We start from the raw sequence: 115343 nt of genomic DNA, 5'->3' as shown, positions 1-115343 counted from the left end.
GGGCGGCGAGCAGGGCAACAACCTGGCGCGCATCGTGGCCGTGCAGATGGGCATGGACTTCCTGCCCGGCACCACCATCACCCGGTACTGCTCCTCCTCGCTGCAGACCTCGCGGATGGCGCTGCACGCCATCAAGGCGGGCGAGGGCGACGTCTTCATCTCGGCGGGCGTCGAGATGGTGTCGCGGTTCGCCAAGGGCAACTCGGACTCCTGGCCCGACACCCACAACCCGCTCTTCGCCGAGGCCGAGGCCCGTACGGCGGCCGTCGCCGAGTCGACCGGCTCCGAGTGGCACGACCCGCGCGAGGACGGCCTGGTCCCGGACGCGTACATCGCGATGGGCCAGACCGCCGAGAACCTGGCCCGCATCAAGGGCGTGACCCGCCAGGACATGGACGAGTTCGGCGTCCGCTCGCAGAACCTCGCGGAAGAGGCCATCAAGAACGGCTTCTGGGCCCGCGAGATCACCCCGGTCACCACCCCGGACGGCACGGTCGTCTCCGGGGACGACGGCCCGCGCGCCGGCGTGACCCTGGAGGGCGTGCAGGGCCTCAAGCCCGTCTTCCGCCCCGACGGCCTGGTCACGGCCGCGAACTGCTGCCCGCTGAACGACGGCGCCGCGGCGCTGGTCATCATGAGCGACACCAAGGCCCGCGAGCTGGGCCTGACCCCGCTGGCCCGGATCGTCTCCACCGGTGTCACCGGCCTCTCCCCCGAGATCATGGGCCTGGGCCCGGTCGAGGCGTCGAAGCAGGCCCTGAAGCGGGCCGGGCTGACCGTCGGCGACATCGACCTCTTCGAGATCAACGAGGCCTTCGCGGCCCAGGTCATCCCGTCGTACCGCGACCTGGAGATCCCGCTGGAGAAGCTGAACGTCAACGGTGGCGCCATCGCCGTCGGTCACCCCTTCGGGATGACCGGCGCGCGCATCACCGGCACCCTGATCAACAGCCTGCAGTTCCACGACAAGCAGTTCGGTCTCGAGACCATGTGCGTCGGTGGTGGCCAGGGCATGGCCATGGTCATCGAGCGCCTGAGCTGAGCCGTAGCGGAGGGTAGGGGTCGCCCCGAGGTACGAGGGACGGCACCTGCCCGCAGCGGTGGCGAAGATCAGCGCGACCGCAGGAACGAGCGCCTGAGCTGATTGGATCAAGATTTACCCCAGACGCCGCAAGGGATCCGGCCGGATCCCTTGCGGCGTCTCGGCACCCGGTCCAACCCCCTCGCGGCCGACCTGTGACCAAATTTCCCCCAGGATGTGACCTATCTCCTGGGGGATCGGTGTTTACGCAGGTCACGGCAGGTACAGATGCTGCCTGTGTGACGAAAGCCCTGTCCATTTCGTGACGTAATGCACTGCACGCCATTCCCAGGTCGGGACACTCTGATGTAGGAAGTCGGGGGATCGAATCACCTCAGGAGTTAGTCAGTGAGCGCCATGTCTCTTGCCCTGTTGCTGACCACGGCCGCTGCCACGGCCGTGGGCGCTGCTGCGCTGCACGCCGTCCACGGTCTGCGCAAGCAGGTCACCGCCCTGCGTACCGAGCTGGCGGTGCCGGCCCACGTCCGCGGTACGACCGTCCCGCACGCCCGCAGCGCCGTGGAGTCCCCCGCCGCGGAGATACGAGCCGCCGTGGCCGAAGCCCTCGCCGAGGAGCGCGAGCGCGAGCTGGCCGAGGCGCGGGCCTTCTGGGCCGCGCAGGAGGCCCGCGACGCCGCCGACGCCCCCTCGCTGCTGGGCGGCCTGTCCGGCCTCGGCGAGGACAGCCCGGTCTTCCTGCCCCGGCAGGCCGACCTGGTGGGGCTGGAGCCCGTCGTCGGCGAGGACGTCCTCGACGAGCTTCCCGGGTACCCCGAGGATTCGGCCGAGCTGGCCGCCGCGCGCCGGCGCCACCCCTCGCACCCCGACTTCGTCCCCGTCCAGGCCTCGCACCCCGGCGCCGACCACGAGCGCACCGTGAACCGCCTGGAGGAGCTCGCGGAGGCCCGTACGGCCCTCGCGGACGTCCGCCCGGGCCCGCTGGGCACGCTCGACGTGTACGTCTTCACCGACGGCACGACGCTCTGCATGACCCCCGGCCACCGGGAGACCGCGGAGCGCCTCGCCGAGGCGCTGCGTTCGGGCACCGCGCCGGTCCTGCTGGGCGGCTCGGGCATTTCCGGCGCCTACGCGCTGACGTTCTCCTGCGGCGACGCCGAGGACCCCGACAGCAACGTCTACATCCTCGCGGACCGCGTCATCGCATCGCTCTGATCTCCGCCTGCTCCACCAGCCGCACGGCCTCGTCCAGCAACTCGGACGGGGCCTTCGCGCCGTCCGGGGCCGATGCCGCGGCGCGCAGCGCCTCGGCGAGGTCCAGCCCGGTCACCGCCACCTGGTCGCCGACCACGAAGATGCCGGCGTCCGGGACCTCTTTGAGCGCCTGCCCGGGGCTCTCGATCCGCTGGGCCCGTAGGGAGAGTTCGCGGGCCAGCTCCAGCGCCGCGGCGGCGGTGCCCTGCTGCAGGCGGCTCTGCGGCGCGGCCCGCAGCCGGTCGGCGAAGCGTTCCAGGACGGCGGTCAGGGGCGAGGTATCAAGCACGCGGCCGACCCTACGCGCCGCCCGTGCACCATTGCCAACGGGCGAACTCTCCGGCACGGTGGCGTGAAGAGAACAGCACGGCGATACCTCCGGAGGCGCCCATGTCCGTAGAGTTCTCCGAACACACCCACCGCAACATGATCGACAGAATCCCCCAGACCACCGGTCGTGAACTCTCCGACTGGCTCCGCACCGTGGACGACGGCCCCTCACTCGTCCGGTTCGAGGAGAAGGTCAGCTGGCTGCGCGGCGCGCACGAACTGTCGTACGGCCAGGCCAAGGCGATCATCCACGAGTACGACCTGCGCAGAGCCGCACGCCGGTTCGGCTGACCCCTCCCCCCGATTCCCCGACCCCGTGCCCGCACCCCGGGATGCGGGAAGGCCCCGCGAGCGGTGCGCTCGCGGGGCCTTCCCCATGCCGTGCGCGGGCCGATCGGCCGGCCCGCGGGTCCTGCTAGTCGTCGCCCGAGAGGATCGAGAAGATGCGCAGCATCTCCACGTAGATCCAGACCAGGGTCATGGTGAGGGCGAAGGCCCCCAGCCAGGCCTCCTCGCGCGGGGCACCGTAGGCGATGCCGTCCTCGACCTGCTTGAAGTCGAGGGCGAGGAAGCAGGCGCCGAGGATGACGCCGATGGCGCCGAACAGGAGGCCGAGGCCGCCGCTGCGGAAGCCGAGGCCGTCACCGCCGCCGAAGATCGCGAACAGCGAGTTCACGAGCATGAGCAGGATGAAGCCCAGCGTCGCCGCCATCACGAAGCCGTAGAAGCGGCGGGTGACGCGGATCCAGCGCATCTTGTACGCGAAGAGCACGGCGGCGAAGACGCACATCGTGCCCATCACGGCCTGCATGACCACGCCGGGGCCGATGTAGGTGCTGACGGCCGCGCTGAGGACGCCGAGGAAGACACCCTCGAAGGCCGCGTAGGCGAGGATCAGGCCCGGGACGGGCTTGCTCTTGAACGACTGGATGATCACCAGGACGAAGGCGATGAGGCCCGCGCCGATGGCGATGCCGTACGACATGCCGAGGTTGTCCGGGTCGACCGGCAGCAGCGCCCAGGAGAGGGCGGCCGTCACGATGAGCGTGCCGAGCGTCATGGCCGTACGGCTCACGACGTCGTCGATGGTCATCACGTTGGCGCGGGCGGGGGCCTGCGGCATGCCCGTGGCCGGGTCGGTCGCGTACGGGTTCGTCGCGTACGGGTTGGTCCCGGCCTGCTGCGGCTGCGCGTCAAAGCCCGCGTAGCCACCGTTGTCGCGGCTGAACCCCCGTCGCGAGAAGACCGGGTTACTGCTCCTCATCTCACTCCTCCGTGGCCACCGAGCGCGGCCTTGCAACAAGAGTAATGCGCTCGCAAAGAAAGCACCCTACTGCTGGAGGAGGATCTTAGGAGAAGGCACGGCGAAGCGCTGGAGATAAATGAGGGGACTCCGCAGAGCTGCGGAGTGCCCGGAGCCGGACTTGAACCGGCACGGCCCGAAGGCCAGCGAGGTTTAAGCTCGCCGTGTCTGCATTCCACCATCCGGGCAAGGCGTGGCGGCCCCCGTAAAAAAGCCTTGAACGCTGAGCCGAGCCTATCCGGAACGATCGGCCCGCCGATCGGCCGTCTATCCGATGTTGTCTGATTTTATTGGCGCTTGAGGGTCCGTCAGACCCGAGAATGCGCGGTGGGCCCGTTCTGGACGCCGATCACCGCCTGTACGGGAATGACGGGATTTCGATGGCCCGCGCCACCTCGCGCCACCCGCCACGCCACCCTGGGCCACCGCCCGCCGATCAGGCCCTCTGTCATACCAGAGGAGGAGGCGCACCGGCCCGCCGTCAGACTCCAGTGGGCCGCGGAACAGGCACGGCGGCTGATCCGCGACGGGCATGCACACGGCGAGGATGGAAACGTCCCCGCACCGCAGACCGAGGAGCCGTCCCGTGACCACCATGAACTACGCCCCGCACACCGCCCAGGCCGTGGCCGCCCGTGCCACCGGCCTCTCCAAGGTGTACGGCCAGGGCGAGACCCAGGTGGTCGCGCTCAACAACGTCACCGTGGACTTCACGCAGGGCCAGTTCACCGCGATCATGGGCCCCTCGGGCTCCGGCAAGTCCACCCTGATGCACTGCGTCGCCGGTCTGGACACTTTCTCCGCGGGTTCCGTCCGCATCGGTGACACCGAGCTGGGCAGCCTCAAGGACAAGCAGCTCACCCAGCTCCGCCGGGACAAGATCGGCTTCATCTTCCAGGCCTTCAACCTGCTGCCGACCCTGACGGCCCTGGAGAACATCACGCTCCCCATGGACATCGCCGGCCGCAAGCCCGACAAGCAGTGGCTGGACGCCGTGATCAGCATGGTCGGCCTCTCCGGCCGCCTCTCCCACCGCCCCACCCAGCTCTCCGGCGGTCAGCAGCAGCGCGTGGCCGTGGCCCGCGCCCTGGCCTCCCGGCCCGAGATCATCTTCGGTGACGAGCCCACCGGAAACCTGGACTCGCGCTCCGGCGCCGAGGTCCTCGGCTTCCTGCGCAACTCGGTGCGCGAGCTCGGCCAGACCGTGGTGATGGTCACCCACGACCCGGTCGCCGCCTCCTACGCGGACCGCGTCATCTTCCTCGCCGACGGCGAGATCGTCCACGAGATGCTCGACCCCACCGCCGACAGCGTGCTCGACCGCATGAAGGCCTTCGACGCCAAGGGCCGTACGAGCTGACCCGGGCCGCCTCCGCAGCCGCAGCCCTCCTCCAGACTTCCAGCCCCAGGACTCGAAACCCATGTTCCGTACAGCCCTGCGCAACGTCCTCGCGCACAAGGCCCGACTGCTGATGACGGTGCTCGCCGTCACCCTCGGCGTCGCCTTCGTCTCCGGCACCCTCGTCTTCACCGACACCCTCAAGAAGTCCCTCTCCGGACAGTCCGCCAAGGACTACGCGGGCGTGGCCGTCTCCGTCAGCTCCTACGGCCAGGGCCGCAACGAGCAGGGCGAGAGGGAGGGCGAGCCCGGCCTGAGCCAGGCCACCCTCGACAAGGTCCGGGCGCTCCCGGGCGTCGCGTCCGTCTCCGGACGGGTCACGGGCTTCGCCGGCGTCGGCGACGAGAACGGCAAGCTGATCGGCTCCGGCTGGTCCAACCAGGGTGCCAACTACACGCCCGTCAAGGACGGCAAGGACCCGCGCTACACCTTCGTCCAGGGTGCGGGCCCCGCCAAGGCCGACGAGATCGCCCTCGACCGGGCGACCGCGGACGCGGGCAAGTACAAGGTCGGCGACAAGGTCCGCGTCGCCACCAACGGCCCGGTCAAGGAGTACTCCCTCGCCGGTGTCTTCACCACCGAGGACGGCGCCGTCCAGGCCGGCGGCAGCCTGGTGCTCTTCGAGACCAAGGTCGCCCAGGAGCTCTACCTCAAGCCCGGCTACTTCCAGGAGATGTCGGTCGGGGCCAAGGACGGCACCTCCGCCGACACCCTGCTCGCCGACATCAAGCCGCTCGTCGACAGCAAGCACACCACGGCGAAGACGGGCGCCGAGCTGGCGAAGAAGCAGGCCAAGGACATCGAGGAGGGCCTCGGCCAGATGGGCACCATGCTGCTCGTCTTCGCCGGCATCTCGCTCTTCGTCGGCATCTTCCTGATCTACAACACCTTCACCATGCTGGTCACCCAGCGCACCAAGGAGCTGGCCCTGCTGCGCGCCGTCGGCGCCAACCGCGGTCAGGTCATGCGCTCGGTGCTCGCCGAGGCCCTGGTCGTCGGCGCCGTGTCCGCCGTCGTCGGCCTGATCGGCGGCATCGGCCTGGCGGTCGGCATGCGCTCCGTGCTCGGCTCCTTCGGCGCCAAGCTCCCGGGCGGCGACCTCGTCATCGCCCCGGGCACGATCATCGCGGCCCTGGTCATCGGCATCCTGGTCACCACGGTCGCGGCGGTGCTGCCCGCCTGGCGCACCGGCCGGATCGCCCCGGTCGCCGCCATGGGCAGTGCCCACCTGCCGGCCACCTCGAAGTCGCTGGTCGTGCGCAACGTCATCGGCTCGATCATCAGCGTCCTGGGCATCGGCCTGGTCGTGCTCGGCGTGTCCACGGGCGGCGACAACGGCCGCATGACCATCGGCGCCGGCGCGTTCTTCATGCTCATCGGCATGATCGTGCTGCTGCCGCTGCTCTCCAAGCCGGTCATCGGCGCCGTCCGCCCGCTGCTGCAGAAGGTCTTCGGGGTCCCCGGCAAGCTGGCCTCCCAGAACGCCGTCCGCAACCCGCGCCGCACCGCCGTCACCGCCGCCTCCCTGGCGATCGGCCTGACCCTGGTCACCACCCTGTCGGTGCTCGGCATCACCGTCGGCAAGGTCGTCGACCGGATGAGCACCGAGAAGCTCAAGGCCGACTACAAGGTCTCCATGGCCGGCGGCATCGGCTACCTCGACAAGTCGGTGACCGAGACCCTGGCCAAGACCCCCGGCATCAAGGCGGTCTCCCCGCAGACGGCCGGCTACTTCATGGTCGGCGACGACTTCCGGTCCGCCTCCGGCGTCAACCCGGCCGCCATCGGCCAGCTGCTGAACATCGAGACCGTCAGCGGCTCGGTGGACTCCCTCGGCAAGGGCGAGGTCCTGGTCGCCGAGAAGACCGCGAAGAAGGCCAACCTCGACACCGGCTCCACGATCAAGGTGAAGTACGAGGACGGCCAGGAGAGCACCCTCAAGATCGGCGCGGTCTACAAGGACATGGAGGGCCTGCTCTCCCCGTACGTCCTCGACGACAAGGTCCTCTCCCAGCACAGCGAGGAGAGCGCCGTCAGCGAGGTGTACGTCAACGTCGACGGCGGGGCGTCCAAGGCCGGCCAGCAGAAGGTCGTCGACGCGCTGGGCAAGAACCCGGCCATCAACGTCGCCACCCAGCAGGACATGCGCAACGAGATGGGCGGCATGATCAACACCATGCTGAACGTCATGTACGGCCTGCTCGGCATGGCGCTGATCATCTCGGTGCTCGGTGTGGTCAACACCCTGGCGATGTCCGTCTTCGAGCGGACCCAGGAGATCGGCATGCTGCGGGCGATCGGTCTCGACCGGGGCCGGGTCAAGAACATGATCCGTCTGGAGGCCGTGGTGATCTCGCTCTTCGGGGCCACCCTGGGCATCGCCATCGGCATCTTCCTCGCCTGGGCCGTCGGCACCACGATGGCGAAGGCCATGCCGAACTACGAACTGATCCTCCCGTGGGACCGGATCGGCATCTTCCTCCTGCTGGCCGCCGTGGTCGGTGTCCTGGCCGCCATGTGGCCGGCCCGCAGCGCCGCCCGCCTGAACATGCTGACCGCCATCAAGACGGAGTAGCAGCGGCGCAGGACCACGCGCAGGGCCCCGGGGCATCCGCCCCGGGGCCCTGCGCGTTCCCGCTGCCTGCTAGACCGTTTCTGCGTCCCAGGTGCGCAGCCGCAGCGGCAGCCGGGCGTCCCCGGCGGCCGTGGTGCGCACCGCCAACACCTGGTTGACGCCCAGTCGGCCCCGCTCGAAGCCCAGCGCGCAGGCCGCCATGTACAGCTGCCAAACCCGGGCCCGTCCGGGCGAGGTCAGCCGGACGGCCTCGCTCCAGTGCTCCTCCAGCCGGGCCACCCAGGCGCGCAGGGTCAGCCCGTAGTGCTCGCGCAGCGCCTCCACGTCGCGGACCTCGAAGCCGGCCCGTTCCAGTTCGCCCACGGTGGTGCCGAGCGGGGAGAGCTCGCCGTCGGGGAAGACGTAGGCGTCGATGAACTCGTCGATCCGGTACGCCTCCTCGTCCGGCTCCGGCCGGCGGGCGATCTGATGGTTCAGCAGCCGTCCGCCCGGGCGCAGCAGGGTGTGCAGGGTGCGGGCGTAGTCCCGGTAGCGGTCGGCGCCGACGTGTTCGGCCATCCCGATGGAGGAAATGGCCTCGTACGGTCCGTCCTTGACGTCCCGGTAGTCCTGGATCCGGATGTCCACCTGCTCGGTCAGTCCCTCGTCCGCGACCCGTTTGCGGGCGTATGCGGCCTGCTCGCGGGAGAGCGTGACCCCGGTGACCCGGACGCCGTACTCGCGGGCGGCGTGCAGTGCCATGGAGCCCCAGCCGCATCCGACGTCGAGCAGCCGCTCCCCGGGCCGCAGGGCGAGTTTGCGGCAGACCAGGTCGAGCTTGTCGCGCTGGGCCTCCTCCAAGGTGGAGCCGGGGCTCCAGTAGGCGCAGGAGTACACCATCGAGGGGCCGAGCACCCGCTCGTAGAAGTCGTTGCCGACGTCGTAGTGGTGGCTGACGGCCCGGCGGTCGCGGCTCTTGCTGTGCCGCTGCCCGCCCCGCCGGTACGCCGCCTCCTCGGCGGGGGGCGCGGGCGGCGGCAGGGGTCCGGCCAGGGCGATCAGCTCGCGTGCGGCGGCGCGCAGGGCCGGGTCGCGCCACCTCGCCCCCGGCAGGCCGGACAGTGCGGGCAGCCCGGCGCGGCGGGCGAGTCCCCCGAGGGCGGCGAGCGGCCCGGGCGCGCCCTGGGCCGTGGAGACCTCGGGGCCGACGGGCGGCACCTCCTGCCCCCGTTCCCACAGCAGGCCGGCCACCCGGTCCAGGAGGTCGAACAGATCGCCCTCGACCGTCAGTTCGCCCGCCACCCAGGCGCGGGCCAGCCCCAGCTCGCCGGGCCTCCACAGCATCCGCCGCACGGCGCGGCGGTCGTGGATGACGAGCACGGGGCCGTCGGGCGGGCCGGCCTCACTGCCGTCCCAGGCCCGGACGCGTACCGGCAGCGGGGCACCCAGGAGTCTTTCGGCAACTACGGCGAGCCGCGGCGCGGCGTCGGTCATGGCGCACCTCCACAAAAGCTCCGACCCCTCCGTCTACCCATCCCGGGCCCCGGGTACGCCGAAGGGGCCGCCCGCACCACGGATGGCGGGCGGCCCCTTCGGGGTCGTACAGGTCGTACAGGTGGAGCCGGTGGAGCAGTGGAGCTCAGGCAACGCCGGTGGAACCGGTCAGGAGGCCTTGGCCTTCGCGGCCGGGGCAGCGGCGGCGGACGGGGCCGGCGCCGGCTTGGCGGCCTCGTAGAACTCCTCGCGGGGGGTCTCCAGCGCACCGAGGGAGACGACCTCGCGCTTGAGGAACATGGCGAGGGTCCAGTCGGCGAAGACGCGGATCTTGCGGTTCCAGGTCGGCATGGCCATGCCGTGGTAGCCACGGTGCATGTACCAGGCCAGCCGGCCCTTGAGCTTGATCTTCGTCTTGCCCATCACGATCATCGCGACGCCCTTGTGGAGGCCGAGGCCCGCCACCGCACCCTTGTTGGAGTGCGAGTACTCGGCCTGCGGGAAGCCCCGCATGCCCGAGATGACGTTGTCGCCGAGGACCTTGGCCTGGCGCAGCGCGTGCTGGGCGTTCGGCGGGCACCAGGCGTTCTCGACGCCGGCCTTGCGGGCCGCGACGTCCGGAACCTGGGCGTTGTCGCCGGCGGTCCAGATGTAGTCCGTGCCCGTGACCTGGAGGGTCGGCTGGGCGTCCACGTGGCCGCGGGGGCCCAGCGGCAGGCCGTAGCGGGCCAGCACCGGGTTCGGCTTGACGCCGGCGGTCCAGACGATGGTGTTGGAGTCGACCTCGAGGCCGTTCTTCAGCACCACGTGGCCGTCCACGCAGGAGTCCATGGAGGTGTTGAGGTAGATCTCGATGCCGCGGGACTCGAGGTGCTCCTTGCCCCAGGTGCCGAGCTTGGGCCCGACCTCGGGAAGGATCTTGTCGGCCGCGTCGACCAGGATGAAGCGCATGTCCTCGCGCTTGATCGTGGAGTAGTACTTCGCGGCGTCGCGGGCCATGTCCTCGACCTCGCCGATGGTCTCCGCACCGGCGAAGCCGCCGCCGACGAAGACGAAGGTGAGGGCCTTGCGGCGGACGTTCTCGTCCGTCGTGGACTCGGCCTTGTCGAGCTGCTCGAGGACGTGGTTGCGCAGGCCGATGCCCTCTTCGACGCCCTTCATACCGATGCCCTGTTCGGCGAGGCCGGGGATCGGGAAGGTGCGGGAGACGGCGCCGAGCGCGATCACCAGGTAGTCGAAGGGCAGCTCGTACGCCTCGCCGACGAGCGGCGTGACGACGGCGACCTTGCGGTCCTGGTCGATGCTGGTGACCCGGCCGGTGAGAACCTCTGCCTTGGGCAGCACGCGTCGCAGCGGGACGACGACGTGCCGAGGCGAGATGCTGCCTGCGGCCACTTCAGGGAGGAAGGGCTGGTAGGTCATGTACGAGCGCGGGTCGACGACCGTGACGGTCGCCTCGCCGTAGCGCATCTTCTTCATGATGCGCTTGGCTGCGTACAGGCCTACGTACCCACCTCCTACAACGAGGATCCTGGGACGCTCCGTGGTGCTCATGGAACGAGTATCCAGCACCCAAAGGGGTGTCGCTCGTGAGCCCCTTCACAAGGACCGGGATACCCTCTGCTACACTCCGCCGCCCACGTGACGGAGGTCATGGCGCGCGACGGGAACCAGCAGGGGTCCGGAGTCGTTGTTCACCCGTCCTGAACTGGCCTCCAAGGCCGAAACCGGACTGGACCACCGGGGTTCGTCCATACCTCCGATGCGGAACCCGTCGCGTTCGCCGATCGCACGAACGCGCGCAAAAAAGGGCCTGCGGACCTCCGGAAGGCCCCGAAGGACCCTTCCGTTGACCCAACAGACCCTTTTTCCTTGTGAAGAACTTCACGAAGTTGGTTTGGATCACTGCCGCAACAACGCCCGAACAGGCCTCCACAACCTGCTTCGAAGGTCGTTCAGGCGATGGACCAAGCGATTCCATCGAGGATGTCGTGCTCCGACACGACAACCTCGGAAGCACCGATGCGTTCCATGATCGCCAACAGCACCAGTGCGCCCGCTCCGATCACGTCCACGCGGCCCGCGTGCATCACGGGGATCGCCGCACGCTCGGCGTGCGTGGCCGTGAGCATCCGCCCGCTGATCTCCCGCACCTGCTCGTAGGAGATCCGGGAGTGGTGGATGGCCGACGAGAGGTATTCCGGCAGCCCCAGCGCGATCCCGGCGACCGTGGTCACCGAGCCCGCCAGGCCCACCAGGGTGCGCGCCTCGGACAGCGGCACGCTCTCGGCCGCGAGGTCCAGCGCCGCCTCGATGTCGGCCCGGATCGCGGCGACCTGCTCCGCGGTGGGCGGGTCGGTGACGACCCCGTCCACCACCAGGTGGCGCTCGGTCATCCGGACGCAGCCGATGTCCACGGAGCGGGCGGCCCGCACGTGCTCCTCGCCGACCACGAACTCGGTCGAACCGCCGCCGATGTCCACGACCAGGAACGGCCGCTGCAGGTGCTCGTGCGCCGTGAGTTCCTTGGTGGCGCCGGTGAAGGAGAACTCCGCCTCCTGGTCGCCGGAGATCACCTCGGGCTCGACCCCCAGGATGTCCAGGACGCCCCGGACGAAGTCCGCCCGGTTCTCGGCGTCCCGGGAGGCCGAGGTCGCCACGAAGCGCACCCGCTCCGCGCCGAACTCCTTGATGACGCCCGCGTACTCGCGGCACGCGGCGAAGGTGCGCTCCAGCGCCTCCGGAGCCAGCCGGCCGGTCCTGTCCACGCCCTGGCCGAGCCGGACGATGGTCATCCGGCGGTCCAGCTCGACGAGCTCGCCGGTGGCCGGGTCGCAGTCCGCGACGAGCAGCCGGATGGAGTTCGTACCGCAGTCGACGGCGGCGACCCGGGTCATGCCCGCGGCCCCTCGTCGTCGGTCCTGCGCTCCCCGCACGGGACGACGCAGGGGCCCTTGGCCCACCACTCCGGCAGCATGGCGAGGGCCTCGTCGCCGAACGGGTTCACCCCGGGGCCGGCGGCCAGGGAGTGGCCGACCAGCACGTGCAGGCACTTCACCCGGTCCGGCATGCCGCCGGCGCTCGGGAAGCCCTGGAGCACCTCGATGGCGTCGCGCCGCTCGATGTAGTCCTCGTGGGCGGCCTGGTAGGCGGCGGCCAGTTCCTTGTCCTCGGCGAGCCGGGCCTGCATCTCCTTCATCACGCCGTTGGCCTCGAGCGTGCCGATCGCGGAGGCCGCGCGCGGGCACGTCAGGTAGTACAGCGTCGGGAAGGGGGTGCCGTCGGGGAGCCGCGGGGCGGTCTCCACCACGTCCGGCTGCCCGCAGGGGCAGCGGTGCGCGATGGCGCGCAGCCCGCGCGGCGGGCGGCCGAGCTGCTGCTCGAACGCCTCGATGTCCGCGTCGGTCGGCTCGGTCCGGTCGGTCTGGGGCGGGGGCGTCTGCATGCCTGGAGGAAGTCTCTTCGTTCTCGTGGATGGGTGCTGCGGTACGGCGGTACGGGTCAGTCGCCGGGGCGGTCGGCCTTGTCGACGCCGTCCCAGACGTTGGAGTACCAGGGGCGGTCGGAGCCGGCGTGGCCGGTCCGGTGCGGTTCGGGGGGCTGGGCCCCGGGGTCGCTCATGATGTAGCTGATCTCCCCCGGGCGCAGGAAGTGCAGGTGCTTGCGCGCCTGCTGTTCCGCGTAGGCGTCGTCCTGCCAGCGGGCCTTCTCGTCGCGGAGCCGCTCCAGGCGGTCCCGCGCGGCCGCGGCGGCCCGCTGCTGCTGTGCGATCTCCGAGCGCTGGGAGACGTACTGGCGCATCGGGTACGCGAGGGCGACGACCAGCGTACAGAGGACGAGCACCAGGAGCGCGGCGCGGCCGGTGAGCCGGCTGCGGCGGACCTGACGCCGCGACTGCGACCGGTAGACGTGGGCGGCGGTCCGCTCACCGAGCTGCTTGAGCCTGGTCGCGGTGGAGAAGGTGGAGAACCGATCCCGGTTCCCGGCCATTGGTCCGCCTCCCCTAGGTACGCACTACGCAATACGTCCCCGCACACGGTACGGGACCGAGTGCGGGGACGTACGGAGGCCAGCCCCTCAGGGGGGTGATTAGCCCTTGAAGCGCGGGAAGGCGCTGCGGCCCGCGTACACGGCGGCGTCGTCGAGGATCTCCTCGATGCGCAGCAGCTGGTTGTACTTGGCGACGCGGTCCGAGCGGGCCGGGGCGCCGGTCTTGATCTGACCGCAGTTCACGGCGACGGCGAGGTCGGCGATGGTGACGTCCTCGGTCTCACCGGAGCGGTGGGACATCATGCACTTGAAGCCGTTGCGCTGGGCCATCTCGACGGCGTCCAGGGTCTCGGTCAGCGAACCGATCTGGTTCACCTTCACGAGCAGGGCGTTCGCGGAGCCCTCCTCGATACCGCGGGCCAGACGCTCCGGGTTGGTGACGAACAGGTCGTCACCGACGATCTGGACCTTGGCGCCGAGGCGGTCGGTGACGACCTTCCAGCCGGCCCAGTCGTCCTCGTACAGCGGGTCCTCGATGGAGACGAGCGGGTACGCGGAGACGAGCTCCTCGTAGTACTCGGTCATCTCGGCGGCCGAGCGGGACTGGCCCTCGAACTCGTACTTGCCGTCCTTGTAGAACTCGGACGCGGCGACGTCGAGCGCGAGCGCGATGTCCTTGCCCGGGGTGTAGCCGGCCTGCTTGATGGCCTCGACGATGAGGTCGAGCGCGGCGCGGTTGGACTCCAGGTTCGGGGCGAAGCCGCCCTCGTCACCCAGGCCGGTGGAGAGGCCCTTGGTGTGCAGGACCTTCTTGAGGGTGTGGTAGACCTCGGCACCCCAGCGCAGCGCCTCGGAGAAGGACTCCGCGCCGATGGGGGCGATCATGAACTCCTGGATGTCGACGTTGGAGTCGGCGTGCGACCCACCGTTGAGGATGTTCATCATCGGAACGGGCAGCAGGTGCGCGTTCGGACCGCCGAGGTAGCGGAAGAGCGGAAGGTCCGAGGCCTCGGACGCGGCGTGCGCGACGGCCAGGGACACGCCGAGGATGGCGTTGGCGCCGAGCGAGCCCTTGTTGTCGGTGGCGTCCAGGTCGAACATGGCCTGGTCGATCAGCCGCTGCTCGGTGGCGTCGTAGCCGACGAGCTCCGGGCCGATCTGCTCGATCACGGCGAGGACGGCCTTCTCGACGCCCTTGCCCATGTAGCGGTTGGGGTCACCGTCACGGAGCTCGATGGCCTCGAAGGCACCGGTGGAGGCGCCGGACGGAACTGCAGCACGGCCGGTGCTGCCATCGTCGAGGCCCACCTCGACCTCGACCGTGGGGTTGCCTCGGGAGTCCAGGATTTCCCGGGCTACGACGACGTCGATGGACGGCACGAGCATCTCCTTCTGGGATGTGACGCTGGGTGTGCGGTGGCGTGTCAGGCCGTGGGATGGCCTTGCCGCCTAGAGCCTAACCGGCTCCGGGCACTCGACCGGCCGACCGCCCGGACCCTGGGACGAAAAAGGGACCGAATACCCCTCTTCCGGGACATAAGTCTCTTGATCATCGGCATTTCGGGGCCGCGCACGGCACCGCCCGGCGCGTGGGGCACGCGCCGGGCGGTGGACATCCTGCACGCAGTCAGCGGACCGCGGGCGCAGGGTTCTGCGGCATGTGCCGCATTGTTCAGCTGAGCTTCAGCTTCTGACCCGGGAAGATCAGGTCGGCGTCCGAGACGATGTCCTTGTTCAGCTCGAAGAGCTTCTCCCAGCCGCCCTTGACGCCGTTGGTCTCGGCGATGGTGCCCAGGGTGTCGCCCGGCTTCACCTCGTACGAGCCGTTGCCGGTCTGCGGCGCGGCCGGAGTCTCGGTGCGCTCGGAACGGGTGACCGGAGCCTCGGCGCGCTTCGTCTTCGGAGCGGCCTTGGTCTCGACCTTCTTCGTCTCGGCCTTCGGCTTCGACTGCGGCTTGTTCTGCGGCTTGTTCTGCGCCGGGGTCTCGGCGCCGCCACCGGTGTAGGCGGAGCCCGACAGGCCCTTGCCGCAGGACGGCCAGGCGCCCTTGCCCTGGCTCTTGAGGACCTTCTCCGCGACGGCTATCTGCTGCGCCTTGGTGGCCTGGTTGGCCTGCGGGGCGTAGGACTTGCCGCCGAAACCGGCCCACGTGGAGGACGAGAACTGCAGGCCGCCGTAGTAGCCGTTGCCCGTGTTGATGGCCCAGTTGCCACCGGACTCGCACTGCGCGACCTTGTCCCACTCGGACGCGGTGGCGGCGCTGGCGGTGCCCGCGGCCATCAGGGGGGCGGCCACGGCCACACCGGCGACACCGGCGAGCGTGACGATCCGGACAGACCGCTCGATTGCAGTACCGCGACGGTGCTTGCCCTTGCCGGAAAGCAGCATGGAGTTCTCCTCACCGACGCCTACGAGGTGAGCTGTCGGGTTCGGGCGAGTGAGTTGCCCGGCCGTGCGACCTAGCGCACGTCTTAACCCCAAGCCGGTGGCGTGACCGTCTCTCAACGGCCGCTCCCGGCACCTACCTTGGTTCCCCCGCTCCTGCCTTCGGCGCTTGACGCGACGACTGTTCCCCCCGTCCGCCGGCAGGATTCGGCGATGCGGTCGAAGGAGCCCGCGGTGGCGAGCGATTCAGAAGGTAGACAGGTCTCTCCCCGATGTTCAACGAGCAACATCGGGGAGAAACGGCCCCTACTTGCGCTCCCCGGAGGGGTGTTTGCGCAGGTGAGGACGGGGTTTGCGGAAGCCCCCGGGCGGGACACGCCAGTTGACCGGAAGAGACGCATGTCTCACTTGCCGAAAACCGACATTCGACTCTTTCCGGATAACTGAACTGCCCTTATTGCGTGGTTAGATCCAGATTCTGGCCGGGCTTGATCAGGTTGGCGTCGTCACCGATGACCTGCTCATTGGCTTCGTAGAGGCCGTTCCAGCCGCCCCTCACGCCCTTGGCGACCGCGATGGTCGCCAGGCTGTCGCCCACCTGGACCGTGTACGTGGGGTCCGACGCGGTGTCAGAGGGGGCCGTCGGCTCGGCCGCCGGGGCACCGCGGTGCTTGCCGCTGCCCTCGGCGGGAGTGGCACCCAGCGTCTGCGGGGTCTCGGGAGCCCCGGGGGTCGCAGGGGACGTCGGGTCGACGGGAGGCAGTCCGGGCGTGGCCGGCGGGGTGGTCGGGGCGGTCGGGTCCACCGGGAGCGTGGGCGCCGTCGGGTCGACGGGGGCCGGCGTGGTGGTCGGGTCGCCCGGCAGGGTCGGGGCCGTCGGGTCCACGGGAGGCGTCGTCGGGACGTCCGGCGCGGGCATGACGGGCAGTCCGATGGACGGGGCGTCGGGAATGAGGAACGGGGTGTCCGACGGGCTCGGGGCCGGGGTCGGCGCACCGTAGTCCGTGGACCGCGCGCCGCCGCCGGTGGACGGGACGACGTCGTCCGGGCGGGACGGCGAGGGGGCGAGGGGGCCCGTACCGCCGGGCAGACCGGGGTCGACCTGCGCGGCGGGGCTCTCCTTGTCGAGGCCCGCGGAGGCCGCGCACAGCGGCCACGCCTGCGGGCCGGTGGACTTCAGCACGCGCTCGGCCACCGCGATCTGCTGGGACCTGCTCGCCAGGTCGGGGCGCTCGGCGAAGTCGAGACCGCCGGCGCCCTGCCACTCCTCCTGCGTGAACTGGAGTCCGCCGTAGGAGCCGCTGCCGGAGTTGGCACTCCAGGAGCCGCCGCTCTCGCATTCGGCGACCTTGTCCCACGTGGACGTGTCGGCGGCAGTGGCGCTGGTGGCCGCGAGCAGCGGCAGAGCCAGCGCGGAGCCAGTGACTCCGGCTGTGACGACCAGCGCGGGGACCTGGCGGGGGCGTCTGTGACGGCCGTTCCCGGAACGCATGTAGTGCACCTTTCGCATAACAGCGGGGTAACGGCAGAACCTAGCGGCCTTCGAACGATTGTCACAAGTTCAAGTCGAACCTGACTTTTAATCAGATTCCGCTTAAGTGTTTTGAGGCGTGAAGCGAACGGGAAGAGTGCGCAGCCCCCGCATGATCAACCCCCCACGCCAGCGCAGGTCTTGGGACGGAACAGCAAGTTCCAGATCGGGCAGGCGCGTCAGCAGCGTGGCGAGCGCCGTCTGTCCTTCGAGGCGGGCGAGCGGGGCCCCGAGGCAGTAGTGGATCCCGTGACCGTATCCGAGGTGCTGGTTGTCGGCGCGGGAGAGGTCGAGGGTGTCCGGGTCCGCGAACCGCTCGGGGTCGCGGTCGGCGGCCGCGAGGACGACCAGCACCGGATCGCCGGCGGCGACGGACATGCCGCCGAGGGTCAGCGGCTCGGTGGCGAAGCGCCAGGTCGCCAGCTCCACGGGGCCGTCGTAGCGCAGCAGTTCCTCGACCCCGGTGGCCAGCAGCCCGCTCTCGCCGGCGGCGAGGGAGAGCTGGAGGCGCTCGCGCTGGCCGGGGTTCATGAAGAGGGAGTGGACCCCGTTGCCGATGAGGTTCACGGTGGTCTCGAAGCCGGCGAAGAGCAGGATGAAGGCCATCGCGGTGGCCTCGCCCTCCGTCAGGTGGTCGCCGTGGTCGCTCGCCCGGATCAGGTCGGAGATCAGGTCGTCGCCCAGATCGTCCCTTTTGCGGTGGATGAGTTCACCGAGGTAGGTCCGCATCTGCTTGACCGACCGGGCGACCCCGCCGCGCGGACCGCCGCCGTGGCGGATCATCATGCCGGCCCAGTCGCGGAAGTCGTCCTGGTCCTCGCGCGGCACCCCGAGCATCTCGCAGATGGCGTAGATGGGGAGCGGGAAGGCGAACTCGTGGATGAGGTCGGCCTCCCCCCTGGCCGCGAAGGCGTCGATCAGGTGGTCGGTGAGCGCCTGCACCCGCGGGGCGAACTCGGCCACCCTGCGCGGGGTGAACGCCTTCGACACCAGCCTCCGCAGCCGGGTGTGATCCGGCGGGTCGATGTTGAGCAGGTGCGTCATCAGCTCCGCCTTGCGCTCCCCCGGGATCCCGGTCTTGCCCTTGGCGTGCGCGGGCTCCGCGTGGTGCGCAGGGTTCTTGCTGAGCCGCTGGTCGGCGAGGGCCTGGCGGGCGTCGGCGTAGCGGGTGACGAGCCATGCCTCGACCCCGCTGGGCAGCTTGGTGCGGTGCACCGGGGAGTGCTCGCGCAACCACGCGTAGGCCGGGTAGGGATCGGTCGCGAACTCCCAGTCGAAGAGGGTGGGGCCCTCGGCGGGAGGGGTGTCGGACGGGTTCGCGGAGGTCTGCTCGTGCACCCGAAGACCGTATCCCGGCGGCGGACCCCCATCCGATTTGGGTGGTTCGCCGCGGCTGTCCGTAGATCGTCCATCCCTTGACGTGACCTTCTCCGACATTCCTACTTTCGGTTTTGTGGATGTGAAGATCTTGAAAAGCAGTTTCGCGGTGGTGGAGCGACGGGCCGAGCACGCCGTCAAGTTCTTCTACTCCCACCTCTTCTGGCACAACCCCGGTGTCCGTGCCCTCTTCCCGGACTCCCTCCACGACATGGAACGCCAGCGGGACCGGCTCTTCGCCGCGCTCACCCACGTCATCGCCCACCTCGACGACGGAACGCTCCGCCCCTACCTGCACGACCTGGGACGCGACCACCGCAAGTTCCTGGTCCGCCCCGAGCACTACGCGGCCGTCGGCGCCAGCCTGCTCGCCGCGCTCGCCGAGACCTCCGGCGCGGCCTGGACCCCGCCGGTCGAGAAGGCCTGGGCCGAGGCCTACCAGGTGATCGCCGACGCGATGACCTCCGGCGCCGAGGCGAGCGAGGACCCGCCCTGGTGGGACGCGGAGGTCGTGCGCCACCTCCAGTACGGGCCGGACATCGGGGTGCTGACCCTGCGGCCGCACCTGCCCTTCCCCTATCTCCCGGGCCAGTACACGAGCGTGAGCAGCGATCGGGTCCCGACGACCTGGCGCACGTACTCCATAGGCAACGCCCCCCGCCCCGACGGCACCGTCGACCTGCACGTCAGCCGGATCGACCGGGGGCGCCTGAGCACCGCCCTGGTCCGCGAGACCCGGCCGGGGGACGTACTGCGGCTCGGCGCCGCCGGCGGGCAGCTGGTCTTCCGCCGCGAGGACCGCCCGGTCAGCCTCATCGCCGCCGGCACCGGCTGGGCGCCGATCCGCGCCATGCTGGAGGACCTCGCGGAGCATCCCCCGGACCAGGACGTACGGCTCTTCGTGGTGGCCCGGGACGGCGCGCACCTCTACGACCGCCCGCTCATCGACGCGTACGCCGCCAGCTGCGGCTGGCTCGCCGTCACCTACATCACGCCCGCCCCCGGGCGGCACCGCAACCAGGCCACCGACCGGCTCGCGACGGCGCTGGGCCACCGGGGCCTGTGGCCGGACCAGGACGTCTACCTCAGCGGCCCGCCGCAGTTCATCGACGAGACCGCCCACCTCCTCCGGGAGCTGGGCGCCCGCCCCGGGCGCCTCTTCCACGACGCCGTACCGGCCCGGGGCCCCGCGCCCGGGGACCGCCCGCTGGGCTTCGGCGAGTGGTTCCTGAACCCGCCGACGCCCCACTGGCACAACCCCTCGGCCCGCGCACCGAGACTCCCTTAGGGGGCGTCCTGGCGGCCGGGCCGGGCTACTGGCCCGGCTCCGCGAGGCCCTCGGCCACCCGGATCGCGTCCCGGTAGGCGCGGGCCGCCGCGCGCAGCGCGGTCTCGGGGTCGGTCCCCTCCGCCTCGGCACGCGCCGCGAGTTCCAGCAGCTCGTACCCGATGCCCTCGCCGCGGGGCAGCTCCACGGCCACGCCGCCCGTCCGGACCCGGCCCGCGAGCTTGGCCGCGAGCGCCAGACCGGGCTGGCCCACCGGGATCCCGTCGGTGACCGACTCCCGCTGCTTCTCCACCGCCTTGGTGCGCTGCCAGTGCGCGTTGACGTCCTCCGGGGTCTCGGCCTGCGCATCGCCGAAGACGTGCGGGTGCCGGTGGATCAGCTTCGTCACCAGGGCCCCGGCCACGTCGTCGATGGAGAAGGCCTCCTCCGCCTCCTCGCCGTCCTCGCCGTCTTCGCCCTCCTCGCCGCGCCCGCCGGCCTCCTCGGCGATCCGCGCGTGGAAGACCACCTGGAGCAGCACGTCCCCGAGCTCCTCGCGCAGCTCGTCCCGGTCCCCGTCCTCGATGGCCTCGACCAGCTCGTACGCCTCCTCGATCGCGTACTTGGCCAGTCCCCGGTGGGTCTGCCGGGAGGTCCACGGGCACTCGCGCCGGACCCGGTCCATCACCTGCACGAGGTCGAGCAGGCGCGCGCCCGGCAGGTCGTAGGAGCCGGGCAGGAGCTCCAGGTCGGGCATGGAGACCCGGCCCGAGCCGGCCAGCCGGGCCAGCCCGTCGGTGAGCCGCTGGTCGCCCTCGCCGCCCGGGAGCACGACGACCGTACGGCCGCCCGCGCAGGCCTCGACCAGCGCCTGCGCGTCCGGGCTCTCGAACGCGACCTCGATGCCCGCCTCCCGCAGGTACGGCAGCTGCGGGTGGCCGGGGTCGGCGCACAGCACCCGGTCCGCGGCGTGCAGGGTCTGCCACGCCGGCCAGGACAGCACGCCGGGGGCGACCCGGTGGCTGGTGGTCAGCAGGACGATACGGCCCGTGGGCCCGTCGGTGGCGGCGGTGGGTTCGGAGTGGTCGGTGTGGTCGGTCACCCTCCGAACCTACCTCCGATCCACCCGTCCACGGCCCGGGGGGACCCCGGGGCCTCAGGCCCCCGCGGGGGCCTGCTCGGGCCGGGTCCGCTGGGTGATCCAGGGCGTCTCGCCGCCCCCGAGCTTGATCTCCTTGGCGTCCCAGGCGCCGTAGCGCGGGTTCACCTCGATGTGCAGCGCCTTCACCGCGGCCCGGGCGGGCTCCTCCAGCTTCCCGGCCCCGTACTTGGCCGTGAGCTTGGCCAGGAGCACCCGGTCCCGCAGGAAGCGGTCGACCTGGCCGGGGGCCGTGGCCCCCTTCTGCAGCAGCAGCGCCTCGAACTGCGCGTTGCCGCCGTTCTCGTCGGCGTACCTCTGGTGTTCGTCCTCGATGTCCTTCTGGGTGGCCGTGAGCCCGGCGGTGTCGGCCATCTTGTCGATGATCCGGCTCTGGAGGATCGCGTCGAGCTTCACGCGCTCCAGGTGGGGGGTGCTCGCGATGAGTTCGGCGGCGGCCTGCCCGGAACGGTTCTGCGCCGCGCGGACGTCGTTCACCTGGGCCTGGAGTGCAGAGGTGGTGATCCGTTCGCCGCCCACGACGGCCGCGGTGCCGGGGCGCGGCTCGCCCGAGCAGGCGGACAGCAGGGGCGCCGCCACGAGCAGGGCGGCGGAGACGGAGAGCGCTGTGCGACGGTGCAAAGGAGCCTCCAGGGCCGGGAGATTGTGCGTCGGTGCACAAAGGGCCGTGCGGTGATCGATGTTATGAGGTCACGGTGATCCGGACCACCGGTTCGACCAACGATTCACGCGCGGACCGAACACGCACCGTTCATAAGCGAGTCGCCCGGCATCGGCGCACCCGCCGCGCCACCCGTCACCCATCCTGGGGACCCCGGTGCCCGGGCCGCGACCGGATCGGCCTCCGGCAACCCTGAGGCCACCCTTCGGTCACCCGGCGCTGCCAAGGTCGGCCCACCATGTCGACAACGCCCCCCTCGCCGCGCCCCTCGCCGCGCCGCCGCAGTCTGCACGGCTCGGCTCTCGCCGCCCTCCTCACGGCGGTGGCCGTGTGTGCCGGGGACGCCGCCGCACGCGTCTTCCCGTACGGATCGCGCCACCGCAGCATCAACGACCTCGGCAACCAGTTCGTCCCCTTCCACGCGCACCTGTGGGACCTCCTGCACGGCCGCGCGGAGGGCGGACTGCTGTTCAACTGGCGCTCCGGATACGGCATGAGCTTCCTGCCGGACCTGGGCACCTACCTGGCCAGCCCCTTCGCGGTCCTGGTCGGGCTCTTCCCGCGCGCGGACATCGACCTCGCCGTGTACGCCGTCACCGTGCTCAAGACGGCGGCCGCCGCGGCCGCGATGTGCTGGCTGCTGCGCACGCAGCGCCGCGGCCGCTGGTGGGCGGCCGGGCTGCTGGGGGCCTCGTACGCGCTGTGCGGCTGGTCGGTGATCGAGGCCTCCTACAACCCGATGTGGCTGGACGGGCTGATCGCCTTCCCCCTGCTGTGCCTGACCGGTGAATGGGCCCTGCGCGGGCGGCGGATCCTGCTCGCGCCCCTGGTCGTCGCGGTGTGCTGGACGGCGAACTTCTACACCGCCTACATGGCGACGCTGGGTGCGGCGCTGGTGCTGCTGGTACGGGTGGTGCTCACCCGGGAGGGCGCCCCGGCCCGGCCGGCGGTGATCGCGCGGGCGGCCGGGACGACCGTGCTCGGGATCGCGCTCGCGGCACCCGTGCTCCTGCCCCTCTTCCTCAGCTCCGGGCAGGCCTACCCGGGGTGGGTCAAGGAGTTCCGGCCGGTGTCCTGGGCGGACGTGTTCGCCCGGCTGCTGCCGGGGACGTACTCCTTCTCCTCCCCCGCCGTCTTCGTCGGCACCGGGACCCTGCTGCTGGTGGCCGCGCTGCCCTTCCACCGGGCGGTCCCGCTGCGCACCCGGCTGTGGTGGTCGGGGCTGACCGCGGCCGTGGCGCTCTCCCTCCAGTGGGCGCCCACCCACCTGGCCTGGCACCTCTTCGCGACCCCGAACGGAAGCCCGTACCGGCAGACCTTCGTGCTGGCCGGGATCGCCGTGATCGCCGCCTGGACGGGGCTCGCGGCGGGCCTGCCGCGGCTGCCGGCGCTGGCGGCGGGTGCGGGCGTACTGGCGGCCGCCGTGCTGTGGGCGCACGACAGCACCCTGGTGACGGCGGCCGGCTACGCGCTGTTCGCCGGCGGGCTGGTGACGGCGGCCGCGGCCTGGTGGGCACTGCGCCACCGCCGGCTCGCCCGGCCCGCGGCCGGGCTGCTGGCCCTGGTCCTACTGGCGCAGGCCGCCGCGACCACCGCCTACGGGCACAAGGGCAAGCTGGGCGGCCTGGACGACTACCCGTCCTGGGGGCGGGCGCACACCGCGCGCGCCGAGGCCCTGGCCGGTGCCGAGGGCTGGCCCGCGTACCGCACCGACCCGAGCCGGCCCGCACTGTCGGGCAACGACCCGCTGCTGCTGGGCGGCGAGGGCGGCGCGTACTACAGCAGCCACACCCCGGACGTGTTCACCCGCACGATGGTCGCGCTCGGCGCCGGCTGGACCTCGCGCGGACGCAACGTCCAGAGCATCGACAACCCGGTGACGGACGCCGTCTTCGCGGTCGGCGCCCGCCTCGGGCCCGACGGCACGGTCCGGCGCGCCCAGGTGCCGCCGCTGGTGACGACCCGACCGCCCGGCGGCCCCCTCTCCTACGCCGGCGACTCCCCCTTCGCCAACCAGGAAGCGCTGCTGGGCGCCCGGGTGTACGAGGACCCGCTCGCGCCCGGTGTCTGCCGCGCGGGCACCGAGGCCTACCTGTGGGCCCCGGAGTACAACGCGACGGCCCGCCTCGCGGACGGCCCCGCCTTCCGGCTGAACGGCAACGCCCCCCGCAACCGGGCCGCCCTCCAGCCGATGGGCCCCTCCCGCGGGGACTCCTCGGCCCTGGTCTTCGACGCGGCCCCGCCCCCGCGGTGGACGCTGTCCTGCCTGGACCGGGCGCGGCTCGACGGGGCGGTGGCCCACCTGCGGGCCACGGCGGCGACCTCGGTCGAGGTCGGCTCCTCCGGGGTCCGCGCGACGCTCCCGCCGGACGCGACCGGCACGGCCGTCCTCTCGGTGCCCGCGATCGCCGGCTGGACCTGCAACGGCCGGCCGGCCGCCGCGTACTTGGGGCTGGTCGCGATCGACCTCGCCCCCGGCACCACACAGGTGAGCTGCGCGTTCCGGCCGCCGGGTCTGGTCCCGGGGGCCGCGGCGGCGGGGGCTGCGGGTCTGGTCCTGGCCCTGCTGTTCGTGCGGGGACGGCGCCGCCCGGGCCTCAGCGGACCTGGCTGAGCCAGTGCAGGGTGCGGCGGATCTCGGCCGGGAAGGGGTGGGCCGGTCCGTGCAGCCGTTCGGCGTCGAACAGCAGGCGGGCCAAGGTGTCGTGGGCCGCCTGGCGGTCGCCGAGGGAGAGCAGCAGGTGGGCGATCCGGCGGCGGACCTCCAGCGGCAGCCCCGGGTCGGGGTTGGCGTAGTGGTTCTCGAAGAACGGGAGCAGCGAGCGGTACTCGGCCAGGGCGGCGGCCGGCTCGCCCAGCTGCTCCAGGCACTGGGCCGCGTCGTAGCGGAAGCGCAGGGACTGGGGGTCGCCGGCCGGGAACTCGTCGGCGAGGCGGCGCAGTTCCGGCAGGGCGCGGCGGTACTGGCCGTCGTCCATCAGCGTGGCGGCGTACTGCTTGCGCAGGGAGCGGACCACCGGGGATCGCTCACCGTGCTCGGCGGCGGCCGCCGGGAGGATCCCGCCGAGGATGTCCACGGCCTGGGTGAGCTGCCCCTGGTCCAGGAGCTTGCGGGCCTCGTCCACGGCGCCGGGGACGTCGGCCTTCGGCGGCGCGGGCGGGGTGCTCGGCCGCGGCGGGACGATCGCGGCCCGGTCCGGCCAGGGTGCGTGCGGGCGCAGGAAGGGCCGGGTCGGGTCGAGCGGGCCGACCGGGGTGCGGCCGTCGCGGGCGGGCAGCAGCGGGGCCAGGGCCTCGTAGACCTCCTGGGCGGAGGAGGGCCGGTCCTGCGGGTCCTTGGCGAGGAGGTGGAGCAGGACCTTCTCCAGCTCCTGCGGGATCTCCGGGCGCAGTTGGCGCACCGGCACCGGGGGCTCGTAGAGGTGGCGGTGCAGGACCCCGAGGGCGGTGGAGCCGACGAAGGGGACGTTGCCGCTGAGGAGTTCGTACAGCAGCACGCCGAGGGCGTAGAGGTCGGTGTACGGGCCCACGGCTCCGCTTATGGCCTGCTCGGGTGCCATGTACGCGGGGCTGCCGATGGGTGAGCCGGTGCTGGTGAGGCGGGTGGTGTCGGTGTCCATCACCGAGGCCACGCCGAGGTCCAGGACGAGCACGGTGCCGTCGGGCCGGACCATCACATTGCGCGGCTTCAGGTCCCGGTGCACGATCGGCACCGCGTGCACGGCCGACAGGACCGAGCACAGCTGCGCGACGACGGCGACCGCCCACTGCCAGGGGTAGGGGGTGTGGTCGGCGAGGTGGTCGGCGAGGTCGGCGCCCTCCACGTAGCCCATGACGAGGAACAGCTCGTCGCCGTCGCTGCCCGCGTCGTGCACGGTGACCAGGCCCGGGTGGTCGACCTGCGCGGTGACCCGGCACTCGCGCACGAAGCGGCGGCGCAGCTCCTCGGCGACGGTGCCGGGGCCGGCGACCTTGTCGGGCCGCAGCAGTTTGACGGCGACGCGGCGGTCGAGCCGCTGGTCGTACGCCGTCCAGACCTGGCCCATGCCGCCCTGTCCGAGGATGCTCGCGAGCCGGTAGCGGTCGCCGATGAGCCGTTCGGTCACCGGTTCGGGTCCTGGAACGGCGTCTGGTGGGGATCGTGACGGGGGCCGCCGGCCGGCGGGGTCTGCTTGCGCAGCAGTTCGCTGAGCTCGTCGAGCTCGGCGCGGACCTGCCCGATGCGCGGGGGCGGGGTCGCCTGCGGCGGCACCTGCGGGGGCGCCGGGGTGGGCGTCGACGTCGGGGTGGAGGGCACGGTGGTCGCCGTGGCGGGCGGGTACCCGTAGGCGGGCCCGGACTGCTGGGGGTGCGCGTACGGAGCGGGCTGCGGGTACCACTGGGCGGTCGGCGCGTTCCGCAGGGCCTCGTGGTGCTTGATGTCGGCGACGAGGAAGTACACGCAGATCGCGAAACCGGTGAAGATCGAGCCACCGGCGCCCAGGTTGCCCTGCCAGCCGTTGACGTCGGGCGTGGGGTCGACCTGGATCAGCGTCATCCACACGACGGCGAGGATGCCGCTGACCACCATCAGCACCCAGTCACGGGACTTGCGGGTGACCAGGGCGAGCCGCAGCATCGACCCCCAGGCGAGGAAGCCGCAGCTGAGGATGGGCAGGAGCATGAACACCACGCGCAATGCCGTCACACCCCCGGAATTGGACTGGGGGCCGTGCTGCGGCTGAAGGCCGGGGCCGTGCATCGCTGCTCCTGACGGGCCGTGCGGAAGAGGTTTCGGCTCTGAGGGTATACAGCGTTCCCGGCCATGAGTGAGGGGATGCACGCAACCGTTGCACGCTCGCAGCACGACGGTCCGCTCCACCGTGACCGGGCCGCCGCACGGGCCCGGGCCGGCGCCCGGCCGGGGACGTACGAGGTCCCCGGCCGCGGCTGCCGGCTAGGAGCCGAGGATGGTGGTGAGGAACTCGCCGGTCCAGGCGAGGAGCTCGCGGCCGACCACCGGCTTGCCGCCGATCCTGCCCGCCTTCGGGCGCGGGACCAGGACCTGCGAGGTGGCCGGCTTGAGCACGGTCCCCGGGTAGAGCCGCTTGAGGCGCAGTTCCTGCGACTCGCGCAGCTCCACCGGACCGAAGCGGACGTTGTTGCCCTGGAGGGTGATGTCCCCGACCCCGCAGGCCCGGGCGAGCATCCGCAGACCGGCCACCAGCAGCAGGTTCTCCACCGGCTCCGGCAGCTTGCCGTAGCGGTCGGTGAGTTCCTCCCGGACCGCCTTGATGTCGGCCTCGGAGTTGGCGGAGGCGATGGACCGGTACGCCTGGAGGCGCAGCCGCTCGCCCGGCGCGTAGTCGTGCGGGACGTGCGCGTCGACCGGCAGCTCGATCTTGACCTCCAGCGGCGGCTCCTCCTCCACCTGGCCGTCGACCGCGGCCCGGTAGTCGGCCACCGCCTCGCCGACCATGCGGATGTAGAGGTCGAAGCCGACGCCCGCGATGTGCCCGGACTGCTCGCCGCCGAGCAGGTTGCCCGCGCCGCGGATCTCCAGGTCCTTCATCGCCACGTACATGCCCGCGCCCATCTCGGTGTGCTGGGCGATGGTGGCGAGGCGCTCGTGCGCGGTCTCGGTCAGCGGCTTCTCCGGCGGGTACAGGAAGTACGCGTACCCGCGCTCGCGGCCGCGGCCCACCCGGCCGCGCAGCTGGTGGAGTTGGCTCAGGCCGAAGTTGTCGCCGCGCTCCACGATCAGGGTGTTGGCGTTGGAGATGTCGATGCCCGACTCGACGATCGTGGTCGACACCAGCACGTCGAACTTCTTCTCCCAGAAGTCCACGACGACCTGCTCCAGGGCCTGCTCCGACATCTGGCCGTGGGCCGTCGCGATCCGCGCCTCGGGCACGATCTCGCGCAGCTTGGCCGCCGCCCGGTCGATGGACTCGACCCGGTTGTGGATGTAGAAGCACTGTCCCTCGCGGAGCAGTTCGCGGCGGACGGCCGCGCCGATCTGCTTCTCCTCGTAGGGGCCGACGAAGGTGAGCACCGGGTGCCGCTCCTCCGGCGGAGTGGTGATCGTCGACATCTCGCGGATGCCGGTCACCGCCATCTCCAGGGTGCGCGGGATCGGGGTCGCGGACATCGTGAGCACGTCGACATTGGCGCGGAGCTTCTTCAGCTGCTCCTTGTGCTCCACGCCGAACCGCTGCTCCTCGTCGACGATGACCAGGCCCAGGTCCTTGAACTTGGTCTCCTGCGAGAAGAGCCGGTGCGTGCCGATGACGATGTCGACCGAGCCCTCCTTCAGCCCTTCGAGGGTGGCCTTCGACTCCGTCTCGCTCTGGAAGCGGGACAGCGCCTTCACGTTGACCGGGAACTGCGCGTACCGCTCGGAGAAGGTGCCGAAGTGCTGCTGCACCAGGAGGGTCGTCGGGACGAGGACCGCGACCTGCTTGCCGTCCTGGACGGCCTTGAAGGCGGCGCGGACCGCGATCTCGGTCTTGCCGTAGCCGACGTCGCCGCAGATCAGCCGGTCCATCGGAACCGACTTCTCCATGTCCTCCTTGACCTCGGCGATGGTGGTGAGCTGGTCGGGCGTCTCCGCGTAGGGGAAGGCGTCCTCCAGTTCGCGCTGCCAGGGGGTGTCCGGCCCGAAGGTGTGGCCGGGAGCGGCCATGCGGGCGCTGTAGAGCTTGATGAGGTCGGCGGCGATCTCCTTGACCGCCTTCTTCGCTCGCGCCTTGGTCTTGGTCCAGTCGGCGCCGCCGAGCCGGTGCAGGGTCGGGGCCTCGCCGCCCACGTACTTGGTGACCTGCTCCAGCTGGTCGGTGGGGATGTAGAGGCGGTCGCCGGGCTGGCCGCGCTTGGCCGGCGCGTATTCGACGAGCAGGTACTCGCGGGTGGCGCCCTGGACCGTCCGCTGGACCATCTCGACGTAGCGGCCCACGCCGTGCTGCTCGTGGACGATGTAGTCGCCGGCCTCCAGGGTCAGCGGGTCGATGGTCTTGCGGCGCCGGGTCGGCATCCGGCCGAGGTCCTTGGTGGCGGTGCGCTGGCCGGTCAGGTCGGTCTCGGTCAGCACGGCCAGGCGCAGCACCGGGTCGACGAAGCCGTTGTCGATGGAGCCGCAGGCGACGTGGACCAGGCTCGGTTCCAGGGCGCGCAGTTCCGGCTCCAGCCGGGCGGCGATGCCCTCGCCGCCGAGCACCTCGACGGTGCGGGCGGCCGGGCCGTGGCCCTCGGTGAGGTAGACGGTGTGCCAGCCGTCGGCGATCCAGCCCTTGGTGTCGGCCAGTGCCCGGGCGGTGTCGCCGCGGTAGGCCTCCGGGGCGTGCATCCCGAGCTTGAGGGTGTCGCTGCCGCCGGCGCTCTCGTCGGCGGCGAAGGGGGACACCGACCACCACATCATGCCGAGCTCGCGGGCCCGGTCGCGGACGTCGGCGATACCGCGGAGCGAGGCCGCGCCCACGTCGATGGGGGCCTCGCCGCCGCCCGCGGTGGCCGCCCAGGAGGCCATCAGGAATTCCTGGCTGGTCGCCACGAGGTCGGCGGCCCGGGTGCGGACCCGCTCGGGGTCGCAGACCACGGCCATCGACCGGGCGGGCAGTACGTCGATCAGCAGTTCCATCTCGTCGACGAGGACCGGGGCGAGGGACTCCATGCCCTCCACGGCGATCCCCTCGGCGATCTTGTGCAGCAGTTCGCCGAGCTCGGGATGGGCCTCGGCGAGGGCCGCGGCCCGCTCCCGTACCGCGTCGGTCAGCAGCAGCTCGCGGCAGGGCGGGGCCCACAGTCCGTGCTCGGCGACCTCCAGGGAGCGCTGGTCGGCGACCTTGAAGTAGCGGATCTCCTCGACCTCGTCGCCCCAGAACTCGATGCGCAGCGGGTGTTCCTCGGTGGGCGGGAACACGTCGAGGATGCCGCCGCGCACGGCGAACTCGCCGCGCTTCTCGACGAGCTCGACCCGCGTGTACGCGGCGGCGGCAAGCGCCTCGGTGATCTCCCCGAGGTCGGCGCCGCCGCCTTGGCGCAGGCTGACCGGGACGAGCTCCCCGAGCCCCTTGACCTGCGGCTGGAGCACGGACCGGATGGGCGCGACGAGCACGCTCACCGGCCCCGCGGCCGGGTCGTCCTTGCTCGGGTGCACCAGGCGGCGCAGTACGGCGAGCCGCCGGCCCATGGTGTCGCTGCGCGGGCTGAGCCGCTCGTGCGGGAGGGTCTCCCAGGACGGGTAGTCCACCACCTCGTCGGGGGGCAGCAGCGAGCGCAGCGCGGCGGCCAGGTCCTCGGCCTCGCGCCCGGTGGCGGTGACCGCCAGCACGGTCCGTCCGGTCTGCCGGGCCAGCGCGGCGATCGCGAAGGGACGTGCGGCGGCGGGGCCGACCAGGTCCACGTGCATGCGCCGGCCGTCCCCGGCCGCGGAGACCGCCTCGGTGAGGGCGGCGTCACGGGTGACGGCGTCGAGCAGTCCGTGCAGGCTCATGAAGAGGCTTTCCGTCCGGTGAGGGTCTGGGGGTGTGAAGGTGCGGGTGTGCGGAGCGGGCAACGCGAAGGGCCCGACACGTCGCACGGGCCGGGGGTTCCACCCTACGACGACGCCCCTCGCGCCGCTTTACGATGTTCGTGTTGTGACTGTCCGAGCTCGCCGCGTCGTCTTCCGCCGGGGAGACGACTTCCCCGGAGGAGCACGAGTCCGTGACGAGCAATGCGATAGCCCGCCCGGCGCCGGTGGTACCGGCATCCGCGAAGCCGGACCGGTACGCCTGGGCGCCGCCCTGGCTGGTGGCCGCCGGGCTGTTCGTCGTCTACCTCCTGCTGTCCGTCGGACGGTTCCGGCGGATGGACTGGGCCTCCTGGGACCTGGGGATCTTCGAGCAGGCGATCCGCGCCTACGCGCACCTCCAGGTGCCCGTCGTCGACCTGAAGGGGCCGGGGGCCAACATCCTCGGGGACCACTTCAGCCCGATCATCGCGCTCGTCGCCCCGGTCTACCGGGTCTTCCCCGGGCCCGTGACGCTGCTGGTCGTGCAGGCCGCGCTGTTCGCGCTGTCCGCCGTGCCGGTCACCCGGGCGGCCGTGCGCCTCCTCGGCCGGGCCCGCGGCATCGCCGTCGGCGTCGCGTACGGGCTGTCCTGGGGCATCCAGCGGGCCGTGGAGTTCGACTTCCACGAGATCGCCTTCGCCATGCCCCTGCTGGCCTTCGCCCTGGAGGCGGTGCTCGCGCGGCGCTGGCGGGCCGCCCTGCTGTGGGGGCTGCCGCTGATCTTCGTCAAGGAGGACCTCGGCTTCACCCTCGCCGCGCTGGCCGTGGTGGTGGCCTGGCGGGCCAGGGCCACCGACCGGCGGATCGCCGTGACCGCGCTCGGCGTCGCCGCCGCGGCCTGCGTCTTCGCCGTCCTGGTCTTCACCGTCTTCATACCGGCCTTCGCCACCGCGGGCTACGGCTACTGGGACAAGATCGACGGCGCGGGTCCGCTCGGCGGCATCGGCACCAAGCTGACCACGCTGGCGTGGGTGCTGATCCCCACCTCGGGGCTGCTCGCCCTGCGCTCGCCGCTGCTCCTGGTCGCCGCGCCCACCCTCGGCTGGCGCTTCCTGTCGGGGGACGACCACTACTGGTCCACCGACTGGCACTACAGCGCCGTCCTGATGCCGGTCGTCACGCTCGCCCTCGTCGACGCCATCGACACCCTCCGGCGCAGCGAGCGGCCCCGGCTGCGCTCGTACGCCCTCCAGATGCCGACCGCCGTGCTCGCCGCGGCGCTCGCCCTGAGCGCGACCGCCATGCCGACGGCCAAGCTCGCGGAGGCCCGTACGTACCAGAAACCCGAGCGGGTCACGGCCATCGAGCGGCTGCTCGACCGGATCCCCGACGGGGCGACCGTGGAGGCGGACACCACCCCGCTGACCCGGCTGACCTCCCGCTGCCGGGTCCTGTGGATCGGCGGCAGCAAGGGCGTGGTCCCCGACTGGATCACCATCGACAACTCCTCCAAGTGGGCCGGCGAGGACCCGACCGACTACGCCCGCCAGCTCCACCCCGGCGAGCAGTTCACCCTGGTGGGTGAGGCGGGCGGCATCGTCCTGATGCAGCGGGGGTGACGCGGAACGCCCCGGGAACGACGCCGGTCCGGAACCCGTAGGTCCCGGACCGGCATTCCCCCGAACGACCGTCCGCGGTTACTCGCTCGCGATCGCGTTCAGAACGTTCATCCGCCCTGCCCGGAAGGCCGGGACCAGTGCGGCGAACAGGCCCACGAAGGCCGAGGCGGCGAACACCCCGAGGATCGTCGGCCACGGGATCTCCAGCACCTTCAGGCCCTGGAGCGCCAGCAGCTGCTGCGCGCCGATCCCCCAGCCCATGCCCAGCCCGAGGCCGAGCAGGGCGCCGAAGAGGGCGATGACCACCGACTCCAGGCGGATCATGCGGCGCAGCTGGCGGCGGGAGAGGCCGATGGCGCGCATCAGGCCGATCTCGCGGGTCCGCTCGACCACCGAGAGGGCCAGGGTGTTCACGACGCCCAGGACCGCGACGATGATCGCGAGGCCGAGGAGCCCGTAGACCATGTTGAGCAGCTGGCCGACCTGGTCCTTCAGGGCCTGCTTGTAGTCGGTCTGGTTGCGCACCTTGTACTGCGGGTACTCGGCGAGCGCCGTCTTGACCGACTGGTACGCGGTGGCGTCCGACTGCCCGTCCTGTGCGCTGGCCAGCAGCATGAAGGGGAGCGGCAGCTTGTCGGCCGGGACGTTCGCCCGGGCCGCCTCGGTGCTGATGTACTTCATGCCCTTGTCGAGGTTGCCCTCGTCGCTGGTGATCGCGGCGACCTTCAGCTTGACCGTGTTGCCGCCGGTGAAGGCGACCGTGAGCTCGTCGCCGAGCCGCACCCCGTGCTGGGTGGCGTAGCCGGAACCGACCGACATCGTGTTCGCCGCGTACGCCGCCGCGTGCTCGCCGGCGACCATCTTGCGCCGGATGTCCTTGGCGTACGTCGGGTCGGTGGCGCCGAGCCCCTCCTCCACGGTGGAGCCGTCGGCGGCGGTGATCTTGGCCGCCACCTCGCGGTAGGCGGTGACGTGGTCGAGGCCCTTGGTGGCGCGCAGGGCCTGCTCGGCCTGCGGCAGCACGGGCTGACCGGTCTCGGAGTTGACGATGTAGTCCGCGCCGACCGACTTGTCGAGCTCCTCGGTCGCGGAGGCCACCATCGAGGAGCCGACCACCGACAGGCAGGCGACCAGCGCGAGGCCGATCATCAGCGCGGCGGCGGTGGCACCGGTGCGGCGCGGGTTGCGCAGGGCGTTGCGCTCGGCGAGCCGGCCCACGGACCCGAAGGGCCGCAGCACCACGCCGGAGAGCACCCGCACCACGCCCGCGGCGAGCAGCGGGCCGATCACGATGAAGCCGATGAGGGTGAGGACGACGCCCAGGCCCAGCCAGAGCGAGCCGGGTCCGGCCTTCTCGGCGGCGGTGGCGAGGTAGAGCGCGGCGCCGCCGATGCCGGTGAGGACCAGGCCGAGGACGGCGCGGACGACGCCGGCCTTCTTGTCGCCCGGGGTACCGGACTCGCGCAGCGCGGCCATCGGGGAGACCTTGCCGGCCCGGCGGGCCGGGACGAAGGCGGAGACGACGGTCACGATGACGCCGAGGACGATGCCGACGACCGGGGTGGTCCAGGCGATCGTCAGGTCGTCGGTGGACAGGTGCATGCCCATGGCGCCCATGAGCTGCATCAGGCCGATCGCCAGGCCCACGCCCGCGCCGACGCCCAGGAGCGAGCCGACGACGCCGAGCAGGAAGGCCTCGACGACCACGGACTTCAGGACCTGCCCGCTGTCGGCGCCGATGGCGCGCATCAGGCCGATCTCGCGGGTGCGCTGGGCGACCAGCATCGAGAAGGTGTTGAAGATCAGGAAGATGCCGACGAGGAAGGCGATCCCGGCGAAGCCGAGCATCACGTACTTCATGACGTCGAGGAAGGAGCCGACGTCCTTGCGGTTGGCGTCCGCGGCTTCCTTGGCGGTCTGCAGCTTGTACGTGTCCGCGCCGACGGCCGTGGCGATGTTCTGCTTGAGCTGCTCGTCGCTCACCCCGTCCTTGGCGGTGACGTTGACGTGCGTGAAGGAGCCGGGGGAGCCGAGCAGCGCCTGCTGCGAGGTGGCGGTGTCGAAGTAGACGATCGCCGCACCCGGGTTGGTCACGGTGAAGGTGGCGATACCGCTGATCTTCGCGCGGATGTCGCCGGTGATGGCGATGGTGCGCAGTTCGTCGCCGAGCTTCAGGTGGTGCTTCTCGGCGGTGTCGGCGTCGACCATCACCTCGGTCGGGCCGCGCGGCGCGTTGCCCGAGGTGATCTTCATGGACTTGAGCTCGTTGTCGCTCCAGTTGCCCGCGATGGTCGGGGCGCCGGTGGTCGAGCCCATGTTCTCGTTCTTGGAGTTGACCACCGTGACGGACATCGAGACGACGCCGCCCTCGGCGCTCTTGACGCCCTCGGCCTTGCGGACCTGCTCGACGGCCGAACCGGACAGGATCTCGGGGCGGCCGCGCTCGGGGGTCTCGTCCCCCTCCGCGGCCTCCTTCGGGCTGACGGTCACATCGGAGCTGGTGACGGCGAACAGCTTGTCGAAGGTGGTGTTCATGGTGTCGGTGAACACCAGGGTGCCGCAGACGAAGGCGACGGAGAGCAGGACGGCGACGGCGGAGAGCGCCATCCGCCCCTTGTGGGCGACGAAGTTGCGCCGCGAGGTCTTCAGGACGGTGCTCATGAGGTCCGCCCGCGCGCGTCGAAGTCCTTCATGCGGTCCAGGACCTGTTCGGCGGTGGGCCCGTACATCTCGTCGACGATCCGGCCGTCGGCGAGGAAGATGACGCGGTCCGCGTAGGAGGCGGCCACCGGGTCGTGCGTGACCATGACAATGGTCTGGCCGAGCTCGTCCACCGAGCGGCGCAGGAAGCCGAGGACCTCGGCGCCCGCCCTGGAGTCCAGGTTTCCGGTCGGCTCGTCGCCGAAGATGATCTGCGGGCGCGCGGCGAGGGCGCGGGCGACCGCCACGCGCTGCTGCTGGCCGCCGGAGAGCTCGGTCGGGCGGTGCTTGAGGCGGCCGGCGAGACCCACCGTCTCCACGACCCGGTTCAGCCACTCCGCGTCGGGCTTGCGGCCCGCGATGTCCATGGGGAGCGTGATGTTCTCCAGGGCGTTGAGCGTGGGCAGCAGGTTGAAGGCCTGGAAGATGAAGCCGATCCGGTCGCGGCGCAGCTGCGTGAGCTTCTTGTCCTTCAGCCCGGTGATCTCGGTGTCGTCCAGGTGGATCTGGCCGCTGGTCACCGTGTCGAGACCGGCGAGGCAGTGCATCAGCGTGGACTTGCCGGAGCCGGAGGGGCCCATGATCGCAGTGAACCGGCCGCTCATGATGTCGACGTCGACGTCGTCGAGGGCGACGACACGCGTCTCCCCGGAGCCGTAGGCCTTGACGACCTTGCGTGCCCGGGCCGCGACGGCTGCATGCCCTCCAGTACCCCCGTGCCTGGTTTCGGTCATAGCCGTTGTCACGGTCTTTCTCCTTCTTCGAATGCGTGCGTCCGATGTGCGCGTCGCCGTCATGAGTCTCCGCCGGGCGGGTCGACGGCGCGCTGGTGCCCATCGCCGTATCCGCCCGGGGGTTAACCCCACCCCCCGGCTCTGCTGCGTAGGTTCCAGTCAAGGAGACATCGGGCCACCCCACCTCCTCCGCCGGGAGGAACGGCCCCTGGCCCGTTGTGCGGAGGGACCCCTAGGGGATCTGCACCCTTCGGCGTACCGACCCTGAGGGATACCGCCCGGCACGCGGCGGTGAGATGGTGTTCCCCGCAGTTACGTGCAGGGGGAAGGAATCTCGGTGGCATCGGCGGAGAGCACGGGCGCGAGTCCGGACGGCATACCCGCGGGGCGTCCGGACCACACGTCCGGGGCGGGGGTTTCGGCCAGGTCCGGGACCGGCGGCGCACCCCCGAAGAAGCCGGCCGCCCGTCCTGCGGCACCGGTCGTCGCCTCGCTGATGCTCGGCATGGCCCTCGTCGCCCTCGACAGCACCATCGTCGCCACCGCCGTCCCGCAGATCGTCGGCGACCTCGGCGGATTCTCCGTCTTCTCCTGGCTGTTCTCCGGCTACCTGCTCGCGGTGACCGTCACCCTGCCCGTCTACGGGAAGCTCTCCGACACCTTCGGCCGCAAGCCCGTCCTGCTCTTCGGCATCGGCCTCTTCCTCGTCGGCTCCCTGCTGTGCGCGTCCGCCTGGAACATGGCCGCCCTCATCGCCTTCCGCCTCGTCCAGGGCCTGGGCGGCGGCGCCCTCCAGGGCACGATCCAGACCCTGGCCGCCGACCTGTACCCGCTGGCCGAACGGCCGCGGATCCAGGCCCGGATGTCCAGCGTCTGGGCCACCTCCGCCGTGGCCGGCCCGGCGCTCGGCGGACTGCTCGCCTCCTATGCGCACTGGCGCTGGATCTTCCTGATCAACCTGCCGCTGGCCGGCGCCGCCCTGTGGATGATCGCCCGTCACCTGAAGGAGCCCGTACGGTCGCCCGGGCGCCGGGGCCCCGTCGACTGGGCGGGGGCGCTGGGCGTCTTCGCCTGCGGCGGACTGCTGCTCTTCGCGCTCGTCCAGGGCGGGGTCGCCTGGCCCTGGCTGTCCGCCCCCTCGCTGGGCCTGCTGGGCGCGAGCGCGGTGCTGGCCGCCGTCGTGGTCCGGGTGGAACGCCGGGCCGAGGAACCGATCCTGCCCGGCTGGGTGTGGCGCCGGCGCACCATCGCCGCCGTCAACCTGGCCCTGGGGGCACTTGGCCTGCTGATGGTCGCGCCCATGGTGTTCATGCCGACCTACGCTCAGTCCGTGCTGGGCCTCGGCCCCGTCGGCGCCGGCCTGGTCATGTCGGTGATGACCCTGAGCTGGCCCGTCTCCGCCGCCCTCAGCCAGCACGTCTACCGGCGCATCGGCTTCCGGAACACCGCGGCCGTCGGCATCGGCCTGGCCGCGGTGATCCTGTACTCCTTCACCCTGCTCCCCTACCCCGCCCGGCCCTGGCAGCCCGCCCTGATCATGCTGCTGCTGGGCGGCGCCCTCGGCCTCTTCCAGCTCCCGCTGATCGTCGGGGTCCAGTCCACCGTGGGCTGGGCCGAGCGCGGGACCACCACGGCCTCGGTGCTGTTCTGCCGGCAGGTCGGCCAGAGCGTCGGCGCCGCCCTGCTCGCCGCCGTCGCCAACGCCACCATCGCCGCCCGCCTGGCGGACGCCCCCGTACCCGGCCTCCCGGAGCACCTGGACGACGTGGCCAAGGCCCTGGACCGGCCGGAGCTGCTCCCCGCGGCCGCCGCCGACTACCTGCGCGAGGCGGTGGCCGTCGCCGTGGAGCACATCTTCCTCGGCGCGACGGCCGCCGCCGTGGCCGCACTGCTGGTGCTGCTGCTGGTGGCCCCGCGCCGGTTCCCCGTACTGCCCGACGCGAACGAGGAGTAGCGGGAGCGGGCGGAACACGGAGGGTCGGCTTGTCATGGCCGGGCCAGTAAGTGACCCTCGTGGCAGGACCGTATCCGGGGGGACGACGACATGGCATCCGCACTCTGCGCACTCGCATTACTGGCCGCGCTGGCCGGCCCGCTCTGCCTGCGGCTCAGCCGCCGTCCGGGCTTCGTCACCGGCCGCGACGGCCGCCTGTCCACCTCGACGGCCCTCGCCCTCGCCTGGACGGTGATCCTGCTCTGGCTGCTGCTGGCGGTCCTCGGCTACGGGCTCACCGCGGGCGGCGGCGTCGCGTACTTCCGGGGCCCCGACGGCCCGCTGTCCTCCCTGACCACGGTGTACCTGCCGCTGCTCGGCGGCCCGTACGTGGCCCTGATCGCGGCGAAGGCCGTCGTGGGCCTGCGCGTGGAACACGGCACCCTGGCCAAGCCGGCCGCCCGACCGACCGGCTCCGGCCGACGGCCCCTGCGGGAGCTGATCGCGAACGACAGCGGGCGCACCGACCTGGTGGACCTCCAGTACGTCGCGCTCAGCGCGGTCACCATGCTGTACGTGGTGCTGTTCTTCCTCGCGGACGTGGGCGGCGGACTCCCGCGCCTGCCCGCCGAGATGTGGGCCCTGACGGGCGCCCCGGCGGGCGCGTACCTGGTCAACAAGCTGGCCGTGCGCGCGAACCCGGTGATCACACAGGTCTCGCTGGACGACGGCCGGCTCACGGTCGAGGGCGGCGGCTTCGCCCCGGACCCGGCGGGCCCCCCGACCCTCCTCACCGTCGACGACACCCCCCTCCCGGTACGGGCCGACCCCCTCACCGGCGCCCTGACCGCCACCCTCGATCCCCCGAGGACACCTCCGTTCGCGGTGGTCGTCACGGCCCGCGGCCTGCGCAGCGATCCGTACTGCTACGCGTCCCCGTCGAAGCCGGCCGTCCCGGCCCAGCAGCAGCCGGCCGAATCCCGGCCGTGAGCCCTTCCCCGGTCCGCCCGTCCTGGCGGGCCCCGATGAAGACGTGGCACCGCCCGGTGCACACCCGCGAGCGGCACGCCGAGATCCCCACGGCCCACGGCAGGTACACGCTGCTGCGGGAACCCGGCCCGCGCCTGACCGCCGACGCCAAGGCCGAGGCGTGGGAGCGCCGGCAGTTCGTCCTGGACGGCGACACCGTCCTGGAGATCGACGATGCCGGGCTGCCGGGCGAGGGCATGCGCAGGAGGGTGCGGCACGGCATCCACGGCCGGCTCGACGGCGTGCCGTTCACGGCGCGGGCCGCGGGCAGATCGCTGCGGCCGAGCCGCCGCGGCATCCGCTTCGCCCTCGACGACGGACGGACCCTGTCGTTCACCGTGCACCTTCGCCTCGCCGCTCCAGGAGGTGCTCCAGACACCCCCTACGGGGTGTCGCCCTTGTGGCGGGCGTAGTACCGGGCCACCCGGGCGCGGTTGCCGCAGGCCGACGCCACGCACCAGCGGCGGCGGGGGTGCGCCGGCAGGAAGAGCAGGACGCAGTCGTGGGCCTCGCACTCGCGCACCTGCCCCACCCGGGGGTCCGTCAGGAGCTCCGCGGCCGCCTCGGCCAGCTCCGCCGCGAGCCGCCGGGCCGGCTCGGCGCCGCGGTGCGCGGCGGCGGCCGTCCCGCCCTCCTCGGTCCAGGCCAGCACGCGGTACGAGGGCGCCGCGGCCAGGGCCTCGTTCAGTACGCGCAGCGCACCGGCCGGGGGCCGCTCACCGCGCCGCACCGCGTCGAGCGCCGGGCGCGCGGCCTCCCGTACGGCCCGCACGGCGGCCACCTCGGCCGCACCGACCGCTGCGACCGGGGTCAGCCGCCCCGTCTGCGCGGCCAGCCAGGCCGCGAGCCCGGCCGGGTCGGCGACGAGGTCGCCCGTGGCGGCCCCGGTGTTGAGGAGGTCCAGCGCGAGGGGCTCACCGGTGAGCGGAAAGGTCACTGTCACCCGACTAATGCTACTTCAAAGCCTTGACCCATTAGTGATCACTCGGTAAGACTAATGGAAACAAGGACGCAGGAGGCATGTGATGACCACGGCTCGCCGCACCATTCCCACCATCCGGCACCGCACCGTCGACGTGGACGGGGTCCGCGTCGCCTACCGCGAGAGCGGCCCCGCCGACGGACCCGTACTCCTGCTCCTGCACGGCTTCCCCACCGCCTCCCACCAGTTCGCCCGCCTGATGGACGCGCTCGGCGACACCCCGTACCGCCTGATCGCCCCCGACTACCCCGGCTTCGGCCGCACCGGGACCCCGGCCGGATTCACCTACACCTTCGACCGGCTCGCCGACGTCGTCGAGGGCTTCACCGACGCCCTCGGACTGGACCGCTTCGCCCTGTACGTCTTCGACTTCGGCGCACCGGTCGGGCTGCGGCTCGCCACGCGCCGCCCGGAGCGGGTGACCGGCCTGATCGTGCAGAACGGCAACGCCTACGAGGAGGGCCTCTCGGACGCGGCCCGCGAGTTCGCCGGCCTGCGGCGCGAGGTCCCGGGCAACGAGGAGCGCGTCCGCGGCCTCTTCACCCTGGAGGGCACCCGCTTCCAGTACGAGACCGGCGTCGCCGATCCCGATCTCCTCTCCGCCGACAGCTGGACCCTCGATGTGCACCACCTCGGCCTGCCGGGCCGCGCGGACGCCCAGGCCGACCTGGCCTTCGACTACGCCTCGAACTTCGCCCAGTACCCCGTCTGGCAGGCCTGGCTGCGCTCCGCCCGGATCCCGGTGCTGGTCGTCTGGGGAGCGGGCGACCCCTTCTTCACCCCGGCGGGCGCGAAGGCGTACCTCCGCGACGCCCCGGACGCCGAGGTCCACGTCTTCGAGGGCGCGGGCCACTTCGCCCTGGAGACCCACCTGCCGCAGATCGCCCCGCTGATCGAGGACTTCCTGGGCGGCGCCGCGGGGGCCCGGTGACCTCCGCCACCACCAGGAACGGAAGGGTCACCTTCACGTACTGAGTCCGTAACCGTCCGTCAGAATCCAGTCGCCGGTGCCCCCGCCGGGGAATGAACCGAGCGATCGTCCAGTCCATTCGCTCACGGGGGCCACCATGCGCACCAGTTGGAGAACCTACGCACTCGCAGCCGCGGCCCTCGCCGCGCTCCTCTCGTCCGCGGCCTGCAACCCGGGCCTCGCGGACCCCAAGAACCCCACCCCCTCCGGCAGCCCGTCCGGCGCGTCGGCGGCACCGGGCACGAAGAGCCCCCCGCAGGGCTCGGCCGCACCCACGACCGCACCCACGGCCACGCCGGCGGGCGCGGTGGCGTGCAACGACAACGACCTCAGCATCACCACATCGGTCTGGCGTCAGGACTCGGGGCAGCACCTGCTCGTCACGGCCACCAACTTCACCGACAGGACCTGCACCCTCTACCACTACCCGTACATCGGCTTCGGCGCCGTCATCGAGGGCCCGATCGACCCGATGGGGTCCGCGCCGCGGGCGATCGCCACGATCGGGCCGAAGGAGAAGGCGTACGCGGGCCTGTTCCTCTTCCGCGGGAGCGAGCCGACGGTCGCCGTCGAGGCGGTGTCCATCGGCTACCAGGACCGCGCCCTCAACAGCAACAGGGAGTCCGCGATGCTGGACGTCGCCCTGTCCAAGGAGATCGGCTCCCTCAACGTGGGAACCAACGCCCGCGTCACGTACTGGAACCGCGACCTCGGCGCGATCGAGGACTTCCTGTTCCGGTCGGGCACCCGCTAGGCCGTCCCTTCCGGATCCGGCCGGGCCCGGACCGGTGCCGGACCGGGGCCGGACCGGGGCCGGACCGGGGGCCGGGCCCGGCGGAAATGGCTGGCGGCAGGTCCGATCGGCCGGTAGGAAGGGCGTCATGAGCACCTCCGCCGCACAGGCCCCCGCAGACCGGCCGACCTTCGTCCGCACCACGCTCGACCTGGGCGATGTACTCCTGCACCCGTGGGGCCGGGCGATCGCCCGGCCGGACGTGATGCTGGACGGACTGATGGCCGCCGCGGCGGACCCGCTGATCTCCCTCTGGAACCCGCTCGCGACAGCGGGCCGCGAGGACGCCCTGGCATGGCTGGAAGCGCGCGACGGAGGCTGGGACCGCGGCGCCGGCGCCTCCTTCGCCGCGCTGGACGCCGCCGACGGCGCCCTGCTGGGCAGCGTCTCCCTGCGCTGGGTCGACCGCGAGGACGGCCTGGCGATGATCGGCTACTGGGTGCTGCCGAACGCCCGCGGACGGGGCGTGGCCACCCGGGCGACGAAGGCGGTCACCGGCTGGGCCTTCGCGACGACCGACGCCCGCCGGATCGAGATAGCCCATGCCGTCGGCAACGAGGCCTCCTGCCGGGTGGCCCACCACTGCGGCTACCTCCCCGAAGGCACCCTGCGCGCGTCGCACCGCTTCGGCGACGGGGTCCACCACGACGAGCACCTGCACGCCCGCCTGGCCACCGACCCGGAACCGGCCGACCCCACGGCACCCACCGCCCACCCGAGCGGCACGGCCTGAGCCTTCTCTTCCGGATCCTGCCGGGCCCGCGACGCCCGGCAAGGTCCGAAAGAGACGGTCTAGCCCTCCGCGGGAGCCCGGCCCGTCAACGCCGCCAGGCTGGAGCGGACATGGTTCATGTGCGCCCGCATCTCCTCCGCCGCCTCGCCGTGCTCCCGCAGGATCCTCCGCGTCTCGCGCTCGGTCCGCTCCTCCGCCACCCGCGCCCCCGCGACCAGCTCCGCGGCCCGTGCCTCCGCGTCCTCCAGCCCGTGCCGCGCCGACTCCTCGGCCTCCGCGAAGCCGCGCCGCGCCTCCGCCGACCGCGCCTCCGCGTACCGCTCCAGCTCCGCGTGGCGCGCGTCCAGTTCGGCCTCGCGCGCCACCAGTTCCCGCTCCGCCGCCTCCCAGCGCTCCGCCTGCTCCTGCTCGCGCTCCGCCCGCTCCGCGTCCGCCCGCCGCCGCGTCTCGGCCAGCGCGGCCACCGCCTGCGCCCGCCACCCCGCGGCGTCCTCCCGCGCCGCGGCCCGTACGTCGTCCGCCTCGCGCTGCGCCCGCAGCAGCCCCTGCCGGGCCCGGACCTCCGTCTGCTCGCGCACCGCCTCCGCGTCGCCCCGCGCGAGCTCCGCCGCCCGGTCGGCGCGCGCCTCGGCCGCGCCGAGCGTCGCGGCGGCGTCCACCCGCGCGTCCGTCCGTACGGCGTCCGCCTCTTCCTCCGCCAGCAGCAGGATCCGGCGGGCCCGCTCGCTCAGTTCGTCGTACGTCTGCGGGGCCAGCGCGGAGACCGCCTCGCGCAGCCGCGCCGCCTCCGCCTCCATCTGCTTGGCCAGGACCGTCAGCCGTGCCACCCGCTCCCAGGCCTCGTCCCGGCTCCCGGAGAGCCGGGCGAGGTACCGGTCGACCTCTTCCATGCGGTAGCCGCGACCGCGCACGGTCGCAATGGGTGCACTCATCCGGATGCGCCTCTCTCGCGGGGATTCCCGTCAAGGATGCGTCATTTGATCCCGGAAGCCCGAATGGCCGGGCCGAGATCCTGTTCGAAGGTCCCGACCCGGCCATCCAATCGATCATCCGATCAACCGATCAGAGCAATCCGTCCCACATCTGCTCCAGCAGCACCGACCACCAGCTCTCCGGCGAGGCCAGTGCCGCGCTGTCGAGCCCCGCCAGATTCGCCTGGAAATCGACGGTCCAGCGGCCCGCCTGCTCCGGCGTCAGATGCTGCCGCAGCCGCCACATGTGACCCAGCATCGCGAGGGACCGTACGAACTGCGGCAGGCTCGAGTTCACGAACTGCGGCGGAACCGGAGCACCCCCGGGACCGCCCTCCACCGGCACCGCGACGATGTGTGCGGTGCCGTACTGGACGCACAGCGCCTTGCCGAAGTCGCTGCCGACGACCAGGTACGAGCCCGCGTCCGAAGCCGGCTGCACCTGCCGCTGCTGGGCCATCTCGGCCAGCGTCGGCACCGGCTGGCCCGGCACGGCCTGCGCCCAGAAGAACGGCCCGAAATCGACCGGCAGGCCCGACCACATCAGCGTCTGCGCCACGATCTCCGGCACACCCTGGCGGGACACGGCCCGCTGGTCGAACCGGAACACGCCCTGCGGACCGAAGGCCGCCGTCAGCTCCTGCGCGATCGCCTCCAGCGGGATCGCCGGCTGGAGCGGAACCTGCGGCAGCGGCGCACGTACCGGCGCGGGGCGCGCCGGACCGTCCGCCACCTGGTGCAGCTCGCCCTGGTGGGTGAGCAGGTGCCGCATGCCCTGCTGACGGCCCGCGTGGTCCTTGCCGTACGGGGCCACGCTCGTGATCCGCACCTGCGGCCAGGTCTCCCGGATCATCCGGGAGCAGTAACCGCCGGGCAGTTCACAGGACTCCAGCTCGGTGTGCAGCTCCAGCACCTGCTGCGGCGGCACGTTCATGGCGCGCAGCTCGTAGAGGATCTGCCACTCCGGGTGCGGGGTGCCGGGCGCCGAACGGCGGATGAGCTGCTGCTCGGAGCCGTCGGGCGCGCGGTAGCGCAGCACGGCCTGGTAGCCGGGGCCGACGGTGGGCGCCCCGGTCGGAGCCGGGGGCTGCGGACCGGTCCCACCGGGCGCACCCGGCGGCGGGCCGGGCGGACCGGGCGGACCGGGCGGCTGGGGCACGCCGGAGCCGGCCAGCATCGTCGCGGCATGGTCGATCCCGCCACCGGGCGCACCCGGGGCACCAGGAGCGCCGGGCGGGCCGGGCGGCTGCGGTACGCCGGGACCCGCGAGCATCGTGGCGGCGTGATGGGCCCCGCCACCGGGCGCACCGGGGGCACCGGGGGCACCGGGCGCGCCGGGAGCCCCCGGCGGGCCGGGCGGCGCGGGCGGCTGACCGGTGACGGACGGACCGGCCAGCATCGTCGCGGCGTGGTCGATGCCGCGGCCCTGCGACCCGGGAGCCCCCGGCGGACCGGGCGGCGCCGGCGGCTGACCCACACCCGGAGCACCCGGAGCACCGGGCGGACCGGGCGGCGCGGGCGGCCCACCGGTGACGGACGGGCCGGCCAGCATCGTCGCGGCGTGGTCGATGCCGCGGCCCTGCGACCCGGGAGCCCCCGGTGGTCCGGGCGGCTGCGGAACACCGGGGCCGGCCAGCATCGTCGCGGCATGGTCGATCCCGCCCGCGGGCGCACCCGGAGCACCCGGAGCACCGGGAGCCGCGGGCGCACCGGGCGGACCCGGCGGCGTGGACGGGGTCGACGGCCGGGAGACCTGGGCCTTGCTGGTCGGCGCGTCCGCGATGTCGCTCGCCGCGGAACGGCTCGCCGAACCGCCCGCCGAACCGCCCGCGGGCGGTTCGTCCGGCGTGCCCAGCGCGGGCACGATCGCGGTCCTCGGCAGCTGGCTGCCGCCCGCCATCAGCGTGGTCTTCGCCTCCGGGGCCACCCCGGACGACGGCGCGTCCTCCAGGTCCGACCCGGACAGCGGCGGCGCGAACACGGTCGCGGGCAGCGGCACGGACACGTCGTCCGCACCGGAGTTCACATCGGTACCCGCCCAGGGCGTGGCACCGATCGGCACCGCGGCCGGCACCCCGTCGTTGGCCGTGGGCTCGTACGGGATCTCGCCGCCGCGCCGCAGCGGCACGGCCTCGACGGGCGCCGGTACGGGCCCGGGCGCGGCCGGGGCGTCCGCGGGCGCCGCCGGACCGGAGTCCGCGGCGGCCGGCGCCCGGTCCGCCGGATCGGGGGCCGGCACGGGCGCCGGCGCCGACCTCGGCGCGATCCCCGCCCGGTCCGCGGCCTCCTGCAACCACTCCGGCGGGCTGAGCATGAAGGACGTCTGCTCGGAATCGATCCGCGGCGGCGGGACCGAAGCCTCCGAAGCCGCGGCGGCCACGGCCCCGTACTCCTCCTCGTACCGGCGGATCACCTCACCCACCGGCAGTCCCGGCCACAGCGTCACCTCCCCGCTGTCCCGCGCGATGACCAGCCGCTGGCGGCCGCCACCGGACACGGGACCGGCCGCGCGGTCCTCCGCCCACACCACGAACCCGAGCCCGAACTCCCGTACGCGCACCTCTCGGTGCTGGTACGCGGGCACGTCGCCGTTGATCCACTCCTCGGCGCGCTCCTGCGCCTGCGCAAACGTCACCATCGCGCGCTCACCCCTCCACCGGTGCCGAACCCGACACCGGAACCGAACGTGCGAATCCGCCGTCCACCATCAGACCGGCCACCGTCTCCAGCTCGGGCGGGTTGCCGGCCAGTCGCTCCAGAAAGGCGTCGAAATCAGCACCGCACGGCAGCAACAACCGCTCCACGCGCTCCTGGACCGACCAGCCGTCCCGGTCGCGGGCATCGTCGTACGGGGAGAACCACACCGAGCCGATGCCCTCGCCCTTGACCTTCAGCGCGATCAGCCCGCCCTGGGCGAAGGCCACGCACAGGTAGTCCTTCGTCAGGTGGTCCCGCAGGCACTTGTTGACGTAGACGAGATCATTGACCGCCGCCTCCTCACGCACCGTGAAGAACGGCTGGTCCACCAGCAGACCGAGGTCCACGTCCAGGCCCGCACCGACCGGTGCGCAGCCGCCCGCGGCCTTCAGGAACGAGCGGTACGCCTCCGGCAGCCGGTAGCCGAGGTCCTCCTCGACGCCCTGGACCTGCTCCTCGGCGACCGACACCACGGACTTCGGCAGTCCCAGGTGCGCCGGGCGCACCTCCTGCAACGGCCGCGTACCGCGCTTCTCGTGGTCCACCGGAGCCGTCGTCAGGCCCGCGTGATGCCGCAGCAGGGCCTTCACCTCGACCGGGACCAGCTCCATGCGCCGCGAACCGGCCACGTGGTGCCAGGTCCAGCCGTGCGGGGTCGCCACCGGCCCGACCGTGTCCCACAGCTCGTGCCCGGCGGCCTTCATCGCCGCGTTCGCGGACACGTAGTCCGTCAGCCGCAGCTCGTCCACGCCGAAGCCCTCCGGCGGTTCGGCGATCTCCACGGCCGCGCGCGCGTAGGCGGAGAAGTCCGGATGCCCATTGCCGTCCATCCGCACCCCGTGGGGATGCCGAGCGGCCCGGACCGGGTCCGGGAAGTGCACGACCTGCCCCGAGTAAGCGGCGTTGGGTGGCGCGGCCTGCTGCCCGAGCCGACCTGTCGTCATGGCGGTAGCCCCCTGCTGGATCTGGCTGGTTCACCACAGCCTATGCGCTGGGGCAAGAGCCTCACCCTCGCCCGACCGGCGCACCCGCCCGAGGGCCAGGAACATCCGAATTGATACGAATATTCGACCCCGCTTCCGCATGACAGGTGACGTTTGACAGGCTGTCCCCGCAGCACGGGGGCGTGCGCGACAGCGGTCACCACCGCCGCCACGGGAGGGAAGAGCGCGACCATGCACAACACGGCAACACGCACAGAATCCGGCGACACCGCGCCGAGCGAACCCGGCGCACCGGGCCCGACCGGCCCGGCCGGCGAAGCCGCCGGTCCCGCCGGCGACCCCCGCCTGCGCTGGAGCAGCACCGACGGCCGCCCCGCCGTGCCCGTCCTGCGGTTCCGCCGGGACGGCATCCTCCCCACCGTCGCCGCCGCCCTCTCCGTACGCGGCGAGACCCTCACCGGCACCGCCGGCAAGGCCGACCAGCCACCCGTGCTCCACCCGCTCGTCCAGGACTTCCTGGACACCCTCACCAGCGGCCAGCGCGAGCGCTTCACCGGCAGGTGTCCCGAGGCGATCCTGCTCTCCCGCCACCTCACGGCCGTCGAGGGCGCCCGCTCCCGGCGCGCCTCCCGCAAGCCCCTCTCGCCCAGCGAGGCCCGCCGCTCCCTCAAGCACGCGAAGATCACCGCACGCCGCATCCGCGAGGACGGCGACCCCCTCCACGGCAGCTACGCCCCTCCCTGCCGCTCCTGCGAAGCCCTCCTCGCCCACTTCGGCGTACGCTCCGTCGACCTCACCCCAGCCGAGTAGCCATGACCACCGCATCCGCCTCCTACGACCGCTCCTCGGCCACCCGCTTCCCGGCCGCCGTGGACTCCGCCCTGCGCACCGCCGGCTGGGAGCCGGGCCGCTGGGACATCAAGCAGGCCGAGTACTGGGCCGACGCGCTCCGGGACCACACCACGCCCGCCGGACACCGGCACACCGTCTTCCCGGCCGCCGTCGAGGCGTGGGCGGAATTCGGCGGCCTGACGGTCACCGCGCACGGAGCGGGCCGCCAGATCGCCCCGACGCCGGTCCGGATCGACCCGCTCACCGGACTCCACCTCGCGCGCACCTTCGCCGACCTCGGCCGGGCCCTCTCGACCCAGCTCTGCCCCCTGGGCGTCGAGGCCGACGGCGGCTCCCACCTCGGGATCGACCGCGAGGGCCGCGTCTACGGCATCGACCACACCGGCGACTGGTACCTCGGCACCACCGTCGACGAAGCCCTCACCCTCCTCCTGACAGGCCTCCAACCCACCCGCCTGACCACCTAGCTCCCGTCGGGGTTTCCGACTCCGACCGGCGCTCCACGGCAGTGTGGTGCGCTGCCCCGACGCGTGGGGAGCGGGGACGGGGAGGGGTGTCCCCGCAGGACGAGTGCGCGACCGCCGGGTACGGCCGAGGCATGCCCGCGCGCGCCGAGCCGAGGAGACACCCCTCCCCGTCCCCGCGCACCGGCCCGCACCGCGCCCGAACCCCGGTCCGCAGGACCCGCCCCCGCCGCGCCCGGACCCCGGTCCGCAGGACCCGCCCGCACCGCGCCCGGACCCCGGTCCGCAGGACCCCGCCCGCCCCGCCGAGGGAGCGGCGCCGGCGGCCCGGCTAGGCCGTCGGCAGCACCGCCGAGACGCGGAAGCCGCCCGCGTCCGTCGGGCCGGACACGAACACCCCGCCCAGCCCCAGCACCCGCTCCCGCATCCCGACCAGCCCGTTCCCCCCGCTGGGAAGCCCTGGCTCGGTCGCCTTGCCGTCACAGGGACCGTTCTCCACCTGCATGGCGACCTCCCCCGACCGGTGCGCGAGCCGCACCACGACCCGCGCGCCCGGGGCGTGCTTGTGGCAGTTGGTGAGCGCCTCCTGCACCACGCGGTACGCCGTCTGCTCGACCTCCGCCGCGTACGCAGCCCCCTCGCCGTGCACCAGCATCTCCACGGTCATGCCGGCCGCCCGCGACTGCCCGACGAGCACCTCCAGCTCGTCGAGCGAGGGCCCGTCCTCCATGCCCGCGACCCCCGCGACCCCCGCGGCTCCCGCGAGCGCCATCGCCGCGACGGCCACGGCGGGCACGGGATCCGCTGGGGCCGGCTTGGGCGCCGCCCGCAGGACGCCGAGCATCTCCCGCAGTTCCGTCAACGCCTGCCGCCCCATGTCCCCCACCAGCGCCGCGTTCTTCGCGGCCCGCGCGGGGTCCTTGATCGCCACCGCCTCGAGCGCGGCCGCGTGCACCACCATCAGCGACACCCGGTGTGCGACCACGTCGTGCATCTCCCGCGCGATCCGGGTGCGCTCCTCCGTACGGGCCCACTCGGCCCGCTCCTCCGCCCGGTCCGCCAGCAGCGACAGCTCCCGCTCCAGCGAGTCCGCGCGCTCCTGGAGGCTCTCCATCAGCCGGCGCCGGGCCCCGATGTAGAGGCCGAAGAGCACCGGCGGCACGGTCAGCGCCACCGCGACGAACCCGGACAGCACGACCACGAGCGTGGGGTCGGCCTCCACGTCCCCGCGGGTGCGCAGGTACATCACGACGAAGGTCGCCGCCAGCGACATCGAGGCCAGCGTGGCCGTGATCCGCCGCGGCACCTCGGAGGAGGCCAGCGTGTACATCCCGACCACCGCGAGCAGGAACCCCATCGCGGCCGGCGACACGGCGATCCCCACGAGCACCACGGCGATCGGCCACCGCCGGCGCAGGACGAGCGTGGCCCCCACCACGAACCCGAACAGCACCCCGACCGCGGTCGGCAGCCCCGCCTCCGCGGCGAAGGCCACTCCCTCCCACGCACATTCGACGGCGGACACGCCGCCGAGCACCACGTCCCCCACGGCATCCCGCCGCCGCGCCCACCACAAAGGCGGCCCAGCGCGGCCTTCCACTTCCCCCGTACTGGTCATGCCGTCCAGCGTACGGGCGGCGTTCGCGACGCCCCGGGCAAATACCCGCCACCGAAGCGGCGGGGACGGGTACCGTCGCGGTGAGGGCAGGTGGTACGGCATAGTAGGGACGGCCAGCTTGATCGGTACGCCGAAATGTCCGATTAAGCCACCTAAACTATCCCCTGTGGTGTAATTGGCAGCACTGAGGCTTTTGGTGCCTTATGTCCGGGTTCGAGTCCTGGCGGGGGAGCTGATCGACTCCGGGTCCGGACCGTCAAGGTCGGGACCCGCGTTCGTTCCGGCGGACCGGCGCCCCGGTATCCTTCACGGGTCCACCCCCGAAGCCGAAGGGCACACCCGTGAGCGCCAACCGCCCGGCAGCCGTCGTCGTACTCGCAGCGGGTGAAGGCACCCGCATGAAGTCGGCGACTCCCAAGGTTCTGCACGAGATCTGCGGGCGCTCGCTCGTCGGTCACGTCGTCGCCGCCTCCCGCGAGCTGGACCCCGAGCACCTCGTCGTGGTCGTCGGGCACGCCCGGGAGCAGGTCACCGCGCACCTGGCCGGCATCGACGCCGACGTCCGCACCGCCGTCCAGTACGAACAGAACGGCACCGGGCACGCCGTGCGCATGGCCCTCGAGGAGCTCGGCGGCGGCATCACCGGCACCGTGATCGTCGTCTGCGGCGACACCCCGCTGCTCACCGGGGAGACCCTGGCCCGCCTCGCGCAGACGCACGACGCCGACGGCAACGCCGTCACCGTGCTGACCGCCGAGGTCCCCGACTCCACCGGCTACGGGCGGATCGTCCGGGACGCCGGCGGCGCCGTGACGGCCATCGTCGAGCACAAGGACGCCTCCGACGCCCAGCGCGCGATCCGTGAGATCAACTCGGGCGTCTTCGCCTTCGACGGCGCCCTGCTCGCCGACGCGCTCGGCAAGGTCCGTACCGACAACAGCCAGGGCGAGGAGTACCTCACCGACGTCCTCGGCATCCTGCGCGAGGCCGGGCACCGCGTCGGTGCCGCCGTCGGCAGCGACCACCGGCAGATCCTCGGGATCAACAACCGCGTCCAGCTCGCCGAGGCCCGCGCCCTGCTGAACGCGCGCCTGCTGGAGCAGGCCATGCTCGCGGGCGTCACGGTCGTCGACCCCGCCGGCACCTTCATCGACGTGACCGTCACCTTCGGGCAGGACGCGATCGTGCACCCCGGCACCCAGCTGCTGGGCACCACCCACATCGCCGAGGGCGCCGAGGTCGGCCCCAACACCCGGCTCAGGGACACCCACGTGGGCGCGGGCGCCCGGGTGGACAACACGGTCGCCGAGAGCGCGGTCGTGGGCCCGCAGGCGAGCGTCGGCCCCTTCGCCTACCTGCGCCCCGGCACGAACCTCGGCGCGAAGGCCAAGGCCGGCACGTACGTCGAGATGAAGAACGCGACGATCGGCGAGGGCACCAAGGTGCCCCACCTGTCGTACGTGGGCGACGCGACGATCGGCGAGTACACCAACATCGGCGCCGCGAGCGTCTTCGTGAACTACGACGGTGAGCACAAGCACCACACCACCGTCGGCTCACATTGCAAGACGGGCTCGGACAACATGTTTGTGGCTCCCGTCACGATCGGGGACGGCGCCTACACGGCCGCCGGTTCCGTGATCACGAAGGATGTGCCGCCCGGCGCCCTGGCCGTGGCCCGTGGCCAGCAGCGGAATATCGAGGGCTGGGTGGCCCGCAAGCGTCCGGGCAGTGCTGCTGCCACGGCGGCGCAGTCGGCGGCCGCGGAGGACGCCGAGCGCCCCTGAGGTGAACTGACCGGAAACAGGTACGCCCGTGACGGCGTACCGTGATAGCTGAACGCAATTCGGCTGGCTCACCGTGTGCGGGACGGACGCACATGGGGGCGAGCAGCTTCAACACGTCTGAGGAGACTGTGCTGTGACCGGGATCAAGACGACCGGCGAGAAGAAGCTGATGCTCTTCTCCGGCCGCGCCCACCCCGAGCTGGCCGAGGAGGTTGCGCATCAGCTGGGCGTCGCCCTCGTGCCGACCAAGGCTTTCGACTTCGCGAACGGTGAGATCTACGTCCGCTTCCAGGAGTCGGCACGTGGCGCGGACTGCTTCCTGATCCAGAGCCACACGGCTCCGATCAACAAGTGGATCATGGAGCAGCTGATCATGATCGACGCGCTGAAGCGCGCGTCGGCCCGCTCCATCACCGTGATCGTCCCGTCCTACGGGTACGCCCGCCAGGACAAGAAGCACAAGGGCCGCGAGCCGATCTCGGCCCGCCTGGTCGCCGATCTGCTGAAGACCGCGGGTGCGGACCGCATCCTGACGGTCGACCTGCACACGGACCAGATCCAGGGCTTCTTCGACGGTCCGGTGGACCACCTCTCGGCCCTGAACGTCCTCGCGGACTACGTCGGCGCCAAGGTGGACCGTACGAAGCTCACGATCGTCTCCCCGGACGCCGGCCGGGTGCGCGTGGCCGACCGCTGGTGCGACCGCCTGGACGCCCCGCTGGCGATCGTGCACAAGCGCCGCGACAAGGACGTCGCCAACCAGGTGACCGTCCACGAGGTCGTCGGTGAGGTCCGCGGCCGCGTCTGCGTCCTGGTCGACGACATGATCGACACCGGTGGCACCATCTGCGCCGCGGCCGACGCGCTGTTCGCGCACGGCGCGGAGGACGTCATCGTCACGGCCACGCACGGCATCCTGTCGGGCCCGGCCGCCGACCGCCTGAAGAACTCCAAGGTCAGCGAGTTCGTCTTCACGAACACCCTGCCGGACCCGTCGGACCTGGAGCTCGACAAGATCACGGTGCTGTCGATCGCCCCGATGATCGCTCGCGCGGTGCGCGAGGTCTTCGAGGACGGCTCGGTGACCAGCCTCTTCGAGGAGCAGCAGTAACCACTGCGGTGACCGCTCCGCGGTAGAGGTAGATCCTTTTTGGTGCGGCCTCCCCCGCCGGGTACACTCCATGAGTTGCTCGGCGAGGGAGGCCGTACCTGTTTTCCGGTACGGATGCTCCGTTATCGACGCGCTCTTCGTAGCAGGCCGTTCCGGCCGGGTGACTGTCGTCCGTTTTCCGTCACCCCACGAGGAGTGAGCATGTCCGAGATCAAGCTTGCCGCCCAGACCCGCACCGACTTCGGCAAGGGCTCTGCCCGCCAGGCCCGTCGTGACGCCCTGACCCCCGCGGTCATCTACGGCCACGGCACCGACCCGAAGCACGTCAACGTCGACGCCCACGCCCTGCAGCTGGCGCTCCGCACCCCGAACGTCCTGATCTCCCTGGACATCAAGGACGGCGGCACCGAGCTGGTCATCCCGAAGGCCGTGCAGAAGCACCCGCTGAAGCGCTCGATCTCCCACGTCGACTTCCTGATCGTCAAGAAGGGCGAGAAGGTCACCGTCGACGTCGCGATCGTCACCGAGGGCGAGCTGGCCGCCGGCGGCAACCTGCTGGAGACCCTGCAGAACACCATCTCCGTCGAGGCCGAGGCCACCCACATCCCGACCGAGGTCACCGTCTCGATCGAGGGCCTCGAGGCCGGCGCCACCATCCACGCCAAGGACCTGGTCCTGCCGGCCGGCACCACGCTGGCCGTCGACGGTGACATCGCCGTCCTGCAGGTCGTCGCCCCGCAGGCCGAGGAGCCGGCGGCCGAGGCCGCCGAGGGCGAAGAGGCCTGAGCCTCGCCCCACCCCCTCAGCAGTTGCTGACCGACCGCCGTCCGGCTCCACTGGAGCGGGACGGCGGTCGTCTTCGTAGAGGAACCGAGGAGCTTTTGATGTCGGACGACGCGGCGCCCTGGCTGATCGTGGGCCTGGGGAACCCGGGACCCGAGTACGCGGGCAACCGCCACAACATCGGGTTCATGGTGGCCGACCTGCTGGCGGAGCGGATCGGCGGGAAGTTCAAGGCGCACAAGGCCCGGGCCCAGGTGGTCGAGGGCCGGATGGGTCCGCCCGGGCCGGCGAACCGCCGGGTGGTGCTGGCCAAGCCCATGACGTACATGAACCTGTCCGGCGGCCCGGTGACGGCGCTGCGCGACTTCTACAAGGTGCCGCTGGAGCGCATCGTCGCGGTCCACGACGAGCTGGACATCGACTACCCGACGCTGCGCCTGAAGCTGGGCGGCGGGGACAACGGGCACAACGGCCTGAAGTCGATGACCAAGTCCATGGGACCCGACTACCACCGGGTGCGGTGCGGCATCGGGCGTCCGCCGGGCCGGATGCAGGTCGCGGACTTCGTGCTGAAGGACTTCTCCTCCACCGAGCGCAAGGAGCTGGAGTGGTTCGTGGACCGGGCCGCCGACTCCGTGGAGTGCCTGATCGCCGAGGGTCTGGAGCGCGCCCAGTCGGCGTACAACTCCTGACGGCCGCCCCCGGCGGACATGGGTACGGCGGAGCCCCCGCACCGGCCGGTGCGGGGGCTCCGTCGTGTCCGTGGGGACTCAGCCGGTGTTGCGCAGGCCCGCGGCGACGCCGTTGACGGTGAGCAGCAGGGCGCGGGCGAGCAGCGGGTCGGCTTCCTCGCCCCGGGCGGCGGCCGCGCGCTGGCGGGCCAGCAGGGAGACCTGGAGGTAGGAGATCGGGTCCAGGTAGGCGTCGCGCACGGCGAAGGTCTGCTGGAGCACCGGGTTCGAGCCCAGCAGCTCCTGGGCGCCGGTGATGCGCAGGACCTCGCGGACGGTGAGCTCGTGTTCGGCCTCGATCCGGGCGAAGACGTGCTTGAGGTGGTCGGGCACGAGGGTGTCGACGTAGTGGCGGGCGATCCGCAGGTCGGTCTTGGCCAGTGTCATCTCGACGTTGGACAGGAAGTTGCGGAAGAAGTGCCAGCGTCCGCCCATCTCGGCGAGGACGTCCTCCTGGCCGGCCTCGCGCAGGGCCTTGAGGCCGGAGCCGACCCCGAACCAGCCGGGGACGATCTGGCGGGACTGGGTCCAGCCGAAGACCCACGGGATGGCGCGCAGGCCGTCGAGTCCGGCGCCGGAGTCGGGGCGGCGCGAGGGCCGGGAGCCGAGGTGGAGGTCGGCGAGCTGGTCGACGGGGGTCGCGGCGAAGAAGTACGAGGGCAGGTCGGGGTCCTCGACCAGCTCGCGGTACGCGGCGTGCGCGGCGTCGGAGACCACGTCCATGGCCGCGTCCCAGCGGGAGAGGGCCTCGTCGGACTGGCGGGGTGCGGTGTGCAGGGCGGAGGCCTGGAGGGTCGCCGCGACGGTCAGTTCGAGGTTCTCCCGGGCCAGCGAGGGGACCAGGTACTTGTCGGAGATGACCTCGCCCTGCTCGGTGACCTTGATCTCGCCCTCGAGCGTGCCCCAGGGCTGGGCGAGGATCGCGTCGTGGGAGGGGCCGCCGCCGCGGCCGACGGTGCCGCCGCGGCCGTGGAAGAGGCGCAGGCGCACGCCGTAGCGGTGGGCGACGTCGCGCAGTCGGCGCTGGGCGCGGTGGATCTCCCACTGGGAGGTGGTGATGCCGCCGAACTTGGAGGAGTCGGAGTAGCCGAGCATGACCTCCTGGACGTCACCGCGCAGGGAGACCAGGCGCCGGTAGGAGGGGTCGGCGAGCATCTCGTCGAGGATGACGTCGGCGGCGCGCAGCTCGTCGGTGGTCTCCAGGAGCGGGACGATGCCGATCTTGGCCCAGCCGCTGTGGAGGTCGATGAGGCCGGCCTCGCGGGCGAGGACGGCGGCGGCGAACACGTCGTCGGCGCCCTGGCACATCGAGATGATGTAGGACTCGATGACCTCGGGGCCGAACTTCTCGAAGGCGTCCTTGATGGCGGCGAAGACACCGAGGGTCTTGGCACCGGCGGCGTCGAGCGGGGCCGGGGTGGGGGCCAGCGGGCGGCGGGAGCGCAGTTCCTTGGCCAGGAGCTTCTGCCGGTACTCGCGCGGCATGTCGGCGTAGCGCCAGGACTCCTCGCCGAGCCGGTCGAAGAGCTGGCCGAGGGCGTGGTGGTGGGCGTCGGCGTGCTCGCGCACGTCCATGGTGGCGAGCTGGAGGCCGAAGGCGGCCAGGGTGCGGATGGTGCGGTCCATGCGGCCGTCGGCGAAGAGCGCGCCGCGGTGTTCGCGCAGGGAGGTCTGGATGAGGGTGAGGTCGGTGAGCAGCTCGGCGGTGCCGAGGTAGTCGCGGCCCTCCTCGTGGGGGGTGCCCTTGGCGAGGCGTTCGCGGGTGTTGAGGAGCTTCTGCCGGATGCAGGTGGCCTTGAGGCGGTACGGCTCCTCGGCGTTCAGCCGCTTGTAGCGCGGGCTGATCTCGGGGAGCCGCTCCAGGTCGGCCTGGAGCGAGGCGAGGAGTTCCTCGGTGGCTCCGGTGTAGCGGATGGAGTTGGAGAGCAGTCCGCGCAGGTAGTCGATGAGGTCGAGGGCGTCGGTGATGCCGTGCTCGTGCTGGAGGATCAGCACGTCCCGGGTGACCTCGGGGGTGACGTTGGGGTTGCCGTCGCGGTCGCCGCCGATCCAGGTGCCGAAGGTCAGCGGGCGGGTGCCCGCGGGGATCTCGACGCCGACGCGCTGGAGCTCGGCGGCGAGGTCCTCCAGTACGTCGCCGACGGCGCCCGCGTGCAGCTCGTCGAGGTAGTAGATGGCGTTGCGGGCCTCGTCGGCGGGCTCGGGGCGCACGACGCGCAGTTCGTCGGTCTGCCAGACGAGGTCGATGTTCTCGGCGAGGCGCAGGTCGTGGCGGCGGCGGTCGCCGGCGCCGGTGACGGGCTCCTCCAGCAGGGTGGCGATGCGGCGCAGCTTGTTGAGGACGCTGCGGCGGGCCGCCTCGGTGGGGTGCGCGGTGAAGACCGGGCGGACGTTGAGGTTCTTGACCGTCTCGCGCAGGTGTTCGGGGTCGGCGTCCTTCAGCATGTCGGCCGTGCGGGCGAGGAGCCCGCCCTCGGCGGCACGGTGGGCGCGCAGCTCCTTGCCGCGGTGCACCTGCTCGGTGACGTTGGCGAGGTGGAAGTAGGTGGAGAAGGCGCGTACGAGCTTGGCGGCGGTCTCCAGGTCGGTGTCGCCGAGCAGGGCGGCGGCGGCCTCGCCGTCGGTGCGGGTGAGGGCGCGGACGCGCTCGACGAGGTCGAGGAGGTCCTGGCCCTCCTGGCGTACGAGGGTCTCCCCGAGGAGGTCGCCGAGGCGGCGGATGTCCGCGCGCAGTTCCGCGTTGGCGGTGTCGGCCGGGGTGACGGGGGCCTGGCCCTGGGGGGCCTGGTCAGCACTGCTCACAGGTGCGGCTCCTTGCAGTGTTCGAGCGCTACTGGGCGGTGGGCTCCCGGCGACGTGCGGTGATGCCTTCCCCGGACTCGGTCCGGGGGCGGGATCTCCGCTCCTGATGCGCAGCTCGGGCTGCCCGTGCGGACCGCGCTGTCCGACGGGACCCAGGATAGGTGTCCCGTGCGTGTGCCTGGACAAACGTCTCACCAGGCGGCGCGTGAACACCTCGCGCGCGCTCCTCCTCCTGGCGCTGCCCCCCTTGCCTGCGCACCCGGCTTTGCCATACTTACGATGCCGTAGGTTACGGGTCCGTAGGGTTCCGTAACCAGGGGCCTGCCGACTTCCCTCACCCCCCAGGGGACCCCATGACCACCAGTCCCGATCTGATCGAGGGTGCCACCGCGCCCTCCGACACATCCGAGCCGTCCGCGACACTCGGCGGCGAGAACAAGCGGTCCATCGAGCAGATCGCTCTGCTGCTGTTCATCACCGTGCCCTTCGCGGCCCTGCTGGCGGCGGTCCCGCTGGCCTGGGGCTGGGGGGTGAGCTGGCTGGACCTGGGCCTGATGGTCTTCATGTACTTCCTGGCCTGCCACGGGATCACCATCGGTTTCCACCGCTACTTCACGCACGGCTCCTTCAAGGCGAAGCGGCCGCTGCGGATCGTCCTCGCCGTCATGGGGTCGATGGCGGTGGAGGGGCCGCTGGTGCGCTGGGTGGCGGACCACCGCAAGCACCACAAGTACTCCGACCACGAGGGTGACCCGCATTCGCCGTGGCGGTTCGGGGAGACGCTGCCGGCCCTGATGAAGGGGCTGTGGTGGGCGCACATCGGCTGGCTCTTCGACGAGGAGCAGACCGATCAGCAGAAGTACGCCCCCGACCTGATCAAGGACCCGGCGATCCGCCGGATCTCGCGCGACTTCATCTTCTGGACCATGTTCTCGCTGGCGATCCCCCCGCTGGTGGGCGGTCTGGTGACGATGTCCTGGTGGGGCGCGTTCACGGCGTTCTTCTGGGGCTCCCTGGTCCGGGTCGCGCTGCTGCACCACGTGACCTGGTCGATCAACTCGATCTGCCACGCCGTGGGCAAGCGGCCGTTCAAGTCCCGGGACCGCAGCGGCAACGTCTGGTGGCTGGCGGTGCTCTCGTGCGGCGAGTCCTGGCACAACCTGCACCACGCCGACCCGACCTCGGCGCGCCACGGTGTGCTGCGCGGTCAGATCGACTCCAGCGCGCGGCTGATCCGCTGGTTCGAGCAGCTGGGCTGGGCGACGGACGTGCGCTGGCCGTCGGCGGCCCGCATCGACGCCCGGCGCAGGGAAAACGAGTCGAACGCGGCATGATGGGGGGCGTGGCGATCGACGGCAGCAATTCCAGCAGCGACAAGCCCAGGCGCGGCCGCCGGGTACGGATGACGGGCGCGGAGCGGCGTCAGCAACTGCTGGACATCGGCCGGACCCTGTTCGCGGAGAAGGGCTTCGAAGGCACCTCGGTGGAGGAGATCGCGGCGAAGGCCGGGGTGTCCAAGCCGGTGGTGTACGAGCACTTCGGCGGCAAGGAGGGCCTGTACGCGGTCGTCGTGGACCGGGAGATGCGCCAGCTGCTGGACGGGGTGACGGGGGCGCTGACGGCCGGGCACCCGCGGGAGCTGCTGGAGCAGGCCGCCTTCGCGCTGCTCGACTACATCGAGTCCTACACGGACGGCTTCCGGATCCTCGTCCGGGATTCCCCGGTCGCGCAGTCGACCGGCACGTTCGCCTCGCTGATCAGCGACATCGCCACGCAGGTCGAGGACATTCTGGGTCTGGAGTTCAAGGCGCGCGGCTTTGATCCCAAGCTGGCCCCCCTGTACGCGCAGGCGCTGGTCGGGATGGTGGCGCTGACCGGGCAGTGGTGGCTGGACGTGCGCAAGCCCAAGAAGGCGGAGGTGGCGGCGCACCTGGTGAATCTGGCCTGGCACGGGCTGGACGGACTGGAGTCGAAGCCGCAGCTGGTGGGCCGGCGCAAGAGCTGAACCCCGTGCGCGGGCGGTACGACGGCGCCCCGTCACCGGAGATCCGGTGGCGGGGCGCCGTCGTGTGTGCCGCTACGCGCAGGGTTCCGGGGCCGCCGGGGGTTCCGGGTGATGGCGTTCCAGGAACTCGAGCCGGTTGCCGACGGGGTCCTCCGAGTAGAAGCGGCGGTGGCCCGGCAGGTTGTCGTCCCAGACGACCTGGGCCCCCCGCTCCCGCAGTCTGCTCGCGTACGCCTCGATGTCGGTCACCCGCAGCCCCGGGTGGGCCTTCCTGGCGGGCCGGAAGTCCTCCTCCACGCCCAGGTGCAGCTGGACCGGGCCGGCGGCGAACCAGCATCCCCCGCGGGCGGCCAGCACGGGCGGCTTGGGGATCTCGGTCATGCCGAGGACGTCCGTGTAGTACGCGCGGAGCCGGTCCTCCGAGTCCGGCGGCGCGGCGAGTTGCACGTGGTCGACTGCGGTCAGCACGGTCATGCCTCCTTGCGGGCTACGGCGAAGATGCGGCGGAACGGGAAGACGGTGCCGCGCGGGCCGGTCGGGTAGGCCGCGCGCAGCCGGTCGCGGTATTCGGTGAGGAAGGCGTCCACGGCGTCGCGGTCTTCGCCGAGGGCGGTGAGGACGGGGCGCAGGGCGGTGCCCTTGACCCAGTCGAGCACGGGGTCGGGGCCCTGGAGCAGTTGGTGGTAGGTGGTCTCCCACACGTCGGCGGTGCAGCCGAGGGCGGTGAAGCGGGCGAGGTATTCGGCAGGTTCGAGGAGATGGATGTAGCGGGCGCCGTGGCCGGCGAGCCGGGCCCGCCAGCGCGGGGTGTCGCACTGCTCGGCGAGCAGGGCGTGGCTGGGGGCGGTGAAGTTGCCGGGGATCTGGAAGGCGAAGGTGCCGCCGGGGCGCAGGCCGTTGATCCAGGCGCCGAAGGAGCCGGGGTGGCCGGGGACCCACTGGAGGGCGGCGTTGGAGACGATCAGGTCGTAGGGCTCCTCGGGCAGCCAGGTGGCGAGGTCGCCGTGGCGGAAGTCGAGGCTGCCACCGCCGGGGGTGGGTCCGGCGTACTCCTCGTCCGCGCGGTGGAGCATCTCCCGGGAGAGGTCGAAGCCGGTGATGCGGGCGTCGGGCCACCGGTCGGTGAGGAGGGTGGTGACGTTGCCCGGGCCGCAGCCGAGGTCGGCGATGCGGGCGGGGCCGTGGGGCAGTTCGGGTATGCGGGTGAGCAGGTCGAGGAAGGGCCGTGTGCGGTGGCCCGAGTGCCGGAGGTACTGCTGGGGATCCCAGGTCGGGGCGGACGGCGCGGTGGACGTGGGGGTCCCGGCGCGCGCGGTATCGGAATACATGTTCGAGCCTCCCTGCTGGCGGGGCGATCGGAAGCGGAATCCGTTCCGGCCCCCTCCATGCCCCATGCTCGCTGCATTTATATCTCGATGTCAAGATACTCGTTATCGAGATACTCGGTATGAAGAGACTTCACATCGACAGACCCCTTACACTGATCGGCATGGAGGACGAGGTCGACCGACTGGTGGCGGCATGGCGGCGGGAGCGCCCTGACCTCGACGTGGAACCGCTCGAGGTACTGAGCCGCGTCAGCAGGCTCGCGCGCCATCTCGACCGGGCCCGCAGGCTGGCCTTCTCCGAGCACGGCCTGGAGCCGTGGGAGTTCGACGTCCTGACATCATTGCGGCGCGCCGGCGCGCCCTACCAGCTGTCTCCCGGCCAGTTGTTGACCCAGACCCTGGTCACCTCGGGCACCATGACCAACCGCATCGACCGGCTCGCCAAGAAGGGCCTCGTCGAACGGCTCCCGGACCCCAGCGACCGCCGGGGGGTCCTGGTGCGGCTCACCCCCGAGGGCCGGGACCGCGCCGACCAGGCCCTCGCCGGCCTGCTGGCCCAGGAGCGGGCGATCCTGGCCCAGCTCTCGCAGAACCAGCGCGGCGATCTCGCCGGGCTGCTACGCCAGTTGACCGCTCCGTTCGACAACATCCCCGGCTAGGTCCGCCGGCCGCACGCCGGCCCGCCGGGCCAGGGCCACCGCGGCCAGGGTGGAGTGCACCCCGAGCTTGCCCAGCACGTTCTGCATGTGCGTGCGGACCGTGTGCGGGGACAGGAACAGCCGCGCCGCCACGTCCTTGCGGCCCAGCCCCGCCACCATGCAGCGCAGCACCTCGTGCTCGCGCGGGGTCAGCGACTCCACCAGCCGCTCGCTGTCGGTACGGTGCTTGCGCGCGGCGGTCAGCTCCCGGAGCACCCCGGTGAGCAGGGCGGGCGGCAGGTGCGTCTCCTCGCGCAGCACCCCCCGGATGACCGCCAGCAACCGGGAGAGCGAACAGTCCTTCGCCACCCAGCCCGAGGCTCCCGCCTGGAGCGCGAGGGCGGCCCGGCGGGGGTCGTCGCGCTCGGCGAGCACGACGGTGCGGACCCCGGCGTGGGACACCCGCACCCCCGCGACCAGCGCGATCCCGTCCGAGCCGGGCGGCGGCGCCCCGGAGCCGGGCTCCCGCTGGGCGGGCACGGCCCCCGGGACGGCGCCGAGATCGGCGTCGACCAGCAGGACGTCGAAGCGGCGGCCCTCGGCCGCCGCGCGTTCGAGGCAGCGCAGCGCGGCGGGGCCGCTGCCGGCCGCGGACACGTCCACGTCCGGCTCGGCCGCCAGTGCGGCTGCGAGCGATTCGGCGAAGATGCGGTGATCGTCGACGACGAGAACCCGGATACGAACCACAAAACCCCCAAGGGTAGGGGAACGGACGACGGCGGGTACGGCGCCCGGACCGGGTGATCCGCAGCTGGCCCGGCCGCCGCCGTGACATATCTGCATTACCCCGGACCGGACGACGTACCCGACTTGTCTCGACCCCTGAATCAACACCGGCCCCCACCGGTGTCACGCATCAGCGTAGGCCCGGGGGCGTCCGGCGGTTGGCCGAATAGCAGAAGTTTTCCCAGGGATTTTCCGGCGCGGGCGCTGCGAACCGGCTTTGTGGTGGCTTGAAATCGACTGCGCCGAAGGTCCTGATGGCGGCTTCGGTACCGGGGTGTGCCGCGGGCAGTTGCACGGGGGGCATTTCACCCGGCGTGTGCACGCCGGGCGCCCGCGCACGGCGCCCACCCTCGGCGCACGGCTTTCACGCACACGCCCCCCGCACCGATCGGGGTGCGGGGGGCGCGCAGGACGGCCGGGGTCCGGACGGGGACCGGGGTCCGGGGTCCGGGGGGGAGCCTCAGGTTCAGGAGGTGTGCGTGCGCGCGAAGTTCCACGCGTCCGTGATGATGCCGGTCAGGTCGGAGCGGCTCGGCGTCCAGCCGAGGCGCTCGTGGGCCGTGCGCGCGGACGCGACGAGCATCGCGGGGTCGCCGGCCCGGCGCGGGGCGACCACCTCGGGGATCTCCCGGCCGGTGACCTTGCGGACGGTCTCGACGACCTCGCGGACCGAGAAGCCGCTGCCGTTGCCCAGGTTGCAGATCAGGTGCTCGCCCTCGGCGGCGACCCGCAGGGCGGCCAGGTGGGCCTCCGCCAGGTCGGCGACGTGGATGTAATCGCGCACGCAGGTCCCGTCCGGAGTCGGGTAGTCCTCGCCGAACACCGAGATCGACTCCCGCTCGCCCAGCGCGACCTGGAGGACCAGCGGAATCAGGTGCGTCTCGGGGGTGTGCCGCTCACCGAACTCCCCGTAGGCCCCGGCCACGTTGAAGTAGCGCAGGGACACCGCGGCCAGGCCGTGCGCCACGCACTCCCCCGCGATCATGTGGTCGACGGCCAGCTTCGAGGCGCCGTACGGGTTGGTCGGGGCGGTCACCGAGGCCTCGGTCAGCAGGCCTTCCGTGGGCTCGCCGTAGGTGGCGGCGGTGGAGGAGAACACCAGCTTGCGCACCCCCGCCCCGCGCATGGCGGCCAGCAGGGCCAGCGTCCCGCCGACGTTGTTCTCCCAGTACTTGCCCGGGTTCACCACGGACTCGCCGACCTGCGAGGAGGCCGCGAAGTGCAGCACGGCCTCGTAGGAGGAGTCCAGGTGGCGGGCGGCGTCCTGGATCCGGCCCTCGACGAACGTGGCGCCCGCCGGGACACCGACGCGGAAGCCCGTGCTCAGGTCGTCGAGGACGGTCACCTCGTGGCCGGCCTCCAGAAGGTGGGCCGCGACCACGCTGCCGACGTATCCGGCGCCACCGGTTACCAGGTACTTGCTCACTCGCCTACTGCCTCTCGCGGGGGAGCACGCGCGGGTGCGTGCGCGTGCTTGAGGACTGGCTTACCCGATTCCGCGCCCATGGGGAAATCGGCAGCCGGTTCGCCCCCGCGCCGCCCCCGCCCTGCCCCCGCGCTCGTCCCGGCGGCCGTCCCCGTGCGTCAGCCGCGCGCGGCGGTGGGCGGCGCCGGGGGCAGCGCCCGGTCCAGCAGGCCGGTACGGGCGGCCAGCGCGGCCGCCTCCAGCCGCGACCCCACGCCCAGCTTCATCAGAACCCGCTGCACGTGCGTACGGGCGGTGCTCGGGGCGATCTCCATGCCCGCGGCGATCAGCCGGGTGTCCTCGCCCTCGGCGACCCGCACGAGCACCTCCACCTCGCGCGGCGTGAGCAGCCGCAGCAGCCGGCTGCCCTCGTCGTCGGGCTGGGCGGCGGGGTTCAGGAGCTCCGCGAAGGCCCCCTGCAACAGCTGCGGGGCGATCGCCACCTCCCCCGCCCGGGCCTTGGCCAGGGCCCGCTCCACGCCCTCGATGCGCTCGTCCTGGCGGACGTACCCCGAGGCGCCGGCGGCGAAGGCGGCCGCGATACCGCGCGGGCTGGGCACCGGGCCCAGGACGACCACGGCGATCTGCGGGCGCTCCCGCTTGATGCGGACGACGGGCTCGAAGACCCCGGGCTCGGCGGGGGTGGCGGTGCCGAAGAGGCAGACCTCCGGGGCGCGGCCGATGACCAGCTCGGCGGCGCCCGCGGCCGGGGCTGCGGCGGCCAGTACCCGGTGGCCGCGCAGCTTCAGGGCAGAGGCGAGTGCCTCGGCCAGCAGCCGGTGCTCGTCGACCACCACGACCCGTACGCCCACTGAGGAACCACCCCCCACCCTTCTGCCCCGGCAAGCTACACGCTTGTTCGACGGCGCGCGGGGGATACCGCGCAGAAGCCCCCGATCGGTACGGACCGTTCGGGGGCTTTCGGCGGGGCTGTGCGCATCGGCCGGTGGACCGATCGGCGCGCCGTGCCTCAGCTCGCGGTGAAGGACACGAAGAGGTACTCCGGGTCGGACTTCTCCGAGAACGGCTTGCTGACCGTCGTGCGCGAGATGAAGAACTTGCCGTTGTGGTAGCGGTATTCGGAGTACTCCGGCGAGAAACCGGTCTCGGCGCGCTGGGTCGCCTTGTCCTCCGGGTTCTCCATGAGCAGGGTTTCCTTCATCGTCCTGGGGTCGATGCTGACGATCTGCCCGCCCTTGTCGTACGGGGGGTTCTTGTACGCGATGATGTTCGACCCGTCCATGCGCAGCGGGAACATCGTGTACCGCTCGCCCGCGTCGGCGCGGTCGGTGGTCTGCTTGCCGGTCTCCAGGTCGAAGGAGAGCAGCTCGTTGGTGCGGCCGCTGGAGGACTGGCCCTGGTGCTCGTAGGACGGCAGGTAGAGCTTGCCGTTGCCGACCACCATGTTGACGCACTTCTCGACGTCCAGTCCGCACTTGCCGGCGAAGTCCCCGGAGGCGAGCGGGATGCGGGCCTTGAGCTCGCCCTTGGGGTCGATGACGAAGAGGTCGCTGACACCCGTGGCGTTCTTCGCCGTCTTGCCGACGTCGGCGGCGACGATCAGGGGCTTGGTGGAGACGATGGACGCGTCCTCGATGCCCTGCGAGAGCTTGTACGAGGCGGTGGGTGCACCGGTGGTCGGGTCGAGGAGCTGCCCGTACAGGGTGTAGTTGGGGCTCTGGCCGCACTTGCGGATGGCGCCGAGGGCCTCGCCGCCGGCGTAGCCCACGTCGCGGCAGCCCTCGCCGTCGATCTTGGGCAGCCACAGGGACTTGCCGTCGGCGAGGTTCCAGGCGGTGCCGCCCCCGGAGATGCCGGCCGCGGCAACCGTCTTGCCGCTGAGGGTGACCGTGTTCAGGGAGACGGCCTTGTCGCCGCCGGTGGCGCTCTTGGCGTTGCCGGACCAGACGAGCTTGCCGCCGTCGAGGTCGATGACACCGACCTCGGTGCACGGCGGGTACTTGTTCTCCGGCGTCGCCGCGGCGGCCTTGAAGAGGATCGCCGTCTTGTTCTCGCTGACGTGCTTGGTCGCCCCGCAGATCTCGCCCGGGAGGGGCAGCTCCCACTTCTTGCCGCCGTCGACGACGTTGTAGCCGACGACCTTCGAGAGGTCGGACTTGGCGTAGGTGGAGTCGGTCAGCCAGGAGCCGGCGACCGTGGCGATGTCCGCCGGTACCGGGCTCGGCAGGTTCAGGAGCGTCTTCGACTTCGGGTTGCCGGGCACCTTCTCGGTGCCGGGCACCAGGTCCTGGGGCTTGTCGCCGCCCGGGGAGGCGCTGGGCCCGCTGTCGGCCCGGTCGTCGGTGCCGCCGTCGCCGGAGGTGTACCAGAGGCCGCCGCCGACGATGAGGACGATGGCCAGGAGCGCCGCGCCGACGATCATCAGCTGGTTGCGCTTGTCGTTGCCCGCCCCTGCGGCCGGGTGCTGGAGCGGGGCCGCGGGCGCCGGGGGCGCGCCGAACGGCGGCGGGGTGCCGGGCTGCTGCGGGTAGCCGTAGCCGGGGCCCGTCTGCGGGTACCCGTACGCGGGCTGCGCACTCGGCTGCTGCTGCTGCGGGGCGGGCGGTCCGGGCGGCGGCACGGGCGCGCCGAACCCGCCCGGCGGGGGATCCTGCGGCGCGCCGAAACCACCGGACGGCGGCTGGCTGGGGGGCGGCGGGGTACTCATCGGTTGCTCATGCCTCTCGGTGGGCGGCTGCTCGGACGCGTTCTCACTTGCCGAAGACCATCAGGAGCTTCTCCTCCACGTCCTGGGCCCGCAGATGGTTGACGGAGATGAAGAACCGTCCGTCCACGTAGTCCATCCCCGGGTTGTAGAAGGCGTTCTCGATCGGGGCGGCGGGGCCCGAGGGATGGCGCAGCAGCGCGGTGGGCGTGCCGCCCGCGGCCGGGATCGAGATGACCTCGCCGCCCTGCTCGGACTCGGCGGCCTTGCGGTAGGCGATCAACTGCCCGTCCACGGCCCTGAGCGGGGTGAGGGTGCGCTTGTCCCCGGCCGGGGTGCGCCACTTGGCCTTGCCGGTGGTCAGGTCGAAGGCGACGATCTCGTTGGCCGCGCCTTTTTCCGCCGCGGTGGGCAGGTAGAGGGTGTTGCCGTCGACGACGGACTTGGTGCAGATCGACAGGGCCCGGATGATGCCGGCGTCGCCGCAGCCGAGGGCGAAGCTGCCCTCGCCGGTGACGGTGGCGGTCTGCTTCCCGTCGGGTCCCAGGACGACGATGGCGCGCTTCTTCTCCTGCTCGTTCCCGATGTCGAGGACGGTCGGGTTCACCGAGTAGATGCTGGTGACCTTGAGCTTCGGGGGGAGCCGGTAGGCCCAGGCCTTCGCGCCGGTGACGGGGTCGACGCCGTGGACCTCGGTGTTGGCCTCCTCGTCGGTGCAGGTGACCAGGGCGATCATCTTGCCGTTGCCGGCCTCGTAGGAGTCCGGTTGGCAGCCCTCGCCCCGGGGGTTCGCGAAGAGCTTGTCACCGTTGCTGATCCTGAAGGCGCTGGCGGTGCCGCCGCGGCTGACGGCGACGGTGTCTCCGGTCATGGCCAGGGTGGGGCTGGTGAAGATGTCGAAGAGCCCTTCCTTGGGCACCTCCTTCGACCAGACCTCCTTGCCCGTCTTGAGGTCGACCACGCGCAGCTGGTTGCAGGAGGTGCTGTCCCCCTCGCCGTCGCGGTACATGACGGCCGTCCGGCCCTCGGGCGTGGCCTGTGCGGCGACGGAGCAGATGAGGGCGGGGAAGGGAAGGGTCCACTTCTCCTTGCCGTCGGTGACCGAGTAGCCGTTGAGGTTCTTCCACACGGTCTTGACGACGGTGTCGCCCACCACCCACTGGCCGGCGGAGTCGACGCCCATGCCCGGGCCGTCGACCTTGAGGGTCTTGAGCCACAGGACCTTGTCCTCGCCCTGCTTGCGGCCGGCGTTGAGGTCCGCCTGCTGGGGGCCGGCGTCGCCGTTGCCGTCGCCCTTCGCCACGGAGGGGGAGCCGGACGGCTTGGCGTCGGTGGGCTGCGCGGTCGGCTTCCCGTCCTTGTCGTCGCCGGAGAACGCGACGTAGCCGACACCGCCCAGGACGAGGGCGGCGGCCACCACGGCGGCGATCAGGACGGCGCGCTTCTTCTTCGGCGCCGTGCCGGGGCCGCCGCCGGATGCGGGCGGCGGGTAGCCGTGGCCCGCGTGCTGCTGCACGGTGGGCGGCTGCGGCGGGTAACCGGGCTGCTGGGCGTACGGGTTCTCGCTCGGCGGCGGGAAGCCGTAGCCCTGCTGCGGCGGGCCGGGCAGGTGTCCGTAACCGGAAGGTGTCGGTGGCTGGTTCGGCGGCTGGGGCGGCTCGGTCATCAGCGCACACTTTCGGCATCGGGCGGTCGGGGAGGATGACCTTTCTATCACTGACGGCGCTCATACATCGGGCCGGTCCACCCCCTGTTCCCAAGGGAGGACCGGCCCGTGACGCCGCCGTTATCCGGCCAGTTGGCCCGCGGAACGGGCCGCAGCGGGGCCGATCGCCCCGGCCGCGGTCACGCCTCCTCGGCCAGCTCCAGCCAGCGCATCTCCAAATCGTCGCGGTCCGCGAGGAGTTCGCGGAGCTCCGCGTCGAGCTTGGCCACCTTGTCGTAGTCGGTGGAGTTCTCGGCGATCTGGGCGTGCAGGTTGCCCTCGCGGTCGGCCAGCTTGTTCAGCTGCCGCTCGATCTTCTGGAGCTCCTTCTTCGCGGCGCGCGAGTCCCCCGAGGCGGTGGACTTCGCCGCACCGGCGGTCTGGACGGGCACCGGAGCGGCCGCCTCGATCATCCGCTGCCGGCGCTCCAGGTACTCGTCCAGGCCCCGCGGCAGCATCCGCAGGCTGGCGTCGCCCAGCAGCGCCATCACCGTGTCGGTGGTGCGCTCGATGAAGAAGCGGTCGTGGGAGATCACGATCATGGAGCCGGGCCAGCCGTCGAGGAGGTCCTCCAGCTGCGTCAGGGTCTCGATGTCGAGGTCGTTGGTGGGCTCGTCGAGGAACAGGACGTTGGGCTCGTCCATCAGCAGGCGCAGGATCTGCAGGCGGCGGCGCTCACCGCCGGAGAGGTCGCCGACCGGCGTCCACTGCTTCTCCTTGGTGAAGCCGAACTGCTCGCAGAGCTGGCCCGCCGTCATCTCGCGGCCCTTGCCGAGGTCGACGCGGTCACGGACCCGCTGGACGGCCTCCAGGACGCGCAGGGACGGGTCGAGTTCGCCCACCTCCTGCGAGAGGTAGGCCAGCTTGACGGTCTTGCCGACGATGATCTTCCCGGCGGCGGGCTGGACCTCGCCCTGGGTACGGGCGGCCTCGGCGAGCGCGCGCAGCAGGGAGGTCTTGCCGGCGCCGTTGACGCCGACGAGGCCGACGCGGTCGCCGGGGCCCAGGTGCCAGGTGAGGTGCTTGAGCAGCTCCTTGGGCCCGGCGTGCACGCTGACGTCCTCGAGGTCGAAGACGGTCTTGCCCAGGCGGGCGTTGGCGAACCGCATCAGCTCGCTCGTGTCGCGCGGCGGCGGCACGTCGGCGATCAGCTCGTTCGCCGCCTCGATGCGGTAGCGGGGCTTGGAGGTCCGGGCGGGGGCGCCGCGGCGCAGCCAGGCCAGCTCCTTGCGCATCAGGTTCTGGCGCTTGGACTCCTCGGTGGCGGCGATCCGCTCGCGCTCGGCGCGGGCGAAGACGTAGTCGCTGTAGCCGCCCTCGTACTCGTGCACGTCTCCGCGCTGCACGTCCCACATGCGGGTGCAGACCTGGTCGAGGAACCAGCGGTCGTGGGTGACGCAGACGAGCGCGGAGCGGCGCTCCTGGAGGTGCTTGGCCAGCCAGGAGATGCCCTCGACGTCGAGGTGGTTGGTGGGCTCGTCGAGGATCAGGAGGTCCTGGTCGGCGATGAGCAGCTTGGCCAGGGCGATCCGGCGGCGCTCGCCACCGGAGAGCGGGCCGATGACGGTGTCGAGGCCCTGGCCGAAGCCGGGCAGGTCGAGGCCGCCGAAGAGTCCGGTCAGGACGTCACGGATCTTGGAGTTGCCGGCCCATTCGTGATCGGCCATGTCCCGGATGATCTCGTGGCGGATGGTCGCCCGGGGGTCGAGGGAGTCGTGCTGGGTGAGGACGCCCATGCGCAGGCCGCCGGACTGGGTGACCCGGCCGGTGTCGGGCTCCTCCAGTTTGGCGAGCATCCGGATGAGGGTGGTCTTGCCGTCGCCGTTGCGGCCGACCACGCCGATCCGGTCCCCCTCGGACACGCCGAGGGAGATGCCGTCCAGCAGGGTACGTGTGCCGTACACCTTGCTGACTGCCTCGACATTGACCAGATTGACGGCCATCAGACGCGCTCCAGGGAAAGGGTGTGGATCAGCCCCTCAGCCTAACCCTCCGGGCCGGGGCAGACCGTTCTACGAGATACCAGCCGCCCAGTGCCATCGCGATGGCGGCCGGAGCGGTGACGGGCAGGGCGATCAGCGTGGCGCTGTGCCCGTCGAGCAGGCCGCCGAGCCCGGTCATCGACAGGCCCAGGACGCCGAGCAGGCACAGGGTGATCCCGAGCGCGGCGAGCGGACCGCCGGTGCGGCGGGGGGCCGGGCCCGGCGCCTGCCCCGGGGCGGGGGCGTTCGGCCGGGGCGCCTCGAAGCGGCGGAACAGCGCGACGAGTCCGCCCGTGACCAGGGCCGCCGCCAGGATCCGTACCGGCACCTGCGCCCACCAGGCGGCGGTGGCCGGGGCGGGCAGGTCGAGGCCGAGCGCGAGCTGCGCCCCGTACACGCCGAGCATGGCGGTGAGGTGCCACAGGAAGGCGGTCATGGCGAGGCCGTTGGCGGCGACGACCCCGCGCCAGACGCGCGGGCGGCGCAGCCAGGCGGTGGCGGGCCGGGCCAGCAGCTGGACCGCGCCGACGAGCCACAGGCCGTGGCAGAGCAGGGCCAGGGTGGGCGGGGCCATGTTGGACACCTTCTCCCCGGGCATCCCCACCATGGACAGCGGGTACGGGCCGTACGCCACCAGCAGGGCGGCCGTGACGAGACCCGCGGCGGCGAGGACGGCGGGCCGGCGGATCCGGCCGTCGGCGCGCAGGAAGCCGAGCTGGTGGACGGCGAGCCAGACGAAGGCGAAGTTCAGGAACTCCACGTACGGGACCCCGAGCGCGAAGCGCAGTACGTCCACCAGCGCGGCCGCCCCGGCCAGTGCGGCGAAGGCGCCCCAGCCGTGGCGCTCGTGGAGCTTCAGCAGCAGCGGGGTGAAGGCGACCATGGCCAGGTAGATCCCGATGAACCACAGCGGCTGGGTGACCAGCCGCAGCGCCGCCCCGGTCAGCCCGCCGCCGCCCCGGCCGGCGAGCTGCACGGCGAGCGCGAGCGCGGCCCACACCACGACGAAGACGAGGGTGGGGCGCAACAGCCGCTGGAGCCGGGCCCGCAGGAAGACGGCGTAGACGGGACCGTCGGTGCGGCGGGCGAGGGAGCGGTAGGACAGGGCGTGCGAGAACCCGCCGACGAAGAAGAAGACGGGCATGATCTGCAACCCCCAGGTGAGCACCTGGAGGGCGGGCACGAGGGCGAGCAGATTCCCTATGCCGTCGGCGCTGACGGCCGCCATCAGCCAGTGCCCGGCGATGACGGTGCCGAGCGAGGCGACGCGCAACAGGTCGACGTACCGGTCGCGGTCGGCGGGGGTGGCCTCGGCCATGGCGCGTGCGCTGACTGTCATGGACCCACGGTCGCCCGCGCGGGCCGCCCCCCGACAGGGCGCGGATACTCAACTCCGCCCTGAGTAGCCCGCGGCGCGCATTCAGCCTCGCCGGCGTTTGAGGCGCGGGGTCCGGGGCGGAGCCCCGGCGGCCGGCCCGCGGGGTCAGGACGGCAGGACCGTGGCACCCGCCGCCGGGCTGGAGGCGATCCGCGTGGCCCGGCACGTGCCGGAGGCTTCGAGCGCGGCCGCGACCTTGGCGGCGGTCTCCTCGTCCGCGACGAGGAAGGCCGTGGTCGGTCCGGAGCCGGAGACCAGCGCGGCGAGCGCACCACCGTCCACGCCCGCGGCCAGCGTCCGCGCGAGCTGCGGCCGGAGCGAGAGCGCCGCCGCCTGGAGGTCATTGGCCAGTACCGCGGCCAGCGCGTCCGGATCGCCCGAGGCGAGCGCCGCCAGCAGCGCCGGCGAGGCTTCGGGGGCCGGGACCGGGATGCCGGCGGTGAGCCGGTCGAACTCGCGGAACACCGCCGGGGTGGACAGCCCCCCGTCGGCCACCGCGAACACCCAGTGGAACGTCCCCGCCCCGACCGGCGTGAGCAGCTCACCGCGGCCGGTGCCGAGCGCGGCCCCGCCGACCAGGCTGAAGGGGACGTCGCTGCCCAGCTCCGCGCAGATGTCGAGGAGCTCGGCGCGCGGGGTGTTCAGGCCCCACAGGGCGTCGCAGGCCAGCAGGGCCGCCGCACCGTCCGCGCTGCCGCCCGCCATGCCGCCCGCCACCGGGATGTTCTTCGCGATGTGGAGGTGGACGTCGGGTTCGATGCCGGCCCGGGCCGCGAGGATCTCGGCGGCGCGCGCCGCGAGGTTGGTGCGGTCCAGCGGGACCTGGTCGGCGTCCGGGCCCTCGCAGGTGATGCTCAGGGTGTCGGCCGGGGCGGCCGTCACCTCGTCGAACAGCGACACGGCGAGGAAGACGTTGGCCAGGTCGTGGAAGCCGTCGGGGCGGGCCGCGCCCACCGCCAGCTGCACGTTGACCTTCGCGGGGACCCGTACGGTCACGGCCGTCCGGCGCGCGCTCACAGTGCGGGCCTCTGCGCCGCGGGCTTGTGCTCGGCGATCGCCGCGAACTCCTCGACCGTCAGGGACTCCCCGCGGGCCTGCGGCGAGACCCCGGCGGCGACCAGCGCGGCCTCCGCGCCCGCCGCCGATCCGGCCCAGCCGGCCAGTGCGGCGCGCAGCGTCTTGCGGCGCTGGGCGAAGGCGGCGTCGACGACCGCGAAGACCTCGGCCTTGGTGGCGCTGGTCTTGATCGGCTCGGTGCGGCGCACCAGCGAGACGAGACCGGAGTCGACGTTCGGGGCGGGCCAGAAGACCTTGCGGCCGATGGCGCCGGCGCGCTTGACGTGCGCGTACCAGTTGGCCTTGACGGAGGGCACCCCGTAGACCTTGTTGCCCGGCTCGGCGGCCAGCCGGTCGGCGACCTCGGCCTGCACCATCACCAGGGTCCGCTCGATGGTCGGGAAGCGGTCGAGCATGGTCAGCAGGACGGGCACGGCCACGTTGTAGGGCAGGTTCGCGACGAGCGCGGTCGGCGGCGGGCCGGGCAGTTCGGTCACGAGCATCGCGTCGGAGTGGACCAGCGCGAAGCGGTCCTTCTTCGCGGGCATCCGGGCTTCGATGGTGGCGGGCAGTGCCGCGGCCAGGATGTCGTCGATCTCGACGGCGACGACCCGGTCCGCGGCCTCCAGCAGCGCGAGCGTCAGCGAGCCGAGCCCCGGGCCGACCTCGACGACGACGTCGTCCGGGCGGACCTCGGCGGTGCGCACGATCCGGCGCACCGTGTTGGCGTCGATGACGAAGTTCTGCCCCTTCTGCTTCGTCGGGCGTACGCCGAGGGCGGCGGCCAGCTCCCTGATGTCGGCCGGCCCCAGGAGGGCGTCGGGGGTGCCGGGGGAGGTGTTCTCGGGGTTCTCGGGCTGCTGCTCTGCGGTGCTCACCGGTAAAGCGTCTCAGATCGGCGTGCCCGCTACGACGTGAGCCTGCGGCCGCAGTGCGGCCACGGGCTCGCCCCGCGCTGCACGTAGAGCTTCTTCGCCCGGTACGTCTGTTCCGTGCCCGAGGCGTCCTGCGGGCGGCCGCTGCCGCCGAGGCCCTGCCAGGTGCGGACGTCGAACTGGTAGAGGCCGCCGTAGGTGCCCGAGGCGTCGGTGGCGGAGGGGCGGCCGCCGGACTCGCACTGGGCGAGGGCCGCCCAGTTGAGGCCGTCGGCGCCGGCGACCGAGCTCGGCAGGGATCTGGTGCCGACCCGGACGAGCTGGGCGACGGGTTCGCGGACGACCTCGTCGGCGATGGGCCGCGGCTTCTGCCGGACCCCGTTGACGGTGCGCAGGCTGTACGTGACCCTGCGCGCGCCGGGGCGGCCGACGCGTTCGACGACCTCGGTTCCGGCGAACAGCTCGGGGTCCTTGACCTTCTCGGTCTCGAAGGGGATGCGCTCCTCGCGGACCTCGCGGGTGCCGGTGATGCGCAGCACGGTGACGGTCTGGCCGTCGCGCGGGAAGTCGGTGGGGGGTACGGAGGTGGTGTCCTGGCCGTGGAGGGTGATGCCGGCCTGGTCGAGGGCCTCCTGGACGGTGGCGGCGTTGGTGCGGATGGTGCGTTCGCGGCCGTCGGCCATGAAGGTGACGCTGCGTTCGGTACGGACGCCGAGGGCCATGCCGGCGCGCGGGACGGGCGCGGTGCGGGGGGCGGAGAGGTAGGCGCCCTCGGCGCGGATGCCGAACTGGCGCAGCGCGCCCTCGACGGTGCGGGCGGTGGTCCACACCTGGCGCTGCTGGCCGTCGAGGGTCAGGCGCAGCGGGCGGCCGTAGCGGAGGACGACCTCCTCGCCGTCTTCGAGGGGTTCGCCGGCGGCGGGGGCGACGAGGTCGTGGGGGCCGATGCCGAGGCCTTCGGCGGCGAGCAGTTCGCCGATGTCGTCGGCGAAGGTGTGCAGGTTGCGCGGAACCCCGTCCACGGTGAGCCGTACCGCTTTGTCGGCGGCCACGAAGGCCGTGGTGCCGCCCGCGAGGAAGGCGACGACGAGGGCCTGCGGCACGATCCGCCGCCAGTGGGTGCCGGGGGGCCGTTCGGGGGCGCCGCGGCCCCGGGCGCGGCGGCGGCCGGGTCCGGCGCCCTGGCCCGGGACCGGGACCGCGGGGGCGCGGGGCGGGGCGGGCGCCGTGGCGGGGCCCGGCACGGTGCCCGCCGGGTTCGCGGCCCGGCGGCGGCCCGACCCGGGTGCCACGGGGCCCACGGGTGCCACGGGCGTCGCGGCCAGGGTGTCGGCCTCGGCGAGCTCGACCGGTGACATGGCGGCCCGGCGGCGGCGCCCGCCGCGCGGGGCGGGCACGGCCGGCTCGGGGTCCCAGGCCGCCGGCTCGAGGTCCCACGCGTCGGTTTCGGGGTCCCATGCGGCGGGGCCGGGATCGCCCGTACCGGCCGGCCAGGCCAAGGGCTGGGCCTCGTACGCCTCGGGGACGGGACCGCCACGGCGGTGACTGCCCTGCGTATCGCTCACGACGCTCGCTCCACTGGTGATCCGGCACCCTCTGAGTGCGGGCACGGCACCCTAGCGGAGGAGTCGTCACGCTCCAAAGCGGTACGACTACCCAGCGTGTCGGAGTGGGCGGGGCGTCAGTGGCGGTCAGTAGTCGAAGGCACGGGCCGTGTTGGCCGCCAGCGCGGTGGCCATCGCGTCCTCGTCGATGCCGCGGACCGCGGCCATCGCCCGGACCGTCAGCGGAATGAGGTACGGCGCGTTGGGCCGTCCGCGGTACGGGGCGGGGGTCAGGTACGGCGCGTCCGTCTCGACGAGCACCAGGTCCAGCGGGGCCACGGCCAGTGCCTCGCGCAGCGGGGCCGCGTTCTTGAAGGTGACGGTCCCGGCGAAGGACAGGTAGTACCCGGCGGCGGCGCACTCGCGGGCCATGTCCGCGTCCCCGGAGTAGCAGTGGAAGACGGTCCGTTCGGGGGCGCCCTCCTCGCGCAGGACGCGCAGCACGTCCGCGTGGGCCTCCCGGTCGTGGATGACCAGCGCCTTGCCCTGCCGCTTGGCGATCTCGATGTGCGCGCGGAAGGAGCGCTCCTGGGCGGCCATGCCCTCCGGACCGGTGCGGAAGTAGTCCAGCCCGGTCTCGCCGACCGCCTTGACGTGGGCGAGGGCGGCCAGCGCCTCGATCTCCGCCAGGGCCTCGTCGAGGGCGGCCTCGCCGCCGCCGGCCCGGGCGCCCTGCCGCGACCAGCCGTCCGGATCGCCGTGGACGATGCGCGGGGCTTCGTTCGGGTGGAGGGCGACGGCCGCGTGGACGTTCTCGTACGCGGCCGCGGTCTCGGCGGCCCACCGGGAGCCCTTCACGTCGCAGCCCACCTGGACGACGGTGGTCACGCCCACCGAGGCCGCCTTCGCGAGGCCCTCCTCGACGGTGCCCGACTGCATGTCCAGGTGGGTGTGCGAGTCGGCGACCGCCACCCGGAGGGGTTCGGGCAGCGGCGGCGGTGCGTCCTTGGGCTGCGTCTTCTCCACGCGTGTGCTCATACGGCCGATCTTATGACCGGCGGAAGAGCCCCTTCAGACGGGAGAGCAGGCCCCGGCGCTCCCCTGCCGGGTCGAGCGCCACGGGCCCCGGGGAGGCGTGCGGGCGGGGCGCCCTGCGCTGCTTCGGCGGCCGGGGGACGTCCACGCCGGCCGGTACCGGTCCGGCGATCCCGGGGGCTATCTGGTGGTGGTAGAGGTGGTCGATCATGCCCATGACGGAGGAGACCTGTCCGGCCCGCATGATCCGTACGACGTGTCCGCCGCAGTTCAGGCAGGTCGGGTTGGACAGGGGGGAGGGCACGCGCTCGCCGTCGACCTTGTACATGATGAACGGCTCGCCCTTGGCGTCGACGTGGTGCTCGATCGCGTACGCCTGCTCCCAGCCGTACCCGCACCTCATGCACGCGAAGGAGTAGGCCTCGTAAACGGTGTGCACGTCGGAGGCGGTCACAGCGACAGGGACTGCGACGGGGACGGGTACCGGGGTGTCTGCGATCTCACTCATGCCAGCTCCTCTTGTTCCACTGGTGCCATTGCCAGTGGACGCCTCAACGGGCGGGAGCGCATCAGGCCCTGTCTACTGTTGGACGGTCCTTGGGCGACTCATTCCGAAAGTGCCCGGTGCGCGGTCTGAGCTTTGCCTTTCAGGTTAGCTCTTTACCTGCTCACGGCATCTTTTGTGCCGCGTTCTTTGCCGCGACCACCGCGTCGAACACGTCGCGCTTGGGTACGCCGGCCTCGGCGGCGACCGCCGCGATGGCCTCCTTGCGCCGCTCGCCGGCCTCCTCGCGCACCCGCACCCGGCGCACCAGCTCCTCGTCGTCGACGTCGCCGGGCCCGGCCGCCGGAGCGCCCTCGACCACGATCGTGATCTCGCCGCGCACGCCCTCGGCGGCCCAGGCAGCGAGCTCGCCGAGCCCGCCGCGCTTGACCTCCTCGTACGTCTTGGTCAGCTCGCGGCACACGGCGGCCCGCCGGTCGGCCCCGAAGACCTCGGCCATGGCGGCCAGGGTGTCGTCGAGCCGGTGCGGGGCCTCGAAGTAGACGAGCGTGCGCCGCTCGCCCTCGACCTCGCGCAGCCGGCCCAGGCGCTCTCCCGCCTTGCGGGGCAGGAACCCCTCGAAGCAGAACCGGTCCACCGGCAGCCCGGACATGGCGAGCGCGGTGAGCACCGCGGACGGCCCGGGGACGGCGGTGACCTTGATGTCCTTCTCCACGGCGGCGGCGACGAGCCGGTAGCCGGGGTCGGACACCGAGGGCATGCCCGCGTCGGTCACCAGCAGCACCCGCGCGCCGCCGGCCAGGGCCTCGACCAGCTCCGGGGTGCGCGCCGACTCGTTGCCCTCGAAGTACGACAGGACGCGCCCCGTGGTGTGGACGCCCAGCCCCTGGGTCAGCCGGCGCAGCCGCCGGGTGTCCTCGGCCGCGATCACGTCGGCCCGCTCCAGCTCGGTCGCCAGACGCGGCGGGGCGTCCGCGAGATCGCCGATCGGGGTCCCGGCGAGCACGAGCGTGCCCGTCGGGCCGTCGGCCGCGGCGGCGCTGGAGGTGGGTTCGGTGCGGCGGGGCTGGTCAGTTGTCACCCGCCCATCCTCTCAGCCCCGTGCCCCGCCGCCCCCCGCCACTGGTGGCGCACACAGATCTCTTCCCTACGATGTGCCGGTGACCAGTACCGCGACGCCGCCGCCCAGCCCCGCGGGGGCCCCGCCCGCCTCACCGGTGGGACGCGAAGACGAACCGACCACCTGGCTGCGCCGGCTGCGCGGCTTCGGCTACGTGCCGCCCGCCGGGGCGTCCGCGCGCGCGGACGTGCGCACCCGGCTGGTGCCCCCGTACGCCAGGCCGTCCAAGCAGCTGTGGATGACCTTCGGGCTGGCGCCCGAGGTGTGGGGGGCCTGGCAGCGGATCGTGTCGTGGGCGGGGCCGGTGCTGGTGGCGCTGGTCGCCGGGGTGCTGCGGTTCGTGCACCTGGGCAGCCCGAAGGCGGTGATATTCGACGAGACGTACTACGCCAAGGACGCCTGGGCCACGATCAAGCAGGGCTACGAGGCGAGCTGGCCCAAGGACATCGACAAGTCGATCCTCGCCAACCCGTCCGGGGTCGCCCTCCCGACGGATCCGGGCTACGTCGTGCACCCGCCCGTCGGCAAATGGGTGATCGGGCTCGGCGAGTGGATGTTCGGGTTCACGCCCTTCGGCTGGCGGTTCATGACGGCGGTGCTCGGCACGCTGTCGGTGCTGATGCTGTGCCGGATCGGGCGGCGCCTGTTCCGCTCGACCTTCCTCGGCTGCCTGGCGGGCGCGCTGCTCGCGGTGGACGGGCTGCACCTGGTGATGAGCCGCACGGCGCTGCTGGACCTGGTGCTGATGTTCTTCGTGCTCGCCGCCTTCGGGGCGCTGCTCATCGACCGTGACCGGGCCAGAGCCCGGCTCGCGGACGCGCTGCCGGTGGACGAGGAGGGCCGGACCCGGCCCGACGCGAAGATCGCCGAGACCCTGCGGCTGGGCTGGCGGCCGTACCGGATCCTGGCCGGCGTCTGTCTGGGCCTGGCCGCGGGCACGAAGTGGAACGGCTTCGTCGTCCTGGCGTTCTTCGGCGTCCTGACGGTCCTGTGGGACGCGGCCGCGCGGCGCACCGCGGGCGCGGGTGCCCCGTACGCGTCGATGCTGCGGCGCGACGCGCTGCCCGCCTTCGTCTCCACCGTGCCGGTCGCGATCGTGACGTACCTGGCCTCCTGGTCGGGCTGGATCTTCAGCCCGGACAACGGCAAGGGCGGCTACCTGCGCGACTGGGCGGCCAAGAACGACGGGGGCAGCTCGCTGGGCTTCCTGCCGGAGTGGCTGCGCAGCCTGTGGCACTACGAGACCGAGGTGTACCGGTTCCACGTCGGTCTGACCTCGGGGCACACCTACGAGTCCAACCCGTGGAGCTGGCTGGTCCTGGGCCGGCCCGTCTCCTACTTCTACGAGTCCCCCGAGCCGGGCACCGACGGCTGCCCGGCGACGGAGGCGGGCAAGTGCGCCCGCGAGGTGCTGGCCCTGGGGACCCCGCTGCTGTGGTGGGCGGGCTGCTTCGCGCTGCTGTACGTGCTGTGGCGGTGGTTCTTCCGCCGCGACTGGCGGGCGGGCGCGATCGCGTGCGCGCTGGCGGCGGGCCTGCTGCCCTGGTTCAACTACCAGGAGCGGACGATCTTCTACTTCTACGCGGTGGTCTTCGTCCCGTACCTGTGCCTGGCGGTGGCGATGATGATCGGCGCCCTGCTGGGCCCGGCCGGCTCCAGCGAGCGCAGACGCGCGCTGGGCGCGATCGGCGCGGGGGTGCTGGTCCTGCTGATCGCGTGGAACTTCATCTACTTCTGGCCGATCTACACGGGCCAGACCCTGCCGATGGACTCCTGGCGCGGCCGCATGTGGCTGGACACCTGGGTGTAGCGGTACGGAGGCGGGCCCCGGTGCCGGACGGCGTCGGGGCCTTCGTCGTCGCCCCTCCTAGCGGGACGCCTCGCAGGCCGAGGAGGCGACGTCCTTGCTGGCGCCGACCGCGACGAGGCTGGAATTGCAGCTGGTCAGGTTGCCGACGTAGCCCTGGTAGCACGCCTCCGCGACGCCGTCGGTCACCTTCGCGGCGTGCTTCGCGACGTACTGCTCGCAGGCCTTCACGTCCGCCTGCGCGGACGGGGCGGTGATGACGGCGCCGCCGAGGGCGAGGGCCAGTGCTGCGAGGATGCTGGGGATACGAGCCGACGGACGCATGCGGATGCACCTGCTCTCTCGGTCGGTCACGCGGTCCGCGGATGCGCCGGGACCGCGGGCGGGGGCGGCGGCGCGGAGCTGGTCCTCCGGGGGCGAACGGCTCGAGGCATCGGTCACCCTCGCCCTTCCGACGCTAGAACACGGCACCGGTGCACGCACGTTCGCGCCGGGCGGACCGGGCGGACCGGCGTCAGCGCGCGGGCGGGTGCTCGTCGTCCCAGGCGGGGGACGTCGTGGTGCCGGTGGTCCAGTCCCGGCGCAGGATCGCGTACCCGACGGCGTCGTGGACCGTGCCGTCGTCCGAGGGCCACCCCTCCCGGTAGTGCGCCTCCTTGACGTACCCGCACCGCAGGAAGGTCCGGCGCATCGCCCCGTTGTCCTGGCGCGTGGTGCCCTCGATCCGCCGGATCAGCGGGAGCTCGGTGAACAGGTGGCCGGTCAGCCAGGTCAGCGCCCGGGGGCCGATGCCCTGCCCGCGATAGCGGGAGCGGATCCGCAGGTCGAAGACGGGTGTGCCGTCGCCCAGGTCCATCAGCCGGATCAGGCCGAGGGTCTCGCCTCCGCCGGCGATCCAGAACGATCTGGTCTCCTCGTTGTCGAACCGGCCGTCCGCGGCCCACTGCCGGGCCCGGTCCGGGGCGACCACGGGCGAGCCGTGGAACGGCCAGGTGTCCCCCGTGAGGAAGGCGACCAGGTCATCGGCTTCGGAGGGGGCGTAGCGGCGGTAGGCGATGTCCACGGCGGCACTCCAGGGGGCAGGGCGACCGGCCCCGAACGGGCTTCGTCCAGAGGTTCCGGTCCGGTAACAACGGCGTACGGGAGCTCAGCACAGCGTAATGTCCGCACCAAGGGTTCTTGAACATGTTCAGGGACCGTCGATTCATGGGGGAAGGTACGCAGGTGAACGGGGCAGCGAAAGGTGCCGTCGTCGGCGGGGTGTTCCTCGCGATGCTCGGCGGCGCCGGGTACGGGGTGTACACGCTCGTCGGGGACGGCGGCGGGGACGGCAAGGGCGACGAGACCACCGCCCTGGCCGAGAAGGGCAGCGGGCCGGTCGGCGAGAAGGACGCCGCGAAGACCGCGAAGGCCTTCCTGACCGCGTGGGCGGCCGGGGACGAGCGGGTGGCGGCCGACCTCACGAACAACGCCGCGGCCGCGCAGGCCGCTGTCGGGGACTTCAGGACGAAGGCGTACGTGTCCAAGGCGGTGATCACCCCCGGTACGCCGAACGGCGCCACCGTGCCGTTCAAGGTCGAGGCGGAGATCACCTACGAGGGGACCACCAAGCCGCTGGCCTACGACTCCCAGCTGACCGTGGTCCGCGGGCTCACCAGCGGGAAGCCGCTGGTCGACTGGCAGCCCTCGGTGATCCACCCGCAGCTCCAGAAGGACGAGGCGCTGCGCGCCGGCGCCCCCGCGAGCCCGCCGGTCAAGGCCGTGGACCGCAACGGCGAGGAGCTGACCGCGGAGAAGTACCCCTCGCTGCGCCAGGTCCTCGCGGAGCTGCGGCAGACCTACGGCGGCAAGGCGGGCGGCAAGGCGGGGGCCGAGCTGTGGATCGAGCCGGCCGCCAAGGAGGCGCCGAAGCGGACCCTGCTGACCCTCGTCGAGGGCGAGCCGAGCACCCTCAAGACCTACCTGGACGCGAAGGTGCAGGCCGCGGCCGAGCAGGCGGTCGCCAAGTTCCCGGAGGCCTCGGTGGTCGCCGTCCAGCCGAGCAACGGACACATCCTGGCCGTCGCGAACAACCGCAAGGACGCCTTCAACGCGGCGATGCAGGGCAACCGGGCCCCCGGATCCACGATGAAGATCGTGACGGCGGCGATGCTGCTGGACCGCGGCCTGGTCGCCGCGGACAAGCCGGCGGAGTGCGCGAAGACGGTGACCTGGGGCCGCGAGTTCCACAACCTGAACAACTTCGAGCTGCCGGCCGGCACGAACTTCGCGACCTCGTTCGCCCGCTCCTGCAACACCGCCTTCATCAAGCAGATCAAGCCCGTCGACGACGACTCCGCGCTGCCGAAGGAGGCCACGGAGGTCTTCGGCATCGACCTGGACTGGAAGACCGGCATCAAGTCCACCGACGGCAAGGTGCCGCCGGCCACGGGCGCGGCGGCGGCCGCCGAGTACATCGGGCAGGGCCAGATCACCATGAACCCGCTGAACGTCGCGTCCATCACCGCGACGGCCCGCACCGGGGTGTTCCGCCAGCCGGTGCTGGTCTCGCCGGAGCTCGACGGCCGGAAGATCGCGACGGCCGAGCGCCGGATGAAGTCCTCGGTGCAGCAGCAGCTGGTGTCCATGATGAAGCTGACGGCCTCCAGCGGCACCGCACGGGAGGCGATGGCGCCGGTCCGCGGCTCGGACAAGGGCGCGAAGACCGGTTCGGCGGAGGTCGGCGGCGCCGGGGACAGCCCGGACAGCTGGTTCACCGGCTTCAGCGGCGACGTGGCCGCGGCGGCCATGGTCGAGGGCGGTGGGCACGGCGGCGAGGCGGCCGGCCCGATCGTCGCCCAGGTACTGAACGCGGGCTGAGGCCCCGGCCGACGGCGCGGGAGACGGCCTAGGCTCCGGGCATGACGACCACAGCGCACCCCCGTTTCGCCGAGGCACTGACCGCCCTCGGCATCGACGCCGAGGTACGGGCCTTCCCTGAGGCCACCCGGACCGCTGCGCAGGCCGCGGCGGCGATCGGCTGCGAGCTCGGCCAGATCGTGAAGTCGCTGGTCTTCGCGGCGGACGGGGTCCCCGTCCTGGTCCTGATGGACGGGTCCTCCCGCGTCGACGTCACGGCGGTCGGCCGCGAGCTGGGGGCGGACCGGGTGACCCGGGCGGACGCGGCCGTGGTCCGGGAGACCACGGGCTACGCCATCGGCGGGGTGCCGCCCTTCGGGCACCGGACGCGCACCCGGGTGCTGGCCGACCGGTCCCTGCTGGCCCACGACACGGTCTGGGCGGCGGCCGGGACCCCGTACACGGTGTTCCCGATGGCTCCCGGCGACCTCGTCAGGTACGCCGGGGCCACCCTGGCCGACGTGCGCGAGCAGCCGCCGGAGCCGTCACAGGGCTGAGCGCAGCGCCCGTACCAGGGCCTGGGCCCGCGGGTCCGCGGTGACCGACTTGGCCAGGGCGTTGGTGACGTAGCCGAAGCCGATGCCCGCCTCCGGGTCGGCGAAGCCCAGGGATCCGCCGCGGCCCGGGTGGCCGAAGGAGGTCGGCGAGAGCAGCGGCGAGGCCGGGCCGTGCAGCATGTAGCCGGCGCCGAAGCGGGTGTTCACGACCAGGACCCGGTCCGGCCCGGCGGAGTGCTCACGGGCGGCCAGCGCAGTGGTGGCCGGGGTGAAGATCCGCGCGCCGTCCTCGACCACGCCGATCGTGGCCCCGTAGAAACGGGCCAGGGCGCGGGCTGTCCCGATGCCGTTCGAGGCGGGGAGTTCGGCGGCCCGGTAGGCGGGGTCGTTCTCGTCGGGCAGCGGTTCGATGGCGGCGAAGGCCCGGCGGGTGAGGGAGTCCGGGTCGGCGTAGGCCTCGGAGACGTTGCGCCGCGGCCGGGTGCGCAGCATGCCCGCGCTCTCGGGCGGCTCGACCGGCGCGACCCGGCCCACCCGGTGGGCCTCGGCCTCCGGAAGGCCGATCCAGAACTCCAGCCCCAGCGGCTCGGCGATCTCCTCGGCCAGGACGCAGCCCAGCGTGCGGCCGGTCGCCCGCAGCACCAGCTCCGACAGCAGCCAGCTGTAGGTCTGCGCGTGGTAGCCGTGCCCGGTGCCCGGCTCCCAGAAGGGCTGCTGCGCGGCGACGGCGCGCGCTCCGGACACCCCGTCGGCGGCCTCGGCGGCGGTCAGCCCGCGGTCCAGTGCCGGTATGCCGGCGCGGTGCGCGAGCACGTCCCGGACCAGGATCCGCTCCTTGCCGCCCGTCTTGAACTCCGGCCAGTACGAGCCCACGGGCGCGTCCGGGTCCAGCAGTCCGCGCTGGTGCAGCAGCAGCGGCACGGCGGCGGCCACGCCCTTGGTCGCGGACCGGACGATCTGCGCGGTGTCCTCGGTCCACGGCTCGGTGCCCTCGGCGTCCCGGGTGCCGGCCCACAGGTCGACGACCTTGCGGCCGTCCCGGTAGACGGACACGGCCGCGCCCCGGTCCCCGAGCACCTCGAAATTGCGTACGAACGCGTCCCGGACGGGCTCGAAGCCCTCCGCCACCGTCCCGTGGACATCCACGTCTACTCCCAGCACCTGCCGCGGCGCCCCGGCGGCGCCTGCCCCTGCGTCACAGTGCAACGCCCGCGGGACGGCCCTGCTTCCCGGCGCCGGTCAGTGCGGGCGGCGCGTCAGCAGGGGCGTGCGCGGGTCGAAGCCGAACGGGAGCTCCAGCCGGTGGGCCCGCATCAGCTCGTCGTCGCACAGCAGCTCCTGTGTCGGGCCGTCCGCCGCGATGGCCCCCTCGCTGAGGACCACCGCGCGCGGGCACAGTTCCAGCGCGTACGGCAGGTCGTGCGTCACCATCAGCACGGTCACGTCGAGCGAGCGCAGGATGTCCGCGAGCTCGCGGCGCGAGGCCGGGTCCAGATTGGACGAGGGTTCGTCCAGGACCAGGATCTCGGGCCGCATGGCGAGGACGGTCGCGACCGCGACGCGGCGGCGCTGCCCGAAGGACAGGTGGTGCGGCGGCCGGTCGGCGAAGTCCGCCATGCCGACCTGGTCCAGGGCGTCGCGGACCCGCTCCTCCAGTTCCGCGCCCCGCATTCCGGCCGCGGCCGGGCCGAAGGCCACGTCCTCCCGCACGGTCGGCATGAACAGCTGGTCGTCGGGGTCCTGGAAGACGATCCCGACCCGGCGGCGGATCTCGGCGAGGTTCCGCTTCGCCACGGGCAGGCCGGCCACGGACACCGAGCCGACCCCGCCGGTGAGGATCCCGTTGAGGTGCAGCACGAGGGTGGTCTTGCCGGCGCCGTTGGGTCCGAGCAGGGCGACCCGCTCGCCCTGCCCGACGGTCAGGTCCACCCCGAAGAGGGCCTGGTGTCCGTCCGGGTAGGCGTAGGCGAGGCCGGAGACTTCGAGGGAGGGGGTACGGGTCACAGGGTCCATCCCATCAGACAGACGGCGAGGGCCGTCACCGGGAGCACGGCCGCGTACGCCCACTGCGTGCGGGTGGCCGCGACCTCGTCGATCACCGGCATGGAGCCGGCGTAGCCGCGGCTGACCATCGCGAGGTAGACCCGCTCGCCCCGTTCGTAGGAGCGGATGAACAGCGCGCCGGCGGTCTTGGCGAGCACTCCCCAGTGCCGGATCCCGCTCGCCTCGAATCCGCGCGATCGGCGGGCGATGGACATCCGGCGCAGCTCGTCGCTGATCACATCGCCGTAGCGGATCATGAAGGAGGCGATCTGGACGAGCAGCGGCGGCAGCTTCAGCCGCTGGAGGCCCAGCAGCAGGGCCCGCAGCTCGGTGGTGGAGGCGAGCAGGACGGAGGCGGCCACGCCGAGGGTTCCCTTGGCGAGGACGTTCCAGGCGCCCCAGAGGCCCGAGACGCTCAGCGACATGCCGAGCACCTGCACGCGCTCGCCCTCGGCCACGAAGGGCATGAGCACGGCGAAGGCGACGAAGGGCACCTCGATCAGCAGCCGGCGCAGCAGGAAGCCGGCCGGGACCCGGGCGACGGCCGCCACGGCCGCGAGGAGGGCGGCGTACAGGCCGAAGGCCCACACCGCCTCGCGCGGTGTGGACACGACGACCACGACGAAGGCCAGGGTCGCCGCGAGCTTGCAGTGCGGGGGCAGGTCGTGGACCGGCGAGTGGCCGTGGCGGTAGAGCTTGTGGGCGTGGCCGGCCCCCATGTCAGCCCGCCGAGACGGAGGTGGCGGTGGCGGTGAGGTCCTGCGACCGGCGGCGGCGCACGGTCCAGAAGATCCCGGTACCGGCGACGACGGTCACGCCGACGCCGATGACCCCGGCGAGGCCGCCGGACAGGCGGGCGTCGTCGACGTCCTTGACGCTGTAGTCGGCGAGCGGGGAGTCCGCTGCGGCGTGTTCCTCGACCTTCTCGTCGATCCCCTTGTCCGCGGCGACCTTCTCCAGGCCGTCGGGGTTGGCGGAGGCGTAGAAGGAGACGAACCCGGCGAGCACGAGGGCGGTGACCAGGCCGGTCACCCACACCTTCTTCGTCGAACCGGCGCCCGCGGTCGTGGGCGCGGCGGCCGCGGCGGGCGCGTCGACGAGCTCGCCGTCGACGCGCAGCTTCAGCGGCGCGGTCAGCCCGCGGGCTCCGTGCACCAGGTCGGGACGTACGGCGATCACGGCGCCGACGGTCGCGGCGGTGATGGCGGCCTCGCCGATGCCGATGAGGAGGTGCACGCCGACCATGGCGGTGATCACCTTGCCGATGGGCACGTCGGTGGTGCCGCCGATGGCGTAGACGGCGGTGAAGGCGGCGGCCGCGGCGGGCACCGAGAGCAGGGCGCCGACGAAGGCGGCGGCGGTCACCGAGCGGCGGGTGGGCGGCAGGATCCCGAGCAGCCCGCGGAAGATCGCGTAGGCGACGACGACGGTGACGACGCCCATGACGGTGACGTTCACGCCGAGGGCGGTCAGCCCGCCGTCGGCGAAGAGGATGCCCTGCATGAGCAGGACGACGGACACGCACAGCACGCCGGTGTAGGGGCCGACGAGTATCGCGGCGAGCGCCCCGCCCAGGAGGTGGCCGCTGGTGCCCGCGGCGACCGGGAAGTTCAGCATCTGGACGGCGAAGATGAAGGCGGCGACGAGGCCGGCGAGCGGGGCGGTCCGCTCGTCGAGTTCGCGGCGGGCGCCGCGGAGGCTGACGGCCACCGCGGCGGCGGCGACCACTCCGGCGGCCACCGAGACGGGTGCGTTGATGAATCCGTCGGGCACATGCATGGAATGGCTCCGCTTCTTACGCAGTCTTTAGCTGTTCAACCATAGTGCCCAGTTGCAAACCGTTGGCAAGAGCGGGCGCATCACAAAGAGACCCGCGCGCTTTCGTGGGAATGTGCGAGGCTGGACAGGACAAATAGACGCAAATGTTCTGATTTCGAGGAGTCTTGTCGATGTCAGCCACCGCCGAGAATCCACCAGCGACCGCCACCGCGAGCCACGTCGAGGAGCGGGTCCGTGCCCGCGTCATCACGGACGACCCCCTCTACCGGACCATCCCGGTCGCGCTGCGCTTCGCCGTCGCCGAGCCGCTGGCCGTACGGATCGTCTTCCCGGCGGGCCTGTCCCCCGAGGGCACCGACAACGAGTGGGTCTTCCCCCTGGCCCTCCTGGAGGCGGGTCTCCAGGCCCCGACCGGGACCGGGGACGTACGGATCTGGCCCTGCGGCCGCGTCCAGGCCGTCGTCGAGTTCCACTCCCCCGAGGGCGTCGCCGTGGTGCAGTTCGACATCGCCGCGCTGCGCCGGTTCCTGCGGCGCACGTACGCCCCCGCCGCGGCCGCCACCCGTTAGGCGCAACCGGGCCCGGCCCCGTACCCCCCGATGATCGGGCGGTACGGGGCCGGGCTGTCCTGTCGGCAGGTGCGGGGCCGACGGGGTCGGGCGGTTCGTGCGGGCGGGCGGGGTCAGGCGTCGACCAGCTCGCGGTCCTTGTCCGGGCCGTGCGGGGACTGCGTGGACTCCAGGTGCTTGCGCAGGCTCTCGCCCTCCACGTCCACGTTCGGCAGCAGTCGGTCCAGCCACTTCGGCAGCCACCAGGCCTTGTGTCCGAGCAGGGCGAGCACCGCCGGGACGATGGCCATGCGGACCACGAAGGCGTCGAAGAAGACGGCGACGGCCAGACCGAAGCCGATCATCTTGACCATCTGCTCGCTGGCCCCGATGAAGCCCGCGAACACCGCGATCATGATGACGGCGGCGGCCACGACGACCCGCGCGCTGTACTGGAAGCCGGTGACCACGGCCTGGCCCGGGCGCTCGCCGTGGACGTACGCCTCACGCATCCGGGTGACGAGGAAGACCTCGTAGTCCATGGCCAGACCGAAGACGACACCCACCATGAAGATCGGCATCATCGACATGATCGGACCGGTCTGCTCCACTCCGAAGACCGAGCCGAGCCAGCCCCACTGGAAGACCGCGACGACGGCGCCGAGCGCGGCGACGACCGAGAGCAGGAAGCCGAGGGCCGCCTTGAGCGGGACCAGGACCGAGCGGAAGACCAGCATCAGCAGCAGGAAGGCGAGGCCGACGACGAGCGCCAGGTAGGGCAGCAGCGCGTCGTTCATCTTCTGCGAGAAGTCGATGTTCATCGCGGTGGCGCCGGTGACGAGGACGTCGTCACCACTGCCGTCGCGGATCTCGTGGACCAGTTCCTCGGTGTGCGCGGAGGAGGGGCGGTCCTTCGGGATCACGGTGATCACCGCGGCGTCGCCGGCCTCGTTGAGGGTCGGCGGGGTGACCGCGACGACCCCGTCCAGACCCTTGATCCGGTCGGCGGTGGAGTCGGCCAGGGCCTTGTTGCCGTCCACGACCACCATCAGCGGGCCGTTGAAGCCCGGGCCGAAGCCGTCGGACAGCAGGTCGTACGCCTGGCGCTGGGTGGTGGAGACCGGCTGGGCGCCGTCGTCCGGCAGGCCCATCTCCAGCTTGCTCGCCGGGATGGCGATGACGCCGAGACCGATCACACCGGCCAGCAGCACCATGACCGGGCGGCGCAGGACGAAGCGGGCCCAGCGGGTGCCGCCGTTGGCCTTCTTCTCGGCTCCCGCCGGCTTGCCCTTGCCGAACAGGCGGCTCTTCTTGCCCGCCGGCAGCACCTTCTTGCCCGCGAAGGCGAGGATGGCCGGGACCAGGGTCAGCGCGACGAGCACGGCGATGACCACGGTGCCCGCGGCGGCGAAGCCCATCTTGGTCAGCATCGGGATGTTGACGACGGCCAGGCCCACCAGGGCGATGACGACGGTCAGACCGGCGAAGACGACGGCGGAGCCGGCGGTGCCGACGGCACGGCCCGCGGCCTCGTCGCGCTCGCGGCCCTCGGCGAGCTCCACGCGGTAGCGGGAGACGATGAAGAGGGCGTAGTCGATGCCGACCGCGAGGCCGATCATCGTCGCGAGGGTGGCGGTGGTGTTGCCGAGGTCCAGCACGTTGGCGAGCGCGGTGATGGAGGAGACGCCGATGCCCACGCCGATCAGCGCGGTCAGCAGCGGCAGACCGGCCGCGATCAGCGAGCCGAAGGTGATGACGAGGACGATCGCGGCGACCGCGATGCCGATGATCTCGCCGGAGCCCGTCTCGGGGGCGGCCATCAGCGCGTCACCGCCGATCTGGACGTTCAGCCCGGCGGCCTTGGCGCCCTCGCCCGAGTCCTTGAGCGCGTCACGGGTGGCGTCCTTCAGCTCCATGCCGCTGACGCTGTACTTGGCGCTGATGTAGGCGGTGGAGCCGTCCTGGCTCACGGCCTGGGCCTCGTACGGGTCGGCGACGGAGGAGATCTCGGCCGCGCCCGGTCCGGTCTTCAGCCCCGTGACGATCTTCTGGACCTCGGCCTTGGGGCCGGGGTCGGTGACCTTGGCGCCCTCGGGGGCCTTGATGACGATGCGGGCGGTGGCGCCGTCGGCGGCCATGCCCGGGAAGCGCTTGTCCAGCAGGTCGAAGGCCTTCTGGGCCTCCGTGCCGGGTATCGAGAACGAGCCGGAGGTGGGTGCGGCCGCCGAGGCGGCGCCGAAGCCGGCGGCGAACAGCAACGCCACCCAGAGGAGGGCGACGAGGCCGCGGCGCCGGAAGGCGCCCCTGCCGAGTCGGTAGAGGAAGGTAGCCACGTCGGTGGTTCTCCCGTTCAGGTCGTGGGATGGATCCGGTGCGGATCAGGGCGTGAAGAGCCGGCCCGACGACGAGAGCGGCGTGTCAGGAGCAGCGATGGGGCGGTGCCGGGGACGGGGAGGGGCGAGGATCAGACGCCGAGGGCGGGGAAGACCACGGCGTCGATGAAGTCACCGAGGAAGGCCCGGTCCACCGGGCGGTCCTCGATCAGCGGGAGCGCGATGAACGCCCCGATGAGCATGTGCGGTACGAAGTCGAGCGCGGGACAGTCCGGGCGGATCTCGCCCCGGTCCACCGCGCGTTGCAGCATCGCCTGGAGACCGTTGATCTCCGGGTCGACCAGCAGGTCGCGCAGGGCCTTGTGCAACTCCGGGCTCTCGTGGACGGCATGGGCCAGACCCCGCATCAGCGCGGTGTCCTTGGCCATCTGCGCGTCGTCGGAGTGCTCGACCATGCGCGCGAAGTCCCCGCGCAGGGTGCCCGTGTCGATCTCGCGCAGCGAGACCGGCTGCGTGCACCGCAGGGCCTTGGCGACCAGTTCCGGCTTGCTCCCCCACTGGCGGTAGAGGGTGGCCTTGCTGGACTTCGTACGGGCGGCGACCGCGTCCATGGTCAGCGCCTCGTAGCCGACGTCACGCAGGAGGTCGAGGACCGCCTCGTGCAGTTCGGCCTGCCGTTCGGGGGTGATCCGGCTGCGCCGAGCCGCCATCGCCTCGGTCATCTCCGTCTCCCGCCCGATCGAAACTGTTCCGTACGCTTAAGACGATACCCCCACTCCAAGCGAAACGAAACCGTTCCGTTTCGCTCGAGGGGGTGGCATGGATCACCTGTACGAGTTGCCATGGCCCCCCTGCGCGGAAAGCATTGGGGGGTGAGTCACGACGTCGCGTACCTCCGGTTCCCGCACCTGCACGACGACCTTCTCTGCTTCACCACCGAGGACGACCTCTGGGTCGCCCCGCTGGTCCCCGACGGGCGGACGCCCGGGCGCGCCTGGCGCATCACCGTCGACCGGACCCGGGTCGGCCACCCGCGCTTCTCCCCCGACGGCAAGCACATCGCCTTCACCAGCTGGCGCAGCCTCGATCCCGAGATCCACCTCGCCCCCGTCGACGGCGGCCCCGCCCGGCAGCTCAGCTACTGGGGCGCCCTCGACACCCGCGTCTGCGGCTGGACCCCGCCCGACGAGGACGGCCGCAGCGACATCCTGGCCGTGTCCTCGCACAGCCAGCCCTTCTCCTACTTCGCCTGGGCCTACACCCTCCCGACCGACGGCAGCCCCGGCGGCCGCCTGCCCTGGGGGCCCGTCTCCGACATCCAGGTGCGCTGCACCGAGGAGGGCGAGCGGCACTCCCTGCTGCTCACCGGCAAGCCCCCGCACGAACCCGCCGCCTGGAAGCGCTACCGCGGCGGCGCCACCGGCCGGCTGTGGCTGCACGGGCAGCGGCTGCTGGAGGACATCGAGGGGCACCTCGACTCCCCGATGTTCGTGGCCGGCCGGATCGCCTTCCTCTCCGACCACGAGGGCATCGGCAACCTGTACTCCTGCCTGCCCGACGGCACCGATCTGCGCCGCCACACCGATCACGAGGAGTTCTACGCCCGGCACGCCTCCAGCGACGGCTCCCGCATCGTCTACCAGTGCGCCGGCGACCTGTGGCTCGTCGAGTCCCTGGACCCGGACGCCGTCCCGCGCAGGCTCGACGTCCGCCTCGCCGGCCCGCGCGCGGGCCGCCGCCCCTACCAGGTGCCCGCCGCCAGCCACGTCGACTCGCTCTCCGTGGACACCACCGGGCGCGCCAGCGCCGTCGTGGTGCGCGGCAGCCTCTACTGGCTGACCCACCGCGACGGCCCGGCCCGGACGATCGCCGACACCCCGGGCGTACGGGTGCGGCTGCCGGAGATGCTCGGCAGCGGCGGGCAGGTCGCCTACATCACCGACGCCGAGGGCGAGGACGCGATCGAGATCGCCTACCTGCCGCGGGCCTCCGGCGAGCGCGAGCCGCGCCGGCTGGCCTCCGGCCAGTTGGGGCGGGTCACCGAACTGCTCGCGGACCCGGACGGCGAGCGGCTCGCCATCGCCTCCAACGACGGCCGGCTGCTGCTCATCGATGCCACCGAGGAGTCCAACGGCGAGGTCACCGAGCTGATCGCCTCCATCAACGGCCCCGTCACCGACCTGGCCTTCTCCCCCGACGGAGCCTGGCTGACCTGGTCGCACCCGGGCATCGGCCGGTCACTGCGGCAGATCAAGATGGCCCGGATCTCCGGCCCCGGCGCCCGCGTCATCGTGGACGTCACCAACGGCCGCTTCGAGGACGAGAACCCGGTCTTCACCCGGGACGGGCGCTACCTCGCCTTCCTGTCGTGGCGCGGCTTCGACCCGGTCTACGACGTGCACACCGGCGACCTCTCCTTCCCGCTGGGCTGCCGCCCGTACCTGGTGCCGCTGTCCTCCGCGACCCCGTCCCCCTTCGCGCTCTCCGCCGAGGGACGACCGGCCGCCGGCGGCCTCGACCTGGCCGAGGGCGACTCGGGCGAGGGCGACGGAGCCGTCACCGTGGAGGTGGAGGGGCTGGAGAGCCGGGTCACGCCGTTCCCGGTGACCGCGTCCAAGTACTCGGCCCTGTACCCGGTGCACGGCGGCGGGCTGGTGTGGCTGCGCTGGCCGATCTCGGGCGCGCTCGGCGAGACCTTCGCCAACCCGGCCGACATCAGCGGCAAGCCGACGCTGGAGCACTTCGACCTCACCAAGGCCCGCAAGACCGAACTGGCCTCGGGGCTGGACTGGTTCGCGATCAGCGGCGACGGCACCCGGCTCGTCATCAATGACGACGGCGACCTGCGCGCGGTCCCGGCCACCGAGTCGGGCGACAGCGACTCGACCGTCTACCTGGACCTGCGGCGCATCCTGCACGAGGTGGACCCGGCGGCCGAGTGGCGCCAGGCCTACGAGGAGGCCGGGCGGATCACCCGCGCGTACTTCTGGGAGCCGAAGATGTGCGGCATCGACTGGGACGGGGTGCTCGCCCAGTACCGCCCCCTGGTCGAACGGGTCGCCTCGCCCGACGAGTTCGCCGACCTGCTGCGCGAGGTCCTCGGCGAACTCGGCACCTCGCACGCCTACGTCTCCCCCGCGCGCCGCAACGAGGGCCCCCCGCACTACCAGCGGGCGATCGGCCTGCTCGGCGCCAACCTCTTCCCCCGGGACGGGGAATGGGTGGTCAGCCGGATCCTGCCCGGCGAGTCCTCGGACTCCAAGGCCCGCTCCCCGCTGGCCGGCACCGGCATCCGGGAGGGCGCGGTGCTCACCCACGTCGACGGGCGGCCGGTGGACCCGGTCGCCGGGCCCTACCCGCTGCTCGCGGCGGCGGGCGGGACCACCGTGGAGCTGACCTTCCAGCCCGCGGCGGGCGAGGGCCGGGCCCGCCGGGTCGCCATCGTGCCGCTGATCGACGAGCGGCCGCTGCGCTACCAGGACTGGGTGTCCAAGCGGCGCGAGGCGGTCCGGGAGATCAGCGGCGGCCGGTGCGGCTACCTCCACATCCCCGACATGGGCGGCTCGGGCTGGGCGCAGTTCAACCGCGACCTGCGGATGGAGATGTCCCGGCCGGCGCTGATCGTGGACGTACGCGGCAACGCGGGCGGGCACATCAGCGAGCTGGTGGTCGAGAAGCTGACCCGTTCCATCCTCGGCTGGGACCTGACCCGCAACGCCCAGCCGGTCAGTTACGCCTCCAACGCGCCCCGCGGTCCGATCGTGGCGCTGGCCGACGAGGCGACCTCCTCGGACGGGGACATGATCACGGCGGCCTTCAAACTGCTGGGCCTGGGCCCGGTGGTGGGCCTGCGCACCTGGGGCGGGGTGGTCGGCATGACCGGCCGGCACACCCTCGGGGACGGCACGGTGATCACGGTGCCGATGAATGCCGCCTGGTTCCCGGAGTACGGCTGGTCGGTGGAGAACCACGGCGTGGAGCCGGACCTGGAGATCCAGCGCACTCCGCTCGACTGGGCGGAGGGCCGCCACGCCCAACTCGACGACGCCGTGCACCTGGCGCTGGAGCTGCTGGAACAGGACCCGGCCGCGGTGCCGCCCGGCTACACGGACGTACCGGACCGGCGCCGTCCGAAGCTGCCGCCGAGGCAGTGAGTTCCCATGCGGGAGGGGCGCGATCCCAGAACGACCGGGATCGCGCCCCTCGGCGCTGCGTACGGGTTCGGGCCATCAGGTCCGGTCGTCGAGCTCGTCCTGGATGTCGTCGAACGACCGCTGCGGCGAGTCCTTCGGCTGCGGAGCGCGCGCGGCCCGCTCGCCCTGCGCTCCCCTGCCGGGCTTCTGCGCCTGCCGCGCCTTCTCCTCGAGCTCCTGCGCCTTGTCCTGGAACTGGTCCTTGATACCCATGCTGTTCACTCCATGAGGGGTGTCGGGGGGTGGGGCCTCGACCAGACTTGCACGGGCGGACACAGCGCGCATTTCGATCAGTGACTCTGTGTGCGCTCCTTCTCGTCGGCGGCCCCGCCGGCCCCGACGAGCCCCTTGGACACCTGGCCCAGGCGCGGCTCGAAGTGCCTCATCTCGCGCTGCCCGACCGTGGCGATCATGCCGGGCAGATAGCCGCGCAGCCCCTGCATGCCGCGCAGCCACCACTGCGCGTACACGTGCGGCGAGCGCCGCTCGATGCCCGCGACGATCCGGTCGACGGCCGGCCCCAGCGGGTACGTACGGTTCGACGGCCACGGCAGCCGCTGCCGCAACTCCCGCATGACCTCGTCCTGGTCGGCCCCGCGCACCATGTCCGTGTCGGTCCAGGAGAGGTAACCGACCCCGACCTTCACCCCCTTGTGTGCGACCTCCGCGCGCAGGCAGTGCGCGAAGGCCTCGACCCCGGACTTGGAGGCGCAGTAGGCGGTCATCATCGGCGCCGGGGTGATCGCGGCGAGCGAGGCGATCTGGAGGAAGTAGCCGCGGCTCTCCATCAGTACGGGCAGGAAGGCGCGGGCGGTGACGGCCCCGCCGACCAGGTTGACCTCGATCACCCGGCGCCAGGCGTCCGGGTCCGAGTCGACGAACGGCCCGCCGGCGGCCACGCCCGCATTGGCGACGACGAGGTCCACCTTGCCGAAGCGCTGCTTGACCTCCTCGGCGACCCGGGCCATGGCCGCGTGATCGGTGACGTCGGCGTACCAGTGGTCGCTGTCGGTGTGCAGCCGCTCGGAGACCTCCTTGAGGGCCTCCGGCTCCAGACCGACGAGGGCGACCTTCGCCCCGCGGGCCGACAGCTTGCGCGCAAGCAGCTCGCCGACCCCCCGGGCGGCACCGGTGACGACGGCGACCTGGCCTTCCAGACTCCTGCGAGCGCTCACGGTGTCTTCTCCTTCTCGGTGGTGTCGAGCCCGGTTCCGGTGGTGTCGAGGTACAGCTCGGCCAGCTCGCGCAGGGCGCCGGTGACGGCCTCGGGTGCCTCGATGGGGGTCATGTGCCCCATGCCGGTGAGCTCGGTCAGGCCCACGCAGTTCGGCAGTGTGGCGGCCAGGGCGCGGGCGTGCACGATCGGGGTGAGCCGGTCGGCGGTGCCGCCGATGACGGCGGTGGGCACGGCGAGGCGGGCCACGTCCGCGTCGAGGTCCAGCCCGGCCAGCACCTGGGACCACGCGTGGCGCACCCCGGTGGGGCAGGCGTGGACGATACGGGCGCACGCCTCGACCTTGTCGGGCGCGGAACCGGGGCCCATGGTGGCGTACTTCAGGATCTTCCGGGCGACGGGCGTGACCGGCCCCAGGGGGGCGCGGGCGCCGAGGACCGCGCCGGTGACACGGGTCCGGGCGCGCCCGGCGCGCACCGGCAGCACCTGCGCCTCGTCGACCAGCCGGGAGCTGCCGGTGCTGCACAGCAGCGCGGCCGCGGCGTGCTCGGTGAACTCCGGCCGGGCCGCGGCCGCCATGATCGTCATGCCGCCCATGGAGTGCCCGGCGACGACCGCGCGCTCCCCCGGGGCGAGGGCGGCCTCCAGGACCGCCACCAGGTCGTCGGCGAGGGCGGTGGTGCTGTGCGTGCGGGCGGCGGGGCTGCGCCCGTGCCCGCGCTGGTCGTAGGCGACGACCCGGTGGGTGGCCGCCAGGGCCCGTATCTGCGCGGCCCAGAAGGCGGTGGAACAGGTCCAGCCGTGGGCCAGCACCACGGCCGGCGCGCCCTCCTCCCCGTGGACCTCGACGTGCAGCCGGGCCCCGTCGGCGGAGACGGCGACGAGCTCGCGCCGCGCGGCGGGCGGGGCGTAGGCGCCGGAGACGACGTGCGGCGGGCGCCTCACGCGACGCCCTCCGCCGCCTGGGCCCCGTCGGCGTTCGAGGTGCGGGAGGCGCGGGAGTCCGGGGGCGACGCCGCCGGCGACGGCGCCGCGGCGGCCGCGGAGCCCCCGCGGGAGCGACGCGGCTTCGGCTCGGCGGCGGCCGCGACGACAGCCGCGCCGACAGCCTGGGCGACAGCCGGGACCCGCTCGCGCTCCCGGGCGCGTACGACCTCGTACTCCGCCAGGTCGACGCTGCGCGTCTCGCGGCGGAACTCGCCCGTCGTACCGGGCCAGACGGTGGTGTTGCGGCCGTTCGCGTCCAGGTACCAGCTGGTGCAGCCGCCGGTGTTCCACACCGTCCGCTCCATCCGGGCCTGCACCTGCCGGTTCCACCGGTGCACGGCCGAGGGGCGCGCGGCGAGCGCGACCTTCCCGCCCAGCATGCCCAGCTGGCGCAGGTAGTCGGCCATGTAGTTCAGCTGCGACTCGATCATGAGGATCATCGAGCTGTTCCCGAGCCCCGTGTTCGGGCCGATGATCGTCATCCAGTTGGGGAAGCCGGCCGCGGTCGCCCCGCGCAGCGACTGCATCCCGTCCTTCCACTCCTCCGCGAGGGTCCTGCCCTCCGCGCCCACCACCCGGTCGGCGATCGGCATGTCCGTGACGTGGAAGCCCGTACCGAAGATGATCGCGTCGACCTCGGCCTCGGTCCCGTCGGCGGCGACCAGGACCGAGCCCCGGACCTCCTTCAGCCCGGAGGCGACCAGGTCCACGTCCGGCCGCGCCAGCGCCGGGTAGTACTCGCTGGAGAGCAGGATCCGCTTGCAGCCGATCCGGTAGGAGGGCGTCAGCCTGGCGCGCAGCTCCGGGTCCTTGATCGACCGGGCCATGTTGGCCTTGGCGAGCGCCTCGACGAGTCCGAGCTGGTTCGGCCGCTTGGTGAAGGCACTCACCTGGAGCTCCCGCAGGCCCCACAGCAGCCCCCGGCGCGCGGCCCGGGTGAAGGGCAGCTGCCGGTGCAGCCAGCGCTCCACCGCGGAGATCGCCCGGTCGGTGCGCGGCATCACCCACGGCGGGGTCCGCTGGAAGAGGGTCAGGCGCTCCACGTCGGGCGCGATGGCCGGCACGATCTGGATCGCGGAGGCTCCCGTACCGATCATGGCGACGCGCTTGCCGGTGAGGTCGTAGTCGTGGTCCCAGCGCGCGGAGTGGAAGACCTTGCCGGGGAACCCGGCGAGTCCCGGCACCTCGGGCAGCTTCGGCTCGGACAGCGGACCGGTCGCCGAGACCACCACGTCGGCGGTCAGCCCGCCCTGCGCGGTCTCGATCTCCCAGCGCAGCTCGTCCGCGTCCCAGCGCATCATCAGGACCTCGGAATCGAGCCGGATGTGCGGGCGCAGCCCGAAGGTGTCCGCGACGTGCTCCAGGTACGCCCGGATGGCGGGCTGCCCGGAGAAGGTCCGCGGCCAGTCCGGATTCGGCGCGAAGGAGAAGGAGTACAGGTGCGACGGGACGTCGCAGGCGCATCCCGGATAGCTGTTGTCCCGCCAGGTCCCCCCGACCGAGTCGGCGCGTTCGAGGACGACGAAGTCCGTGATCCCCTCGCGCCGCAGCCGCACGGCGGCCCCGAGTCCGCCGAATCCGGACCCGATCACCGCCACTCGTACGTGCTCGCGCCCCTCGCGCCCGCCCATGCCGCCCATGCCGCCCATGCCCGCCGCCTTCCGCTCATCCGCAGTCTCAGCCACGCAACGCCGCCACGCACACACCATCGAAACACTGCCAGCAATCACTGGCACAATCGGGAGGGTAGAGCAGCTCCGTACTCATGGGTAGGGGGCGGACCCGGAAAGTTACTGCCGGTACGCCATAGGGTGCGTCTGTGGCGAAGGAAGAGACGCAAGCGAAGACGGTGCGCGAGTACCGCACGGAGGAACTGGCCGAAGCGGCCGGCATCCCGGTCCGCACCCTGCGCTTCTACCGGGAGCGCAAACTGCTCCCACCGCCCCGCCGCGAGGGACGCATCGCCTGGTACGACGACCACCACCTGGCCCGGCTGCGCACCATCGCCGCCCTGCTGGAACGCGGTCACACCCTCGGCGGCATCGCCGAGCTCACCGCCGCCTTCGAGAACGGCCGCGACGTGAGCCAGCTCGGTGAGCTGCTCGGCATCGGCTGGTCCGAGGAGACCCCGGTCCGGCTCACCCCGGAGGCGCTCGCCGACTACTTCGAGGGCGAGGTCACCCCGGAGAACCTGGCGGCCTCCCTGGACCTCGGCTACCTCGCCGTCGACGGCGACGCGATCGTGCACGTCAGCCGCCGCCTGCTGGACGTCTCCTCGGCCCTGGTCCGCGAGGGCGTCCCCCTGGCGGCGGTCCTGGAGACCGGCCGCCGCGTCCGCGAGCACGCGGACGCGATGGCCCTGCTCTTCACCGAGCTCATATCGGCCCACATCTCACCGGACGCGCTCACCCGGCTGCGCCCGCTGGCGAAGAGCGTGGTCGAGGCCGAGCTGACGATGGCGATGGACCGCCTGCTGGCCTCCGGCACGGACTCCGGCACGGACTCCGGTCAGACGCCCAGCTCGTAGACGACGGTCACCGGCGCATGGTCGGACCAGCGCTCGGGGTGCGTCTCGGCCCGCTCCACGAAGGCCTTCACGGCCTTCGCCGCCAGCCCCGGGGTCGCCACCTGGAGGTCGATCCGCCAGCCGGCGTCGTTGTCGAAGGCCCGCCCGCGGTAGGACCACCAGGAGTACGGCCCCTCGGTGTCGGGGTGCAGCTCCCGCATCACGTCGACGTAGCCCGCCTCCGCGTACACCTTGCCGAGCCACTCCCGCTCCTCGGGGAGGAAGCCCGCGTTCTTGCGGTTCGTCTTCCAGTTCTTGAGGTCGGCCTCCTGGTGGCAGATGTTCCAGTCACCGCACACGACGACCTCGCGGCCGTCGGCGGCGGCCCGCTCCTTCAGCGCCGCCAGGTACGTCAGGAACTCCCCCATGAACCGGTACTTCTCGTCCTGCTTCTCCGTCCCCGCCTCGCCCGAGGGCAGGTAGAGGCTGGCCACGGTCACACCGGGCAGATCGATCTCCAGGTACCGCCCGCTGCCGTCGAACTCCGCACTGCCGAATCCGACCTGCACCCGCTCGGGCGCGCGCCGCGTGTAGAGCGCGACCCCGGCCCGCCCCTTGACGGCGGCCGGCGCGAAGACGGTGTGCCAGCCTTCGGGGGTCCGGACCTCCTCCGGAATCTGCCCCTCCTCGGCCCGCACCTCTTGCAGGCAGACCACATCGGCGTCGGATCCGCCGAGCCAGGCCCCGAAGCCCTTCTTGGCAGCGGCGCGGATCCCATTCACATTCACGGAGGTCACAGTGAGCATCCCAGCACCATAGCGGGATGGTTCCGTACGATATTCGAATGTCTCACCGGATAGACCTCCGCACCGTGCCGTACGACCACCCGGACGCGGTCAAACTCAACGACCAGGTCCAGCTGGAGTACCAGGAGCGGTACGACGGTGAGGGCGACGCCACCTTCCTGGACCCGGCGATGTTCGTCCCGCCGCAGGGCCGCTACCTGCTGGCCTACGACGCCACGGGCACCGCGGTGGCCAGCGGCGGCTGGCGCAGCCAGGACGAGAACGACGAGGGCTACGCGGACGGCGACGCGGAAGTCAAGCGCATGTACGTCGTCCCCGAGGCCCGCGGCCTGGGCCTGGCCCGCCGCATCCTGGCCACCCTGGAGGACGACGCCCGCGCGGCGGGCCGCCGGCGCATGGTCCTCGAAACCGGCGACCAGCAGCCGGAGGCGATAGCCCTCTACCTCTCCTCGGGCTACACCCTGTCGGCGAAGTTCGGCCACTACCGCCACCACGACTCCAGCCGCTGCATGACGAAGCCCCTTTGACCCGGCCCCCTCTCCAGCCCCGCCGGGCCCCATCCAGCCCCGCCGGCGTTTGAGGCGCGGGGGTCCGGGGGCAGCGCCCCCGGCGACGACCCGGGTCGGATCCAGTACCCGCACCCCCGTGGCGGGCCGGCCGACCGGGGCATCGCCGAGGGTCCGTCCCCGCGCCCCTGCTCCCCGTACGGGCTCCATCAGCGGCTGCGGCTCCCCGTATGTCCCCCTGTCGAGATCATGCGGCGCCGCGGGCCTGAAGTCAGCGGTGAGCAGGCAGGATGATCGTGCAATGCGAGATCCAGCAGGGTGGACATATGTGTAAGGGAACGGACATAGGCGAAACGGACCCGATCACGGAGGGCGAGGGCGAGGGCGAGGGCCGCGAGAGCGAGATCTGCCCCGAAGGACTCCAGTACTACGCGGACTCCCTCCAGGGCCGGCCCCCCGCCGGACCGTGCCCGCCGTGCCTGCTCGACCTGGGACTCGTACGGCGGCTGCCCGACGGCACCTTCGCCGCCATCCCGCCCCGGCTCGCGGCCGGCGCACGCACGGACCACCTGGAACAGGCCATCGAGGAGAAGCGCAAAGCCCTGGCGGCCGTCCGCACCTCGATCGCCCGCGCCCAGGAGGTCTACCTGGACAGCTACCACCAGGGGGACACGCACGCGGTCCGCACCGTGCACGGCGCCGGCACCATCAACGCGACGATCTCCGCGGCCGTCGGCTCCTGCCAGGAGGAACTGCTGACCGTCCAGCCGGACGGCCCGCGCCCGCAGGAGGTTCTCGACGCGGCGCTGGTGAACGACCTGGCCGCCCTGCACCGCGGTGTCCGGCAGCGGACGGTCTACCAGCACACCGTCCGCTCCCACCCGCCCACGCTCGCCTACGTGGAGCAGATCTCCCGGGCGGGCGGCGAGATCCGCACCCTGGACGAGGTCTTCGACCGGCTGATCGTCTGCGACCGCAGGATCGCCTTCGTCCCCGACCCGGGGGCACGGCGCAGCGAGCTGGCGCTGGCCATCGAGCATCCGGGGGTCGTCCGCTACCTGGTCGGCATCTTCGAGCACGCCTGGCAGCGGGCCGTACCGCTGCGGGACGTCTCCGGAGGACGGCTGCCGGCCGCGCTCACCGACGACGTCCGCCGCACGATCCTGCGGCACATGGTCAACGGCCACACCGACGAGGCGATCGCCGCCCGCGTCGGCATGAGCACGCGCAGCGTCTCCCACCACATGCGCTGGGCCGCCGACCTCTTCGGCAGCCGCAGCCGCGCACAGCTCGCGTACCTCATCGCCCGGAGCGGCTTCCTCGACGGCGGCCCCTCGACCGACGCCTGACGAAGCGGCTCGACGCAGCCCCCAGAACGCGGTGCGGTCAGGGCCGATCAGGTTCTTGCGGCCCCGACCGGGCGGCGGGCACCCTCTCCCGCGGCCGTCACCGGGGATGATGCGTGCGGCTCACGCGGAGAGGGACTGCCCCATGTGCACGCGCATCCTGTGGAACACCGGCGACCACGCGGTTCTCACCGGCCGGACGATGGACTGGCCGGAGTCGACGGAGCCGGTCCTGACCGTCCTGCCCCGGGGGCAGGAGCGGGACGGCGGCACGCTCGCGGGTGCCACCGTCGTCGGGGACAACCCCCTGCGGTGGACGAGCAGGTTCGCCAGCCTCGTGACGACCGTCTACGGCGCCGGAACGGCCGACGGCCTCAACGAGGCCGGTCTCGGCGCCCACATGCTGTACCTGGACAGCACCGACCCCGGCCCCCGCGACCCCGGCACGCCGGGCCTCCAGATCGCCCTGTGGATCCAGTACCTGCTGGACGGCGCCGCGACCGTGCGGGAGGCGCTGTTCCTGCTCGACGCCTGCCAGCTGGTGCCGGTCGAGATGCACGGCTTCCGGGCCACGGTGCACGTGGCGCTGGAGGACGCCTCGGGAGACTCCGCGATCATCGAGTACATCGCGGGCGAGCGCCGGGTCCACCACGACCGCAGCTACACGATCATGACGAACGAGCCCCCCTACGACGAACAGCTGCACCTGCTGCGGGAGCAGGTGCGCAGGGTCAAGGAGCTCGGCCACGACGGGCCCGGCAGCGAAGTCCCGCTGCCCGGGAACGTCAACGCGGTCGACCGCTTCCAGCGCGCCGCCTACTTCGGCGCCCTGCTGCCCGAGCCCGCGGACGACCGGCAGGCGGTCGCCGCCATCCTGGCGGTGACCCGCAACGCCTCGGTGCCCTTCGGCGCGCCGTACCGCGAGGGGCGCTTCCGGACCTACAACACCGAGTACCGCACCGTCTGCGACCTCACCAACAAGCGGTACTGCTTCGAACTGTCCACGAGCCCGAACCTCCTGTGGGCCGAACTCGACCGCTTCGACCTCTCCCCCGGCGCCCCGGCCATGACCCTGGACCCCGACGACATCGACCTCGCCGGCAACGTCTCGTCCCGCTTCACCCCGTCACCCGCACCGTTCTGACCCCACCCGGCTCAACGACCCCCGCCAACGCCGGTCTCCCTGGGCCACTCGTGCCGAGGATCGGCTGCTGCGCCCCGGCGGTCGGCGTCCAGCCATTCGTCGCTGTTCCACAGGACGGGCATCGCGCCCATGTACTCGATGCCGGGGAAGCGGGCCTTCGATGTGCTCGGCGCCGGCTTCGAGGCGGCGTCACGACGGTAGTCGTCCAGCAGTCGGAAGAACTCCTCGACCGGGGTGGAGTCCGCAGGCGTGGTGCGTTCGATCTCGGCGGCCCAGCTGAGGGAACTGGTCGCCCCGCGACGCTCGTGAAGCCATCGCGTGAATCCCTCTTCGGGCCAGAAGTCGAAGGGTTCGTCAATCGCGTGCACGCCCAGCGCGACGCGGTAGCCGACGAGGAGCGCCTCCAGATGACTGAGCGAGTGGCCCGGCAGCCACATGCCGGGCCGGAGGCGCACCTGCTCGAGGAAGTCGTACACGTCCGTGCAGTCCTGCCACTGCTTGGCGGTGATCTGCGGGCTGTCGTCGGTCGGCATGGCCCGAGCCTACGACGCGGGCGGGAGTTGTCCGCTCTGCCCGGGGAGTTGGATGTTCTGCCCCCGACCCACCCCGCAAACGCCGAGATCCCGCCCGGTCTTTCCACCGGGCGGGATCTCGTGACGTTCACGAGAGCTACTCGCGAACTGTCGTCTGTGGACCTGTGGGGATTTGAACCCCAGACCCCCTCGATGCGAACGAGGTGCGCTACCAGACTGCGCCACAGGCCCTTGCGACGTGTGAAACATTAGCATCCCCGCGCGGGTGCTCCAAAACCGATATCCCGGAGCGTCCGCGCAGGTCACCGATCACTCGTTCGCGGCGCGCGGGCGGTCCTCGCCCTCGTACTGGTCGAACAGCGGGGTGCGGCCCTTGCCCTGGCCGCGGGGGCGCGGGGTGGTCTGGGGCTTCGGGTCCGGCTTCGGGGGGCCGGGCTGGGCGCGCAGGCGGGGTTCCGTCGGTTCGGCCGTGCTGGAGCGGGTCGCGCTCCAGGCGTCCGGGGCCGCGGGACCCGTGGCGCGGGGGGCCACCGGGGCCGTCACGTACGTCGGCAGCGGGACCGGGACCGGCTCCCAGCTGTCACCGCGGGCGGGGCCGCGTTCGCGCTCGCGCTGCTGGTCCACCCACTCGGCGTGGTCGGTCTGCTCGACCAGCGCGCGCCGCCCGGCCTCCTGCGGGGACACCGGTGGCGCAGGGTCCGGTTCGCCGCCGGACGCCGCCTCGGGCTCACGGCGGCTGGGGCGGTTCTCCCGCAGCTGCCGCGCGGCCGCCTCGGCGCGACGCCGGTCCATCGTGAACTCGTAGCGCCGCCGCTCCTGTACCCGCAGGTGCACGATGTACGTGCTCAGCAGGAGGGCCGGCACGGCGGGCGCCCACAGGTAGCGCAGGCCGCCGACCGCGGCGACGACGGCGCCGAGGGTGAAGACGAGGAAGAGGAGCGCGGTCGTGCGCCGGCGGCGCGCGAGGACCTGGAGGCGCTGTTCGCGCCGGGCCCGCTCCGCGCGCTGCTCCCGTTCGGCGGTGGCCGGTCTCGGCTCCGCCCGGGTCGGGGGCACGACAAAGGCCCGGGCGTCGGCGTCGACGGAATCAACCTTCTCCGTCGCGGCGTCCGGGTCCGCGTGGGGCTGGGGCTCCGCCTGCTCGTCACCGCGCTCACGCAGCCCCTTGGCGTAACGGCGCTCCATTCCCGCCCGGCCGGAAAGCAGCCGAATGGCAGTGGAGAAGCGTTCCGTCGGACGGGCTTCGTTCAGCTCGTCCTGCCTCCGGAGCCACATGGGCACCAAGTAGGCGGCCCAGGCCCCGACAATGACTGCGTAGATGAGGCCGCTGCTGCTCACACCTCACACCGTAGAGGGGTGCAGCCGAGGGGATCGGCCAATTGGGCCGGTGTGTCGCGCGATCTCGCTGATATCACGGACTTTTTTTGTGATTCTTCGGATCAGGTTATGGGCGAATCGGTTACCCGAGGCCATTAATTCGAACAGATATTCGCTTATCGCTGCTCGGCACGGATCGGCCGTCCCCTATTTCGGCGGAGCCTTCGGCGGGGACTGCGCGTGCCGCGCCCGGTGCCAGCGGCGCAGCAGCCCCTCCGGAACCTCCTCCACCGTGACCGCGTAGACGAGGTGGTCGCGCCAGGCGCCGTCGATGTGCAGGTACCGCGGACGCAGCCCCTCCTCGCGCAGGCCCAGCTTCTCCACGACCCGCCGGCTCGGCAGGTTCTCGGGGCGGATGCACACCTCGATCCGGTGCAGGCCGACCTTCCCGAAGCAGTGGTCCACGGCCAGCGCGACCGCCGTCGGCATCACGCCGCGGCCCGCCACCTCGCGGTCCACCCAGTAGCCGATGTGGCCCGCGCACATCGAGCCCCAGGTGATCCCGGCGACCGTCAGCTGGCCCACCAGACGGCCCTGGTACTCGATGACGAAGGGCAGCATCCGGCCCGCGTTCGCCTCCGCCCGCAGATGGCGGACCATCTGGCGGTACGTGGGCCGCTGGATCACCGGCCCCCACGGTGCGGGCGGCGGGATCGTGGCCTCCCACGGCCGGAGCCAGTCGCGGTTGCGCCGGTTGACCTCGCGCCAGGCCTTCTGGTCCCGCAGCTTTATCGGCCGGAGCGTGACGTCGCCGTCCGCCAGGACCACCGGCCAGGTCGGGCCGTTCAGAGCGTGCTCCCGGAGGGCGCCGCCGGTCTGGGGTGGTCGCCGCCCCTGATCTGGTCGACCGCGTGCGGCAGGACGCGGGACAGGACGGCGAGGCCGTCGCGCACCCCGCCCGTCGAGCCGGGGAGGTTGACGATCAGGGTGTGCCCGGCCACGCCCGCGAGGCCCCGGGACAGGGCCGCGGTCGGCACCTTCGCCAGGCCCTCGGCACGGATGGCCTGCGGGATGCCCGGGATCTCGTAGTCCAGCACGCGCGCGGTGGCGTCCGGGGTGCGGTCGGTCGGCGAGATTCCGGTCCCGCCGGTGGTCAGGATGACGTCGTACCCGGCGGCCACGCCCTCGCGCAGCGCCTGCTCCACCGGGTCGCCGTCCGGGACGACCCGCGGGCCGTCCACCGTGAAGCCGAGCTGCTCCAGGGCCTGCGCGAGCAGGGGGCCGCCCTTGTCCGCGTACACGCCCTGCGAGGCCCGGTTCGAGGCCGTCACGACCAGGGCCCGGCCGAGCGGCTGAACGGGGGCCGCCGCCCCGGCAACAGCGTCATCGCCGGGGCCGGGCCTATGGCTGGAGCTGTCGCCGTGGCTGTCACCGTGGCCGGGGCCGTGGCTGTGGCTGTGCACCTCGCCGCCGCGCGGGGCGTTCACGAGCGTGCCCAGTCGCCGGACTTGCCGCCGGTCTTCTCCTCCACCCGGACGTCCGTGATGACGGCGCCCTTGTCGACCGCCTTCACCATGTCGATCACGGTGAGGCCGGCGACCGCGACGGCGGTCAGCGCCTCCATCTCGACGCCCGTGCGGTCGGTGGTCTTCACGGTGGCGAGGATCTCGACGGCGTCGTCGGCGACCCGCAGATCGACCGTGACGCCCGAGACCGCCAGCGGGTGGCACAGCGGGATCAGGTCGGGCGTCTTCTTCGCGCCCATGATCCCGGCGATCCGCGCGGTGGCGAGGGCGTCCCCCTTGGGCACACCCTCGCCGCGCAGCAGCTCGATCACCCGCGGCGCGACGAGTACGCGTCCGCTGGCCCGCGCCGTCCGGGTGGTGACGTCCTTCCCGGACACGTCGACCATCCGGGCCGCGCCGGCCTCGTCGATGTGGGTGAGCCTGCTCTCGGTACTCATTGCTGCGCCGCTCCGCTCTGGGCCCGCGAGGAGCCTGTGTGGTGCGACACACGCTACCCGCACCGGCGCCGCTTCAGCCGAGCAGGATCACTTCCAGCTCGCTCCCGGGTTCCACCGAGGTGACGTCCTCCGGTACGACCATCAGGCAGTCGGCGTGCGCCAGCGCGGCGATCAGGTGGGAGCCCGATCCGCCGACCGGGCCGACCGTCCCGCTCTGCGCGTCGTACTTGCCGCGCAGGAACTGGCGGCGGCCGGCCGGGGAGCCGAGGGCCTTGTCGGCCGACAGCACCGCGCGCACGCTCGGCCGCCGCACCTCGGACTCCGGCAGCCCCATCAGGGCGCGGATCGCGGGGCGCACGAACAGCTCGAAGGAGACGTAGGAGGACACCGGGTTGCCGGGCAGTGCCAGCAGCGGGGTGTGGTCCGGGCCGATCGAGCCGAAGCCCTGCGGCTTGCCGGGCTGCATGGCGAGCTTGCGGAAGTCGATCCCGCCGCCGTCGACGTCCTCGCCCTCCTCGGACTGCCCGACGGACGACAGCGCTTCCTTGACCACGTCGTACGCGCCGACGCTGACCCCGCCCGTGGTGACCAGCAGGTCGGCCCGGATCAGCTGGTCCTCGATGGTGGAGCGCAGGGTGTCGGCGTCGTCCGCGACGGCGCCGACCCGGTAGGCGATGGCGCCGGCGTCCCGCGCGGCCGCGGCCAGCGCGAAGCTGTTGGAGTCGTAGATGGTGCCCGCGGTGAGGGCCTCGCCGGGCTGGACCAGCTCGCTGCCGGTGGACAGGACCACCACGCGGGGGCGGGGCCTCACCCGGACGGTGCCGCGCCCGATGGCGGCCAGCAGGGCGATCTGCGGCGGCCCGAGGACCGTGCCGGCGGCGAGCGCCAGGTCGCCGGCCTGTACGTCGCTGCCGCGCGCGCGGACGTGCTCGCGCGCCTCGGCGGCGCGGTGCACCCGCACCTCGCCGCTCGCGTGCTCGGGGGCGGCGCTGGCCGGGGTCATCCCGGCGGCCGCGCCGCCGCCCGTGCCGCCGTCGGTCCACTCGACCGGTACGACGGCTTCCGCGCCGGGCGGCAGCGGGGCGCCGGTCATGATCCGGGCAGCCTCGCCGGGGCCCACGGTGGGCAGCTCACCGCTGCCCGCCGCGACGTCCCCGACGACCGTCAGCACCGCGGGGAACTCCTCGCTCGCACCCTGGACGTCGGCCGTACGGACGGCGTAGCCGTCCATGGAGCTGTTGTCGAAGGGCGGGAGGGCGACGGGCACGGTCACGTCCTCGACCAGGACACAGCCCTGGGCGTCCAGCAGTTGGAGCTCGATGGGCTCCAACGGCCGGACGGCCGAGAGGACGTCCGCGAGGTGCTCGTCCACGGACCACAGACGGTGGCCGGTGTCCTGCGGTGCGGAACTGCTCAAGGTGCTACATCTCCTCCGTGACGTAACGGTGAAGCCAGGTGCGGAACTCGGGGCCCAGGTCCTCACGCTCGCACGCGAGGCGGACGATGGCCCGCAGGTAGTCGCCGCGGTCCCCGGTGTCGTAGCGACGGCCCCGGAAGACCACGCCGTGCACCGGACCGCCGACGGTCTCGTCGGCGGCCAGCTTCTGCAGGGCGTCGGTGAGCTGGATCTCCCCACCGCGGCCCGGCTCGGTCTCCCGCAGTATGTCGAAGATCGCGGGGTTGAGGACGTAGCGTCCAATAACCGCGTAATTGCTGGGGGCGTCCTGGGGGTCCGGCTTCTCGACGAGGCCGGTGATGCGGACCACGTCCTCCTCGTCCGTGGCCTCGACGGCGGCGCAGCCGTAGAGGTGGACGTTGGCCGGGTCGACCTCCATGAGCGCGATGACGGTGCCGCCGGTGCGGGCGTAGATGTCGGCCATCTGCCGCAGCAGCGGGTCGCGCGGGTCGATGAGGTCGTCACCGAGCAGGACGGCGAAGGGCTCGCGGCCGACGTGCGGCTCGGCGCACAGCACCGCGTGGCCCAGGCCCCGCGGGTCGCCCTGGCGGACGTAGTGCATGGTGGCCAGGTCGCTGGATTCCTGAACCTTCTTCAGGCGGTCGTCGTCGCCCTTGGCGATGAGGGCCGACTCCAGCTCGTAGTTCCGGTCGAAGTGGTCTTCCAGGGCACGCTTGTTACGCCCAGTGATCATGAGCACATCGTCGAGCCCGGCTCCCACGGCCTCCTCCACCACGTACTGGATGGCCGGCTTGTCCACAACCGGGAGCATTTCCTTCGGGGTCGCCTTGGTCGCCGGGAGGAAGCGAGTGCCGAGGCCAGCGGCCGGAATCACGGCCTTCTTGATCACGGGGTGCAACATAGTCATGCCCCGAACGATAGTGGCTTCTGTCGAACGCCAGACGAGATCGCAGCAGGTAGATGCTGGTATGGACCGATTCGGAAGGATATTTGATTTCCTCGTGGCCGAGAACCCGCACACCGTCTCCGCCAAGGCCGGGCTGCGCCGAGAACTGCTCGCCGCGCGCCGCGCCTTGTCCCCCGAGGACTGCCGTACGGCGGCCACCGCGCTCGCCGTCAGGGCCTTCGAACTGCCCGAACTGGCCGATGCCCGCACGGTGGCCGCGTACGTCTCGATCGGCACCGAGCCCGGCACCCGGGAGCTCCTGGACGCCCTGCGCGCGGCCGGCAAGCGGGTGCTGCTCCCCCTGCTGCTGCCCGACAACGACCTCGACTGGGCGGCGTACGAAGGCCCGGGCAGCCTCGCCGAGGCCGCCCACCCGGGGAAGATGCGGCTGTTGGAGCCGACCGGACCCGCGCTCGGGCCGGACGCGGTCACCGGGGCGGACGCCGTGCTGCTGCCCGGGCTCGCGGTGGACGGCCGCGGCATGCGGCTGGGCCGCGGCGGCGGCTCGTACGACCGGGTCCTGGAGCGGCTGGAGCGCGCCGGGGCGCATCCCGCGCTCGTCGTGCTCCTCTACGACGACGAGGTGGTCGCGCGGGTCCCGGAGGAACCGCACGACCACCCCGTCCGGGCGGTGGCGACCCCCTCGGGGGTGCGCCGCTTCAGCCGGCCCTAGGAACCCTCGGGCGTGAGGGTCAGGGTGTCGACCGTGGCCTTCTCGACGGCGTCCTTGCCGAAGGGCCACTCCAGCAGCTCGCCCTTGGCCCACATCGTCGTCTGGTCCGTGTAGTGCGCGTTGTACGCGTGCCCCGAGGCACCCGTCAGGTTGATCCAGCGCGACTTGTCGAGCTCGTTGAGGTTCACGACCATCCGCATCGACGGCACCCACGTGACCCCGTACCCGCTGGAGGCGTTCCAGCCGGTCGCATTGACCGTGGCCTCGCCGCCGCCCAGGTTCCACGGGCCGCGGTTGAGGAGCCACTGCATGAAACCGGGACCCTCGGTGCCGATGGTCTGGTTCTTCAGCGTCAGCTGGTGCAGGCGGCCCCAGCTCCAGGTGGACTGGTCCTTGCCGAGCTTGGCGGTCAGCTCCCAGCGGGCGTCCGCCATGGCCCGCGCGAACAGCTGGTCGCGGGTGGTGGTGGCGGGCTTGTTCAGGCCCTTGGCAGGTGCGCTCCACCACGGCGACTTCTCGTCCTTGACCAGGCGGCGGACCACCTCGAACCAGCGGTCACCCCCGTCGGGCTGCGCCGAGTCCGCATCACGGGTACCGCACTCGCGGACCGTCTTGGCGAGGTCGTCGGCCGGGCCGGTGCCGTTGCCGAGGACGTTCATGCAGCTGCCCTCGAGCCTCAGCTCCTTGGGCATCTTGTCGCCGAAGGACAGCTTGAGGATGTTGCGCCAGACCGCGTTGAAGTAGGCCGCGGCGGCCGAGTCGGACTCCTGGGTGTAGTTCCAGCCGTCCAGCAGCTTCTGTGCGGCGCGCACGCCCGGGTCCGAGATCTCGATCTTCGACAGCATCGGGGTGAGCAGCGCGGCGATCTCGCTGCTGTTGTCCATCTGCATGGTGCGCATGTCGTCGGTCGAGATCCGGCCGCCGTCCTTGATCTTCGCCTCGATGAGGTCGTTGATCCGCTGGCTGCGGGCGCCGTAGCCCCAGTCGGTGGTCAGCAGGTACGGGTACTTGCCCGCGCCGGTCCCGGTCTCCACGACGGCCTGGTTGGCGGTGACGATGTAGCCGCGGGACGGGTTGGAGTCCCAGGGCATCTCGTTCTGCGGGATGTAGCCGGTGTTGCCGTCCTTGCCGCCCTTCCAGGCGTACTTGGAGTCCCAGCCCGGGGTGGGCATCCGGCCGTCGCCCTGGCCGCGCACCGGGATGCGGCCCGGAGCCTGGTAGCCGATGTTGCCCGAGGCGCCCTTGTTGTCGGCGTAGATCAGGTTCTGCGACGGCACGTCGAACTCGGCGGCGGCCGCACGGAAGGCGGGGAAGTCCTTGGCGCGGTTGAGCTTGAAGACCGCGTCCATGGTCTTGCCCGGGTCCAGCGCCGTCCAGCGCAGGGCGACGGCGTAACCGTCGCCGCGGTCGGGGGCGGCGCTGGCGACGGGGGCGCGGGTGCCGACCGTACCGAGCTCCTCGCTGCGGTCGGAGACGAGCGGGCCGTTGTTGGTGGTGCGGACGGTGATCTTCTTGCTGGCGCCGCCCGCGACCTTGATGACCTCTTCACGGGTGGTGAAGGGCAGCACCCGGTTGTCGTAGACGTAGCCCTCGGGCTTGACCTGCTCCAGGTAGAGGTCGGTGACGTCGGCGCCGAGGTTGGTCATGCCCCAGGCGATGTCGGCGTTGTGGCCGATGACCACGCCGGGCATGCCGGAGAAGGTGTAGCCGGCGACGTCGTACTGGCACTGGGCCGAGGCCGTGCGGCAGTGCAGGCCCATCTGGTACCAGACCGAGGGCAGCTGCGGGGACAGGTGCGGGTCGTTCGCGAGCAGCGGCTTGCCGGTGGTCGTGTACTTGCCGGAGATGACCCAGGAGTTCGAGCCGATGCCGCTGCCGTTGGGGCCGAGGATCGCGGGGATCTTGTCCAGGGTGTCGGAGAGCGCGGTCAGCTGGGTGCGCAGGCCCACGGTCGCGCCCTGGGCGGTGGCGTTGTCGGCGAGGCCGGTGCCGGCGCCCGTGCCCGTGGGGGTCACGGTCTGGGTCCCGACGGCATTGCCGCTGCCGCTGCCGGTCCCGGTCCCGCTCCCGGTGCCGCCGCCCGCGGCGCCGCCCTGCGGGGTGTACTTCCCGCCGTCGACCTTGCCGCCCTCGACGATCGGCTTGTTCCGGTCGAAGGGGTACGGCGGGTAGAGCTCGTCGATCTGCGCCTGCGACAGCTTGGTCGCCATCAGGGCGCGGTCGATCTCGTCCTGCATGTTGCCGCGCAGGTCCCACGCCATCGCCTTGAGCCAGGCCACCGAGTCCACCGGCGACCACTGCTCGGGCCGGTAGTCGTCGCTCAGCTCGAGGGCGGCGTGCTCGACGGAGAGGTCCTTGCCGGACTTCCCCTTCAGGTACGCGTTGACCCCGTCGGCGTAGGCCTGCAGATACTTCTTGGTCTCGGGCGACAGCTTGGTGTCGAACTCGGCCTGCGCGACCTGGCGCCAGCCCAGCGTGCGCAGGAAGGCGTCGGTCTCGACCTGTCCGGAGCCGAACATCTCGGAGAGCCGCCCGGACGTCATGTGACGTCGTACGTCCATCTCCCAGAAGCGGTCCTGCGCGTGCACGAAGCCCTGCGCACGGAAGAGGTCGTCGTCACTGTCCGCATAGAGCTGGGGAATGCCTCGGGCGTCACGCTTGACCTCGACGGTCCCGGTCAGGCCCGGCACCTTGAGTTGGCCGGTCGTCTGGGGGAAGGAGGCGCGCACGCCGTCCACGCTCCAGTACGCCCCGTAGCCGAGGCCCGCGACGAGAGCCAGGACCAGGACGAGCACGATCAGACGGGCGCGTCGTCCCTTCTTCTTGGCGGGAGGAGCGGTTTCGTTGGCGGGCATCGCTGTCCTTAGAGGGGCAGGGTGGTCCTGGGAGTGCTGGGAGCAACCATAGGCGCAGGACCGACTTCGTTGATCCGCCAGGGGTGGAGCTGACGAGGACAGGGGCGAACAGACGTTTCACAATGTGGTTATCGCGTAAAGGGCGCGTCAAAGATTAGGTAAGGTAACGAACTACTTGCCGAACTTGTCGCCCGGCTGGATCGACCCACCGGGCGCATTGAGGAGGGCCGCCCGCTGACTGTCCACACGCTCAATGAGCTGCTGCTGGTCTGCTCGCTCGTGCTGCTCGTCGCCGTCGCGGCGGTACGCATCTCTTCGCGCAGCGGCCTCCCCAGCCTGCTCATCTACCTCGGCATAGGCATCGCGATAGGCCAGGACGGCATCGGCAACGTCGTATTCGACAACGCCGAGCTGACCCAGGTCATCGGTTATGCCGCGCTGGTCGTGATCCTCGCCGAAGGCGGTCTGGGCACGAAGTGGAAAGAGATCAAGCCGGCCCTGCCGGCCGCGGTCGTGCTTTCCCTGGTGGGCGTGGCGGTCAGCGTGGGCGTGACGGCGGCCGGGGCGCACTACCTGGTCGGACTGGAATGGCGGCAGGCCCTGCTGATCGGCGCGGTCGTCTCCTCGACCGACGCGGCGGCCGTCTTCTCGGTGCTGCGCAAGGTCCCGCTGCCCTCCCGGATCACCGGCGTCCTGGAGGCCGAGTCCGGCTTCAACGACGCACCCGTCGTCATCCTGGTCGTGGCCTTCTCGACCGTCGGCCCGGTGGACGAGTGGTACGTCCTCATCGGCAAGATCGCCCTGGAACTGGCGATCGGCATCGCGATCGGCCTGACCGTGGGCTTCCTGGGTGCCTACGGGCTGCGGCACGTGGCGCTGCCCGCCTCCGGCCTCTACCCGATCGCCGTGATGGCCATCGCCATCGTGGCGTACGCGGCCGGCGCGATGGCGCACGGCTCCGGCTTCCTCGCGGTGTACCTGGCGGCGATGGTGCTGGGGAACGCGAAGCTCCCGCACTGGCCGGCCACCCGGGGGTTCGCCGACGGGCTCGGCTGGATCGCCCAGATCGGCATGTTCGTGCTGCTGGGGCTGCTGGTCACCCCGCACGAGCTGGTCCGCGACTTCTGGCCGGCCGTGGTCATCGGGCTGGTGCTGACGATGGTGGCGCGGCCCCTGGAGGTCTTCCTCAGCCTGCTGCCCTTCCGGATCTCCTGGCAGGAACAGGTGCTGATGTCGTGGGCGGGCCTGCGCGGCGCCGTGCCCATCATCCTGGCGACGATCCCGATGGTGTCCGGGATCCAGGGCAGCGACCGCGTCTTCAACATCGTCTTCGTCCTGGTCGTCGTCTACACCCTGGTGCAGGGCCCGACCCTGCCGTGGCTGGCGCGCAAGCTGAACCTCGGCAACGGGGACGAGGGCGCCTCCGACCTCGGGATCGAGTCGGCGCCGCTGGAGAAGCTGCGCGGACACCTGCTGTCCTTCTCCATCCCGCCGGCCTCGCGGATGCACGGTGTGGAGGTGAGCGAACTGCGGCTGCCGCCGGGAGCCTCGGTCACGCTGGTGGTCCGGGACGCGAAGAGCTTCGTACCGGCGCCGTCGACCGTGCTGCGGCGCGGGGACGAGCTGCTGGTGGTGGCCACGGATCCGGTCCGGGACGCGGCGGAAACGCGGCTGCGGGCGGTGGCGCGGGGCGGCAAGCTCGCGGGGTGGCTGGGCACGGGCGGACCCGTTTCCCGTTAGAGCGTCGTTCTAATTCGGCCGAATTCGCTGAGATATGCCCACTTTCGCCCGCTTTTCCGGGCTCTTTACATGCGAAGCGGCCGTTAATCCCAGGTGAAGACACCCCTTGTCACCGAATTCACAGGGGGTGGTAGTGGGTTTCCCTGTACGATGAAGGCACACCAGATCGAACCAACTCTGCCTGACGCAGAGCTGGCGCGACCGCAAAGCGGCCGTGGCACCCTCCCGCAGTGGGCGCCCAGGTATCACTCGGTTCTGCGCAAGAGGACAGCTCTCGGGGCTCCCACATGTACGGGTGCGGCCGCTCACAAGGCGAAGCACCGTCCGCAGACGGGGACGCTCTACCAGGCAGCGGAAAGGCAAGGCCGTGACATCCGCGGTCACGACCGACACGTCCGCCCGCCCCGGCTACGGGCAGCTCCTGCGCACTCCCGGCGCCCTCGGCTTCGTACTTCCCGGCTTCGCAGCACGGCTTCCCTTCGGCATGCTGACCATCAGCATCCTGCTGCTGGTCCAGCACACCACCGGTTCCTACGGCAGCGCCGGCATCGTCGCCGCCGTCACCGGTATCTCCATGGCCCTGTCCGCCCCGCTGATGGGCATCTTCACCGACCGCTTCGGCCAGACCGCCGTCCTGCTGCCGGTGGTCCTCGCGCACTCCGTCGCCGTCACCGGCCTGGCCGCGCTCGCGCTGCTGGACGCCCCGGTCCTCGTACTGGCGCTGGCCGCCGTACCCGCCGGCGCCTCGGTCCCGCAGGTCGGGCCCATGGTCCGGGCGCGCTGGGCCGCCAAGCTGGAGGGCTCGCCGCTGCTGCCGACGGCCGCCGCCTTCGAGTCCGTCACCGACGAGTTCACCTTCGTCGTCGGCCCGGTCCTGGCGACCGCGCTGTGCACCGGCATCCACCCGGCGGCCGGCCTGGTCACCGAGGCCACGCTGACCCTGCTCGGCGGCCTGCTCTTCGCAGCCCAGCGGGCCAGCCAGCCCAAGACGCACGCCCCGTCGGCCACCGGTGACAAGCGCGGCTTCGCGCTGTCCCACGCCGGCCTGCGCGTCCTGATCTTCGCCTTCCTCGGGATCGGCGCCGTCTTCGGCGGCATGCAGGTCTCGCTCGCCGCCTTCTCCAACGAGATCGGCAACCCCGGCGCCAACGGCCTGCTCTACGGCGTCTTCGCCGCGGGCAACATGATCGCCGGCATCGCCATGGGCGCCATCGCCTGGAAGATCGGCCCGCGTCGCCGGCTGATCCTCGGCTACATCGGCCTCACCGCCGCCGCGTCCGTCCTGTGGGCGGCGAACTCGATGATCCTGCTGGGCGCGCTCGGCCTGGTCGTCGGCCTGTTCATCGCCCCGGCCCTGATCACCGGCTACACGATGGTCGAGCAGCTGGTCCCCGCCGGCGCCCGGACCGAGGCCTTCACCTGGCTGACCGGCTCGATCGCCTTCGGTCAGGCCGTCGCCGTCATCCTGGCCGGCCGCCTGACGGACGCGCACGGATCCTCGTACGGCTTCCTGGTACCCATGGGTGCCACCGCGCTCGCGCTGGCCACCCTGCTGGCGCTGCGGGCCAAGCTGGCCCCCAAGGCCCCGAGCCGGATCGTGAACGCGTCCGCGCAGGAGGCCGCGCCCGAGCGGGAGGCCGCGCCCGCGGCCCGGACCGAGACCGCCTCGAAGCCGCAGGCGAAGGCCCCTGCCGACACCCCGCCGGCCCCCCGTAACCGGGTGAACGAGCGTGGGATGGGTCACCGCGCGCCGGTGACGGTGGACTGATCCGCCGGAATACGTCACCATGGAGCGTCGTTAGCACTCATTGAGTGAGAGTGCCAGGAGGAAATTCGTGCCGACCTACCAGTACCAGTGCACCGAGTGCGGTGAGGGCCTTGAGGCCGTGCAGAAGTTCACCGATGACGCACTGACCGTGTGCCCGAGCTGCGACGGACGCCTGAAGAAGGTGTTCTCCGCGGTCGGCATCGTCTTCAAGGGCTCCGGTTTCTACCGGAACGACAGCCGCGGCGCGTCGTCCAGCAGCACCCCTGCCTCGAAGCCGTCGTCCAGCTCCTCGTCGTCCTCGACGTCGACCCCCGCCGCCGCTCCCGCCGCCTCGTCCTCCTCGACGTCGTCGAGCTCGTCGAGCAGCAGCTCCACGTCGGCCGCCTGATCGCTTCTCCCCGAGGCCCCGCCCGCCCCAGCGGCAGCGGGGCCTTCGGCATGCCCACGGCAGGGCCTTAGGGTGGACCGCATGGTGAACGCAGAGATCGGTGTCATCGGCGGTTCGGGCTTCTACTCCTTCCTGGAGGACGTCTCCGAGATCCAGGTCGAGACCCCGTACGGACCCCCGAGCGACTCCCTGTACATCGGAGAGCTGGGCGGGCGCCAGGTGGCCTTCCTCCCCCGGCACGGGCGCAGCCACACCGTCCCGCCGCACAAGATCAACTACCGGGCGAACCTGTGGGCCCTGCGCTCCGTCGGGGTCCGTCAGGTACTGGGCCCGTGCGCGGTCGGCGGCCTGCGCACCGAGTACGGGCCGGGCACGCTGCTCGTGCCCGACCAGCTGGTCGACCGTACGAAGGCCCGCGCCCAGACCTTCTTCGACGGCGAGCCGCTGCCCGACGGCTCCGTCCCGAACGTCGTGCACACCACCTTCGCCGACCCGTACTGCCCGGTGGGCCGGTCCGTGGCGCTGGCGGCGGCCCGGGGCCGCGACTGGGAGCCGGTGGACGGCGGCACCATGGTCGTCATCGAGGGACCCCGGTTCTCGACGCGCGCCGAATCGCGCTGGC

The 115343-nt window shown here is 72.2% G+C and carries 97 protein-coding genes, 3 tRNA genes and 1 riboswitch (2 of these 101 running past the window's edge); of the genes, 38 read left to right on the top strand and 62 right to left on the bottom strand.

What is annotated here, in order from left to right:
• Both B6R96_RS21520 and B6R96_RS21515 read left to right on the top strand, forming a co-directional pair.
• Positions 1 to 1042, top strand: the 3' portion of a protein-coding gene (locus tag B6R96_RS21520; RefSeq protein ID WP_030387030.1) for an acetyl-CoA C-acetyltransferase. The gene continues 179 nt to the left of window position 1, outside the view; 1042 of the gene's 1221 nt are visible here — the last part of the coding sequence; its start codon lies off the left edge, out of view; the stop codon is at positions 1040 to 1042.
• Positions 1043 to 1438: 396 nt separating this feature from the next.
• Positions 1439 to 2254 (top strand): hypothetical protein, encoded by an 816-nt coding sequence (locus B6R96_RS21515; RefSeq protein ID WP_078626390.1) that lies wholly within the window; start codon positions 1439 to 1441, stop codon positions 2252 to 2254.
• Here the strand turns inward: B6R96_RS21515 and B6R96_RS21510 are convergent.
• Positions 2238 to 2582: a hypothetical protein gene (locus B6R96_RS21510; RefSeq protein ID WP_081523299.1), complete on the bottom strand. Its 345-nt coding sequence runs from the start codon at positions 2580 to 2582 to the stop codon at positions 2238 to 2240. The genes B6R96_RS21515 and B6R96_RS21510 overlap by 17 nt on opposite strands.
• Positions 2583 to 2683: 101 nt before the next feature.
• Here B6R96_RS21510 and B6R96_RS21505 point away from each other — a divergent pair, with 101 nt between their 5' ends.
• The gene (locus B6R96_RS21505; RefSeq protein ID WP_030387033.1) at positions 2684 to 2914 is read left to right on the top strand and encodes a DUF4287 domain-containing protein; all 231 of its coding nucleotides are present in this window, start codon (positions 2684 to 2686) and stop codon (positions 2912 to 2914) included.
• A 124-nt stretch (positions 2915 to 3038) separates the two neighbouring features.
• Here the strand turns inward: B6R96_RS21505 and B6R96_RS21500 are convergent, their stop codons facing one another.
• Together B6R96_RS21500 and B6R96_RS21495 are read right to left on the bottom strand one after the other, a co-directional pair.
• Positions 3039 to 3887, bottom strand: a complete 849-nt coding sequence (locus B6R96_RS21500; protein ID WP_030387034.1) for a Bax inhibitor-1/YccA family protein — start codon at positions 3885 to 3887, stop codon at positions 3039 to 3041.
• Between the two features lie 145 nt (positions 3888 to 4032).
• Positions 4033 to 4114: transfer RNA gene (locus B6R96_RS21495), tRNA-Leu, on the bottom strand.
• Between the two features lie 407 nt (positions 4115 to 4521).
• Between B6R96_RS21495 and B6R96_RS21490 the strand changes: the two genes are divergently transcribed.
• Together B6R96_RS21490 and B6R96_RS21485 are read left to right on the top strand one after the other, a co-directional pair.
• Entirely contained in the window at positions 4522 to 5286 is a 765-nt protein-coding gene (locus B6R96_RS21490; RefSeq protein WP_106977536.1) for an ABC transporter ATP-binding protein, read from the top strand.
• Positions 5287 to 5347: 61 nt separating this feature from the next.
• A complete protein-coding gene (locus B6R96_RS21485) occupies positions 5348 to 7900 on the top strand; it encodes an ABC transporter permease (protein ID WP_081523297.1) in 2553 nt (850 codons plus the stop codon).
• Positions 7901 to 7969: 69 nt separating this feature from the next.
• Here the strand turns inward: B6R96_RS21485 and B6R96_RS21480 are convergent, their stop codons facing one another.
• From B6R96_RS21480 to B6R96_RS21440, 9 genes are all read right to left on the bottom strand, one after another.
• On the bottom strand, positions 7970 to 9373 hold the full coding sequence (locus tag B6R96_RS21480) for an SAM-dependent methyltransferase (RefSeq protein ID WP_081523295.1): 1404 nt from the start codon (positions 9371 to 9373) through the stop codon (positions 7970 to 7972).
• Between the two features lie 168 nt (positions 9374 to 9541).
• Complete coding sequence (locus B6R96_RS21475) at positions 9542 to 10927, bottom strand: NAD(P)/FAD-dependent oxidoreductase (protein WP_053703190.1); 1386 nt, start codon at positions 10925 to 10927, stop codon at positions 9542 to 9544.
• A gap of 401 nt (positions 10928 to 11328) precedes the next feature.
• Entirely contained in the window at positions 11329 to 12270 is a 942-nt protein-coding gene (locus B6R96_RS21470) for a Ppx/GppA phosphatase family protein (protein WP_081523294.1), read from the bottom strand.
• Entirely contained in the window at positions 12267 to 12818 is a 552-nt protein-coding gene (locus B6R96_RS21465) for a DUF501 domain-containing protein (RefSeq protein ID WP_079405107.1), read from the bottom strand. Before B6R96_RS21465 ends, B6R96_RS21470 begins: the two co-directional genes overlap by 4 nt.
• A gap of 56 nt (positions 12819 to 12874) precedes the next feature.
• Entirely contained in the window at positions 12875 to 13363 is a 489-nt protein-coding gene (locus B6R96_RS21460; RefSeq protein ID WP_030387096.1) for an FtsB family cell division protein, read from the bottom strand.
• Between the two features lie 99 nt (positions 13364 to 13462).
• Positions 13463 to 14749 (bottom strand): phosphopyruvate hydratase, encoded by a 1287-nt coding sequence (gene eno, locus B6R96_RS21455; protein ID WP_030387097.1) that lies wholly within the window; start codon positions 14747 to 14749, stop codon positions 13463 to 13465.
• A 286-nt stretch (positions 14750 to 15035) separates the two neighbouring features.
• On the bottom strand, positions 15036 to 15752 hold the full coding sequence (locus B6R96_RS21450; protein WP_030387098.1) for a LysM peptidoglycan-binding domain-containing protein: 717 nt from the start codon (positions 15750 to 15752) through the stop codon (positions 15036 to 15038).
• A gap of 2 nt (positions 15753 to 15754) precedes the next feature.
• A riboswitch (cyclic di-AMP (ydaO/yuaA leader) is annotated at positions 15755 to 15927 on the bottom strand.
• Between the two features lie 276 nt (positions 15928 to 16203).
• A complete protein-coding gene (locus tag B6R96_RS21445) occupies positions 16204 to 17241 on the bottom strand; it encodes a LysM peptidoglycan-binding domain-containing protein (protein ID WP_081523293.1) in 1038 nt (345 codons plus the stop codon).
• A 102-nt stretch (positions 17242 to 17343) separates the two neighbouring features.
• Positions 17344 to 18618, bottom strand: a complete 1275-nt coding sequence (locus tag B6R96_RS21440) for a cytochrome P450 family protein (protein WP_030387100.1) — start codon at positions 18616 to 18618, stop codon at positions 17344 to 17346.
• 121 nt (positions 18619 to 18739) lie between these two features.
• Between B6R96_RS21440 and B6R96_RS21435 the strand changes: the two genes are divergently transcribed.
• On the top strand, positions 18740 to 19945 hold the full coding sequence (locus B6R96_RS21435; protein WP_237291480.1) for a globin domain-containing protein: 1206 nt from the start codon (positions 18740 to 18742) through the stop codon (positions 19943 to 19945).
• 25 nt (positions 19946 to 19970) lie between these two features.
• On the opposite strand, the gene B6R96_RS21430 is transcribed toward B6R96_RS21435, so the two are convergent.
• The gene (locus B6R96_RS21430; RefSeq protein ID WP_081523288.1) at positions 19971 to 21026 is read right to left on the bottom strand and encodes a nucleoside triphosphate pyrophosphohydrolase; all 1056 of its coding nucleotides are present in this window, start codon (positions 21024 to 21026) and stop codon (positions 19971 to 19973) included.
• A 54-nt stretch (positions 21027 to 21080) separates the two neighbouring features.
• The gene (locus B6R96_RS21425; RefSeq protein ID WP_030387103.1) at positions 21081 to 21704 is read right to left on the bottom strand and encodes a SurA N-terminal domain-containing protein; all 624 of its coding nucleotides are present in this window, start codon (positions 21702 to 21704) and stop codon (positions 21081 to 21083) included.
• Positions 21705 to 21982: 278 nt separating this feature from the next.
• Between B6R96_RS21425 and B6R96_RS21420 the strand changes: the two genes are divergently transcribed.
• Positions 21983 to 24358, top strand: a complete 2376-nt coding sequence (locus B6R96_RS21420; protein WP_081523286.1) for a YfhO family protein — start codon at positions 21983 to 21985, stop codon at positions 24356 to 24358.
• Here B6R96_RS21420 and B6R96_RS21415 read toward each other — a convergent pair.
• The 3 genes from B6R96_RS21415 to mfd form a co-directional block, all read right to left on the bottom strand.
• Complete coding sequence (locus B6R96_RS21415; protein ID WP_030387105.1) at positions 24342 to 25850, bottom strand: serine/threonine-protein kinase; 1509 nt, start codon at positions 25848 to 25850, stop codon at positions 24342 to 24344. The two genes, B6R96_RS21420 and B6R96_RS21415, sit on opposite strands and share 17 nt — an antisense overlap.
• Positions 25847 to 26431 carry a hypothetical protein gene (locus B6R96_RS21410; RefSeq protein WP_237291479.1) on the bottom strand — a complete coding sequence of 195 codons (585 nt, stop codon included), beginning with the start codon at positions 26429 to 26431 and terminating at the stop codon, positions 25847 to 25849. The genes B6R96_RS21415 and B6R96_RS21410 overlap by 4 nt, the downstream gene beginning before the upstream one ends.
• 249 nt (positions 26432 to 26680) lie before the next feature.
• Positions 26681 to 30214, bottom strand: coding sequence for a transcription-repair coupling factor (mfd, locus tag B6R96_RS21405; RefSeq protein WP_081523284.1), 3534 nt, complete (start codon positions 30212 to 30214; stop codon positions 26681 to 26683).
• Between the two features lie 212 nt (positions 30215 to 30426).
• On the opposite strand from mfd, the gene B6R96_RS21400 reads away from it, so the two are divergent.
• Positions 30427 to 31833, top strand: a complete 1407-nt coding sequence (locus B6R96_RS21400; protein ID WP_443069938.1) for a DUF2079 domain-containing protein — start codon at positions 30427 to 30429, stop codon at positions 31831 to 31833.
• Positions 31834 to 31911: 78 nt separating this feature from the next.
• Here B6R96_RS21400 and B6R96_RS21395 read toward each other — a convergent pair whose 3' ends face one another.
• Both B6R96_RS21395 and B6R96_RS21390 read right to left on the bottom strand, forming a co-directional pair.
• Positions 31912 to 34494, bottom strand: coding sequence for an ABC transporter permease (locus B6R96_RS21395; protein WP_081523282.1), 2583 nt, complete (start codon positions 34492 to 34494; stop codon positions 31912 to 31914).
• Complete coding sequence (locus B6R96_RS21390) at positions 34491 to 35267, bottom strand: ABC transporter ATP-binding protein (RefSeq protein WP_384506248.1); 777 nt, start codon at positions 35265 to 35267, stop codon at positions 34491 to 34493. Before B6R96_RS21390 ends, B6R96_RS21395 begins: the two co-directional genes overlap by 4 nt.
• Positions 35268 to 35604: 337 nt before the next feature.
• Here B6R96_RS21390 and B6R96_RS21380 point away from each other — a divergent pair, with 337 nt between their 5' ends.
• From B6R96_RS21380 to B6R96_RS21370, 3 genes are all read left to right on the top strand, one after another.
• Positions 35605 to 37221, top strand: coding sequence for an MFS transporter (locus tag B6R96_RS21380; protein WP_237291478.1), 1617 nt, complete (start codon positions 35605 to 35607; stop codon positions 37219 to 37221).
• 90 nt (positions 37222 to 37311) lie between these two features.
• The gene (locus tag B6R96_RS21375) at positions 37312 to 38190 is read left to right on the top strand and encodes a hypothetical protein (protein ID WP_237291477.1); all 879 of its coding nucleotides are present in this window, start codon (positions 37312 to 37314) and stop codon (positions 38188 to 38190) included.
• On the top strand, positions 38187 to 38642 hold the full coding sequence (locus tag B6R96_RS21370; RefSeq protein WP_159396355.1) for a hypothetical protein: 456 nt from the start codon (positions 38187 to 38189) through the stop codon (positions 38640 to 38642). The genes B6R96_RS21375 and B6R96_RS21370 overlap by 4 nt, the downstream gene beginning before the upstream one ends.
• Here B6R96_RS21370 and B6R96_RS21365 read toward each other — a convergent pair.
• Positions 38612 to 39172: a CGNR zinc finger domain-containing protein gene (locus B6R96_RS21365; protein ID WP_030386175.1), complete on the bottom strand. Its 561-nt coding sequence runs from the start codon at positions 39170 to 39172 to the stop codon at positions 38612 to 38614. The two genes, B6R96_RS21370 and B6R96_RS21365, sit on opposite strands and share 31 nt — an antisense overlap.
• Before the next feature lie 82 nt (positions 39173 to 39254).
• Here B6R96_RS21365 and B6R96_RS21360 point away from each other — a divergent pair, with 82 nt between their 5' ends.
• The 3 genes from B6R96_RS21360 to B6R96_RS21350 all read left to right on the top strand — a co-directional run bounded on the left by B6R96_RS21360 (position 39255) and on the right by B6R96_RS21350 (position 41707).
• A complete protein-coding gene (locus tag B6R96_RS21360; protein ID WP_081523275.1) occupies positions 39255 to 40142 on the top strand; it encodes an alpha/beta fold hydrolase in 888 nt (295 codons plus the stop codon).
• A 136-nt stretch (positions 40143 to 40278) separates the two neighbouring features.
• Positions 40279 to 40935, top strand: a complete 657-nt coding sequence (locus B6R96_RS21355; protein ID WP_081523274.1) for a DUF4232 domain-containing protein — start codon at positions 40279 to 40281, stop codon at positions 40933 to 40935.
• A 127-nt stretch (positions 40936 to 41062) separates the two neighbouring features.
• Complete coding sequence (locus B6R96_RS21350; RefSeq protein WP_081523273.1) at positions 41063 to 41707, top strand: GNAT family N-acetyltransferase; 645 nt, start codon at positions 41063 to 41065, stop codon at positions 41705 to 41707.
• 59 nt (positions 41708 to 41766) lie between these two features.
• On the opposite strand, the gene B6R96_RS21345 is transcribed toward B6R96_RS21350, so the two are convergent.
• From B6R96_RS21345 to B6R96_RS21335, 3 genes are all read right to left on the bottom strand, one after another.
• Entirely contained in the window at positions 41767 to 42639 is an 873-nt protein-coding gene (locus B6R96_RS21345) for a cellulose-binding protein (RefSeq protein ID WP_081523271.1), read from the bottom strand.
• A gap of 130 nt (positions 42640 to 42769) precedes the next feature.
• Positions 42770 to 45316: an SUKH-4 family immunity protein gene (locus B6R96_RS21340; RefSeq protein ID WP_081523270.1), complete on the bottom strand. Its 2547-nt coding sequence runs from the start codon at positions 45314 to 45316 to the stop codon at positions 42770 to 42772.
• Positions 45317 to 45323: 7 nt separating this feature from the next.
• On the bottom strand, positions 45324 to 46319 hold the full coding sequence (locus tag B6R96_RS21335) for an SMI1/KNR4 family protein (protein ID WP_079405125.1): 996 nt from the start codon (positions 46317 to 46319) through the stop codon (positions 45324 to 45326).
• Between the two features lie 231 nt (positions 46320 to 46550).
• On the opposite strand from B6R96_RS21335, the gene B6R96_RS21330 reads away from it, so the two are divergent.
• Together B6R96_RS21330 and B6R96_RS21325 are read left to right on the top strand one after the other, a co-directional pair.
• On the top strand, positions 46551 to 47129 hold the full coding sequence (locus tag B6R96_RS21330) for a YwqJ-related putative deaminase (RefSeq protein WP_081523268.1): 579 nt from the start codon (positions 46551 to 46553) through the stop codon (positions 47127 to 47129).
• A gap of 2 nt (positions 47130 to 47131) precedes the next feature.
• Positions 47132 to 47638, top strand: a complete 507-nt coding sequence (locus B6R96_RS21325) for an SUKH-3 domain-containing protein (protein ID WP_030386183.1) — start codon at positions 47132 to 47134, stop codon at positions 47636 to 47638.
• Between the two features lie 328 nt (positions 47639 to 47966).
• Here the strand turns inward: B6R96_RS21325 and B6R96_RS21320 are convergent, their stop codons facing one another.
• Positions 47967 to 49253: a sensor histidine kinase gene (locus B6R96_RS21320; protein WP_081523267.1), complete on the bottom strand. Its 1287-nt coding sequence runs from the start codon at positions 49251 to 49253 to the stop codon at positions 47967 to 47969.
• 160 nt (positions 49254 to 49413) lie between these two features.
• On the opposite strand from B6R96_RS21320, the gene B6R96_RS21315 reads away from it, so the two are divergent.
• From B6R96_RS21315 to pth, 5 genes are all read left to right on the top strand, one after another.
• Positions 49414 to 49485 (top strand) — tRNA-Gln (locus tag B6R96_RS21315).
• A 109-nt stretch (positions 49486 to 49594) separates the two neighbouring features.
• On the top strand, positions 49595 to 51040 hold the full coding sequence (gene glmU, locus B6R96_RS21310) for a bifunctional UDP-N-acetylglucosamine diphosphorylase/glucosamine-1-phosphate N-acetyltransferase GlmU (RefSeq protein ID WP_081523265.1): 1446 nt from the start codon (positions 49595 to 49597) through the stop codon (positions 51038 to 51040).
• A 133-nt stretch (positions 51041 to 51173) separates the two neighbouring features.
• Positions 51174 to 52151, top strand: coding sequence for a ribose-phosphate diphosphokinase (locus tag B6R96_RS21305; RefSeq protein ID WP_030386186.1), 978 nt, complete (start codon positions 51174 to 51176; stop codon positions 52149 to 52151).
• A gap of 201 nt (positions 52152 to 52352) precedes the next feature.
• Positions 52353 to 52937 carry a 50S ribosomal protein L25/general stress protein Ctc gene (locus B6R96_RS21300; protein WP_081523263.1) on the top strand — a complete coding sequence of 195 codons (585 nt, stop codon included), beginning with the start codon at positions 52353 to 52355 and terminating at the stop codon, positions 52935 to 52937.
• Between the two features lie 98 nt (positions 52938 to 53035).
• Complete coding sequence (pth, locus tag B6R96_RS21295) at positions 53036 to 53626, top strand: aminoacyl-tRNA hydrolase (protein ID WP_030386188.1); 591 nt, start codon at positions 53036 to 53038, stop codon at positions 53624 to 53626.
• Between the two features lie 78 nt (positions 53627 to 53704).
• On the opposite strand, the gene ppc is transcribed toward pth, so the two are convergent.
• On the bottom strand, positions 53705 to 56467 hold the full coding sequence (ppc, locus tag B6R96_RS21290) for a phosphoenolpyruvate carboxylase (protein ID WP_081523262.1): 2763 nt from the start codon (positions 56465 to 56467) through the stop codon (positions 53705 to 53707).
• Between the two features lie 353 nt (positions 56468 to 56820).
• On the opposite strand from ppc, the gene B6R96_RS21285 reads away from it, so the two are divergent.
• Positions 56821 to 57801, top strand: a complete 981-nt coding sequence (locus tag B6R96_RS21285; protein ID WP_030386190.1) for an acyl-CoA desaturase — start codon at positions 56821 to 56823, stop codon at positions 57799 to 57801.
• Complete coding sequence (locus B6R96_RS21280) at positions 57798 to 58472, top strand: TetR/AcrR family transcriptional regulator (RefSeq protein WP_184791550.1); 675 nt, start codon at positions 57798 to 57800, stop codon at positions 58470 to 58472. The genes B6R96_RS21285 and B6R96_RS21280 overlap by 4 nt, the downstream gene beginning before the upstream one ends.
• Before the next feature lie 72 nt (positions 58473 to 58544).
• Here the strand turns inward: B6R96_RS21280 and B6R96_RS21275 are convergent, their stop codons facing one another.
• Together B6R96_RS21275 and B6R96_RS21270 are read right to left on the bottom strand one after the other, a co-directional pair.
• Positions 58545 to 58940: a VOC family protein gene (locus B6R96_RS21275; protein ID WP_037860117.1), complete on the bottom strand. Its 396-nt coding sequence runs from the start codon at positions 58938 to 58940 to the stop codon at positions 58545 to 58547.
• Between the two features lie 2 nt (positions 58941 to 58942).
• Positions 58943 to 59800 carry a trans-aconitate 2-methyltransferase gene (locus tag B6R96_RS21270; RefSeq protein WP_030386193.1) on the bottom strand — a complete coding sequence of 286 codons (858 nt, stop codon included), beginning with the start codon at positions 59798 to 59800 and terminating at the stop codon, positions 58943 to 58945.
• Between the two features lie 161 nt (positions 59801 to 59961).
• Here B6R96_RS21270 and B6R96_RS21265 point away from each other — a divergent pair, with 161 nt between their 5' ends.
• Positions 59962 to 60459 (top strand): MarR family winged helix-turn-helix transcriptional regulator, encoded by a 498-nt coding sequence (locus B6R96_RS21265; RefSeq protein ID WP_030386194.1) that lies wholly within the window; start codon positions 59962 to 59964, stop codon positions 60457 to 60459.
• Here the strand turns inward: B6R96_RS21265 and B6R96_RS21260 are convergent.
• The 13 genes from B6R96_RS21260 to rsmI all read right to left on the bottom strand — a co-directional run bounded on the left by B6R96_RS21260 (position 60418) and on the right by rsmI (position 76440).
• A complete protein-coding gene (locus tag B6R96_RS21260; RefSeq protein WP_030386195.1) occupies positions 60418 to 61185 on the bottom strand; it encodes a LuxR C-terminal-related transcriptional regulator in 768 nt (255 codons plus the stop codon). The genes B6R96_RS21265 and B6R96_RS21260 overlap by 42 nt on opposite strands.
• A gap of 505 nt (positions 61186 to 61690) precedes the next feature.
• Positions 61691 to 62650: a UDP-glucose 4-epimerase GalE gene (galE, locus tag B6R96_RS21255; RefSeq protein ID WP_030386196.1), complete on the bottom strand. Its 960-nt coding sequence runs from the start codon at positions 62648 to 62650 to the stop codon at positions 61691 to 61693.
• Positions 62651 to 62808: 158 nt separating this feature from the next.
• Positions 62809 to 63501, bottom strand: coding sequence for a response regulator transcription factor (locus B6R96_RS21250; protein WP_081523260.1), 693 nt, complete (start codon positions 63499 to 63501; stop codon positions 62809 to 62811).
• Between the two features lie 158 nt (positions 63502 to 63659).
• On the bottom strand, positions 63660 to 65357 hold the full coding sequence (locus tag B6R96_RS21245) for an outer membrane protein assembly factor BamB family protein (RefSeq protein WP_081523259.1): 1698 nt from the start codon (positions 65355 to 65357) through the stop codon (positions 63660 to 63662).
• 43 nt (positions 65358 to 65400) lie between these two features.
• Entirely contained in the window at positions 65401 to 67020 is a 1620-nt protein-coding gene (locus B6R96_RS21240) for an outer membrane protein assembly factor BamB family protein (protein ID WP_081523257.1), read from the bottom strand.
• A gap of 179 nt (positions 67021 to 67199) precedes the next feature.
• Positions 67200 to 69002 carry an ABC-F family ATP-binding cassette domain-containing protein gene (locus B6R96_RS21235; RefSeq protein ID WP_081523256.1) on the bottom strand — a complete coding sequence of 601 codons (1803 nt, stop codon included), beginning with the start codon at positions 69000 to 69002 and terminating at the stop codon, positions 67200 to 67202.
• Between the two features lie 28 nt (positions 69003 to 69030).
• The gene (locus tag B6R96_RS21230) at positions 69031 to 70380 is read right to left on the bottom strand and encodes an acyltransferase family protein (protein WP_081523254.1); all 1350 of its coding nucleotides are present in this window, start codon (positions 70378 to 70380) and stop codon (positions 69031 to 69033) included.
• Between the two features lie 144 nt (positions 70381 to 70524).
• A complete protein-coding gene (locus B6R96_RS21225; RefSeq protein WP_081523252.1) occupies positions 70525 to 71436 on the bottom strand; it encodes a 4-(cytidine 5'-diphospho)-2-C-methyl-D-erythritol kinase in 912 nt (303 codons plus the stop codon).
• Entirely contained in the window at positions 71433 to 72353 is a 921-nt protein-coding gene (rsmA, locus tag B6R96_RS21220; RefSeq protein WP_051779225.1) for a 16S rRNA (adenine(1518)-N(6)/adenine(1519)-N(6))-dimethyltransferase RsmA, read from the bottom strand. Before rsmA ends, B6R96_RS21225 begins: the two co-directional genes overlap by 4 nt.
• A gap of 29 nt (positions 72354 to 72382) precedes the next feature.
• Entirely contained in the window at positions 72383 to 73708 is a 1326-nt protein-coding gene (locus B6R96_RS21215) for a resuscitation-promoting factor (protein ID WP_081525187.1), read from the bottom strand.
• A 333-nt stretch (positions 73709 to 74041) separates the two neighbouring features.
• The gene (locus tag B6R96_RS21210; protein WP_030386205.1) at positions 74042 to 74932 is read right to left on the bottom strand and encodes a TatD family hydrolase; all 891 of its coding nucleotides are present in this window, start codon (positions 74930 to 74932) and stop codon (positions 74042 to 74044) included.
• Between the two features lie 10 nt (positions 74933 to 74942).
• A complete protein-coding gene (locus tag B6R96_RS21205) occupies positions 74943 to 75437 on the bottom strand; it encodes a hypothetical protein (RefSeq protein WP_081523250.1) in 495 nt (164 codons plus the stop codon).
• Between the two features lie 160 nt (positions 75438 to 75597).
• A complete protein-coding gene (gene rsmI / locus B6R96_RS21200; protein WP_081525186.1) occupies positions 75598 to 76440 on the bottom strand; it encodes a 16S rRNA (cytidine(1402)-2'-O)-methyltransferase in 843 nt (280 codons plus the stop codon).
• A 154-nt stretch (positions 76441 to 76594) separates the two neighbouring features.
• On the opposite strand from rsmI, the gene B6R96_RS21195 reads away from it, so the two are divergent.
• A complete protein-coding gene (locus B6R96_RS21195; RefSeq protein WP_078938317.1) occupies positions 76595 to 78364 on the top strand; it encodes a dolichyl-phosphate-mannose--protein mannosyltransferase in 1770 nt (589 codons plus the stop codon).
• Positions 78365 to 78421: 57 nt separating this feature from the next.
• Here B6R96_RS21195 and B6R96_RS21190 read toward each other — a convergent pair whose 3' ends face one another.
• Both B6R96_RS21190 and B6R96_RS21185 read right to left on the bottom strand, forming a co-directional pair.
• Positions 78422 to 78685: a hypothetical protein gene (locus B6R96_RS21190; RefSeq protein WP_159396354.1), complete on the bottom strand. Its 264-nt coding sequence runs from the start codon at positions 78683 to 78685 to the stop codon at positions 78422 to 78424.
• Between the two features lie 190 nt (positions 78686 to 78875).
• On the bottom strand, positions 78876 to 79424 hold the full coding sequence (locus B6R96_RS21185; RefSeq protein WP_081523247.1) for a GNAT family N-acetyltransferase: 549 nt from the start codon (positions 79422 to 79424) through the stop codon (positions 78876 to 78878).
• Positions 79425 to 79585: 161 nt separating this feature from the next.
• On the opposite strand from B6R96_RS21185, the gene B6R96_RS21180 reads away from it, so the two are divergent.
• Positions 79586 to 81220, top strand: coding sequence for a penicillin-binding transpeptidase domain-containing protein (locus B6R96_RS21180; protein WP_107475727.1), 1635 nt, complete (start codon positions 79586 to 79588; stop codon positions 81218 to 81220).
• Between the two features lie 41 nt (positions 81221 to 81261).
• A complete protein-coding gene (locus B6R96_RS21175) occupies positions 81262 to 81756 on the top strand; it encodes a YbaK/EbsC family protein (RefSeq protein WP_030386212.1) in 495 nt (164 codons plus the stop codon).
• On the opposite strand, the gene B6R96_RS21170 is transcribed toward B6R96_RS21175, so the two are convergent.
• The 4 genes from B6R96_RS21170 to B6R96_RS21155 all read right to left on the bottom strand — a co-directional run bounded on the left by B6R96_RS21170 (position 81745) and on the right by B6R96_RS21155 (position 85578).
• Positions 81745 to 82902 (bottom strand): serine hydrolase domain-containing protein, encoded by a 1158-nt coding sequence (locus tag B6R96_RS21170; protein WP_203351641.1) that lies wholly within the window; start codon positions 82900 to 82902, stop codon positions 81745 to 81747. The genes B6R96_RS21175 and B6R96_RS21170 overlap by 12 nt on opposite strands.
• Positions 82903 to 82995: 93 nt before the next feature.
• Entirely contained in the window at positions 82996 to 83769 is a 774-nt protein-coding gene (locus tag B6R96_RS21165) for an energy-coupling factor ABC transporter ATP-binding protein (RefSeq protein ID WP_199815963.1), read from the bottom strand.
• On the bottom strand, positions 83757 to 84518 hold the full coding sequence (gene cbiQ / locus B6R96_RS21160) for a cobalt ECF transporter T component CbiQ (RefSeq protein ID WP_030386215.1): 762 nt from the start codon (positions 84516 to 84518) through the stop codon (positions 83757 to 83759). The genes B6R96_RS21165 and cbiQ overlap by 13 nt, the downstream gene beginning before the upstream one ends.
• Before the next feature lies 1 nt (position 84519).
• On the bottom strand, positions 84520 to 85578 hold the full coding sequence (locus B6R96_RS21155) for an energy-coupling factor ABC transporter permease (protein WP_053701855.1): 1059 nt from the start codon (positions 85576 to 85578) through the stop codon (positions 84520 to 84522).
• A gap of 170 nt (positions 85579 to 85748) precedes the next feature.
• On the opposite strand from B6R96_RS21155, the gene B6R96_RS21150 reads away from it, so the two are divergent.
• Complete coding sequence (locus B6R96_RS21150) at positions 85749 to 86147, top strand: SsgA family sporulation/cell division regulator (RefSeq protein WP_030386217.1); 399 nt, start codon at positions 85749 to 85751, stop codon at positions 86145 to 86147.
• A 113-nt stretch (positions 86148 to 86260) separates the two neighbouring features.
• Here the strand turns inward: B6R96_RS21150 and B6R96_RS21145 are convergent, their stop codons facing one another.
• Together B6R96_RS21145 and B6R96_RS21140 are read right to left on the bottom strand one after the other, a co-directional pair.
• Entirely contained in the window at positions 86261 to 88459 is a 2199-nt protein-coding gene (locus tag B6R96_RS21145; RefSeq protein ID WP_081523243.1) for an MMPL family transporter, read from the bottom strand.
• A 131-nt stretch (positions 88460 to 88590) separates the two neighbouring features.
• Complete coding sequence (locus B6R96_RS21140; RefSeq protein WP_030386219.1) at positions 88591 to 89181, bottom strand: TetR/AcrR family transcriptional regulator; 591 nt, start codon at positions 89179 to 89181, stop codon at positions 88591 to 88593.
• Positions 89182 to 89331: 150 nt separating this feature from the next.
• Between B6R96_RS21140 and B6R96_RS21135 the strand changes: the two genes are divergently transcribed.
• Positions 89332 to 92613: a S41 family peptidase gene (locus tag B6R96_RS21135; protein WP_081523241.1), complete on the top strand. Its 3282-nt coding sequence runs from the start codon at positions 89332 to 89334 to the stop codon at positions 92611 to 92613.
• Between the two features lie 75 nt (positions 92614 to 92688).
• Here the strand turns inward: B6R96_RS21135 and B6R96_RS37725 are convergent, their stop codons facing one another.
• From B6R96_RS37725 to B6R96_RS21120, 4 genes are all read right to left on the bottom strand, one after another.
• Positions 92689 to 92865 carry a hypothetical protein gene (locus tag B6R96_RS37725; RefSeq protein WP_203351640.1) on the bottom strand — a complete coding sequence of 59 codons (177 nt, stop codon included), beginning with the start codon at positions 92863 to 92865 and terminating at the stop codon, positions 92689 to 92691.
• A 77-nt stretch (positions 92866 to 92942) separates the two neighbouring features.
• Positions 92943 to 93827 (bottom strand): SDR family oxidoreductase, encoded by an 885-nt coding sequence (locus B6R96_RS21130; protein ID WP_053701853.1) that lies wholly within the window; start codon positions 93825 to 93827, stop codon positions 92943 to 92945.
• Positions 93824 to 94771, bottom strand: a complete 948-nt coding sequence (locus tag B6R96_RS21125; protein WP_081523240.1) for an alpha/beta fold hydrolase — start codon at positions 94769 to 94771, stop codon at positions 93824 to 93826. The genes B6R96_RS21130 and B6R96_RS21125 overlap by 4 nt, the downstream gene beginning before the upstream one ends.
• A complete protein-coding gene (locus B6R96_RS21120) occupies positions 94768 to 96444 on the bottom strand; it encodes a flavin-containing monooxygenase (protein WP_081525185.1) in 1677 nt (558 codons plus the stop codon). The genes B6R96_RS21125 and B6R96_RS21120 overlap by 4 nt, the downstream gene beginning before the upstream one ends.
• 188 nt (positions 96445 to 96632) lie before the next feature.
• On the opposite strand from B6R96_RS21120, the gene B6R96_RS21115 reads away from it, so the two are divergent.
• Positions 96633 to 97340: a MerR family transcriptional regulator gene (locus B6R96_RS21115; protein ID WP_081523238.1), complete on the top strand. Its 708-nt coding sequence runs from the start codon at positions 96633 to 96635 to the stop codon at positions 97338 to 97340.
• On the opposite strand, the gene B6R96_RS21110 is transcribed toward B6R96_RS21115, so the two are convergent.
• The gene (locus tag B6R96_RS21110; RefSeq protein WP_081523237.1) at positions 97322 to 98125 is read right to left on the bottom strand and encodes an exodeoxyribonuclease III; all 804 of its coding nucleotides are present in this window, start codon (positions 98123 to 98125) and stop codon (positions 97322 to 97324) included. The two genes, B6R96_RS21115 and B6R96_RS21110, sit on opposite strands and share 19 nt — an antisense overlap.
• Positions 98126 to 98163: 38 nt before the next feature.
• Between B6R96_RS21110 and B6R96_RS21105 the strand changes: the two genes are divergently transcribed.
• From B6R96_RS21105 to B6R96_RS21095, 3 genes are all read left to right on the top strand, one after another.
• Complete coding sequence (locus tag B6R96_RS21105) at positions 98164 to 98652, top strand: GNAT family N-acetyltransferase (protein ID WP_237291476.1); 489 nt, start codon at positions 98164 to 98166, stop codon at positions 98650 to 98652.
• Positions 98653 to 98957: 305 nt separating this feature from the next.
• Positions 98958 to 99980, top strand: a complete 1023-nt coding sequence (locus B6R96_RS21100) for a LuxR C-terminal-related transcriptional regulator (RefSeq protein ID WP_107475557.1) — start codon at positions 98958 to 98960, stop codon at positions 99978 to 99980.
• A gap of 142 nt (positions 99981 to 100122) precedes the next feature.
• Positions 100123 to 101121, top strand: a complete 999-nt coding sequence (locus tag B6R96_RS21095) for a linear amide C-N hydrolase (RefSeq protein WP_081523236.1) — start codon at positions 100123 to 100125, stop codon at positions 101119 to 101121.
• Between the two features lie 11 nt (positions 101122 to 101132).
• Here B6R96_RS21095 and B6R96_RS21090 read toward each other — a convergent pair whose 3' ends face one another.
• From B6R96_RS21090 to galU, 8 genes are all read right to left on the bottom strand, one after another.
• A complete protein-coding gene (locus tag B6R96_RS21090; protein ID WP_081523234.1) occupies positions 101133 to 101654 on the bottom strand; it encodes a hypothetical protein in 522 nt (173 codons plus the stop codon).
• A 157-nt stretch (positions 101655 to 101811) separates the two neighbouring features.
• Positions 101812 to 101885, bottom strand: a tRNA-Ala gene (locus B6R96_RS21085).
• 78 nt (positions 101886 to 101963) lie between these two features.
• A complete protein-coding gene (gene sepX / locus B6R96_RS21080) occupies positions 101964 to 102992 on the bottom strand; it encodes a divisome protein SepX/GlpR (protein ID WP_030386233.1) in 1029 nt (342 codons plus the stop codon).
• 186 nt (positions 102993 to 103178) lie between these two features.
• Entirely contained in the window at positions 103179 to 103799 is a 621-nt protein-coding gene (locus B6R96_RS21075) for a GNAT family N-acetyltransferase (RefSeq protein WP_030386234.1), read from the bottom strand.
• Between the two features lie 17 nt (positions 103800 to 103816).
• Complete coding sequence (locus B6R96_RS21070; RefSeq protein ID WP_030386235.1) at positions 103817 to 104308, bottom strand: MogA/MoaB family molybdenum cofactor biosynthesis protein; 492 nt, start codon at positions 104306 to 104308, stop codon at positions 103817 to 103819.
• Between the two features lie 146 nt (positions 104309 to 104454).
• The gene (gene moaC, locus B6R96_RS21065; RefSeq protein WP_081523233.1) at positions 104455 to 104934 is read right to left on the bottom strand and encodes a cyclic pyranopterin monophosphate synthase MoaC; all 480 of its coding nucleotides are present in this window, start codon (positions 104932 to 104934) and stop codon (positions 104455 to 104457) included.
• A 73-nt stretch (positions 104935 to 105007) separates the two neighbouring features.
• The gene (glp, locus tag B6R96_RS21060; protein WP_081523232.1) at positions 105008 to 106351 is read right to left on the bottom strand and encodes a molybdotransferase-like divisome protein Glp; all 1344 of its coding nucleotides are present in this window, start codon (positions 106349 to 106351) and stop codon (positions 105008 to 105010) included.
• Between the two features lie 4 nt (positions 106352 to 106355).
• Positions 106356 to 107258: a UTP--glucose-1-phosphate uridylyltransferase GalU gene (gene galU, locus B6R96_RS21055; RefSeq protein ID WP_030386237.1), complete on the bottom strand. Its 903-nt coding sequence runs from the start codon at positions 107256 to 107258 to the stop codon at positions 106356 to 106358.
• A gap of 94 nt (positions 107259 to 107352) precedes the next feature.
• Here galU and B6R96_RS21050 point away from each other — a divergent pair, with 94 nt between their 5' ends.
• Positions 107353 to 107970, top strand: coding sequence for a 5-formyltetrahydrofolate cyclo-ligase (locus B6R96_RS21050; RefSeq protein WP_030386238.1), 618 nt, complete (start codon positions 107353 to 107355; stop codon positions 107968 to 107970).
• On the opposite strand, the gene B6R96_RS21045 is transcribed toward B6R96_RS21050, so the two are convergent.
• Positions 107967 to 110825 (bottom strand): penicillin acylase family protein, encoded by a 2859-nt coding sequence (locus tag B6R96_RS21045; RefSeq protein WP_081523230.1) that lies wholly within the window; start codon positions 110823 to 110825, stop codon positions 107967 to 107969. The genes B6R96_RS21050 and B6R96_RS21045 overlap by 4 nt on opposite strands.
• A gap of 279 nt (positions 110826 to 111104) precedes the next feature.
• Here B6R96_RS21045 and B6R96_RS21040 point away from each other — a divergent pair, with 279 nt between their 5' ends.
• The 4 genes from B6R96_RS21040 to B6R96_RS21025 form a co-directional block, all read left to right on the top strand.
• Entirely contained in the window at positions 111105 to 112565 is a 1461-nt protein-coding gene (locus B6R96_RS21040; protein WP_030386240.1) for a potassium/proton antiporter, read from the top strand.
• Positions 112566 to 112932: 367 nt separating this feature from the next.
• On the top strand, positions 112933 to 114333 hold the full coding sequence (locus tag B6R96_RS21035) for an MFS transporter (RefSeq protein WP_081523228.1): 1401 nt from the start codon (positions 112933 to 112935) through the stop codon (positions 114331 to 114333).
• Between the two features lie 67 nt (positions 114334 to 114400).
• Positions 114401 to 114721 carry an FmdB family zinc ribbon protein gene (locus B6R96_RS21030; protein ID WP_030386242.1) on the top strand — a complete coding sequence of 107 codons (321 nt, stop codon included), beginning with the start codon at positions 114401 to 114403 and terminating at the stop codon, positions 114719 to 114721.
• Positions 114722 to 114802: 81 nt separating this feature from the next.
• Positions 114803 to 115343, top strand: the 5' portion of a protein-coding gene (locus tag B6R96_RS21025; RefSeq protein ID WP_030386243.1) for an S-methyl-5'-thioadenosine phosphorylase. 293 nt of this gene lie beyond the right edge of the window; only the first 541 of its 834 coding nucleotides appear in the window; the start codon lies at positions 114803 to 114805; its stop codon lies beyond the right edge, outside the window.

The sequence above is a fragment of the Streptomyces sp. Sge12 genome, assembly GCF_002080455.1.
Lineage (GTDB): Bacteria > Actinomycetota > Actinomycetes > Streptomycetales > Streptomycetaceae > Streptomyces.
Note: the sequence above shows the minus strand (reverse complement) of the source record. Positions and strands in the feature narration are given on the sequence as shown.

Bases quoted from the DNA above. Each gene is read 5' to 3' on its own strand.
- B6R96_RS21265 (WP_030386194.1), top strand. From the start codon at position 59,962: ATGGAGGACGAGGTCGACCGACTGGTGGCGGCATGGCGGCGGGAGCGC.
- B6R96_RS21205 (WP_081523250.1), bottom strand. From the start codon at position 75,437: ATGAGTGAGATCGCAGACACCCCGGTACCCGTCCCCGTCGCAGTCCCT.
- B6R96_RS21345 (WP_081523271.1), bottom strand. From the start codon at position 42,639: ATGAGTGCACCCATTGCGACCGTGCGCGGTCGCGGCTACCGCATGGAA.
- B6R96_RS21320 (WP_081523267.1), bottom strand. From the start codon at position 49,253: ATGACCAGTACGGGGGAAGTGGAAGGCCGCGCTGGGCCGCCTTTGTGG.
- B6R96_RS21280 (WP_184791550.1), top strand. From the start codon at position 57,798: ATGATGGGGGGCGTGGCGATCGACGGCAGCAATTCCAGCAGCGACAAG.
- B6R96_RS21485 (WP_081523297.1), top strand. From the start codon at position 5,348: ATGTTCCGTACAGCCCTGCGCAACGTCCTCGCGCACAAGGCCCGACTG.
- B6R96_RS21515 (WP_078626390.1), top strand. From the start codon at position 1,439: ATGTCTCTTGCCCTGTTGCTGACCACGGCCGCTGCCACGGCCGTGGGC.
- B6R96_RS21240 (WP_081523257.1), bottom strand. From the start codon at position 67,020: ATGACCGAGCCGCCCCAGCCGCCGAACCAGCCACCGACACCTTCCGGT.
- B6R96_RS21420 (WP_081523286.1), top strand. From the start codon at position 21,983: ATGTCGACAACGCCCCCCTCGCCGCGCCCCTCGCCGCGCCGCCGCAGT.
- B6R96_RS21120 (WP_081525185.1), bottom strand. From the start codon at position 96,444: ATGGGCGGGCGCGAGGGGCGCGAGCACGTACGAGTGGCGGTGATCGGG.
- B6R96_RS21285 (WP_030386190.1), top strand. From the start codon at position 56,821: ATGACCACCAGTCCCGATCTGATCGAGGGTGCCACCGCGCCCTCCGAC.
- B6R96_RS21465 (WP_079405107.1), bottom strand. From the start codon at position 12,818: ATGCAGACGCCCCCGCCCCAGACCGACCGGACCGAGCCGACCGACGCG.
- B6R96_RS21340 (WP_081523270.1), bottom strand. From the start codon at position 45,316: ATGGTGACGTTTGCGCAGGCGCAGGAGCGCGCCGAGGAGTGGATCAAC.
- B6R96_RS21150 (WP_030386217.1), top strand. From the start codon at position 85,749: ATGTCAGCCACCGCCGAGAATCCACCAGCGACCGCCACCGCGAGCCAC.
- B6R96_RS21325 (WP_030386183.1), top strand. From the start codon at position 47,132: ATGACCACCGCATCCGCCTCCTACGACCGCTCCTCGGCCACCCGCTTC.
- moaC (WP_081523233.1), bottom strand. From the start codon at position 104,934: ATGAGTACCGAGAGCAGGCTCACCCACATCGACGAGGCCGGCGCGGCC.
- B6R96_RS21110 (WP_081523237.1), bottom strand. From the start codon at position 98,125: ATGCTCACTGTGACCTCCGTGAATGTGAATGGGATCCGCGCCGCTGCC.
- B6R96_RS21235 (WP_081523256.1), bottom strand. From the start codon at position 69,002: ATGGCCGTCAATCTGGTCAATGTCGAGGCAGTCAGCAAGGTGTACGGC.
- B6R96_RS21270 (WP_030386193.1), bottom strand. From the start codon at position 59,800: ATGTATTCCGATACCGCGCGCGCCGGGACCCCCACGTCCACCGCGCCG.
- B6R96_RS21300 (WP_081523263.1), top strand. From the start codon at position 52,353: ATGTCCGAGATCAAGCTTGCCGCCCAGACCCGCACCGACTTCGGCAAG.
- galU (WP_030386237.1), bottom strand. From the start codon at position 107,258: ATGACTATGTTGCACCCCGTGATCAAGAAGGCCGTGATTCCGGCCGCT.
- B6R96_RS21500 (WP_030387034.1), bottom strand. From the start codon at position 3,887: ATGAGGAGCAGTAACCCGGTCTTCTCGCGACGGGGGTTCAGCCGCGAC.
- B6R96_RS21140 (WP_030386219.1), bottom strand. From the start codon at position 89,181: ATGACCGAGGCGATGGCGGCTCGGCGCAGCCGGATCACCCCCGAACGG.
- B6R96_RS37725 (WP_203351640.1), bottom strand. From the start codon at position 92,865: ATGGGTATCAAGGACCAGTTCCAGGACAAGGCGCAGGAGCTCGAGGAG.
- B6R96_RS21100 (WP_107475557.1), top strand. From the start codon at position 98,958: ATGTGTAAGGGAACGGACATAGGCGAAACGGACCCGATCACGGAGGGC.
- B6R96_RS21445 (WP_081523293.1), bottom strand. From the start codon at position 17,241: ATGCGTTCCGGGAACGGCCGTCACAGACGCCCCCGCCAGGTCCCCGCG.
- B6R96_RS21375 (WP_237291477.1), top strand. From the start codon at position 37,312: ATGGCATCCGCACTCTGCGCACTCGCATTACTGGCCGCGCTGGCCGGC.
- B6R96_RS21165 (WP_199815963.1), bottom strand. From the start codon at position 83,769: ATGGACCCTGTGACCCGTACCCCCTCCCTCGAAGTCTCCGGCCTCGCC.
- B6R96_RS21230 (WP_081523254.1), bottom strand. From the start codon at position 70,380: ATGACAGTCAGCGCACGCGCCATGGCCGAGGCCACCCCCGCCGACCGC.
- B6R96_RS21090 (WP_081523234.1), bottom strand. From the start codon at position 101,654: ATGCCGACCGACGACAGCCCGCAGATCACCGCCAAGCAGTGGCAGGAC.
- B6R96_RS21390 (WP_384506248.1), bottom strand. From the start codon at position 35,267: ATGACCGAAACCAGGCACGGGGGTACTGGAGGGCATGCAGCCGTCGCG.
- B6R96_RS21245 (WP_081523259.1), bottom strand. From the start codon at position 65,357: ATGAGTACCCCGCCGCCCCCCAGCCAGCCGCCGTCCGGTGGTTTCGGC.
- B6R96_RS21480 (WP_081523295.1), bottom strand. From the start codon at position 9,373: ATGACCGACGCCGCGCCGCGGCTCGCCGTAGTTGCCGAAAGACTCCTG.
- B6R96_RS21350 (WP_081523273.1), top strand. From the start codon at position 41,063: ATGAGCACCTCCGCCGCACAGGCCCCCGCAGACCGGCCGACCTTCGTC.
- B6R96_RS21460 (WP_030387096.1), bottom strand. From the start codon at position 13,363: ATGGCCGGGAACCGGGATCGGTTCTCCACCTTCTCCACCGCGACCAGG.
- mfd (WP_081523284.1), bottom strand. From the start codon at position 30,214: ATGAGCCTGCACGGACTGCTCGACGCCGTCACCCGTGACGCCGCCCTC.
- B6R96_RS21490 (WP_106977536.1), top strand. From the start codon at position 4,522: ATGAACTACGCCCCGCACACCGCCCAGGCCGTGGCCGCCCGTGCCACC.
- B6R96_RS21190 (WP_159396354.1), bottom strand. From the start codon at position 78,685: ATGCGTCCGTCGGCTCGTATCCCCAGCATCCTCGCAGCACTGGCCCTC.
- B6R96_RS21210 (WP_030386205.1), bottom strand. From the start codon at position 74,932: ATGAGCACACGCGTGGAGAAGACGCAGCCCAAGGACGCACCGCCGCCG.
- B6R96_RS21215 (WP_081525187.1), bottom strand. From the start codon at position 73,708: ATGTCACCGGTCGAGCTCGCCGAGGCCGACACCCTGGCCGCGACGCCC.
- cbiQ (WP_030386215.1), bottom strand. From the start codon at position 84,518: ATGGGGGCCGGCCACGCCCACAAGCTCTACCGCCACGGCCACTCGCCG.
- B6R96_RS21475 (WP_053703190.1), bottom strand. From the start codon at position 10,927: ATGAGCACCACGGAGCGTCCCAGGATCCTCGTTGTAGGAGGTGGGTAC.
- B6R96_RS21045 (WP_081523230.1), bottom strand. From the start codon at position 110,825: ATGCCCGCCAACGAAACCGCTCCTCCCGCCAAGAAGAAGGGACGACGC.
- B6R96_RS21175 (WP_030386212.1), top strand. From the start codon at position 81,262: ATGACGACCACAGCGCACCCCCGTTTCGCCGAGGCACTGACCGCCCTC.
- B6R96_RS21450 (WP_030387098.1), bottom strand. From the start codon at position 15,752: ATGCTGCTTTCCGGCAAGGGCAAGCACCGTCGCGGTACTGCAATCGAG.
- B6R96_RS21155 (WP_053701855.1), bottom strand. From the start codon at position 85,578: ATGCATGTGCCCGACGGATTCATCAACGCACCCGTCTCGGTGGCCGCC.
- B6R96_RS21360 (WP_081523275.1), top strand. From the start codon at position 39,255: ATGACCACGGCTCGCCGCACCATTCCCACCATCCGGCACCGCACCGTC.
- B6R96_RS21505 (WP_030387033.1), top strand. From the start codon at position 2,684: ATGTCCGTAGAGTTCTCCGAACACACCCACCGCAACATGATCGACAGA.
- B6R96_RS21355 (WP_081523274.1), top strand. From the start codon at position 40,279: ATGCGCACCAGTTGGAGAACCTACGCACTCGCAGCCGCGGCCCTCGCC.
- eno (WP_030387097.1), bottom strand. From the start codon at position 14,749: ATGCTCGTGCCGTCCATCGACGTCGTCGTAGCCCGGGAAATCCTGGAC.
- pth (WP_030386188.1), top strand. From the start codon at position 53,036: ATGTCGGACGACGCGGCGCCCTGGCTGATCGTGGGCCTGGGGAACCCG.
- B6R96_RS21395 (WP_081523282.1), bottom strand. From the start codon at position 34,494: ATGAGCACCGTCCTGAAGACCTCGCGGCGCAACTTCGTCGCCCACAAG.
- B6R96_RS21095 (WP_081523236.1), top strand. From the start codon at position 100,123: ATGTGCACGCGCATCCTGTGGAACACCGGCGACCACGCGGTTCTCACC.
- B6R96_RS21470 (WP_081523294.1), bottom strand. From the start codon at position 12,270: ATGACCCGGGTCGCCGCCGTCGACTGCGGTACGAACTCCATCCGGCTG.
- B6R96_RS21330 (WP_081523268.1), top strand. From the start codon at position 46,551: ATGCACAACACGGCAACACGCACAGAATCCGGCGACACCGCGCCGAGC.
- B6R96_RS21335 (WP_079405125.1), bottom strand. From the start codon at position 46,319: ATGACGACAGGTCGGCTCGGGCAGCAGGCCGCGCCACCCAACGCCGCT.
- B6R96_RS21105 (WP_237291476.1), top strand. From the start codon at position 98,164: ATGTCTCACCGGATAGACCTCCGCACCGTGCCGTACGACCACCCGGAC.